The organism is Roseateles sp. Mitsp63 (assembly GCF_059491535.1).
Window position 1 is genome coordinate 1,802,738 of the sequence record NZ_CP168509.1, and the last position, 110,122, is coordinate 1,912,859.

At 68.9% G+C, this 110,122-nt stretch carries 100 protein-coding genes and 3 tRNA genes (2 of these 103 cut by a window edge); 54 read left to right on the top strand and 49 right to left on the bottom strand.

All coding sequences use genetic code 11. From position 1 onward, the window contains the following. The 10 genes from slmA to tatC form a co-directional block, all read left to right on the top strand. Window positions 1-549, top strand: partial view of a nucleoid occlusion factor SlmA gene (slmA, locus tag ACEN96_RS07900; protein ID WP_343638781.1) — the 3' portion only. 90 nt of this gene lie to the left of the window's left edge; only the last 549 of its 639 coding nucleotides appear in the window; its start codon lies beyond the left edge, outside the window; it ends in the stop codon at window positions 547-549. A gap of 67 nt (window positions 550-616) precedes the next feature. Beyond that, window positions 617-1,564 carry an ATP-binding protein gene (locus ACEN96_RS07905; protein WP_495587481.1) on the top strand — a complete coding sequence of 316 codons (948 nt, stop codon included), beginning with the start codon at window positions 617-619 and terminating at the stop codon, window positions 1,562-1,564. Continuing rightward, window positions 1,557-2,039, top strand: a complete 483-nt coding sequence (locus ACEN96_RS07910) for an NUDIX domain-containing protein (RefSeq protein ID WP_495587482.1) — start codon at window positions 1,557-1,559, stop codon at window positions 2,037-2,039. Before ACEN96_RS07905 ends, ACEN96_RS07910 begins: the two co-directional genes overlap by 8 nt. Window positions 2,040-2,085: 46 nt before the next feature. Beyond that, window positions 2,086-2,478 (top strand): phosphoribosyl-AMP cyclohydrolase, encoded by a 393-nt coding sequence (hisI, locus tag ACEN96_RS07915; protein ID WP_495588576.1) that lies wholly within the window; start codon window positions 2,086-2,088, stop codon window positions 2,476-2,478. Between the two features lie 29 nt (window positions 2,479-2,507). Beyond that, the gene (locus ACEN96_RS07920) at window positions 2,508-2,870 is read left to right on the top strand and encodes a phosphoribosyl-ATP diphosphatase (protein WP_495587483.1); all 363 of its coding nucleotides are present in this window, start codon (window positions 2,508-2,510) and stop codon (window positions 2,868-2,870) included. Continuing rightward, window positions 2,867-3,268 (top strand): DUF4870 family protein, encoded by a 402-nt coding sequence (locus ACEN96_RS07925; protein ID WP_495587484.1) that lies wholly within the window; start codon window positions 2,867-2,869, stop codon window positions 3,266-3,268. Before ACEN96_RS07920 ends, ACEN96_RS07925 begins: the two co-directional genes overlap by 4 nt. 52 nt (window positions 3,269-3,320) lie before the next feature. Then, the gene (locus tag ACEN96_RS07930) at window positions 3,321-3,668 is read left to right on the top strand and encodes a histidine triad nucleotide-binding protein (RefSeq protein ID WP_495587485.1); all 348 of its coding nucleotides are present in this window, start codon (window positions 3,321-3,323) and stop codon (window positions 3,666-3,668) included. A 179-nt stretch (window positions 3,669-3,847) separates the two neighbouring features. Beyond that, entirely contained in the window at window positions 3,848-4,078 is a 231-nt protein-coding gene (gene tatA, locus ACEN96_RS07935) for a Sec-independent protein translocase subunit TatA (RefSeq protein WP_495587486.1), read from the top strand. A gap of 11 nt (window positions 4,079-4,089) precedes the next feature. Further along, the gene (gene tatB, locus ACEN96_RS07940) at window positions 4,090-4,575 is read left to right on the top strand and encodes a Sec-independent protein translocase protein TatB (RefSeq protein WP_495587487.1); all 486 of its coding nucleotides are present in this window, start codon (window positions 4,090-4,092) and stop codon (window positions 4,573-4,575) included. Next, entirely contained in the window at window positions 4,572-5,363 is a 792-nt protein-coding gene (tatC, locus tag ACEN96_RS07945) for a twin-arginine translocase subunit TatC (RefSeq protein ID WP_495587488.1), read from the top strand. The genes tatB and tatC overlap by 4 nt, the downstream gene beginning before the upstream one ends. Before the next feature lie 115 nt (window positions 5,364-5,478). On the opposite strand, the gene ACEN96_RS07950 is transcribed toward tatC, so the two are convergent. Then, a complete protein-coding gene (locus ACEN96_RS07950) occupies window positions 5,479-6,924 on the bottom strand; it encodes a S41 family peptidase (RefSeq protein WP_495587489.1) in 1,446 nt (481 codons plus the stop codon). A 315-nt stretch (window positions 6,925-7,239) separates the two neighbouring features. On the opposite strand from ACEN96_RS07950, the gene ACEN96_RS07955 reads away from it, so the two are divergent. Beyond that, on the top strand, window positions 7,240-7,581 hold the full coding sequence (locus tag ACEN96_RS07955; protein ID WP_495587490.1) for a cupin domain-containing protein: 342 nt from the start codon (window positions 7,240-7,242) through the stop codon (window positions 7,579-7,581). An 86-nt stretch (window positions 7,582-7,667) separates the two neighbouring features. Here the strand turns inward: ACEN96_RS07955 and ACEN96_RS07960 are convergent. The 4 genes from ACEN96_RS07960 to ACEN96_RS07975 all read right to left on the bottom strand — a co-directional run bounded on the left by ACEN96_RS07960 (window position 7,668) and on the right by ACEN96_RS07975 (window position 15,177). Further along, window positions 7,668-7,742: transfer RNA gene (locus ACEN96_RS07960), tRNA-Arg, on the bottom strand. A gap of 70 nt (window positions 7,743-7,812) precedes the next feature. Continuing rightward, entirely contained in the window at window positions 7,813-12,063 is a 4,251-nt protein-coding gene (locus ACEN96_RS07965) for a translocation/assembly module TamB domain-containing protein (protein WP_495587491.1), read from the bottom strand. Between the two features lie 4 nt (window positions 12,064-12,067). Further along, window positions 12,068-13,999 carry an autotransporter assembly complex protein TamA gene (locus ACEN96_RS07970; RefSeq protein ID WP_495587492.1) on the bottom strand — a complete coding sequence of 644 codons (1,932 nt, stop codon included), beginning with the start codon at window positions 13,997-13,999 and terminating at the stop codon, window positions 12,068-12,070. Then, a complete protein-coding gene (locus tag ACEN96_RS07975; RefSeq protein WP_495587493.1) occupies window positions 13,996-15,177 on the bottom strand; it encodes a vWA domain-containing protein in 1,182 nt (393 codons plus the stop codon). The genes ACEN96_RS07970 and ACEN96_RS07975 overlap by 4 nt, the downstream gene beginning before the upstream one ends. Before the next feature lie 133 nt (window positions 15,178-15,310). On the opposite strand from ACEN96_RS07975, the gene ACEN96_RS07980 reads away from it, so the two are divergent. Further along, window positions 15,311-16,606 carry an EAL domain-containing protein gene (locus ACEN96_RS07980; RefSeq protein ID WP_495587494.1) on the top strand — a complete coding sequence of 432 codons (1,296 nt, stop codon included), beginning with the start codon at window positions 15,311-15,313 and terminating at the stop codon, window positions 16,604-16,606. 18 nt (window positions 16,607-16,624) lie between these two features. On the opposite strand, the gene ACEN96_RS07985 is transcribed toward ACEN96_RS07980, so the two are convergent. Continuing rightward, entirely contained in the window at window positions 16,625-17,449 is an 825-nt protein-coding gene (locus ACEN96_RS07985) for a glycoside hydrolase family 62 protein (RefSeq protein ID WP_495587495.1), read from the bottom strand. A gap of 44 nt (window positions 17,450-17,493) precedes the next feature. On the opposite strand from ACEN96_RS07985, the gene ACEN96_RS07990 reads away from it, so the two are divergent. After that, complete coding sequence (locus ACEN96_RS07990; RefSeq protein WP_495587496.1) at window positions 17,494-17,733, top strand: hypothetical protein; 240 nt, start codon at window positions 17,494-17,496, stop codon at window positions 17,731-17,733. Window positions 17,734-17,823: 90 nt separating this feature from the next. On the opposite strand, the gene ACEN96_RS07995 is transcribed toward ACEN96_RS07990, so the two are convergent. Next, complete coding sequence (locus ACEN96_RS07995) at window positions 17,824-19,002, bottom strand: glycoside hydrolase (RefSeq protein ID WP_495587497.1); 1,179 nt, start codon at window positions 19,000-19,002, stop codon at window positions 17,824-17,826. A 44-nt stretch (window positions 19,003-19,046) separates the two neighbouring features. Between ACEN96_RS07995 and ACEN96_RS08000 the strand changes: the two genes are divergently transcribed. From ACEN96_RS08000 to ACEN96_RS08015, 4 genes are all read left to right on the top strand, one after another. After that, window positions 19,047-19,406: a hypothetical protein gene (locus ACEN96_RS08000; RefSeq protein WP_495587498.1), complete on the top strand. Its 360-nt coding sequence runs from the start codon at window positions 19,047-19,049 to the stop codon at window positions 19,404-19,406. 592 nt (window positions 19,407-19,998) lie between these two features. Next, window positions 19,999-22,527, top strand: coding sequence for an RHS repeat domain-containing protein (locus tag ACEN96_RS08005; RefSeq protein ID WP_495587499.1), 2,529 nt, complete (start codon window positions 19,999-20,001; stop codon window positions 22,525-22,527). Between the two features lie 3 nt (window positions 22,528-22,530). Next, window positions 22,531-24,795 carry an RHS repeat domain-containing protein gene (locus ACEN96_RS08010; RefSeq protein ID WP_495587500.1) on the top strand — a complete coding sequence of 755 codons (2,265 nt, stop codon included), beginning with the start codon at window positions 22,531-22,533 and terminating at the stop codon, window positions 24,793-24,795. Then, window positions 24,792-25,244 carry a hypothetical protein gene (locus tag ACEN96_RS08015; protein WP_495587501.1) on the top strand — a complete coding sequence of 151 codons (453 nt, stop codon included), beginning with the start codon at window positions 24,792-24,794 and terminating at the stop codon, window positions 25,242-25,244. Before ACEN96_RS08010 ends, ACEN96_RS08015 begins: the two co-directional genes overlap by 4 nt. A gap of 96 nt (window positions 25,245-25,340) precedes the next feature. Here ACEN96_RS08015 and ACEN96_RS08020 read toward each other — a convergent pair whose 3' ends face one another. From ACEN96_RS08020 to ACEN96_RS08035, 4 genes are read right to left on the bottom strand one after another with little or no spacing between them, the layout of a single operon-like run. Next, the gene (locus ACEN96_RS08020; protein ID WP_495587502.1) at window positions 25,341-27,416 is read right to left on the bottom strand and encodes a S9 family peptidase; all 2,076 of its coding nucleotides are present in this window, start codon (window positions 27,414-27,416) and stop codon (window positions 25,341-25,343) included. Further along, window positions 27,416-28,024 (bottom strand): GNAT family N-acetyltransferase, encoded by a 609-nt coding sequence (locus ACEN96_RS08025; protein WP_495587503.1) that lies wholly within the window; start codon window positions 28,022-28,024, stop codon window positions 27,416-27,418. Before ACEN96_RS08025 ends, ACEN96_RS08020 begins: the two co-directional genes overlap by 1 nt. Window positions 28,025-28,083: 59 nt before the next feature. After that, a complete protein-coding gene (locus ACEN96_RS08030; RefSeq protein ID WP_495587504.1) occupies window positions 28,084-28,308 on the bottom strand; it encodes a hypothetical protein in 225 nt (74 codons plus the stop codon). Between the two features lie 11 nt (window positions 28,309-28,319). Further along, the gene (locus ACEN96_RS08035; protein WP_495587505.1) at window positions 28,320-29,162 is read right to left on the bottom strand and encodes an AAA family ATPase; all 843 of its coding nucleotides are present in this window, start codon (window positions 29,160-29,162) and stop codon (window positions 28,320-28,322) included. A gap of 252 nt (window positions 29,163-29,414) precedes the next feature. Between ACEN96_RS08035 and ACEN96_RS08040 the strand changes: the two genes are divergently transcribed. The 6 genes from ACEN96_RS08040 (at window position 29,415) to ACEN96_RS08065 (ending at window position 35,789) form a co-directional block, all read left to right on the top strand. Beyond that, complete coding sequence (locus ACEN96_RS08040) at window positions 29,415-29,957, top strand: c-type cytochrome (protein ID WP_495588577.1); 543 nt, start codon at window positions 29,415-29,417, stop codon at window positions 29,955-29,957. Window positions 29,958-30,102: 145 nt separating this feature from the next. Continuing rightward, window positions 30,103-31,335: a cyclic di-GMP phosphodiesterase gene (locus ACEN96_RS08045; RefSeq protein WP_495587506.1), complete on the top strand. Its 1,233-nt coding sequence runs from the start codon at window positions 30,103-30,105 to the stop codon at window positions 31,333-31,335. Between the two features lie 99 nt (window positions 31,336-31,434). Continuing rightward, entirely contained in the window at window positions 31,435-32,556 is a 1,122-nt protein-coding gene (locus tag ACEN96_RS08050; RefSeq protein WP_495587507.1) for an SDH family Clp fold serine proteinase, read from the top strand. Between the two features lie 118 nt (window positions 32,557-32,674). After that, window positions 32,675-34,273, top strand: coding sequence for an ABC transporter substrate-binding protein (locus tag ACEN96_RS08055; protein WP_495587508.1), 1,599 nt, complete (start codon window positions 32,675-32,677; stop codon window positions 34,271-34,273). A 37-nt stretch (window positions 34,274-34,310) separates the two neighbouring features. Beyond that, window positions 34,311-35,204, top strand: coding sequence for an urease accessory protein UreD (locus ACEN96_RS08060; protein WP_495587509.1), 894 nt, complete (start codon window positions 34,311-34,313; stop codon window positions 35,202-35,204). Window positions 35,205-35,384: 180 nt separating this feature from the next. Further along, window positions 35,385-35,789 carry a GFA family protein gene (locus ACEN96_RS08065; RefSeq protein WP_495587510.1) on the top strand — a complete coding sequence of 135 codons (405 nt, stop codon included), beginning with the start codon at window positions 35,385-35,387 and terminating at the stop codon, window positions 35,787-35,789. Between the two features lie 190 nt (window positions 35,790-35,979). On the opposite strand, the gene mdoH is transcribed toward ACEN96_RS08065, so the two are convergent. The 5 genes from mdoH to ACEN96_RS08090 all read right to left on the bottom strand — a co-directional run bounded on the left by mdoH (window position 35,980) and on the right by ACEN96_RS08090 (window position 43,354). Further along, entirely contained in the window at window positions 35,980-38,154 is a 2,175-nt protein-coding gene (gene mdoH / locus ACEN96_RS08070) for a glucans biosynthesis glucosyltransferase MdoH (RefSeq protein WP_495587511.1), read from the bottom strand. Window positions 38,155-38,165: 11 nt separating this feature from the next. After that, window positions 38,166-39,662 carry an OpgD/OpgG family glucan biosynthesis protein gene (locus tag ACEN96_RS08075; RefSeq protein WP_495587512.1) on the bottom strand — a complete coding sequence of 499 codons (1,497 nt, stop codon included), beginning with the start codon at window positions 39,660-39,662 and terminating at the stop codon, window positions 38,166-38,168. 257 nt (window positions 39,663-39,919) lie between these two features. Next, the gene (locus tag ACEN96_RS08080) at window positions 39,920-41,281 is read right to left on the bottom strand and encodes a sigma 54-interacting transcriptional regulator (protein WP_495587513.1); all 1,362 of its coding nucleotides are present in this window, start codon (window positions 41,279-41,281) and stop codon (window positions 39,920-39,922) included. A gap of 76 nt (window positions 41,282-41,357) precedes the next feature. Continuing rightward, complete coding sequence (locus tag ACEN96_RS08085) at window positions 41,358-41,939, bottom strand: hypothetical protein (RefSeq protein ID WP_495587514.1); 582 nt, start codon at window positions 41,937-41,939, stop codon at window positions 41,358-41,360. Continuing rightward, entirely contained in the window at window positions 41,897-43,354 is a 1,458-nt protein-coding gene (locus tag ACEN96_RS08090; RefSeq protein ID WP_495587515.1) for a sensor histidine kinase, read from the bottom strand. The genes ACEN96_RS08085 and ACEN96_RS08090 overlap by 43 nt, the downstream gene beginning before the upstream one ends. 77 nt (window positions 43,355-43,431) lie before the next feature. Here ACEN96_RS08090 and ACEN96_RS08095 point away from each other — a divergent pair, with 77 nt between their 5' ends. From ACEN96_RS08095 to ACEN96_RS08110, 4 genes are all read left to right on the top strand, one after another. Further along, window positions 43,432-44,322, top strand: a complete 891-nt coding sequence (locus tag ACEN96_RS08095) for a LysR substrate-binding domain-containing protein (protein WP_495587516.1) — start codon at window positions 43,432-43,434, stop codon at window positions 44,320-44,322. Window positions 44,323-44,702: 380 nt separating this feature from the next. Continuing rightward, on the top strand, window positions 44,703-45,908 hold the full coding sequence (locus ACEN96_RS08100; RefSeq protein WP_495587517.1) for a CaiB/BaiF CoA transferase family protein: 1,206 nt from the start codon (window positions 44,703-44,705) through the stop codon (window positions 45,906-45,908). Window positions 45,909-45,916: 8 nt separating this feature from the next. Continuing rightward, a complete protein-coding gene (locus ACEN96_RS08105) occupies window positions 45,917-46,924 on the top strand; it encodes a hydroxymethylglutaryl-CoA lyase (protein ID WP_495587518.1) in 1,008 nt (335 codons plus the stop codon). 71 nt (window positions 46,925-46,995) lie between these two features. After that, complete coding sequence (locus ACEN96_RS08110) at window positions 46,996-47,991, top strand: Bug family tripartite tricarboxylate transporter substrate binding protein (RefSeq protein WP_495587519.1); 996 nt, start codon at window positions 46,996-46,998, stop codon at window positions 47,989-47,991. Window positions 47,992-48,024: 33 nt separating this feature from the next. Here the strand turns inward: ACEN96_RS08110 and ACEN96_RS08115 are convergent, their stop codons facing one another. Further along, the gene (locus ACEN96_RS08115; RefSeq protein WP_495587520.1) at window positions 48,025-50,358 is read right to left on the bottom strand and encodes a hypothetical protein; all 2,334 of its coding nucleotides are present in this window, start codon (window positions 50,356-50,358) and stop codon (window positions 48,025-48,027) included. A 103-nt stretch (window positions 50,359-50,461) separates the two neighbouring features. Here ACEN96_RS08115 and ACEN96_RS08120 point away from each other — a divergent pair, with 103 nt between their 5' ends. Next, window positions 50,462-51,094: a hypothetical protein gene (locus tag ACEN96_RS08120; RefSeq protein ID WP_495587521.1), complete on the top strand. Its 633-nt coding sequence runs from the start codon at window positions 50,462-50,464 to the stop codon at window positions 51,092-51,094. Further along, a complete protein-coding gene (locus ACEN96_RS08125; RefSeq protein ID WP_495587522.1) occupies window positions 51,091-52,332 on the top strand; it encodes a hypothetical protein in 1,242 nt (413 codons plus the stop codon). Before ACEN96_RS08120 ends, ACEN96_RS08125 begins: the two co-directional genes overlap by 4 nt. Here the strand turns inward: ACEN96_RS08125 and ACEN96_RS08130 are convergent. The 6 genes from ACEN96_RS08130 to urtA all read right to left on the bottom strand — a co-directional run bounded on the left by ACEN96_RS08130 (window position 52,241) and on the right by urtA (window position 59,230). Continuing rightward, window positions 52,241-53,116: a hypothetical protein gene (locus ACEN96_RS08130; protein WP_495587523.1), complete on the bottom strand. Its 876-nt coding sequence runs from the start codon at window positions 53,114-53,116 to the stop codon at window positions 52,241-52,243. The two genes, ACEN96_RS08125 and ACEN96_RS08130, sit on opposite strands and share 92 nt — an antisense overlap. A 112-nt stretch (window positions 53,117-53,228) precedes the next feature. Further along, window positions 53,229-53,933 (bottom strand): urea ABC transporter ATP-binding subunit UrtE, encoded by a 705-nt coding sequence (gene urtE, locus ACEN96_RS08135; RefSeq protein WP_495588578.1) that lies wholly within the window; start codon window positions 53,931-53,933, stop codon window positions 53,229-53,231. A gap of 40 nt (window positions 53,934-53,973) precedes the next feature. After that, the gene (gene urtD / locus ACEN96_RS08140; protein ID WP_495587524.1) at window positions 53,974-54,810 is read right to left on the bottom strand and encodes an urea ABC transporter ATP-binding protein UrtD; all 837 of its coding nucleotides are present in this window, start codon (window positions 54,808-54,810) and stop codon (window positions 53,974-53,976) included. Continuing rightward, the gene (urtC, locus tag ACEN96_RS08145; protein WP_495587525.1) at window positions 54,807-55,952 is read right to left on the bottom strand and encodes an urea ABC transporter permease subunit UrtC; all 1,146 of its coding nucleotides are present in this window, start codon (window positions 55,950-55,952) and stop codon (window positions 54,807-54,809) included. The genes urtD and urtC overlap by 4 nt, the downstream gene beginning before the upstream one ends. 27 nt (window positions 55,953-55,979) lie before the next feature. Continuing rightward, a complete protein-coding gene (urtB, locus tag ACEN96_RS08150; protein ID WP_495587526.1) occupies window positions 55,980-57,587 on the bottom strand; it encodes an urea ABC transporter permease subunit UrtB in 1,608 nt (535 codons plus the stop codon). Between the two features lie 353 nt (window positions 57,588-57,940). Beyond that, entirely contained in the window at window positions 57,941-59,230 is a 1,290-nt protein-coding gene (gene urtA, locus ACEN96_RS08155) for an urea ABC transporter substrate-binding protein (protein ID WP_495587527.1), read from the bottom strand. A 289-nt stretch (window positions 59,231-59,519) separates the two neighbouring features. Here urtA and ACEN96_RS08160 point away from each other — a divergent pair, with 289 nt between their 5' ends. Continuing rightward, the gene (locus tag ACEN96_RS08160) at window positions 59,520-60,536 is read left to right on the top strand and encodes a DnaJ-like protein C-terminal domain-containing protein (RefSeq protein WP_495587528.1); all 1,017 of its coding nucleotides are present in this window, start codon (window positions 59,520-59,522) and stop codon (window positions 60,534-60,536) included. A gap of 85 nt (window positions 60,537-60,621) precedes the next feature. Here the strand turns inward: ACEN96_RS08160 and ACEN96_RS08165 are convergent, their stop codons facing one another. Next, window positions 60,622-61,515 carry an NAD(P)/FAD-dependent oxidoreductase gene (locus ACEN96_RS08165; RefSeq protein ID WP_495587529.1) on the bottom strand — a complete coding sequence of 298 codons (894 nt, stop codon included), beginning with the start codon at window positions 61,513-61,515 and terminating at the stop codon, window positions 60,622-60,624. Then, on the bottom strand, window positions 61,505-61,975 hold the full coding sequence (locus tag ACEN96_RS08170) for an Rrf2 family transcriptional regulator (protein WP_495587530.1): 471 nt from the start codon (window positions 61,973-61,975) through the stop codon (window positions 61,505-61,507). The genes ACEN96_RS08165 and ACEN96_RS08170 overlap by 11 nt, the downstream gene beginning before the upstream one ends. A gap of 126 nt (window positions 61,976-62,101) precedes the next feature. Here ACEN96_RS08170 and ACEN96_RS08175 point away from each other — a divergent pair, with 126 nt between their 5' ends. Then, window positions 62,102-62,479, top strand: coding sequence for a TA system antitoxin ParD family protein (locus ACEN96_RS08175; protein WP_495587531.1), 378 nt, complete (start codon window positions 62,102-62,104; stop codon window positions 62,477-62,479). 2 nt (window positions 62,480-62,481) lie between these two features. Beyond that, window positions 62,482-63,270 carry a hypothetical protein gene (locus tag ACEN96_RS08180; protein ID WP_495587532.1) on the top strand — a complete coding sequence of 263 codons (789 nt, stop codon included), beginning with the start codon at window positions 62,482-62,484 and terminating at the stop codon, window positions 63,268-63,270. Window positions 63,271-63,279: 9 nt separating this feature from the next. On the opposite strand, the gene ACEN96_RS08185 is transcribed toward ACEN96_RS08180, so the two are convergent. Together ACEN96_RS08185 and ACEN96_RS08190 are read right to left on the bottom strand one after the other, a co-directional pair. Further along, entirely contained in the window at window positions 63,280-64,308 is a 1,029-nt protein-coding gene (locus tag ACEN96_RS08185) for a response regulator (RefSeq protein ID WP_495587533.1), read from the bottom strand. Between the two features lie 23 nt (window positions 64,309-64,331). Continuing rightward, the gene (locus tag ACEN96_RS08190) at window positions 64,332-67,385 is read right to left on the bottom strand and encodes an ATP-binding protein (RefSeq protein ID WP_495587534.1); all 3,054 of its coding nucleotides are present in this window, start codon (window positions 67,383-67,385) and stop codon (window positions 64,332-64,334) included. 108 nt (window positions 67,386-67,493) lie between these two features. Between ACEN96_RS08190 and ACEN96_RS08195 the strand changes: the two genes are divergently transcribed. From ACEN96_RS08195 to ACEN96_RS08230, 8 genes are all read left to right on the top strand, one after another. Continuing rightward, complete coding sequence (locus ACEN96_RS08195; protein WP_495587535.1) at window positions 67,494-67,796, top strand: urease subunit gamma; 303 nt, start codon at window positions 67,494-67,496, stop codon at window positions 67,794-67,796. Window positions 67,797-67,805: 9 nt separating this feature from the next. Further along, complete coding sequence (locus tag ACEN96_RS08200; protein WP_495587536.1) at window positions 67,806-68,396, top strand: HupE/UreJ family protein; 591 nt, start codon at window positions 67,806-67,808, stop codon at window positions 68,394-68,396. Then, window positions 68,393-68,710 carry an urease subunit beta gene (locus ACEN96_RS08205; protein WP_495587537.1) on the top strand — a complete coding sequence of 106 codons (318 nt, stop codon included), beginning with the start codon at window positions 68,393-68,395 and terminating at the stop codon, window positions 68,708-68,710. The genes ACEN96_RS08200 and ACEN96_RS08205 overlap by 4 nt, the downstream gene beginning before the upstream one ends. After that, window positions 68,710-70,428, top strand: a complete 1,719-nt coding sequence (ureC, locus tag ACEN96_RS08210) for an urease subunit alpha (RefSeq protein ID WP_495587538.1) — start codon at window positions 68,710-68,712, stop codon at window positions 70,426-70,428. The genes ACEN96_RS08205 and ureC overlap by 1 nt, the downstream gene beginning before the upstream one ends. Further along, the gene (gene ureE, locus ACEN96_RS08215) at window positions 70,429-71,046 is read left to right on the top strand and encodes an urease accessory protein UreE (RefSeq protein WP_495587539.1); all 618 of its coding nucleotides are present in this window, start codon (window positions 70,429-70,431) and stop codon (window positions 71,044-71,046) included. After that, the gene (locus ACEN96_RS08220; RefSeq protein WP_495587540.1) at window positions 71,012-71,731 is read left to right on the top strand and encodes an urease accessory protein UreF; all 720 of its coding nucleotides are present in this window, start codon (window positions 71,012-71,014) and stop codon (window positions 71,729-71,731) included. Before ureE ends, ACEN96_RS08220 begins: the two co-directional genes overlap by 35 nt. Continuing rightward, a complete protein-coding gene (ureG, locus tag ACEN96_RS08225) occupies window positions 71,728-72,393 on the top strand; it encodes an urease accessory protein UreG (RefSeq protein ID WP_495587541.1) in 666 nt (221 codons plus the stop codon). The genes ACEN96_RS08220 and ureG overlap by 4 nt, the downstream gene beginning before the upstream one ends. A gap of 73 nt (window positions 72,394-72,466) precedes the next feature. Beyond that, window positions 72,467-73,936, top strand: a complete 1,470-nt coding sequence (locus ACEN96_RS08230) for a hypothetical protein (RefSeq protein ID WP_495587542.1) — start codon at window positions 72,467-72,469, stop codon at window positions 73,934-73,936. Window positions 73,937-74,252: 316 nt separating this feature from the next. Here ACEN96_RS08230 and ACEN96_RS08235 read toward each other — a convergent pair whose 3' ends face one another. The 4 genes from ACEN96_RS08235 to ACEN96_RS08250 all read right to left on the bottom strand — a co-directional run bounded on the left by ACEN96_RS08235 (window position 74,253) and on the right by ACEN96_RS08250 (window position 78,975). Continuing rightward, window positions 74,253-75,803, bottom strand: coding sequence for a tripartite tricarboxylate transporter permease (locus ACEN96_RS08235; RefSeq protein ID WP_495587543.1), 1,551 nt, complete (start codon window positions 75,801-75,803; stop codon window positions 74,253-74,255). 10 nt (window positions 75,804-75,813) lie between these two features. Continuing rightward, entirely contained in the window at window positions 75,814-76,239 is a 426-nt protein-coding gene (locus tag ACEN96_RS08240) for a tripartite tricarboxylate transporter TctB family protein (RefSeq protein ID WP_495587544.1), read from the bottom strand. A gap of 196 nt (window positions 76,240-76,435) precedes the next feature. Next, window positions 76,436-77,899 (bottom strand): methyl-accepting chemotaxis protein, encoded by a 1,464-nt coding sequence (locus ACEN96_RS08245; protein ID WP_495587545.1) that lies wholly within the window; start codon window positions 77,897-77,899, stop codon window positions 76,436-76,438. Window positions 77,900-78,030: 131 nt separating this feature from the next. After that, window positions 78,031-78,975: a LysR family transcriptional regulator gene (locus ACEN96_RS08250; protein ID WP_495587546.1), complete on the bottom strand. Its 945-nt coding sequence runs from the start codon at window positions 78,973-78,975 to the stop codon at window positions 78,031-78,033. Window positions 78,976-79,077: 102 nt separating this feature from the next. Here ACEN96_RS08250 and ACEN96_RS08255 point away from each other — a divergent pair, with 102 nt between their 5' ends. Continuing rightward, window positions 79,078-79,908, top strand: coding sequence for an NAD(P)H-dependent oxidoreductase (locus ACEN96_RS08255; RefSeq protein WP_495587547.1), 831 nt, complete (start codon window positions 79,078-79,080; stop codon window positions 79,906-79,908). A 7-nt stretch (window positions 79,909-79,915) separates the two neighbouring features. On the opposite strand, the gene ACEN96_RS08260 is transcribed toward ACEN96_RS08255, so the two are convergent. Continuing rightward, on the bottom strand, window positions 79,916-80,803 hold the full coding sequence (locus tag ACEN96_RS08260; protein ID WP_495587548.1) for a cyanophycinase: 888 nt from the start codon (window positions 80,801-80,803) through the stop codon (window positions 79,916-79,918). A gap of 240 nt (window positions 80,804-81,043) precedes the next feature. On the opposite strand from ACEN96_RS08260, the gene ACEN96_RS08265 reads away from it, so the two are divergent. From ACEN96_RS08265 to ACEN96_RS08275, 3 genes are read left to right on the top strand one after another with little or no spacing between them, the layout of a single operon-like run. After that, a complete protein-coding gene (locus ACEN96_RS08265) occupies window positions 81,044-81,748 on the top strand; it encodes a hypothetical protein (protein ID WP_495587549.1) in 705 nt (234 codons plus the stop codon). After that, on the top strand, window positions 81,745-82,878 hold the full coding sequence (locus ACEN96_RS08270) for a M48 family metalloprotease (RefSeq protein WP_495587550.1): 1,134 nt from the start codon (window positions 81,745-81,747) through the stop codon (window positions 82,876-82,878). Before ACEN96_RS08265 ends, ACEN96_RS08270 begins: the two co-directional genes overlap by 4 nt. A gap of 40 nt (window positions 82,879-82,918) precedes the next feature. Further along, window positions 82,919-83,533, top strand: coding sequence for a hypothetical protein (locus ACEN96_RS08275; RefSeq protein ID WP_495587551.1), 615 nt, complete (start codon window positions 82,919-82,921; stop codon window positions 83,531-83,533). 69 nt (window positions 83,534-83,602) lie between these two features. On the opposite strand, the gene ACEN96_RS08280 is transcribed toward ACEN96_RS08275, so the two are convergent. The 9 genes from ACEN96_RS08280 to ACEN96_RS08320 form a co-directional block, all read right to left on the bottom strand. Beyond that, the gene (locus tag ACEN96_RS08280; RefSeq protein WP_495587552.1) at window positions 83,603-85,297 is read right to left on the bottom strand and encodes a hypothetical protein; all 1,695 of its coding nucleotides are present in this window, start codon (window positions 85,295-85,297) and stop codon (window positions 83,603-83,605) included. A gap of 752 nt (window positions 85,298-86,049) precedes the next feature. Continuing rightward, window positions 86,050-86,637 carry a recombinase family protein gene (locus tag ACEN96_RS08285; protein ID WP_495587553.1) on the bottom strand — a complete coding sequence of 196 codons (588 nt, stop codon included), beginning with the start codon at window positions 86,635-86,637 and terminating at the stop codon, window positions 86,050-86,052. An 18-nt stretch (window positions 86,638-86,655) separates the two neighbouring features. Then, window positions 86,656-87,456 (bottom strand): rolling circle replication-associated protein, encoded by an 801-nt coding sequence (locus tag ACEN96_RS08290; protein WP_495587554.1) that lies wholly within the window; start codon window positions 87,454-87,456, stop codon window positions 86,656-86,658. A 342-nt stretch (window positions 87,457-87,798) separates the two neighbouring features. Then, window positions 87,799-88,170, bottom strand: coding sequence for a helix-turn-helix domain-containing protein (locus tag ACEN96_RS08295; RefSeq protein ID WP_495587555.1), 372 nt, complete (start codon window positions 88,168-88,170; stop codon window positions 87,799-87,801). Beyond that, window positions 88,052-88,996, bottom strand: coding sequence for a zonular occludens toxin domain-containing protein (locus tag ACEN96_RS08300; RefSeq protein WP_495587556.1), 945 nt, complete (start codon window positions 88,994-88,996; stop codon window positions 88,052-88,054). The genes ACEN96_RS08295 and ACEN96_RS08300 overlap by 119 nt, the downstream gene beginning before the upstream one ends. Window positions 88,997-88,998: 2 nt before the next feature. Then, window positions 88,999-89,325 (bottom strand): DUF5455 family protein, encoded by a 327-nt coding sequence (locus ACEN96_RS08305; protein WP_495587557.1) that lies wholly within the window; start codon window positions 89,323-89,325, stop codon window positions 88,999-89,001. 2 nt (window positions 89,326-89,327) lie between these two features. Continuing rightward, window positions 89,328-90,719, bottom strand: coding sequence for a hypothetical protein (locus ACEN96_RS08310; protein ID WP_495587558.1), 1,392 nt, complete (start codon window positions 90,717-90,719; stop codon window positions 89,328-89,330). 60 nt (window positions 90,720-90,779) lie between these two features. Beyond that, on the bottom strand, window positions 90,780-91,007 hold the full coding sequence (locus ACEN96_RS08315; RefSeq protein ID WP_495587559.1) for a hypothetical protein: 228 nt from the start codon (window positions 91,005-91,007) through the stop codon (window positions 90,780-90,782). A gap of 479 nt (window positions 91,008-91,486) precedes the next feature. Beyond that, window positions 91,487-91,789 carry a hypothetical protein gene (locus tag ACEN96_RS08320; protein WP_495587560.1) on the bottom strand — a complete coding sequence of 101 codons (303 nt, stop codon included), beginning with the start codon at window positions 91,787-91,789 and terminating at the stop codon, window positions 91,487-91,489. A gap of 338 nt (window positions 91,790-92,127) precedes the next feature. Here ACEN96_RS08320 and ACEN96_RS08325 point away from each other — a divergent pair, with 338 nt between their 5' ends. Next, the gene (locus ACEN96_RS08325) at window positions 92,128-92,376 is read left to right on the top strand and encodes a hypothetical protein (RefSeq protein ID WP_495587561.1); all 249 of its coding nucleotides are present in this window, start codon (window positions 92,128-92,130) and stop codon (window positions 92,374-92,376) included. Here the strand turns inward: ACEN96_RS08325 and ACEN96_RS08330 are convergent. Continuing rightward, a tRNA-Ser gene (locus ACEN96_RS08330) sits at window positions 92,362-92,451 on the bottom strand. The two genes, ACEN96_RS08325 and ACEN96_RS08330, sit on opposite strands and share 15 nt — an antisense overlap. Window positions 92,452-92,480: 29 nt before the next feature. Beyond that, the gene (locus ACEN96_RS08335; protein ID WP_495587562.1) at window positions 92,481-93,311 is read right to left on the bottom strand and encodes a symmetrical bis(5'-nucleosyl)-tetraphosphatase; all 831 of its coding nucleotides are present in this window, start codon (window positions 93,309-93,311) and stop codon (window positions 92,481-92,483) included. 99 nt (window positions 93,312-93,410) lie between these two features. Between ACEN96_RS08335 and ACEN96_RS08340 the strand changes: the two genes are divergently transcribed. The 4 genes from ACEN96_RS08340 to ACEN96_RS08355 all read left to right on the top strand — a co-directional run bounded on the left by ACEN96_RS08340 (window position 93,411) and on the right by ACEN96_RS08355 (window position 98,218). Continuing rightward, window positions 93,411-94,712, top strand: a complete 1,302-nt coding sequence (locus ACEN96_RS08340) for a hemolysin family protein (protein ID WP_495587563.1) — start codon at window positions 93,411-93,413, stop codon at window positions 94,710-94,712. Next, window positions 94,709-95,452: a SapC family protein gene (locus ACEN96_RS08345; RefSeq protein WP_495587564.1), complete on the top strand. Its 744-nt coding sequence runs from the start codon at window positions 94,709-94,711 to the stop codon at window positions 95,450-95,452. Before ACEN96_RS08340 ends, ACEN96_RS08345 begins: the two co-directional genes overlap by 4 nt. 155 nt (window positions 95,453-95,607) lie before the next feature. After that, window positions 95,608-96,987 carry a lyase family protein gene (locus ACEN96_RS08350; RefSeq protein WP_495587565.1) on the top strand — a complete coding sequence of 460 codons (1,380 nt, stop codon included), beginning with the start codon at window positions 95,608-95,610 and terminating at the stop codon, window positions 96,985-96,987. Window positions 96,988-97,465: 478 nt separating this feature from the next. Further along, window positions 97,466-98,218: an N-acyl amino acid synthase FeeM domain-containing protein gene (locus ACEN96_RS08355; RefSeq protein ID WP_495587566.1), complete on the top strand. Its 753-nt coding sequence runs from the start codon at window positions 97,466-97,468 to the stop codon at window positions 98,216-98,218. Window positions 98,219-98,226: 8 nt separating this feature from the next. On the opposite strand, the gene egtD is transcribed toward ACEN96_RS08355, so the two are convergent. Next, a complete protein-coding gene (egtD, locus tag ACEN96_RS08360) occupies window positions 98,227-99,141 on the bottom strand; it encodes an L-histidine N(alpha)-methyltransferase (protein WP_495587567.1) in 915 nt (304 codons plus the stop codon). Continuing rightward, on the bottom strand, window positions 99,138-100,379 hold the full coding sequence (gene egtB, locus ACEN96_RS08365; protein ID WP_495587568.1) for an ergothioneine biosynthesis protein EgtB: 1,242 nt from the start codon (window positions 100,377-100,379) through the stop codon (window positions 99,138-99,140). The genes egtD and egtB overlap by 4 nt, the downstream gene beginning before the upstream one ends. Window positions 100,380-100,631: 252 nt before the next feature. On the opposite strand from egtB, the gene ACEN96_RS08370 reads away from it, so the two are divergent. Continuing rightward, window positions 100,632-101,486 (top strand): helix-turn-helix transcriptional regulator, encoded by an 855-nt coding sequence (locus tag ACEN96_RS08370; RefSeq protein WP_495587569.1) that lies wholly within the window; start codon window positions 100,632-100,634, stop codon window positions 101,484-101,486. Here the strand turns inward: ACEN96_RS08370 and ACEN96_RS08375 are convergent. Together ACEN96_RS08375 and ACEN96_RS08380 are read right to left on the bottom strand one after the other, a co-directional pair. Next, window positions 101,455-101,844: a VanZ family protein gene (locus tag ACEN96_RS08375; protein ID WP_495587570.1), complete on the bottom strand. Its 390-nt coding sequence runs from the start codon at window positions 101,842-101,844 to the stop codon at window positions 101,455-101,457. The two genes, ACEN96_RS08370 and ACEN96_RS08375, sit on opposite strands and share 32 nt — an antisense overlap. Window positions 101,845-101,983: 139 nt before the next feature. Further along, window positions 101,984-102,733, bottom strand: coding sequence for a siderophore-interacting protein (locus tag ACEN96_RS08380; RefSeq protein WP_495587571.1), 750 nt, complete (start codon window positions 102,731-102,733; stop codon window positions 101,984-101,986). Between the two features lie 58 nt (window positions 102,734-102,791). On the opposite strand from ACEN96_RS08380, the gene ACEN96_RS08385 reads away from it, so the two are divergent. From ACEN96_RS08385 to ACEN96_RS08400, 4 genes are all read left to right on the top strand, one after another. Next, window positions 102,792-103,247 carry a MarR family winged helix-turn-helix transcriptional regulator gene (locus ACEN96_RS08385; protein WP_495587572.1) on the top strand — a complete coding sequence of 152 codons (456 nt, stop codon included), beginning with the start codon at window positions 102,792-102,794 and terminating at the stop codon, window positions 103,245-103,247. A 93-nt stretch (window positions 103,248-103,340) separates the two neighbouring features. Then, window positions 103,341-103,416 (top strand) — tRNA-Thr (locus ACEN96_RS08390). A 136-nt stretch (window positions 103,417-103,552) separates the two neighbouring features. Beyond that, the gene (locus ACEN96_RS08395; protein ID WP_495587573.1) at window positions 103,553-104,953 is read left to right on the top strand and encodes an alanine racemase; all 1,401 of its coding nucleotides are present in this window, start codon (window positions 103,553-103,555) and stop codon (window positions 104,951-104,953) included. Between the two features lie 11 nt (window positions 104,954-104,964). Next, window positions 104,965-106,287 (top strand): DUF2130 domain-containing protein, encoded by a 1,323-nt coding sequence (locus tag ACEN96_RS08400; protein ID WP_495587574.1) that lies wholly within the window; start codon window positions 104,965-104,967, stop codon window positions 106,285-106,287. 84 nt (window positions 106,288-106,371) lie between these two features. On the opposite strand, the gene ACEN96_RS08405 is transcribed toward ACEN96_RS08400, so the two are convergent. Together ACEN96_RS08405 and pepN are read right to left on the bottom strand one after the other, a co-directional pair. Next, window positions 106,372-107,385 (bottom strand): class 1 fructose-bisphosphatase, encoded by a 1,014-nt coding sequence (locus tag ACEN96_RS08405; RefSeq protein WP_495587575.1) that lies wholly within the window; start codon window positions 107,383-107,385, stop codon window positions 106,372-106,374. Further along, window positions 107,382-110,122: the 3' portion of an aminopeptidase N gene (gene pepN / locus ACEN96_RS08410; RefSeq protein ID WP_495587576.1), read on the bottom strand. It continues 13 nt past the right edge of the window; 2,741 of the gene's 2,754 nt are visible here — the last part of the coding sequence; the start codon falls outside the window, past its right edge; it ends in the stop codon at window positions 107,382-107,384. The genes ACEN96_RS08405 and pepN overlap by 4 nt, the downstream gene beginning before the upstream one ends.

Consider the following 110,122-nt stretch of genomic DNA (forward strand, 5'->3'; position numbering starts at 1 on the left):
GTGCAGATCCTGCAGACGCTGGCGAGCATGCTCGAGCAGCCCGGCGCCGAGCGCGTGACCACCGCCGCGCTGGCCGCCCGCCTGGAGGTCAGCGAAGCGGCGCTGTACCGCCACTTCGCCAGCAAGGCGCAGATGTTCGAGGGCCTCATCGAGTTCATCGAGACCAGCATCTTCTCGCTGCTCAACCAGATCGCCGAGCGCGAGACCGACGGCCTGGCCCAGGCGCAGCGCATCGTCGCGGTGCTGCTGCAGTTCGGCGAGCGCAATCCGGGCATGGCCCGCGTGATGGTCGGCGACGCGCTGGTCTACGAGAACGAGCGCCTGGTGGCACGCATGAACCAGTTCTTCGACAAGGTCGAGTCCTCGCTGCGCCAGGCGCTGCGCACGGCGGCGGAGGCCTCGGGCTCGAGCACCCCGACCGTCGAGGCCCAGGCCCAGGCCTCGGTGCTGGTGAGCTTCATTATCGGCCGGCTGCAGCGCTATGCGCGCTCCGGCTTCAAGCGCCTGCCGACCGAGCAGTTGGATGCCGCGATGCGAATGCTCGCCTGAGCATTCGCGATGCCCGGCACCAAGCCGGCGCCCGACCGCCCCCTACCGCCCCCTACACTCGGCGGCTATGTCCCAAGCCCCCGACGCCCTTGATGCCCTGCTCCGGCGCGCCGATGCGCTGCTGAGCCGCCTGGAGGCCGTGCTGCCCCAGCCCCTGACGCCGCCCGACTGGGATGCCGCCGTCGCCTTCCGCTACCGCAAGCGCGGCGCGAGCGCGCGGCTGGAGCCGGTGCGCCACCTGTCGGCGATCCGGCTGGCCGACCTCAAGGAGGTCGAGCCGCAGAAGGAGCGCCTGCTGCGCAACACGCGCCAGTTCGTGCGGGGCCAGCCGGCCAACAACGTGCTGCTGACCGGCGCCCGCGGCACCGGCAAGAGCTCGCTGATCAAGGCCTGCCTGAACGAGTTCGCCGGCCAGGGGCTGCGCCTGATCGAGGTCGACAAGGCCGACCTGGTGGACCTGCCGGACCTGGCCGACCTGGCCGCCGGCCGGCCGGAGCGCTTCGTGATCTTCTGCGACGACCTCAGCTTCGACGAGGGCGAGGCGGGCTACAAGGCGCTGAAGTCGATGCTGGACGGCTCGATCGCCGCGGCCACCGACAACCTGCTGATCTACGCGACCAGCAACCGCCGCCACCTGCTGCCCGAGCAGATGAAGGACAACCTCGGCTACACCCACTCGGAGCGGGACGGCAACGTCGAGGTGCATCCGGGCGAGGCGGTCGAGGAGAAGATCTCGTTGTCCGAGCGCTTCGGCCTGTGGATCAGCTTCTACAGCTTCAGCCAGCAGGAGTACCTGGCGATCGTCGCGCAGTGGCTGTCGCACTTCGGCCTGGACGCCGCCCGCATCGAGGCCGCGCGCCAGCCGGCGCTGGTCTGGGCGCTGGAGCGCGGTTCGCGCTCGGGCCGCGTCGCCTACCAGTTCGCCCGCGATCTGGCGGGCCGGGGAGGGGCCGCCGAAGAGGGGACCGTTCCATCGAAGGAGGGGGATGCCCCCGAGGGACTCGACCATGTCTGAACCGCAGAAGCCCAATCCGCACAGCCCCGTCGAGACCACCGACCGGGTGCCGGTCGACGTCGCCGTCGGCGTGCTGGTGCGCCGCGACCCGCAGGGCCGCGAGACCGAATTCCTGCTGACCTCGCGCCCCGAGGGCAAGGTCTACGCCGGCTACTGGGAGTTCCCCGGCGGCAAGCTGGAGGCGGGCGAGACCGTCGAGCAGGCGCTGCGGCGCGAGCTGCACGAGGAGCTCGGCATCACCATCGGTGCCGCGCAGCCCTGGAAGATCGAGCTGATGGAGTACTCGCACGCGAAGGTGCGGCTGCATTTCTGCAAGGTCCACGAATGGACCGGCGAGTTCGAGATGCGGGAAGGCCAGGCCATGAGCTGGCAGCGCCTGCCGGTGCAGGTCCAGCCGGTGCTGCCGGGCACGATCCCGGTGCTGCAGTGGTTCGCCGCGGAGCGCTTCCATGTCGGGCTCACCCATGTCGTCTGAAGGCGCGCGCACCGCCGCCGCCGCGAGCGGGGACTACACTGACGCGATGGACTGGCTGGATCAGATCAAGTGGGACCGCGACGGGCTGGTGCCCGTCATCGCCCAGGAGCAGGGCTCGAACGACATCCTGATGTTCGCGTGGATGAACCGCGAGGCGCTGGCCCGCACCGCCGAGCTCGGGCAGGCCGTGTACTGGAGCCGCTCGCGCAACCGGCTGTGGCACAAGGGCGAGGAGTCCGGCCACGTGCAGCAGGTGCACGGCATCCGGCTCGACTGCGACAACGACGTCGTGCTGCTGACCATCACGCAGCACGGCCACGAGCCCGGCATCGCCTGCCACACCGGCCGGCACAGCTGCTTCTTCCAGAAGCTCCAGGACGGGCAGTGGACCACCGTCGAGCCGGTCCTGAAGGACCCCGCCAGCATCTACAAGGCATGAGCGCCATGGGCATGACAGGCACGACAGGCATGAACGACACCTCCGCCGCGGCCCTGACGGCGCACGACGTGCTGGCGCACCTGGGCGACGTGGTCGCGCAGCGCCGCGCCGAGGGCGATCCCGACAAGAGCTACGTCGCCAAGCTGTTCGCCAAGGGCCTGGACCAGATCCTCAAGAAGGTCGGCGAGGAGGCCACCGAGGTGGTGCTCGCCGCCAAGGACGGCGCGCCCGACAAGCTGGTCTACGAAGTCGCCGACCTGTGGTTCCACTCGATCGTGGCGCTGGCGGCGCTCGACGTGCGGCCGGAGCGGGTGCTGGCCGAACTGGCCCGCCGCGAGGGCCTCTCCGGCCTCGAGGAATTCGCCAGCAGAAGCCCCAAGGAGCAGGGATGACCGATTCATTCGAACCGCAATCGCCGGCCGTGGTCCTGGATCCGGCCCGCGAGGCCAGCCTGCGCAGCGTCGGCATCGTCAGCTACGTGCTGCATGCGATCGTGGCCATCGGCGCGCTGCTGCCTGGCGTGCAGGCCAGCATCGTGCTGCTGATCGTGGCGGTGATCGTCGACCTGGTGAAGCGCGACGAGGCCGCCGGCACCTGGCAGGCCAGCCACTTCTCATGGCGGCTGCGCAGCGTGCTGTGGTGCGGCATTCTTTACGTCGTCACGATTCCGCTGTGGTTCCTCTTCGTCATTCCGGGCTGGATCGCCTGGTGCGCGATCTCGATCTGGTTCCTCTACCGCATCGTGCGCGGCTGGCTGGCGATGAACGACCGCCGGCCGATGCCGATGTGAATCCCTGGTTCCCGTCAACGGAATCCCGAACCCCTGTCCGTCGCCCGCCATCATGAGCCACGACCCCAACTGCATCTTCTGCAAGATCGTCCAGGGCCAGATCCCTGCCAGGAAGGTCTACGAGGACGACGACATCGTCGGCTTCCACGACATCCATCCCTGGGCGCCGGTGCATTTCCTGCTGATCCCCAAGCTGCACATCGCCAGCATGGTCGACCTGCAGCCGGAGCACGCGCCGCTGCTGGGCAAGATGGCCGTGCTGGTGCCGCAGCTGATGAAGGAACTGGGCGTCAGCAACGGCTTCCGCACGGTGGTGAACACCGGCGCCGACGGCGGACAGGAGGTCCCCCACCTCCACATGCATGCGGTCGGCGGCCCGCGCCCCTGGTTGAAAGGCTGAGCGCCGGCCCCATCTCGGGGGCATTCCCATGACCGGCGGCCGGCATCCGGTCACTGGCGTTCGCCCAGCGGTTGGGCTTTCGTGCTCAAGCCGCTGATGCGGGCAAGGGCAGGCATTGATCGCCGAGATGCCTGTCACGTGCGGACCTTAGAATTTCGGCTTCGACTCTGGAGAATGTCATGGGTAGTTTGAGCATCTGGCACTGGCTGATCGTGCTGGTGGTGGTGATCGCCGTGTTCGGCACCAAGAAGCTGCGCAACGTGGGTTCGGACCTGGGCGCCGCGGTGAAGGGATTCAAGGACGGCATGAAGGACGGCGGTTCGACCGACGCGCCGCCGCAGCAGGTGGCCAACGCCAACAAGGCTGCTGATCCGAACACCGTCGACGTCGACGCCAAGCAGCGTCACTGAGCGCGGCCGGCATGGTCGATTTCGGTTTCGACAAGCTGGCGCTGATCGGCGCGGTGGCGCTGGTCGTGCTCGGCCCCGAGCGTCTGCCGCGGGTGGCCCGCACCGTCGGGCACCTGCTGGGCAAGGCGCAGCGCTATGTCGCGGACGTCAAGGCGGAAGTGAACCGGTCCATCGAACTGGAGGAACTCCAGAAGATGAAGGGCCAGTTCGAGACCGCGGTCAGTGACGTGCAGGCCAGCGTGCAGCAGGGGGTGGACTCGGCCAACCAGACGCTGCAGTCGACCTGGTCCGACCTGTCCATCGACGGCACGTCGCCGGACGGCTCGATCGGCGGCTACGCCTCGCCGGTTCCCGTCTACACGCATCCGAAGAAGAACTGGCGCCTGAAGCGCGGCGCGACGCCACTCTGGTACAAGCAGCAGTCCGGCGTGCGCCGGCATGCGCAATCCGGCGCGGCCCGCGTGGCCCGCTTCCGTCCCCCTCGCCGAGCGACATGAGCCAACAAGAAGACGAACTCGCCGGCACCGAGCAGCCCTTCGTGTCCCATCTGATGGAGTTGCGCGACCGGTTGATCCGGGCGTTGCTCGCCGTGGTGGTGGCCTTCGGCCTGCTGTGCATCTGGCCGGGCACGAGCGGTCTGTTCGATCTGCTGGCCAAGCCGCTGGTGGCGCATCTGCCGCAGGGCGGATCGCTGATCGCGACCAACGTGCTGTCGCCGTTCCTGGTGCCGCTGAAGGTCACCTTGCTGGCGGGCTTCCTGCTGGCATTGCCGGTGGTGCTCTACCAGGTCTGGGCCTTCGTGGCGCCGGGCCTGTATGCGCACGAGAAGCGGCTGGTGATGCCGCTGGTGGTGTCGAGCACGCTGCTGTTCTTCGCGGGGGTGGCGTTCTGCTACTTCTTCGTGTTCGGCAAGGTCTTCACCTTCATCCAGAGCTTCGCGCCCAAGAGCATCGCCGCGACCCCCGATGTCGAGGCCTATCTCGGATTCGTGATGAACATGTTCATCGCCTTCGGAGCGGCCTTCGAGGTCCCGGTCGTGGTGGTGGTGCTGGCGCGCATGGGCATCGTCACGGTGACGCAGCTCAAGCAGTTCCGCGGCTACTTCATCGTGCTGGCTTTCGTCATCGCGGCGGTCATCACGCCGCCGGACATCGTCTCGCAGCTCGCGCTGGCGATCCCGATGTGCCTGCTGTACGAAGTCGGCCTCTGGGCCGCCGGTGCCTTCGGCCGCTATTCCCGCGCGCCGGATGCCGAGGAAGAGGGCAACGGCACGGCCGCTCCCTGACCCTCACCGGACTCCCGCTGGGCCGCGAAGCCGGCGAGCGGGAGAAGCGAGTGGAAGAAAGCAAAACGCCCGATGCATGCATCGGGCGTTTGTCATTGGAGAGGCGAAGGACCGCTTACTCGGTCTTGGCTTCCGCCTTGCGTTCCTGCGCGAGCTTGGACACCGCGACCGGCTTGCCTTGGAGCTGGTTCAGCGCCTGACGCAGCGGGAAGTCCTCGGTGCTGCCGAACTCGGGCAGCGGCTTGGCCGGCTCGCCGCGCTTGGCGTAGTCGGCTTCCAGCTTCTGGCGGCGCTCCTCGCGGATCTTCTCGAGTTCCTTGGTGCGCGCTTCCTCGCTCTTCTCGTCGCTGGCGTTGAGGTGCTTCTCCAGGTCGGCCTCGCGCATGCGCAGCTCGGCGAACACGTTGCCTTCGGCGGTTTCATCCAGCGGGATGTCCGGGACGATGCCCTTGGCCTGGATCGAGCGGCCGCTCGGCGTGTAGTAGCGGGCGGTGGTCAGCTTGACCGCCGTGTCCGGGCCGAGCTGGCGCACGGTCTGCACCGAGCCCTTGCCGAAGGTCTGCAGGCCCATCACCGTGGCGCGCTTGTGGTCCTGGAGCGCGCCGGCCACGATCTCGCTGGCCGAGGCCGAGCCCTCGTTGACCAGCACCACCATCGGCACGTTCTTGACGGCGTCGGGCAGCTTGCGCAGCGGATCGCCGGAGCCGCGGCGGGCGTAGAAGTCGGGATCGGCGCGGTAGCTGGCCTTGGACTCGGCGAGCTGGCCGTTGGTCGAGACCACTTCGACGCCCTTGGGCAGGAAGGCGGCCGAGATCGCCACGGCGCCCTCGAGCAGGCCGCCCGGGTCGTTGCGCAGGTCCAGCACGACGCCCTTGATCTTGGGGTCCTGCTTGTAGAGCTCGGCGAGCTTCAGCGCGAAGTCGTCGACGGTGCGGTCCTGGAACTGGCTGACGCGGACCCAGGCGTAGCCGGGCTCGACCATCTTGGCGCGCACGCTCTGGACGCGGATTTCCTCGCGCGTGATCGTGACGGGGAAGGTGCGGCTTTCCGACTTGCGGAAGATGGACAGCATCACCTTGGTGTTGGGTTCGCCGCGCATCTTCTTGACCGCCTGGTCGAGCGTCAGGCCGCGCACCGCGGTGTCGTCGATCTTGCTGATCAGGTCGCCGCTCTTGAGGCCGGCGCGGAAGGCGGGGCTGCCCTCGATCGGCGAGACGATCTTGACCAGGCCGTCCTCCATGCCGATCTCGATGCCGACGCCGACGAACTTGCCGGAGGTGCTCTCGCGGAATTCCTTGAAGCTCTTCTTGTCGAAGAACTGGGAGTGGGGGTCCAGGCCGCTGACCATGCCGGAGATGGCGTCGTTGATCAGCTTCTTCTCGTCGACGGGTTCGACGTAATCGGACTTCACGATCCCGAAGACGGCGGCGAGCTGCTGCAGTTCCTCGAGTGGAAGGGGGCTGGCGGTGCTGCGGGCATTGGCCTGCAGCTGCATCGTCGTCATGACACCGGCCATCGCTCCCAATGCGACCCAGCCTGCGACCTTGAGTTTGGCGCCCATGATGAAAAACCTTGAATCAGTACAGCCTCGCTGCTTGGCGCCGGATGTCCGTCCCCGTTGCGCGAGACGGAACAATGGCGTTCCCAGTATATGCGTCGGGCAAAAAGCCAGCCTGAGGCGAGACGCCGTTTTACCCCGCATTTACGCGTATCGCGTGGATTGATGGCGCTTCGCCGCCAGGTCCTGTCCGGCCTGCGATGACTTCCGGCAGGGGCAGGCCGCCGCGCGGATGCGGACGCGGCGGGTCGGTGCCATGATCGACGGACCACGCGGCGCGCGATGCGCCGATGTCGTCCGTCCACAAGGAGCAGTTCCATGGCCCTGCCGCATGCCGCCCCCGCCCAGCCGATCGACGTCGCGCCGCTTGGCGCCGCGCTGTCCACCACGCCCTCGTCCGCGCTGTTCAAGTCGCAGGGCCTGGAGGTGATGCGGCTGGTGTTGCCCGCGGGCAAGGCGATGCCGCCGCACAAGGTCGACGGCGAGATCACGATCCACTGCCTCGAAGGGGAGCTCGAGTTGAGCCTGCAGCGCGATGGCGCGGAGCAGCGTCAGCGCCTGCGGGCGGGGCAGCTCTGCTATCTGGAGGGCGGGGTGATGCACGGCGTGGCCGGCGTGGTGGACGGGTCGGCGCTGGTGACGATCGTGCTGAGGCGCTGAGGCGCTGAGGCGCTGAGGGTCGCCGAGCGGTGCCGGGGACGCGCCTCGCGGCGCGCCGGCTGGCGTTGCGGGACCGCGCGCGGCGCTGGTCCCTCCGACAGGAATCGAACCTGTATCTGCCGCTTAGGAGGCGGCCGTTCTATCCATTGAACTACGGAGAGCCCTCGGGAGGCCGGCCTCAGTGGGGCCGACCCGCGAAAGCGGCGGATTCTCGCATGGAAGCCGGGCGCGTCATTCCCACTTCCATTGCCAGATCACGTCCAGCCCCTGCTGGTACTCGTTGGCCTGGGCCCGCAGCGTGAAGCGCTGCGCGAGCTTGTACATCAGCTGCCAGGTGCCGGTCGTGGCGTTCAGCCCGCGCTCGTAGGCGACGAACACGTTGCGGCTGACCTGCTTGCCCAGCCGCACCACGGTGCCGCGCGCGTCGTCGCCTTCGCCGCTGAACGAGAGTTCGTCCAGCCCGATGTTGTGGATCAGCTTGTCGCTGGCGCTCTCGCCATCGCCGGAGATCAGCGCCATCGCGGCGCGCTGCATCAGCGCGGTGTCGCTGCGGCCGAGGTTGTCCGGCGAGCGGCCCAGCACCAGCCATGACAGCTTGTTGGTCTCGCTCATGTCCGGCTCGGAGTACAGGCGGATGCGCGGGCTGGCGGCGGTGCCGGTCACCGTCACGCCCACGCGCACGCTCTCGTTCTCCATGCCGGGCCGGATGGCGAGCACGTCCAGGCGCGGGTTGTCGAGCGGACCGACGAAGCTGAACACGCCCCGCTCGACCACCAGTTTCTGGCCGTAGGCGTTGAAGGTGCCGCCCTCGCTGCGGACCTCGCCGGTCATCTGCGGGCGCGGCTGGCCGTCCTGCGCCAGGTGCAGCAGGCCGCGCAGCCGCGTGTCGATGCCGTAGCCCTTGAGCTGCAGCCGTCTGCCCAGGTCCAGGTCCAGGTCGAGCTTGAGCCGCATCGGCTTGCCGCTGCCGTCGACGGCCTTGGGCGGCGCGCTCTGGCGCACCACCTGCACGTCGCTGTCGAGCTGCGGCGCGTCGCCGCGCGAGAAGTCGAACAGCCCCTCGACGACGACGAACTGGCCGTTCAGGTCGAGCAGCTGCGCCGAGGCCTTGAGCTGCGCGGCGCCGGTCGCGACGATGCGCCGGTCCACCCGCTGCAGCAGCGCGAAGGTGTCGGCCTTCAGCGCCAGTTCCGCGCTGGGCTGGGCGCCGAAATGCAGCGTCCCGTCCATGCTGACCGTGCCGTTGCCGGCGCGGGCGGTGAACTTCTCTAGCCGCGCCTCGCGGCCGCTCATCGTCAGCGCGAGTTCGCCCTGCTGCATGTCCACGCCCAGCAGCGGATTGCGCAGCGAGAGCTTCTGCGCGCCGGCCTGGCCGCGGATCTCGGGCGCGCCCAGCGTGCCGGAGAGGTTCAGCGTCGCCGCCAGGCTGCCGCCCGCGCGCCAGCCGGCCGGCAGCCAGGGGCCCCAGTTGCCGATGTTGTCGACCTTGGCCTCGATGCCGCCTTCCAGCCTGGCCTCCGGCGCCGGCAGCGCGTGCGCGTTGGCCGCGCGGAAGGTCACCGCGCCGCCGACCGCGCCCATGTTCTCGCCGGCCACGCCCTGCACCAGGTGCCAGACGCCCTGGTCCGCGATCACGCCCAGGCGCAGGTCGGTCAGGCCCAGGCGCTGGGTGCTGACTTCGTCGGTCACGGTCAGGTCGCCGCGGGTGCGCTCGAGCATCGCGTCCAGCGTCAGGCCGCGCGCATCGCGGCGCGACTTCAACCGGCCCTCGATCTGCAGGTCGCCGCCCCAGCCGAAGTCCGGCTGCAGCTTGCTCAGCACCGGCGCCGCGGCCAGCGGCTCCAGCACCGCCTGCACGTCCCATTCGCCCGAGGCAAGGGCCGGCAGCGTCGAGGTCTGCCACATCAGGCGGTCCCAGCGCAGGCCCGCGCCCAGCACTTCCATCCGGCCCGGCGCGAGCGTCGCCTGCCGCGGCGACAGGCCCGGATCGAGCCGCAGCGCCAGCGCCAGCGGGCCCGCCTTGAGCAGCGGCGTGGGCTGCTGGCTGGCCTCCAGGGCGAGCGTCAGCCCGCGCGCCTGCCAGAGTCCGCCCTGGCGCCAGGCCTGCAGCGGATCGGTCTCCAGCGCGCCGTCCAGCGCCAGGCGCGCCCGCGCGCCCTGCGGGTCCAGCGGCACGGTCTGCGCGCCGGGCAGGGTGGGCGCGCTCGCCGCCTGCGCGCGCGCGACGACCTTGGTCGCCGCCGGCTGCGTCAGCACCGGCGGCAGCGGCACCTGGCCCTGCGCCGACACCGTCAGCTTGTGCTGGGCCCAGCTGCCGCCGAGGTCGACCTGGACCTCGTCGATCCGCGTGCTCTGCTGCGGCAGCCGCAGGCCGCGGAGCTGCGTCGTCCAGGCGAGCCTGGCGTCGCGCAGGCTGGACAGCGTCCACTGGCCGGCGGCGTTCTCGAGCTGCAGCGCCGGGCGGCTGCCGCCGTTGGCCGGCAGTCCCGGCACGCCGGACAGCGCCAGTCCCTGCACCTGCCACTTGCCATCGCTGCCGTACTGCGCCTGACGGGCGCCGGGCTGGATCAGCACGACGGTCGCCTGCGCCTGGGCCGCGCCCGCGATGGTGGCCTGCGGGAACTGGGCGCGCAGCATCGGCTGCAGGCTGGCGAGCTTGGGCGCGTTGAACTCGATCGAGAGGTCGACCTGTTCGCGCCGGGCCGCGGCGTTGATGCGGCTGCGCGCCTGCAGCGTCGCGTCGGCCAGGCGCAGATCGGCCAGCAGGTCCGGCGCTGCCGAGCCGTTGCGGGCATAGCGCACCTGGCCGCTGAGCGGCAGGCCCTGCCATTGACTGGGCTGCAGGTCGAGCTCGGCCTTGCCCTGCGGCCACAGGCTGCCGCGCACCGATTGCAGCGCGGCCCGCAGGCGGCCGTTGAGCGCTTGCGGCAGTGCGCCATCGGGCACCGGCGCGGCGCTCAGCCGGCGCGGATCCAGGCCCTGCACCGACGCTTCCAGCTTCGTCTTCCAGCCCTCGGCGAGGCTGAGCGCCTGGTTGAGCGTGAACTCGCCCTCGGCCTTCAGCGTGGCCGGACCGGAGCGCGCCTGCAGCCGCCGCAGCTCGATCGACTGGGTGCGCAGCTCGGCGGCGAGCGCGATCTCCAGCGGCGCCTGCAACCGGCCCTGGCCGAGCTGTCCGGCGAGCTCGCCCTCGACCTGCAGCGACTGGTCGGCCGAAGCCTTCGAGAGGCTGGCCTTGGTGCTGAGCTTGAGTTCGCCGCGCGCCTGGACCAGCGGCCAGCGCGCGTCGATCTGGCGGCTGTCCAGGCCGGTCAGGCGCAGCGTGAGCACGCTGCCCTCGGCCTGGCTGGTCTGGCCGACCGCCTGCAGCCGCCCGCCGCCGGCCAGGCGCGCGTCCAGCCGCGGGAGCCGCAGCCGGGTCCAGTTCGCGGGATCGAGCAGCAGGTCCAGCTGCAGCTCGCGCAGCGGCAGCCGGTCCTGGTCGAGCCGGCCGGCGCCGCCGTTGTCCAGGTCGGCCTTGACGCTGAGCGAGCGGTCCGCGTTGGGCGTCATCGTGACCTGGCCGGTCAGGCCGGTGCGGGGCACGCCCTCGGTGCCGGGGAGCAGCGCGGCGAGATCCAGGTCCTTAGCCTGCGTCTGCAGCTGCGCGAGCGGGAAGGGCGCGAACGGCTTGAGCCGGGCCTGCACCTGCAGGCGCTGCTTCGCCGCCTCGAGGGAGCCCTTCAGCGACAGGTCCGACAGCGGGCCGTCGAGCTGGAATGGCGCGGTCCAGGGCAGCTCGCCGGCGGGCTGGCTCAGCGTCCAGCGGCTGGCCAGCCGGAGGTCGCCCTGCGTCGCGATGCGGGCCTCGCCGGCCAGGGTCAGCTGTTGCCAGCCGAGCGACTTCACCGTCAGCGCATGCAGCTTGCCGCCGTCCGTGCCCAGCGAGGCGCTGCCGCGCAGCCCGCGCAGCGGCTGGTCGAGGCCGGGGGCGAAGATCTCGCCGATCTCGAGATCGCCGATCGTCAGCGCGACCGGTGACAGCAGGCTGGTAGGCGGCTTCAGCGGCTCGGAGGGGGCGCTGGGCGCGACCTGCACCCGCAGCCGCGCGACGGCGAGCCGGTCCGCCCGCACCTCGCCCCACAGCAGCGGCGAGCGGTTCCAGCCCAGGCGCACGCCGCGCCACTGCAGCTGCTCGAGCACCAGGCGGTCCTCGCTGCCCGGCAGGATCAGCTCGGCGCGGTCGACGTCGAAATCGCCGAGCAGGCTGCCGCGGGCGTTGTGCAGCGACAGGCCGGGGACCTTGGCCAGCACGTAGGCGGTGCCGCCCTCGGTCTTGAGCGCCCAGGTCAGCGCCAGCAGCAGCGCGCCGGCGAGCACCGGGATCGCGAGCAGCGCCCAGAGCAGGCCGCGCGCGCGGCGGCGCCGGCGCGGCGCGGTGGCCGCCGGGGGCGCCGCGTCCGGGGAAGCGGCGGAGGGGAGATCGTCGCGCGGGTCGCTCATCGGATTACAGGCTGATCGCCACGCTGAAATGCAGGCGCCACTTGTCGACCAGGTTGCCCTTGGCGAAGTCGAAGCGCAGCACGCCCACCGGACTGCGGTAGCGCAGGCCGGTGCCATAGGCCCAGGCGGGGTGGTATTCGTTCCAGTTCTGCGCGGCCTGGCCGGCGTCTAGGAAGACGGCGCCCATCAGCTGCGGGATGCGCGGCGTGAGCGGATGCGAGACCTCGACGCTGCCGTTGAGCATCACGCGGCCGCCGGTCTGGTTGCCGGCGGCGTCCAGCGGGCCCAGGTCGTTGTAGCCGTAGCCGCGCACGCTGTCGTCGCCGCCGGTGCGGAAGCGCAGCGCCTCGGGCAGGCCGATCCGGCTCTTGGCCAGGATCTGCCCGCCCTCGAGCCGGGTCGAGAACAGCCAGCGCCCCGGCAGCGGCGAATACCAGTAGACCTTGCCCGTGGCGCGGGCGAAGGGGCCGTTGCGCTCGGAGGTGCTGTCGGCCCAGCCGCCGCCCACGGTCATGGTCGCGCTCCAGCCGCGCGTGGGTAGCACGCGCGAGTCCAGCCGCCGCCAGGTCATCTGCTGGTTCAGCGAGACGGCGCCGGCCACGGTGGTCGGCAGCTCGGGCTTGTGCTCCCAGGCGCGGATCACCTCGACGTAGCTGAGCCGGTCCTCGGGCTCGGTCTCCTTGGCGTAGCCCAGCCGCGTGCTGAGGTTGAGGTTGGTCTGGCCGTCGTTCTCCAGCCGCTCCACCTTCACCAGCGCCAGGCTGCGCTGCATGTTGGGCTGAGGATGCGAGCTGATCTCGGTATCGATGGCCTGGCGGTTGCGCGCCAGTTCGAGCTTGGTGCGCTCGCGGATGTTCAGGCCGAAGGGCTTGCGGTGCGTGTACTCGATGTTGGCGCTGGGGCCGTCGACGGTCCGGTAGCCGACGCCCAGCGTGACCTGCTGGCGCGCGGCCTCGCGGATCTTCACCGTGACCGGGACCTCGACCGTCTCGGCGCCAGGCGGCGGGGTGACGCTCTCGGGCTGGATCTCGACGCTGGCGCTGTCGAACAGCTGCGTGCCGACCAGCCGCTCCTGGAAGTCCAGCAGCAGCTTCTCGTTGTAGGGCTGATGCAGCTGGTAGCCGGCCAGGCGGCGCACGCTCTCCTCGGGCTGGTGCTTGAGGCCCTCGACGGTCAGCTCGCCGAGCGTGAACAGCGGGCCGCTCTCCAGCGTCACGGCGATGTCGACCTGGTTGTCGTCGGCCTGGACGACGGCCTCGCTGTGCGTCATGCGGGCCAGCGGATAGCCCTGCGCGCGGGCGCGGGTCAGCAGCGCGTTCTTGGCGGCGGCCCAGTCGCCCTGGCTGAAGCCGGTCTGGGGCTGCAGCAGCCAGCCTTGCGTCAAGGTGCGCTCGAGCGCGGTGGCGAGCTTGTCGCCGCGCTCGGCGGCGGCCTTGAGCGGGCCTTCCAGGCGCAGGTCCATCTGACGCACCAGCGCGCGCGGGCCGGTGTCCACGATCAGGCGCAGGTTGCGCACGCCGTCGGAGAGGTCGCCGACCTCCTCGGTCCGGACCTTGGCGTTGAAGTAGCCGGCGGTCTCCAGCAGCTTGGTGGCCTGCTCGGGCGCGACGGCGGCCAGGCGCCGCAGCTCGGCGGCGGTCAGGCGCATGTCCTCGGGCGTGTCGCGGAAGCGCGCCAGGTCCAGGTGCTCCATCAGCAGCGAGCGCAGCTCGGGCGGCGCCTCGATGGTCAGCTCGTAGGCGGAGATGCGCTTGCGCGTGACGTTGGGGTTGGACTCGTCGGGCTCCTCGGCGGCGGCGACCCTGAGCTCGGCCTTGCGGTCGGTGGGCAGCAGCGAGCAGCCGCCCAGCAACGCGCCGGCCAGGCCGATCAGGAGGACCGGCAGCAGGCGCCGCGCGACGGGGAGAGGGGAAGGGCTCGGGATCGGTGCCGTCATCGGTTGAGCATGCGCATCGCCTGTTCGAGGCCGCCCATCGTGAGCGGCATCATGCGTTGCTGCATCAGCTGCTGGATCAGCGAGATGCTCTGGCGGTACTGCCAGACCCCGGCCGGCTCGGGGTTGATCCAGACGTGCTTCGGAAAGGCGTTCGTCAGCCGTTGCAGCCATTCGGCGCCGGCTTCCTCGTTGTTGTATTCGACGCTGCCGCCGGGCTGCAGGATCTCGTAGGGACTCATGGTGGCGTCGCCGACGAAGATCAGCTTGTAGTCGCGGTTGTACTTGTGGATCAGGTCCCAGGTCGACGTCTTCTCGCTGAAGCGGCGCCGGTTGTTCTTCCACACGAAGTCGTAGACGCAGTTGTGGAAGTAGAAGAACTCCAGGTGCTTGAACTCGCTCTTGACGGCGGAGAAGAGTTCCTCGACGCGGTGCACGTGCTCGTCCATCGTGCCGCCGACGTCCATGAGCAGCAGCAGCTTCACCTTGTTGTGGCGCTCCGGGATCATCCGGATGTCGAGCATGCCGGCGTTGGCGGCGGTCTTGTGGATGGTGTCGTCCAGGTCGAGCTCCAGCTCGGAGCCTTCGCGGGCGAAGCGGCGCAGGCGGCGCAGCGCGACCTTGATGTTGCGGGTGCCGAGCTCGATGCCGTCGTCGTAGTCGCGGTAGGCGCGCTGTTCCCAGGCCTTGACGGCGCTGCGCTGGCCGCCGGGGCCGCCGATGCGCACGCCGCGCGGGTTCTGGCCGCCATGGCCGAAGGGGCTGGTGCCGCCGGTGCCGATCCAGCGGTTGCCGCCTTCATGGCGTTCCTGCTGTTCTTCCAGCCGCTGGCGCAGCGTGTCCATCAGTTCGTCCCAGTCGAGCGCCTTGAGCTGGGCGAGCTGCTCGGGCGTGAGTTCGCGCTCGAGCTGCTTGGTGAGCCATTCGGGGGGGAGGGCCTTGACCAGGTCGGTCATCAGCTCGACGCCCTTGAAGTAGGCGGCGAAGGCGCGGTCGAACTTGTCGAACAGGGCCTCGTCCTTGACCAGGGCGGTGCGGGCGAGGGCGTAGAACTTGTCGACGGTGGGGCCGCCGCCGTCGTCGAGGACGCCGGCCTTCATCGCTTCGAGCAGGGTCAGGTACTCCTTGACGGAGACGGGCAGCTTGGCGGCGCGCAGCGTGTAGAAGAACTGGATCAGCATGGGCCTCCCCCTGAACTCCGGGGCATCCGGGCATTATCCATGCCGGGTGGCGGGGAGCCGGGCGTAGCATCGGCGCCAGCACGACTTCGCGGTCGCGAAGCGGCGGAGACAACACCAGGTTGGGATCGGGCGCATGGATCACGGGCGGGGCAACGACGGCGAGAACGCCGAGGTCGAGGCGATGCTGCGCGCGCTCTACGGGGCGATCGTGGAGGAGCGGGGACGCTGGGTCGGTCATTCCGGGCAGTACCGGCTGACGAGCGCGTTCCAGCCGGTGTACAGCTTTCCGCACCGGCGGCCGGTGGGCTACGAGGGGCTGATCCGGGTCGAGGACGACCGCGGGCGGCCGGTGACGCCGGTGACGGCGTTCGAGGGCGTGGGGACCTTCGACGAGCAGGTGCTGCTGGACCGGCTGTGCCGGCTGCTGCACGTGCACAACTTCGTGTCGCAGCGGCAGCCGGACTGCTGGCTGTTCCTGAACATCCATCCGGCGGTGTTCCTGCACGCGGCGCTGCAGGTGCGGATGCTGGCGCGGGCGGTGGAGGTGGTGCACCAACTGGGGCTGCCGACGCACCGGCTGGTGTTCGAGGTCACCGAGGACGTGATGGCGCGCGACGAGAGCTTCGAGGACGCGGTCGAGGCGGCGCGGGCGACGGGTTGCCTGCTGGCGCTGGACGACTTCGGCGTGGGGCACTCGAACTTCGACCGCATCTGGCGGATCCGGCCGGAGATCGTGAAGCTGGACCGCTCGCTGCTGAGGCGCTCGCGCGGGTCGAGGCGGATGGCGCGGGTGCTGTCGCAGATGGTGGCGCTGCTGCATGAATGCGGCTCGCTGGTGCTGTTGGAGGGCATCGAGACGGCGGAGGACGCGCAACTGGCGATGGATGCGGACGTGGACCTGGTGCAGGGTTTCGCGTTCGGGCATCCGGCGCCGTTCCTGAGGGACGGGCCGGGGGTGTCGTCGGCGCTGGAGGAGGTGTGGAGCCTGTTCAACGAGCGGCAGACGCAGCTGCGGCAGGACCACCTGGATCGATTGACGCCGTTCCGCACGGCGATCGCGCTGGCGCTGCAGCCGCTGCAGCAGGGCAAGACGCTGAGGGAGGCGGTGGAGCCGTTCCTGAAGCTGGAAGGGGCGCAGATGTGCTACCTGCTGGACGAGGAGGGGCGGGAGCTCGGTCCGAGGGCGGTGCCGGCGAGCGGGCCGGCGCAGCTCGATCCGCGGTTCCTGCCGATGGAGCGCGCCGGGGATGCGCGCTGGGCGCGGCGGCCGTACTTCAGGCGGGCGGTGGAGAGCGTCGGCGAGGTGCAGACCACGAGGCCTTACCTGAGCCTGCACGGGGCGCGGATGTGCGTGACCGTGTCGGTCGCGTACTGGCAGGAGGGCCGGCTGCGGGTGCTGTGCGGGGATCTGGACTGGGACGAGGCGTGAGTCCTGGCGGGGGCCGGTTCATCGCGCCTTCAGCACGCCCAGCCGATACGGCAGCCGGTCGTAGTCGGCCGTCGACGCGGGGTCGACACCTTGATACAGGTACTGCATGTTGCAGGCGTTGATGGCCAGGGTCTCGTCGTAGCCGGCGCGGATCATTTCGCCGTGGCTGATGTCGTTGGTCCACCGGGGCCCGTTGAACGAGACATTCGCGGCGCCCGCGAACGGGGCTGACTGCCTGTCCGCCAGCGCCGTCCACGGGCCATCGAGGCTGGTCGCCGTCCAGGCGCGGAAGTAGCGCGGCCCGTAGGCTTCGACCAGCAGCAGGTACTGGTTGGTGCCTTCGACCTTGTAGACGTTGCTCGCCTCGAACAGCCGCGGCGCCTCGTCCGCCATCACCGTCTCGTAGCCGGAGAAGTTCGGGAAGTTGCCGATGGCGGTCTTGGAGCGATACAGCTTGCCGTCGTCGGCCGAGAAGAACAGGTGGCAGTTCTCGCTGTCGCAGATGACCCAGTAGTCGAGCGCGTGGGGCGGCCCCCCGCTGAGCAGGGGTTTGGGCGCCGTCCAGCCGTCGGGATTCGCGATGTCGGTGTTGGTGGAGTACTTGGCGCCCCACTGCGAGATCAGGTACCACTTCTTGTGCGGCCGGAAGTAGAAGACCTGCGGCGCGACGGCGTCGCCCACCGGCTTGCCGGCCAGCGGCACCTGCACCGCGCTCGCGGCCTTGGAGAAGTCGCTGAAGTTCAGATAGACGGCGCTCCAGGCGTTCCTGGACGTATCGAAGACCGTCGCGAAGACGTGATAGAGATCGTTGTAGCGGACGATCGTCGGATCCTTGATGGACACGAAGTTGGCCGACTGCGGCGCGATCAGGGCCTGCGTGGAAGTCCATGAGAACGAGGACGGGAGGGCGCAGGGGGCTGGTGCCGGAGCTGGAGCCGGTGCTGGTGCTGGTGCTGGAGCAGGTGCTGGTGCTGGTGCTGGTGCTGGTGCTGGTGCTGGACCAGCAACTGGCGAAGACGCGGGGGCGGGCGCTGGCCCGCTGGCGGTTGGCTGATTCGCCGAGTTGCCCTCGCTGCCGCCGCCGCCGCAGGCCGTCAGCAGAAACGGCACCAGCGCCCAGCCTCTGATGACTGCCGACAAGACCCGGGCGGCGCTCGAGGGATCGGCGTTGCAGGCGCGAGAGGTCATGGCGGCGCGGGGGCTGATGGAGAGAGGGGTCAGTTGGTTTTCCCGACGAAGGTCGTCAGGCCGTACGCGATCGGCGCGGTGAAGCGGCCCTGCGCCACCGGGATCGATGCCGGGATCTGCTGCGACGCCGATCCGAGCGACAGGTTGCCGTCCGTGCCGATGGCGCCCAGGGCGGTGTTGGCCGTCACGTAGGCCGACACGGCGCTGCCGTCGGCGCCGGGGAGGGCGAAGGTGCGCGTGGTCGCGGCGCCCGAGTTGGCGACGACGACGGCGAAGTCGCCGGTGGCCGGGTTCTTGAAGGCGGTGATGAGGAGTCCGGGAGCGCTGCCGTCGACGCCGATCCGCACCCATCCCGGACGCACGAAGCGCGAGTAGTTGCCCAGGGCGAAGAGCCGCTTGGTCAGCTGGAAGTCGCCCTTCCTGCCGATCAGGCCTTCGTTGTCGTCGTTGATGCCGTTGAGCCACCAGTAGTGCCAGGCGGTCACGTTGCCCGAGACGATCGCCTCGTTGATCCACGCGCCGACTTTCAGCGCGTTCGCGATGGAGGGATCGAAGGCCTCGAATGAGGACTGCTCGGTTTCCCACAGCGGCTTGTTCAGCGACTGGTACTTGCCGACGCCGCCGTACTGGTGCGTGGCGTAGATGCCGACGTAGCCGCGGGCCGCGGGATCGGCGTTGATGGCCGAGGCATAGCTCCAGAGCTTGTCCCACGACGCCGATTCGGGCGCCAGGATCCTGGGCGGAGCAGGCAGGTTCAGCGCGGCGACGGCGGCCCCGAGCCGGCCGACGAAGGCCGCCATGTCGGGGAAGGTGTACAGGCACATGTCGTAGACGCCCTTCGTGTCGAAGTCCGGCTCGTTCTGAGCGGAGATCGCGTACAGGGGGCTGCCGACGTTGCCGTTGAAGTTGGTGACGAACGACGCGAGGGTGGTGGCCCAGGTGGCATAGGCGTCGCTGCGCAGCGAGCCGGAATTGAGGTCGCCCGTCGTCTTCAGGCTGGCCGGGGGCGACCAGGGCGAAGCCCAGACCTTGGCGCCGCGCGCGATGGCGAGCTTGGCGTTGTTCCAGGTGGAGAAGGTGCCGCCGTCGCGGTTGATGCCCATGCGCAGCAGCGACAGGCCGATCCCGGACGACGTGTTGAAGTACAGGTCGGCCTGCGCGGTGGTCAATGGCCCATGCCAGGCATCGGAGGCGCCGAAGCCATCCATGGTCTGGTGGACGTCGGTCCACTTGAGGGTGAAGTCAATCGCGGATGTCGGCGGGGGCGCGGGAGCGGGCGCTGGTGCAGGCGCGGGCGCAGGTGCCGGAGCTGGCGAGGGTGCAGGCGCAGGTGCCGGAGCGGGTGCCGGAGCGGGTGCTGGTGCTGGTGCTGGTGCTGGTGCTGGTGCTGGTGCTGGTGCCGGAGCCGGAGCAGGAGCAGGAGCTGGTGCCGGACCAGGGGCGGGTGCAGGTCCAGGCGCAGGTGCAGGTGCAGGTGCAGGTGCAGGTGCGGGTGCAGCCGAAGGCCCAGATGCGGGGGAGCCGGAAGTGGAAGGCGTCGGGGTGGCGCTGTCGCTCCCTCCGCCGCCACACGCCGCGAGCGTGGAAGCCACGAGAAGGCCCAACAGGGTGAATTGCGAGGGCGCGCGGCCAGTGCTTGCGGACATGTGGAGTCGGGCGGGAGACGTGAGACGCGCGGATTCTTGCGGACAGGTCGCGTTCGTCCTACCGCAGGCGCGCATTGGCCGGCGGGATTCGTTTCCTTGGAATGGACTCGATGCGGCATGGGCGAGGATGGCCCGATGCGGGCGAAGCCCGCGCGAATCGGCATTCCCGTCGACCGGTGCATGAATGTCTTCACGCCGCCAGAACGGCGCGGTGATGACTTCGTTGGATTCAATCGGGCTGGCCCGACACGCCTTTTACGCTCTCTTGCGTCTTGCTCGTGGTGCGGCCGCCTCATTGCGCCAGCGGGTTGGCAAGACCTGACACGCACGGAGCATTGATGACACGCTGCTCCTGACAGTTTTGCCTCGGGGCGCTCATGGCCGTCGGGCAGAATCTCGCCCACAAGTCAGGGAGTGAGGGAACGACTCGATGTCGGGCACGAAGAGGCCCGCAGAGCGGTTCATGAAGACGTGCACCGACCGTGCGCGAATCTCCCTGCGCTTGCCATTCAACAGGCGATCGGGAGAGTTCCAGTGAAGCGGCTAAGAAGACAGGTGATGAGTGGCGCGGTGCTCGCGCTGGTCGGCGGTTCGACGCACGCGGCCGACTGCTGGCATTTGTGGGAGGCCGGAGGTCAGGTCGAAAGCGTGATCAAGGCGAAGTTCGGGGACGCGTTCTACAACAGGTGCTATCCCGACCCCGGCTCGCTGCAAGCGGCGGTCTATGGATCGGTGACTGAGGAAATCCAGAAGCGTTATCGCTACGAGAACCCCGGCGGCTGGATTTATCCAAGGCTCGTCAGCAAGGCTTGTGGCCTGTCCGTGGATTCCCGCATCACGAGCGGCAAAGTCACGGATTGCAACTACACGATTGAGTTGCGTGCCGTTTCGGATGCGGGCGAGGAGACGCGGCTCGCCGACACCGACGGCCACTTCTCCTTTCTCATGCAGTGCGGCGACTCGCTAAGTTCTCGCTCGCTCGACGGCACATCCAGTCATTGCGCGGTGGTGAAGTCCGCTCTGCCGTCCGTTGACAGCTGCCCTCAGTTCGGCAATCCGGTCCGGCCTCTTGATGGGACGAAAAACCAGATCGTCGACATCCTGAAGTGGGGCCGGGGCCATTCGTTGCGAGCGAGTTACCGGGCGTCGTCCGAGCGGCTGGACGTCGGCCTCGAGGCCAGGGGGGACGACTCCTTCGGCACCCTCTGGTTCAGCAACCTGCACCGGCGCGGCCATGTCCAGGCGTATGGCTGGGGCACCGATTATCAGCAGGTCCTATTCCAACGCGGAGGTGGGATCTGGAAGACCTTCGACAGGCGTGGCACTCGAGCGGCCACGGTCCTCGAGATCGATCCTCCACCGGTGCTGCCGGCGTGGGGTTCCGGCGAGTGGCTCTACTTCGACACGCAGGCGGGGGCGATCGAGCGCTATACGGGCCTCGAAGACGGCGTGCTGCAGTCGATCAGCTACATCGACGGGCGGACTCTGACCTACGAGCGTGACGGTATCTTCCTGAACGACGACAAGGACAATGAGACCTTCCTCGATCACATATTGACCCCAGTGGTGAGCTCAATCACCGACGAGGCGGGCAGAAGGCTGGTGTTCAAGATGGAGGGCGACAGGCCCGACAAGTATCTGTTCGCAACCCACGCTCGCATCAAGGCAGTCATCGACCCGGCTGGGCAGCGCTACGACTTCACTTACCGCGGTCGGTACGCTCTTGAATCGGTGAAATATCCCGACGGCAGCTCTATCCAGTACGAGTACGAGGGCCCGAACCTTGTGCGCACCATCGGCGAGGACGGTGTCGTCTTCGGCCGCTATGCCTATGACGCGGCCGGCCGCGCCATTTCCACGCAGACGGGCACGGGTGGAGAGAGGTGGCAGTTCGCCTGGGACACCGCGCCCGTGTGGGGCATGACCGAGACGCTTGCCGAAGGGTCTCGGCTCTTGAATCGGACCATCCAGCCGCCCAGCCCGGTGGCAGCCACCGTGACCGGGCCGGACGGCCGCGCCTTCACGATGACGAGCGAGGTCATTGGCGGAACGGCGATGTTGAAGACCAACAGCCAACCCGCGGGCGCTGGCTGTGCGGCGGCGACGTCCGCGGTGGACAACGATAGCTACGGCGATCCGATTCGCCGGGTCGACTTCAACGGTGGCCAGACCTGCCTGGCTCATGTGCCGGGACGACATCTGGAGGTGTTGCGTGTCGAAGGGCTCGCGGCAGGCGCGGCCTGCGCGCCGGTACTGACGGACGGCGCGGCGCTGCCTGCGGGCGCTCGCAAGGTAAGTACGCAGTGGCATCCGCGCTGGCGTCTGGAAACGAAGACGGCGGAGGCGCTGCGGATCACCACGCAGGTCTACAACGGCCAGCCGGACCCGTTCAATGGCAACGCGATCACGAGTTGCGCACCCGCCGACGCGAAGCTGCCGGACGGCAGCGCCATCGTCGTGCTGTGCAAGCGCGTCGAGCAGGCGACAACGGACGAGACCGGTGCTCAAGGCTTCAATGCGACGCCGCAAAGCGGCGTGGCCGCACGCGCCACGAGTTGGACCTACAACGCCACCGGCCAGGTGCTCACGGAGACCAACCCGCTGGGCAAGGTGGTCGTGACCAACGTGTACTACGCCGACACGACGGCCGATCACACGAAGGGGGACCTTCAATCGACGAGCAACGTGCTCGGCCACCTGACGCAGTTCCCGCGCTACAACGCGTACGGCCAGCCGCTGGAGATGATCGACACGAACGGCATCGCGACGACCTATGCGTACGACGCGCGCCAGCGCCTGCTGTCGACGACCACGCAAGGCGCGGTCACCGGCTACGAGTACTGGCCCACGGGCTTGCTGAAGAAGGCGACCCAGCCGGACGGCAGCTTCGCCACCTACGAGTACGACGACGCGCATCGCCTCGTCGCGGTGGCCGACTCGCTGGGCAATCGCATCGAGTACACGCTGGACCAGAGCGGCAATCGGACGCAGGAAGTCGCCAAGGATCCGCAAGGAACGCTGCAACGGGCCATGAGCCGCGCGTACGACGCCCTCGGGCGCGCACAACAGACGACGGGCAGGGAGTAAGTCATGAAGCGAGAAGACAGGCACTCGAAGTGCCGGAGCGCGATCGCGTCTGCGATTGCCGCAGGCCTCACTGCGATCGCATCGATCGCTCACGCGGCGACGCTGCCACCACCACCGGTCTCGCCCGCACCGGTGACGGACTACGAGTACGACGCCAAGGGCAATCCAACCAAGGTCATCAAGGCCAAGGGCGTCTCGGGTTTTGGCTTCGCCACGTCGAACGCATATGACGCGCTCGATCGCGTGAAGACCAATACCGACGCTCGCAACGGCGTGACGACGCTGGGCTACGACGGACTCGATCAGCTCAAGCAGGTCACGGACCCGAGGCAACTGGTCACCTCGTACCAGCGCAACGGGCTGGGCGATCTGAATCAGCTCACCAGCCCCGACACCGGCACCGCCAACAGCACCTTCGACGCGAACGGCAACCTGCTCACGCGAACCGACAGCCGCGGCGTTCTGGGCACCTACGCGTATGACGACCTGGATCGAATGACCTCGGCGGTCTACACGAAGAGCGGTCAGCCGACGCTGAGCTACTCGTGGACCTATGACCAGACGGGAGGCAGCTTCGGTGCCGGTATCGGCCGTCTCACCACGGCCACCAGCCCGGCCGGGAACACCAAGTACGGCTACGACGGTTTCGGTCGAGTGACCAACGTGATCCAGACCGTCGGGTCGATCGTGCTCACCACCCGCTACGGCTACGACCTGGCCGGACACATCACCAGCATCACGTACCCCTCGGGACGCGTGCTGACCATCGCCTATGCCAACGGCCTGCCGGTCAGCATGAGCCTGGCCAAAGACGCGAGCAGCACCGCCAGCCCGCTGATCAGCCAGATCCAGTGGACTTCCTTTGGCGCTCTGCAGAGCTGGCAGATGCAGCTGAACTCCGGCGCCAAGCTGCAGGAGCGGGTCTACGACCAATACGGACGCCTCGTCCGTTACCCGCTCGGCTCGGTGGTCCGCGACATCACCTACGACGCAGCCGACCGAATCGTCAGCTACACCCACCTGGATGCAACCACCGGCCAGGTGACCGCCGAAGCCCAGGCGATGAACCAGAGCTTCAGCTACGACGAGATGGGCCGGCTCACCGGCATCGTCACGCCGACTGCGAACTGGACCATCGGCTATGACGCCAATGGCAACCGTACCGGCGTGACGCTCAATGGCGCCACGTCGACCTACACGACCGAGACCACGAGCAACCGGCTCTCAAGCATTGCCAACCCGGCTCGCAGCTTCGCCTACGACCCAGCAGGCAACACGCTGAGCGACACGGGCATCGCCTACACGGCGATCTACGGCCTGGATAACCGGCTCGCATCGCTCACGCGCGCGGGTGTCACGACCAGCTTCAACTACGACGCGGCAGGACAGCGCGTGCGCAAGGTGACGGGTCCTTCCATGCCCCACTTCGCGTACGACCTGAATGGCCAGTTACTCGGGGAATACAACAGCAGCGGTGGAGTGCTGCAGGAATTCGTTTGGCTCGGAGGTACGCTGATCGCCGTGCTCACGAACTCGACGACGGCTGAGCTGCGGGTGTATTACGCATACTCCGATCACCTGAATGCGCCGCGCGTGATCGTGAACTCGGCTGGGGACGTGCGCTGGCGCTGGATTTCGGAACCCTTTGGGACCACGGCGGCAGAATCGATTCCCAACTCGCTCGAAAACCTTGTCGTCAATCTGCGCTTCCCAGGGCAGTATTTCGACAAAGAGTCGGGGCTTAATTATAATTATTTCCGGGACTATGATCCTACGATTGGGCGATACGTCGAGTTCGATCCATTAGGAATTTTGCCCGGATCTGAAACGCCTGCTGGCGCCTATCTTAAGCTGAGCGCGAGAATGAAAACAAAGTTGGCCGCTCAGTTTCGCGATTTGAATCAGCCATATGCATATGTTGAAGACGATGTCGTCAATAAAATTGACGCGGAAGGTTTGCAGGCGGCGAGCTTGGGTGCCAGTATTGTGAGTAACGGCGTTGGAGGCGCGACTCGAGGCGGTTGGGCCGGGGCTCTGGTAGGCATCGGCCTCGGCATAATAAGCTCTGAGGCTTGCAAGCCCACTGAGCGAGATTTGAATGAGCGCGAGTGCGATAAAGATTATGACACAGGGAAGGCTTTTTGCCACGCCATGGCGGTTACTAAGGGAAGAAGAAAGGGTACTAAGAAGTATGCGGAAACCTATTCGCGTTGCATGGCGCTGGTTGAAGAAGCTTACGTCGAATGTTACAGAAATGCGGGAAAATGATGAAACTTAAACCGAGCGATCTCATTATTCGTTTTGAGTCCGAGGAAAACGTAGTGCGTCTGCTTATTCCTCACTCTGGTGCTGGACAGGACGCGATGAAACGATTTTTCGAGATTCAGGTAGGCGAAGAGGTAACGGTCTCGAATTTTGCTGAAGAGATTGGAATCGCAGTTGCGTCCTTCCTTCATGCTCGTCATGGTGACAGATTCAAGGTGGTTGAGTCGGAGGAAGAGGACGAGGGCGACCTAGGTGGTCAGTCCGCCTTTGAGGATGCGAGATTGCTGATAGACCGTATCAATGATGATTCGACACTTGAAGACCTGGAATGCATCGATGTGCTTTTGAAGCGGGCCAGTCTTGGAGGGGATGCTGCAGCATCCGAGTATCTTCGCACTATGTGGCCAAAGCTCAGGAGTGTATTTGTCCGACGCGTGACGAGAAACGTGTAGTAGCTAATCAAGAGCAAGAAAATGCGGCGGAGAAGATGTTCGCCGTAAATGAAATGGGCCTGCATTCGCAGGCCCATTCTTTAATGCTTCGAGGACTTACTTCCCTTTGCGCTTCCCGCCGGTCTTCGGCGCCCCGTCATACCGCTTCAGCCACTCGAAGAACTCCGCATACCAGAGCTTCGAATTCCTCGGCTTCATGACCCAGTGGTTCTCATCCGGGAACCACACCAGCCTGGCGTCCACCCCTTGCGCCTTCAGCGTGTTGTAGTACGCCAGCCCCTGCGCATCCGGCACGCGGTAATCCAGCTGTCCGTGGATCACCAGCGTCGGTGTATTGAAATGCTGCGCGTACCCGATCGGGCTCTGCGCCGCGACCTTCGCCGGGTCCTTCCAATACGCGGTCCCGAGTTCCTTCGCATGCCACAGGTACGCGTCGTTCGCATACATCGCCGTCCAGTCGTAGCACCCCGCATGGCAGACATACGCCTGGTATCTGCCCGCCGGCACGTGTCCGTTCATCCACGCGACCATGTAGCCGCCGTAGCTCCCGCCCGTGGCGAAAACCCGCTTTGAATCCGCCCATTTCTGCTTGAGCAGCAGATCCGTCGCGATCTCCACGTCCTGCAGTTCCAGCTCGCCCCAGCGCCCGGTGATCGAATCCGCGAACCGATTCCCGAAGCTCGACGAGCCGTGATAGTTCACGCACGCGACCACATACCCCTGCGCCGCCATCGTCTGGTGGTTCCAGCGCCAGTGCCAGCTGTCGCCCATCGCCGTGTGCGGACCGCCGTGGATCAGGTGCATCAGCGGCGCCTTCTTCTTCCCGTCGAATCCCGGCGGGTAGTACAGCCACATCTGCACCAGCTCGCCCAGCGCCCCCTCGTACCAGAGTTCCTCCACCTCGCCGACGCGCAGCGCCGCGAGCGCCTCGTCGTTGAAGGCCTCGATGCGATGCAGCTCTTGCTCCTGCGCATCGCCCTCGCGCTCCACCACCGACAGCCGCGGCGGGAAGGACGCGCTGTCGTGCAGCACGACCAGCGTGCCCGCCTCGAGCGCGAAGGCCCCCACGTGCCCGCCCTCGCACAGCGGGAACGCGTGCAGCGTCTTCACGTCGAAGCGGTACAGGTGCCGCCGCCCCTGCAGCTCCGCGCAGAACAGCACGCCCAGGTCGTCCTCGTCCCAGCGCAGCGGCGCGGCGACCTCCTGGTCCCAGTCCTCCGACAGCACCGCCCAGTGGCCCTGCGTGTCCAGCACGCCGAGCTGCTGCGGCATCGTGTGCTTCAAGCCCTGATGGCAGGCGACGAACGCGATGTGATGCCCCGCGTGGCTGTACACCGGCGCGACCAGGTCCCACGCCGGCTCATGCAGCAGCACCTGCGCCCGGCCCGAGCGCACGTCGATCTCCGCCAGCGCGTTGCGATGCTCCAGCGTCTTGGGCGTGTTCGGGTCGAAGCTGAACACGATCCGTCCGCCGTCCGGCGAGATGTCGAAGGTGTCCGCATCCGGCTCCGCGCGGCTGAGCTCGAACTCGGTGCCCTCGAACAGATCCCGCACTTCGCCGCTGCCCAGCTCCACCACATGCAGATGCGGCACGCGGCCCATCGGCAGCGAGTGATCCCAGAAGCGGTAGAAGCCTTCCTCCGTCACATAGGCCGATTCCTTGCGGTCCTTCTCGGCCTTGCGGCGCTCCGCCTGCGCGGCCAGGCCCTTCAACGCCGGATCGACCCACGACACGAAGGCCAGCCGCTTCCCGTCCGGGAACCACTTGAACGACTCGACGCCGAACGGCATCCGCGTCACCCGGCGCGCCTCGCCGCCATCGGGCGGGATCACGTAGAGCTGCGGCGCCTCGTCCTTGTCGCCTTCCTGCTCGCGGCGCGAGACGAAGGCCACCAGGTCCCCCTGCGGGCTCCAGCGCGGCTGCCCGTCCTTCTCGCCCGCCGAGGTCAGCACGCGCGGATCGCCGCCCAGCGTCGACAGCAGCCACAGCGAGGTCGCGCCCCGGTTCTTCTCCATGTCGAAGCGCGTCACCGGCACCACCGCCTGCGCGCCGTCGGGCGAGAGGCTGGGCGCGCCCAGCCGCGCCAGCGCCCACAGCGCGTCGGCGTCGAAGGACTTCAGCGCCTTCGGCGCCGCGGATTTCTTGCTGGTCTTCTTCTTGGACGTGGCCATCAGGCGCTCCGGGGCTTGTCGAGTTGCCACTGCAGGTGGTTCTGGATCGTCGGCCATTCGGCCGCGGTGATGCTGTAGACGCAGGTGTCGCGCAGCGTGCCGTCGGGCATGCGCAGGTGCGAGCGCAGGATGCCGTCCAGTTGCGCGCCCAGCCGCTCGATCGCGCGCCGGCTCTGCTGGTTCAGGCGATGGGTGCGGAACTCCACCGCGATGCAGCCCAGCGTCTCGAACGCATGGCGCAACAGCAGCAGCTTGCACTGCGTGTTCAAGCCGCTGCGCTGGCACGAGGCCCGCGTCCAGGTCGAGCCGATCTCCACACGCCGGTTCGCCGCGTCGATGTGCATGTAGCTCGTCATGCCGGCGACGCGGCCATCGGCGTCGGACACCACGAACGGATTCATCGAGCCCGCGTCGCGCAGGCCCAGGCGGCGGTCGATCTCGGCGGCCATGCGCTCGGGCGCCGGCACCGACGTGTACCAGAGCTTCCAGAGCTGGCCGTCGTCGGCGGCCTCGGACAGCGCGGCCAGGTGCGCGGGGGAGAGCGGCTCGAGCCGCGCGTGCGGACCGGTCAGCGTGACCGGCGCGGTGAACGGATTGGAAGCGGTCATTCGTTCGTGCCGGCCCACCGGCCGGGAGTGGGAGAAGAGAGGAGGGCGCGGCGGCGGGCTCAGCCCTTGCCGCCGAGCAGCCAGCGCCGCAGCAGCCAGCGGCAGCCGCCCATGCCCACGAGGATCAGCGCCAGACCGAGGATCTGCGGCAGGCCCCAGCCGGGCACGCCAACGAATTCCCAGCCCAGCGCGCGCCCCGCCAGCAGCCCGATCACGCCGCCGCCGACGAAGCCCAGCGAATCCGCCAGCGCGGCACGCCAGGCGGTGTTGAAGTCCTGGCTCATCGCGGCGGGCCTCAGCGGTTGCGGCTCTGCATGTAGACGAGCTTCTCGAACAGCGTCAGGTCCTGCTCGTTCTTCAGCAGCGCGCCCACCAGCGGCGGGATCGCCACCTTGTCGTCCTGCGTCTGCAGCGCCTCGGCCGGGATGTCCTCGGCCAGCAGCAGCTTGAGCCAGTCGATCAGCTCCGAGGTCGACGGCTTCTTCTTCAGCCCCGGCAGCTTGCGCACGTCGTAGAAGGTCTTCAGCGCCGCCGCCAGCAGCTCCTTCTTCAGGCCCGGGAAGTGCACGTCCACGATGGCCTGCATCGTGTCGGCCTCGGGGAACTTGATGTAGTGGAAGAAGCAGCGGCGCAGGAAGGCGTCCGGCAGCTCCTTCTCGTTGTTGGACGTGATGAACACCAGCGGCCGGTGCCTGGCCCGCACCCACTCGCGGGTCTCGTAGACGTAGAACTCCATCCGGTCGAGCTCGCGCAGCAGGTCGTTGGGGAACTCGATGTCGGCCTTGTCGATCTCGTCGATCAGCAGCGCCACCGGCGTCTCCGACGTGAAGGCCTGCCACAGCGTGCCCTTGACGATGTAGTTGGCGATGTCGCGCACCTTGTCGTCGCCCAGTTGGCTGTCGCGCAGCCGCGAGACGGCGTCGTATTCATACAGGCCCTGCTGCGCCTTGGTCGTGCTCTTCACATGCCACTGCAGCAGCGGCACGCCCAGGGACTTGGCGACCTCCTCGGCCAGCAGCGTCTTGCCGGTGCCCGGCTCGCCCTTGACCAGCAGCGGCCGCTTCAGCGTGATCGCCGCGTTCACCGCCAGCATCAGATCGGGCGTGGCGACGTAGTCCTGGGAACCTTGGAATTTCATGAGCGGTTTCTCTAGCGCAGCGGTGAAAACCAGTATATAGGGCCCCCCCTATAATCGCGCCGCCCCAAATCCTCGATGATCGGGACCATGAGAAGACAACTGCAGATCTCCCTCGCGTTGATGCTGGCTGGAAGTGCGTTTGTTGTATCCGCTCAGTCCAACGCTCCCTCGTCGCCCGCGCCCGGACAAGCGCCGGCGGCCACCCCCGCGGCAACACCTGGCCCCCAGCCGCCGGTGCAGGCCAAGGTCGCCATGTGCATCGGCTGCCACGGCATCCCGGGCTACCAGGCCACCTTCCCCGAGGTGCACAAGGTCCCGATGATCGCCGGCCAGAACGCCAAGTACATCGCCTCGGCCCTGACCGCCTACGCCAAGGGCGACCGCAAGCATCCGACGATGCGCGGCATCGCGCAGCCGCTGGGCGACAAGGACATCGCCGAGATCTCCGAGTACTACGCCGGCCTGGCCAAGGTCGACGCGGTCCCGGCCACCGTCGAGGCCCCCGCCGACATCAAGAAGCTGCTCGACAAGGGCGCCTGCGCCAGCTGTCACGGCGCCAACTTCAGCAAGCCCATCGACGGCACCTACCCGAAGATCGCCGGCCAGCACGCCGACTACCTCTACGTGGCGCTGAAGTCCTACCAGTCCGACAACAAGACCTACATCGGCCGCGCCAACGCGGTCATGGCCGGGCAGGTCAAGCAGTTCAGCCATGCCGAACTCAAGCAGCTGTCCCAATACCTGGCCAGCCTGCCGTCCGAACTCCGTACAGTCCCGCAGTCCCGGTTCCGCTGAACCGTGGCACGCTGAGCCCCGGTCCCCCGGGCCGCGCGGCGACAATCACGAACCGCCCCGAGGGGCGGTTTTTTTCATGGTCGTCTGACTGTGCGAGCGCCAGGGAGGGCGCCATACTGTGTTGTCCTGGACGAAATCGCCAGTCATGCTGAAGAAGATCCCGACCGCGGACGTGAAGCTGGGCATGTACCTGCAGGGGATGGAGGGCTCCTGGCTCTCGCACCCGTTCTGGAAGACCAAGTTCGTCCTGACCGACCCCGAGGACCTCAAGGCCCTGAAGGCGAGCGGCGTGCCGTTCTGCTGGATCGATGCGTCCAAGGGGCTGGATGTCGAGGCGCCCGCGCCGGCCGTGGCGGCGGCCCCGCCCGCGCCGGTCGAAGCCGCCCCGGCGGTGATCGCCGCGCCGCCGAAGCGGGAACTCGGCACCGCGCCCGCGTCGATGGGCGATGAACTGGAGCGCGCCGCGCAGGTGGTGCAGCGGTCCAAGCGCGCGGTGATGAGCCTGTTCGGCGAGGCCCGGCTGGGCCGGGCGGTCGACGCGGAGGAGTGCCTGCCGCTGGTGGAGGAGGTCGCCAGCTCGGTGGCCCGCAACCCGTCGGCGCTGATCAGCCTGGCGCGGCTCAAGACCAAGGACGATTACACGTACATGCACTCGGTGGCCGTGTGCGCGCTGATGGTGTCGCTGGCGCGGCAGATGGGGCTCGACGAGGCGAAGACGCGCGAGGCCGGGCTGGCCGGTCTGCTGCACGACATCGGCAAGATGGCGATGCCGCTGAACGTGCTGAACAAGCCGGGCGCGCTGACCGATGCCGAGTTCGCCATCATGCGCGACCACCCCGCGCGCGGCTTCGAGATGCTGAAGGAGGGCACGTCGGTGCCCGAGGCGGCGCTGGACGTGGCGCTGCGGCATCACGAGAAGATGGACGGCACCGGCTATCCCGGCAAGCTGGCCGGGGAGCAGATCAGCCTGCTCTCGCGCATGGGCGCGGTGTGCGACGTCTACGACGCGATCACCTCGAACCGGCCCTACAAGAACGCGTGGGATCCGGCCTCGTCGCTGGCGCGGATGGCGCAGTGGTCGGGGCATTTCGATCCGCGGGTGTTCCAGGCCTTTGTCAAGTGCGTGGGCATCTATCCGGTGGGGACGCTGGTGAAGCTGCAGTCGGGCCGGCTGGCCGTGGTGCTGGAGCAGAACGTGACGGCGCTGACGGCGCCGCGGGTGCGGGTGTTCTATTCGACCAAGTCGCAGATGCCGATCCCGACGCAGGTGCTGGATCTGTCGTCGGCGGGCGCGACCGACCGGATCATCGGCCGCGAGGATCCGGCGGCCTGGGGCTTCCAGAAGCTCGACGAGCTGTGGCAGGCGCCGTCCGCGTGAGCGGCGGTTCACGCGACAACGGCAAGTCTCGGTAGGCGGCACAGACTCGATTGAGTGGCGGCCTCCGAGGTTCGAGGCAAAGGTCTCCCAGTCCGGGCCATGGCCCTCGCGAACGCGCCGCTCGAAGATGCGGACCTCGCGCCGATGTCTGGCGCAGGAGGGCATCCGATGGCAGTGATGTTGAAAGAGGCGGAGCCGTCCGCCGATGCGCCGGCTGGGCCGCAGGACAAGCGGCCGCTGGCCCCGCCGTTCGACGTGGTGACCTATGCGGGACCGGTCACGATGGAAGGATACGAGCGCCTGAGCGGGCTGCTGGAAAGCGGCAGAGCAAGCCAGCAGGTGCTTGTCGTCCTGGAAACATCTGGCGGAGACCCGCACGCGGCCTTCAGGATCGCACGCGCCCTTGGGTTTCACTACCAGCGGGTGGAAGTGCTGGTTCCGCGTTGCTGCAAGAGCGCGGGGACGCTGATCGTGCTTGGAGCATCCGTGCTGCACATGGACGATCGCGGCGAGCTCGGCCCGCTCGATATGCAGGTCCCTCGGGCCCATGAATTCTCCAATCGCGGTTCCGCGCTCGAATTCAGCGGAGTGCTGGACGTTCTGCTGCCTTATCAACTGCGGACCTTGGAAGCATCGATGCAGGAATTGACCGCGCAGGGTTTGTCCGCCGACGTGGCCGCCAATGCTGCGTCCCTCCTGGTTGGGCGAATGTTCCAGCCGATCGTCGCGCAGGTGGAGCCGCACCGTCTTGTGGAAATGACACGGGCCATGGCCATCGCCGAGGCCTACGGCGACCGGCTCGCCTCGCGGGGCGGCAATATCGACTCCAGGGGCGTGCGAGTGCTGGCGCGCAGGTATCCGTCCCACGGATTTGCGATCGATCGGAAGGAGGCGCGACTGTTGTTCCGTGACGTCCGCATGCCTGAGGGCATGGTGGCTGCCGTGGCTCGGCGTTGTCGCGACTGGCCATCGTCGATGGGAAGGGGCCGAAAAGCCGTCATCGACATCAATCCGTTTTCTTTCACTCTTGAGGAGTTGACGCATGGACTCGACGTCATTGATTCCCGACTTCGGACTCGGCAGGGAACTGCTGGATCAAGCCATCCGGAGGATGTATCCCGGCCTGTTCGACATGGACCAGAGGCCGGCTGCGGAACGGATGGCGGAGGAGGTCAAGCTGGAGGCGACCGACCCAAAGGGCCGCGGACCAGCGGTCATTGACTGATCTGCGGGCGATTTCTGCTGGCAATCCGTGCACCGTCCGGAAAGACCCCGACCACCCGCTGACCACCGCCTGCCTACACTCGGCCGACATTCACAGAGTCGTTGGGAGACCGGGATGACGCGCATGCTCATGCTGCTGGCGCTGTGCGCCGGCGTGGTCGCCGGGGCGGTCGGCACGGCGTCGACCGCCGCGGCGCAGACGCTGCGATGGGCCAGCCAGGGCGATGCCCAGACCATGGACCCGCACTCGCAGAACGAGAGCCTCACCAACGGCATGAACTCGCAGGTCTACGAGCGCCTCACCGCCCGCGACCGGCAGCTCAACATCGTGCCGGGTCTTGCCACCGAATGGACCCAGGTCGGCCCCCTGGTCTGGCGCTTCAAGCTCCGCCCCAACGTGAAGTTCCACGATGGCTCGGCCTTCACCGCCGATGACGTCGTCTTCTCGCTCCAGCGCGCGAAGGCGCCGAGCTCGCAGATCGCCGTCTATGCCAACGCGATCGGCACCGCGCGCAAGATCGACGAACTCACCGTCGAGATCACCCAGCCGCGCTTCAATCCGATCTTCCTGCAGCACCTGGACCTGCTCTTCATCATGAGCAAGTCCTGGAGCGAGCAGCACAAGGTCACGCGCCCGCTCAGCTTCAAGGACAACGAGGAGAGCTTCGCCAGCTTCAATGCCAATGGCACCGGCCCCTACCTGCTGAGCAGCCGCCAGCCCGGCATCCGCACCGTCTACAAACGCAACCCGAACTGGTGGGGCCGCTTCGAGGGCAATGTGCAGGAGGTCCAGTTCACCCCGATCTCCAACGACGCGACCCGGCTCGCCGCGCTGGTCTCCGGCGAGGTGGACCTGCTGCTCGATCCGTCGCCGCGCGATGTGCCCCGGCTGCGCGCGACGCCCGGCGTGCAGGTCATCGACGGGTTGGAGAACCGGTTGATCTTCGTCGGCATGGATCAGGCGCGCGACACGCTGGTCTACGGACGGGCACCCGGCGGCAGGAACCCGTTCCAGGACCTGCGCGTGCGCCGCGCGATGTATCAGGCCATCGACATCGATGCGATCCACAAGCGGCTGATGAATGGCCTGTCGCAGCCCACCGGCGGGCTGACGCCGTCGCCGCTGGGCGCCTACGGCGATCCCGCGCTGGAAACCCGGCTGCCGTTCGACCTGGCCGCGGCCCGCAAGGGGATGGCGGACGCGGGCTACGCCGATGGCTTCGAGGTGACGCTGGACTGCCCCAACAACCGCTACATCAACGACGAGCGCATCTGCCTGGCGCTCGCGTCGATGTGGGCACAGATCAACGTGAAGGTGAAGGTCAACGCGATGCCGCGCGTCCTCTACTTTCCGAAGCTGGAGCGCTATGAGACCAGCCTCTACCTGATGGGCTGGGGCGGCGCGATCACCGACGCCGAAACCATCCTGACGCCGGTCTATCGCAGCGAGGACAGAGCGTCGGGCGCCGGCTACTACAACTACGGACGCTCGAAGGATCCGAAGTTCGACCAGCTCGCGGCCGCGTCGTCGAGCGAGGCTGATCCCGTGAAGCGCGAGCAGTTGATCAAGGCCGCGCTGCAGGAATACCGTGAGCAGCTGCACGTGCTGCCGCTGCACCGCCAGGCATCGCCGTGGGCGACCCGCCAGGGCGTGAAGGCCGTGCACCGCGCGGACAACTGGCTGGACTACGCCTGGGTCACGCTGCCGAAGTGAGGGGGCTCGGGCACGGATGCGCCTAACATCCGCCGCCATGACCGCGTTGACGAGCCCGCCCCCCAACCTTCCGACTCCCGATGAGGCCCTGCCCGCCAAGGACTGGCTGGCCCGGCTGCGTGCCGATTACCGCGTGGACCACGGGCGCTGCGTCGTCAGCCATGCGCACGAGGGGCCGCTGCGGCTGCTGAAGAGCCTCTATCCGGAAGGGGACGCGATCTGCCACAGCGTGCTGGTGCATCCGCCCAGCGGGCTGGTTGGCGGCGACACGCTGGACGTCGGCCTCACGGTGGGCGAGGGCGCCCATGCGTTGATCACGACGCCCGGCGCGACGCGCTTCTACCGCAGCGCGGCGGGCGCGGTCGCCACGCAGCGCGTGCAGGCCTCGCTCGGCGACGGCGCGCGGCTCGAGTGGCTGCCGCTCGAGGCGATCGCCTACCCGGGCTGCCGGGCGCTCAATGAAGCGCGCTTCACGCTCGCGCCGTCGGCGGAGCTGCTGGCCTGGGACATCACGGCGCTGGGGCTGCCCGGCGCGGGTCAGCCCTTCGCGACGGGCTGCTTCGAGCAGCACCTCGAGATCCCGGGACGATGGCTGGAACGCGGCCGGCTTGACGCGTCGGATGCGCTGCTGATGGACGGCGCGCTGGGCCTGGCCGGACATCGCTGCGTGGGCACGCTGGTCTTCGCGGCCGGCGCCGCGATCGGGCGGGAGCGCCGCGAACGCGCGCTGGACGCGGTCCGCGCGCTGATCGAGGCCGACCCGCTGCGTCTGGACGCCGGCGCGACGGCGGCCCAGGACGGCGTGCTGGTGCTGCGGGTGCTGGGGCCGGTCGTCGAGCCGGTGTCGCTGCTGCTGCGCCGCTGCTGGGCCGAATGGCGTCAGGTCTTGTGGGGGCTGGAAGGCAGCTCGCCGCGGCTCTGGGCGATGTAGCCGGACTCTCGGCGAAGACGCGCCGGCGCGTTGCCGTGCCCGCCCCGCGCTCGCGGCATCCCTCAGAGAGGGGACGGCCCTTCTTGCCGATGTGGCAACGATGTCTCAACGATGTAGCCAGCGCCCCGGCGCAGCGCTTAGCATGGCCTTTCCACATCCGGTCTCCAGGGAGGTGATCGAATGGCTTCACGTACCGCCTCGTGCAGTTGCGGCCAATTGAAGATCGTGGTGCAGGGAGAACCGCTAGGAACCGGCCTCTGCCATTGCCTGTCGTGCCAGCGCCGTACCGGCAGCGTGTTCGCGGCGCTCGCCGCCTTCGCCGAACCCTATGAGGTCATCGGCATCGCCACCGAGTTCGTCCGTGCCGGCGACCAGGGCGCGCGCTTCCGCTTCCACTTCTGCCCGGTCTGCGGCACCAGCCTCTTCCACACGGAAGAGGGGGTCGAAGGCTCGGTGGGGGTGGCGGTGGGGGGATTCGCGGATCCGACCTTCCCGCCGCCGCAGGACTCGGTCTACACCTGCCGGATGCACGGCTGGGTCAGATTGCCGGACGAGGTCCGGACCTACGACCGCGATCCGATGTAGCGCCCTCCACCCGCAGCCACCAGTCACCAGCCACCGCCACCCCTCGTCGCAGCGAACTCCCTCGCCCCCCGCGAGGGGGGAGAGGGCAGGGGAGAGGGGGTGCTTCGAAGGGCAGCAGCGGTGTGGCACGAGCCCCCTCTCCCCTCCCTCTCCCCGCTGGGGCGAGGGGGTTAAGAAGGGGAATGCGTGCTCAAGCCGCCAGTCGCAGTGCCGGCCGCGCCTCCTGCGCCGCGGGCCGCTGCGGGCGCGCCAGCATCAGCAGATGGCCCGGCTCGCTCAGGAAGCGCATGCGCTCGGCGTTGGACAGTCCGTCCAGCGCGCCCGGCTGTGCCGCCAGCTGCCGCAGCCGGCGGCCGCGCACCTGCGCACGCACGCCGTGGCCCAGGTCGCGGCGGCCCATCGCCTCGGCCGCGAGCGCCGTCAGGCGGCGGCTGGCCAGCAACTCGCTGAAGCCGGGGAGGTGGCGCTCCTGGCGGCCATAGGCCCAGGCGTTGCTCAGCACCGTCGGGGTCTGGCTTTCCTCGGGAATGACCAGCAGTCCCGCCCGGCGCATCTTCTCGCCCAGACGCGAGCGGCTCGACAGCACCGTGATCGGCGCGGCCAGCAGCAGCGGCAGCGCGATCGGCGCGACCCAGATCAGCGTCGACGGGCTCAGCGCGCCGATCGCCGCGGCCAGCACCGCCGTGATCGCGCTGATGCGGCCATAGGCGGCGAGGGCTTCACGCCAGGACACGTCCTCGGCGGCCCGCGGCGGGGACTTCCAGTCCAGCGAGATCCCCGTCAGCGCCACCACGCAGAAGATCGAATGCGCCACCATCCGCAGCGGCGCCTGCAGCAGCGACATGCCGGCCTCGGTGGCGCAGGAGGCCACCAGCTTCAGCGAACCGCCGTACTGCGACTGCTCGCCGCGCAGGATCAGCGCGGCCACCGACAGCAGGCGCGGCAGCACCAGCATGCCGATCGTGCCCAGCCACAGCGCGGCCACGCCCGGGGCCAGCGAGCCGTCCTCCATGAACGGGCGGAAGCTCTGGCTGCCGCCGACGTTCCACAGCAGCACGCCCAGGCCGACGTAGAGCAGCCACAGCGGCGCGGCCAGGTAGGACAGCGCCCCCGTGACCAGCATCGCGCGGTGCACGCCGTGCAGACCGGGCTCGGCGATCAGGCCGGCGTTCTGGATGTTGCCCTGGCACCAGCGGCGGTCGCGCTGCAGCTCGGCCAGCAGATGCGGCGGCTGCTGTTCATACGAGCCCGGCAGGTCCGCCACCAGCCACACCTGGTAGCCGGCGCGGCGCATCAGCGCGGCCTCGACGAAGTCGTGCGACATGATCTCCTTGCCGCGCAGCGGGGCCAGGGCGCAGTGCTTCATGAAGGGCTCGACGCGGATGATCGCGTTGTGGCCCCAGTAGTGCGCCTCGCCCAGCTGCCAGAACTGCATGCCGGCGGCGAACAGGCGGCCCGTCACGCGGCTCGCGAACTGCTGGGCGCGGGCGTGCGGCGTGTCGTGGCCGCAGACCTGGTTGGCGGCCTGCAGGATGCCGGCGCGCGGATGCTTCTCCATCAGGCGCACCAGGCCCAGCAGGCAGTCGCCGCTCATGACGCTGTCGGCGTCCAGCACCACCATGTAGCGGTAGTTGCGGCCCCAGCGGCGGCAGAAGTCGGCCACGTTGCCGGCCTTCTTCTTCACCCGGCGCTGGCGCCAGCGGTAGTGGATGCGGCCGCGGCCGGCGAACTGCGCGCGCAGCTCGGCCCAGGCGGCCAGCTCCTGCGTGCGGCATTCCGGATCGGAGCTGTCGGACAGGATGTAGATGTCGAACAGCCGCAGCGCGCCGGCCGCCGCGAGCGACTCGCAGCTGGCGCGCAGCCCGGCGAAGACGGTGGGGACGTCCTCGTTGCAGATCGGCATGACCAGCGCGGTGCGCGCGTCGGCGCCCAGCGGCTCGTTGCCGGCGTCCTTGATCGAGATGGCGTGGCGGTCACCGCGCAGCATCACCCAGAAGCCCATCACCGCGGTGACGCAGCCGGCGCTGACCCAGGCGAACAGCAGCGCGAACAGCGCCAGGTGCACGCACTGCAGCGCGAAGGCCCAGGGGTTGTCGGCCCAGCCGTTGTGGGTCTGCCAGAGCACGCCGGTGGCCAGCGCGGTGGCCGCGGCGATCGAGAGCTTGAGCGCATTGCGCCGGTTGCGCGCCGCGGTTTCCCAGGGCTGGGGCGGCTCGGACGCGGGCAGCGGCTCGACGGGCGGGGTGCGCAGGCCCCAGGGGCGGGGCACCATCGCGCCGCGCTTGATGGCGGGCGCGCTCGGGCCCACCGGACCCGGCGTGGACGCGGCCGGGTGCAGCGCGCTGGCGTGGAAGGATTCAGTCATCTCGGGCTCCTTCACTGGGGAGGAAGAATCAGGCTCCAGGTCTCCGTGAGGACCTGCTGCTTCGTCTGGAGGAAGCCGCGCAGCTCGGTCGACTGCCCGGGGCGGAGTTGCTTGATGCGCACGGCCATGCGCCAGCCGCCGGTCACCGGATTCGGATAGGCGTTGACCTCGGTGACCTCGCCGTTGGCGTTGGTGCTGGCGACGGCCTTGACCTCGGTGCCGGGCTGCAGCGCGGCGAGGGAGGGCCCCTCGAAATCGACGATGAACTGCTGCTCGTTCTTGTCCAGCTTGGCGTAGCTGTAGCCGGTGCGGGTCTGCACCGCCCAGGCGCCTGGCGGGCGCTGCTGCTGCTCGCCCTGCAGGTGCAGGCGGTAGGCGTAGTCCAGCGGCTCGCCCGGTGCCGGCTGCTTTGCCGGGACCCAGTAGGCGACGATGTTGTCGTGGGTCTCGTCGGGCGTGTGCAGCGACATCAGCTCCACGCGGCCCGGGCCCCAGTCGCTGGTGGGCTCGACCCAGGCGGAGGGACGCATTTCGTAGCGGGCCTCGGTGTCCTCGTAGCTGGCGAAGCGGCGGTCGCGCTGCATCAGGCCGAAGCCCTTCACGCCGGGCAGCGTGAACGAGGTGGTCAGCGTGCCATTCGGATTGATCAGCGGGCGCCAGATCCATTCGCCGCTGCTGCTGGCCACCATCAGGCCGTCGCTGTCATGGACCTCGGGCCGGAAGTCGCCCTTCTGCGGCTGGTTCTCGCCGAACAGGTACATCGAGGTCAGCGGCGCCAGCGCCAGCGTCGCGACCGGCGCGCGCAGAAACAGCCGCGCGCGGGTCTCGACCACGGTCTCGGCGCCGGGCTTGATGACGAAGGTGTAGGCGCCCGACGCGCGCTGCGAGTCCATCAGCGCATGCACCGTCAGCGTGGTGGCCTTGGGGTCGGGGCGCTCGATCCAGAACTCGCTGAAGCGCGGGAATTCCTCGCCCTTGCCGCCGACCGTGTCGATCGCCAGGCCCCGGGCCGACAGGCCGTAATGCTGGTTGCCGCCGAGCACGCGGAAGTAGCTCGCGCCCAGGAAGACGGCCAACTCGTCCTTGTACTTGTCGTTGTTGAGGTGGTAATGCGCGCGGAAGCCGGCGAAGCCGACATCGCCCCACTTCTGCGGCGACAGCTGGCTGTTCTTGCCGTAGTCGAAGTCCTCGCGCCGGAAGGGGACAGGCCGGGCCTGGCCGCCGACGATCTCGTTGATGCGCACGGCCTGGGTCTGGTAGTGGCCCAGGTGGAAGAACATCAGCTCGAAGGGGAGCTGCTGGTCGCGCCACAGCGCGCGGGCCGGCTTGAACCGGATGTCGCGCATCTGGTCGTAGTTGAGGTTCTTCAACTCGGCCGGCAGCGTGTCCGGCGGCGCGGCATAGGGCTTGGCGGCGAGCGCCTTGGCGCGCTCGGCGATCTCGTCGAAGCCGAAGGCGTGCGCCGAGGCCGCGGCGGCCAGCAGCGCGGCGCCGGTGGCCAGGGCCATGAACGATCCGATCCACCGACGCGGGTCGGCCGTGCGGCGGACGCTGGCCGCCGGAGATCGTGCCTGGAAGGAGGGGGTGTGAATAGTTCGCATGTGACCGGTCCTTTTGCAAGGCCCGTGCCATATGCGATTTCCCAGTCAAATCAAGGACTTGCGTCCTTTGTGCGGTGCCGCACAGCGTCATTTCTGTCGCCGGCTGGCGACGCGTCCGGCGTCATTTGCCGCAAGTCATTGATTTGCAACGACTTTTCTTGTCGCTAATCGGCGACAGGCCCGTCGGCGCGGAACATCGACGGCTCCAGTCCGTTGCGCTGCAGCAAGCGGTAGAACTCGGTCCGGTTGCGGTCGGCAAGCCGGGCGGCATCGGCGACGTTGCCGTCGGTGAGCTTGAGCAGGCCGACCAGGTACTCGCGCTCGAAGCGCTGTCGCGCTTCCGCGTAAGGAAGTACTTCGACGCTGGGCGAGCGCAGCGCGCGCTGCACCAGCGCCAGCGGAATCAGCGGCGAGGTGGCCAGCGCGCTGACCTGTTCGACGACGTTGTGCAGCTGGCGGACGTTGCCGGGCCAGGTCGCCATCGACAGCGCCTTCAGCGCGTCGGGCGCGAAGCCGTTCAGGCGCTTGTCGTACTTGAGCGCGAGCCGCTGCAGGAAGTGCTGCGCCAGCAGCGGGATGTCCTCGCGGCGCTCGGCCAGGCTGGGCAGGGTCAGGCTGACGACGTTGAGGCGGTAGTAGAGGTCCTCGCGGAACTGGCCCTCGGCCAGCGCGGCCTCCAGGTCGCGGTGGGTCGCGGAGAGGATGCGCACGTCGATGGGCACCGCCTGGCTGGCGCCGACCGGGCGCACCTGATGCTCCTGCAGCACGCGCAGCAGCTTGACCTGCAGCGGCAGCGGCATGTCGCCGATCTCGTCGAGCAGCAGCGTGCCGCCGTCGGCGGTCTGGAACAGGCCGCGGTGGTTCGCCAGCGCGCCGGTGAAGGCGCCCTTGACGTGGCCGAACAGCTCGGATTCGAGCAGCGGCTCCGGGATCGCGCCGCAGTTGACCGCGACGAAGGGCCGGCCGGCGCGCGGGCTGGCGGCGTGGATGGCGCGCGCCAGCAGCTCCTTGCCGGTGCCGCTTTCGCCGCGGATCAGCACCGGCGCCTGCGAGGCCGCGACCAGGCGGGCCTCGGCCAGCACCTCGGCCATGACGTTGGAGCGGCTGACGATGGATTCGCGCCAGGCTTGGTCGGTGCTGTCGTCCTGGCGCGCGGCGGTGAGGGTCAGGGCTTGCGCGATGGTCTCGAGCAGCGCGCGGCCGTCGAAGGGCTTGGTCAGGTAGGTGTAGACGCCCTGCGCGGTGGCGGCGACGGCGTCCGGGATGGTGCCGTGCGCGGTCAGCAGGATCACCGGCAGCGCCGGATGGCGCTCACGGATCACGTTGAACAGCGCCAGACCGTCCATGCCGGGCAACTGGACGTCGCTGAGCACCAGGGCGGGCCGCTGCACGTCGAGCTGCGCGAGCGCCGCTTCGGCGCTGGCGACGGCGGTGACCTCGTAGCCGGCGGCCTCGAGCCGCATCGAGAGCAGTTTCAGCAGGTCGGCGTCGTCGTCGACGATGAGAAGGCGGGCACCTCCGCTCATGTGAGCCCCTCGTCCACGTGCCGTGGCCGGTCCCCCGAGGGGACGTGAGCTTGCTTGGGGCGGCCCTGCGCGGCGCTCATGGTTTATCCAAAGCCGAGCGCGGTCCGCCGAGGCTGCGTTCGATCGCCTTCAGCGCCTCGAGCTTGCGATTGGCGTCGTCGAGGCGGCGCTGCAGGTCGTCTCGGGCCTGGCGGGTCTTGTCGAGCTCGGTCTCCATGCGGCGCTGCTCGGCGACGCGGTCGACCAGCAGCTGCGCCATCGGGCGCCATTCATTGGCCTCGGGCCGGGTGTCGCGCAGCACCTGGTCGAGCAGGGTCTGGGCGCGGAAGGTGTCGCCGTTGTTGTGGCTGAACATGAGCGCCAGCGCCAGCTGCACCGCGTTGCCCGGGGGCAGGGCGCCGTCGTCGCGCGGCGCGACTTCCTGGGCGAGCTCGAGCGGGCTGAGCTGGCGGATGCGGTCGTTGGCGTTCAGGACGATGCGCGCGGCGTTGTCGGTGGGCGCGACGACCGGCACCTGCACCGGCACCTCGACGCGGACTTCCTTGACGATGACCTTGGGGGGCTGCTGCGCGCAGCCGGTGGCGAGCAGGACCGTGAGCAGGACCGGGGCTGGGATCAGGCGTCGGCGGACTTCGGGGACCGGGGCGTGTGGGCGCATGGCAGCGTGACTCTGAAATGGGCGCCCTGGGTGGCGGGCAGCAGGTCGATGTGACCGCCGTGGGCGGCGATGTATTCCTTGACGATGGACAAGCCGATGCCGGTGCCCTTGAGGGCGTCGTCGGGCTGGCGTTCGCCGCGGTAGAAGGGCTCGAAGATGCGGGCCTGGTCCGCCGGCGCGACGCCCGGGCCGTCGTCGCGCAGGTCGATGATGAGCTGGCCGTCCTGGCGCGCGAGCGTGATGTCGACGCGGCCGCCGGGCGGGGCGAAGCGTATCGCATTGGAGAGCAGGTTGCCGAGCGCGGCCGCGATCTTGGCCGGGTCGACATCGGCCTCGAGCGGTCCGCCGGACAGGGTAACCCGCAATCCGCGTGCCTGCCATTGCAGGCGCTGGTGGTCGATGGTGCCCTGGATCAGGGACACGAGCTCGGTGCGGCGGGGCTTGAGGTCGCGGGCCTCGAAGGCGGCGGCGTTGAAGCGCAGCAGGTCCTCGATCTGGCGCTGCAGGACGGCGGTGTTGTCGCGCAGGATGCGGGCGACCTCCTTCTGCTTGCCGTTGAGCGGGCCGGCGACCTCGTCCTCCAGCAGCGCGGTGCCTTCGCGCAGCGCGGCCAGCGGGGTCTTGAGCTCATGGGAGACGTGGCGCAGGAAGCGCGCCTTGTCGGCGTCGAGCTCGGCCAGCCGCAGCCGCAGCCAGTCCAGGCGCTGGCCGATGGAGCGCAGGTCGGCGGGGCCGGGGATCTCGATGCGGTCGTCCAGGCGGTTCTCGCCCAGGCCGGCGATGGCGCGCTCCAGGCGCCGCAGCGGCCGGGTCAGGAAGATGCCGAAGACCAGCGACAGCAGCGCGGCGATCGCGATCGCGCCCAGCACCTGCTGGCCGAGCAGCACGCGGCCGTTCTCGAGCTTGTCCTGCAGCACGCGGTTGCTGGTCTCGGCGTGGCGGCGGACCTCCTCGGCGAGCGTGCCGGTCTGGGCGCCGAGCTCGCGGAAGCGGCCCAGCAGGTCGGTCTCGCGCTTGCGGGCGCTGACGGGGTTGGGCGCGCGCGGCGTGTCCATCAGCGCGCGGACCTCGGCCAGCCGGGTCTTCCAGGCGTCCAGCGGCGGGGCGGGGAGGCCCTGCGCGCGCAGCTGGGCGATCAGGCGCTCGGCGTCGTCGGCGTCCTCCTCGAAGCGCTGGCGCAGCGCGTGGTCCTCGAGCACGGCGTACTGGCGGGCGGCGCGCTCCATGCTGACGCCGCGATCGCCGAGCTGCTGGACCTCGCTGCTCATGCGGGCGGCGCGCACGACGGCCTCGCGGCTCTGCACGGTCAGGCGCTCGAGCGTCAGCAGCCCGCCCAGCGAGGCGGCCGCGAGCAGGCCGGCGATCGACAGGAAGCCGATCAGCAGCATCTGGCGGAAGGAGATGCGGTTCAACATCGGGCGGCATGTTAGCCGCGGGCCGATCCCGGCGATGGACGGGCCGGCCGCGGATACGGACGGATACTCGCGGCGCCATGAACCTGCATCGCGTCGATCTCGTTTCGCTGTCCCTGTTCAGCCTGGTGGCGCGCACGGGCAGCATCAGCAAGGGGGCCGGGCTGGCGGCGCTGGCGGTCGGCGCGGCGAGCAAGCGCCTGAGCGACCTGGAGCGCTCGCTGGGCACGGCGCTGCTGGAGCGGCATTCGCGCGGCGTGACGCTGACGGAAGCGGGGCTGGCGCTGCAGCGGCATGCGCAGCGCATCCTCAGCGATGTCGACCAGATGGCGGCGGACCTGTCCGATTACGCGGCCGGGCTGACGGGGGTGGTGCGGCTGTGGGCCAACACCTCGGCGGTGACGCAGTTCCTGCCGGGGCAGGTGTCGGATTTCGTGCGCGAGAACCCGCGCATCCGGATCGAGCTGGAGGAGGCCGACAGCCACGAGATCGTCGTCGCGGTGCTGGATGGGCGGGCGGATCTGGGCATCTTCGCGGACCGTACGCCGGCGCTGGGGCTGCATGCGCTGACGTACCGGCGTGACCGGCTGGTGCTGGTGGCGCCGGCCGGGCATCCGCTGGCGCGGCGCAAGGCGGTGAAGTGGGAGCAGGCGGTGGAGTTCGACTTCGTGACGCTGGCCAAGGCGACCTCGCTGCACAAGCGGCTGGAGACGGAGACGGAGAAGCTGGGACGCCGGCTCAAGAACCGGATCCAGGTGCGGAGCTTCGATGCGATGTGCCGGATGGTGGCGGCGGGGATGGGGATCGCGGTGCTGCCGGACGTGGCGGTGGAGCCGCTGCTCAAGCCGCTGAACCTGCGCCGCATCGCGCTGGACGCGCCGTGGGCGGACCGGACGCTGCTGATCGGCGTGCGCGACCTGGATGCGCTGCCGCGGCATGTGCGGGTGTTCATCGACCATCTGTGTTCGTGAGGCCCTCACCCCCGCCCTCTCCCCGCGGGGGCGAGGGTGTAGGAACGAGCGAGCGCTGCCGGCAAGAACTCCCTCGCCCCCCGCGAGGGGGGAGAGGGCAGGGGAGAGGGGGGTGCTTCGAAGGGGCAGCAGCGCTGTGGCACAAGCCCCCTCTCCCCTCCCTCTCCCCGCTGGGGCGAGGGGGTTTACTGCGCCGCCCGGCTCTTCTTCCCCCTCGGCCGCTTGCGGGAGCGGTGAGGGCCGTCGGCGGTGGAAGTGCCACCCCTCGCGGGTGAACCCTTCCCCGCTTTCGCGAACGGTGAAAGCAGTCCCCGCCACTCCCGCATTCCGCTTTCGCCGCGCGCTTCCCAGAATCCGTCCCCAACAAGGAGACCTTCACCATGGAAGCTGCGCAAGGACTGCAGGCGCTGCAAGGACTGCGCGTCGTCGAGATGGGCCAGCTGATCGCCGGCCCTTTCGCCGGCAAGACGCTGGGCGACTTCGGCGCGGACGTGATCAAGATCGAGGCCCCGGGCAGCGGCGACCCGCTGCGCAACTGGCGGATGCTCCAGGACGGCACCTCGGTGTGGTGGCAGGTCCAGTCGCGCAACAAGCGCTCGATCGCGCTGGACCTGCGCCAGCGGGAGGGCCAGGACATCGCCCGCGCGCTGATCGCCGAAGCCGACGTGCTGGTCGAGAACTTCCGCCCCGGCACGCTCGAGGCCTGGGGCATGTCCTACGAGGAACTCTCCAGGACCAACCCCGGCCTGATCATGCTGCGCATCAGCGGCTACGGCCAGACCGGCCCGTACCGCGACCTGCCGGGCTTCGGCATGATCGGCGAGGCCATGGGCGGCCTGCGCCACCTCACCGGCGAGCCCGGCCGCGTGCCGGTGCGCTGCGGCATCTCGATCGGTGACACGCTGGCTGCGCTGCACGGCACGATCGGCGTGCTGACCGCGCTCTATCACCGCGAGGTCAACGGCGGCCGCGGCCAGGTCATCGACGTCGCGCTGACCGAGGCCGTGCTCAACGTGATGGAAAGCCTGATCCCCGAGTACAGCGCCTTCGGCGCCGTGCGCGGCCCGGCCGGGTCGGCGCTGCCAGGCATCGCGCCCTCCAACGCCTATCCCTGCGCCGACGGCGTCGTGCTGATCGCCGGCAATGGCGATTCCATCTTCAAGCGGCTGATGCAGGTGATCGGCCGCGACGACCTCGCGGGCGATGCGTCGCTCGCCGACAACGCCGGCCGCGTGGCGCGCGTCGAGGAGATCGATGCCGCCATCGGCGCCTGGTCCGCCGCGCGCGGCGTCGAGCAGGTGCTCGCGCTGCTGGCCGAGGCCAGCGTGCCGGCCGGCCGCGTCTACACCGCCAAGGACATCGTCGAGGACCCGCACTTCCGCGCCCGCGACATGATCCTGCGGCAGCACACCCGCGACGGGCATGAGCTCGAGGTGCCCGGCATCGTTCCCAAGCTGATGGGCACGCCCGGCGCGGTACGCCGCGCCGCGCCCCGGCTGGGCGGCGACACCGACGAGGTGCTGCGCGAGATCGGCCTGACCGCCGCGCAGATCGCCGCGTTGCGCGAACGCAAGATCGTTTCCTGAGGTCCGCGATGACTGCTTCCCTCTCTCCCCCTGCCGCGCCCGAGGTCTGGAACGGCGCCGGCCGCCGCGTCTTCCTGCAGGACGTCGGCACCCGCGACGGCCTGCAGGCCGAGACCGCGTTCGTGCCCACCGTCGAGAAGATCGCGCTGGTCGATGCCCTGTCCGAGGCCGGGCTCGCCAAGATCGAGGTCACCGCCTTCGTCTCGCCGAAGGCGATCCCGGTGCTCGCCGATGCCTCGGAGGTGATGCGCGGCATCGCCCGCAAGCCGGGTGTCGTCTACACCGTGCTGGTGCCCAACGCGCGCGGCGCCGAGCGCGCCATCGAGGCGCGCGCCGGCGAACTCAACCTCGTCATGTCCGCGAGCGAGAGTCACAACCTCGCCAACCTGCGCATGACGCGCGCCCAGTCCTTCACCGGGCTGGTGGAAGTGGCCGCGATGGCGCGCGGCGCCAGCACGGCCGTGAACGTGTCGCTGTCGTGTGCCTTCGGCTGCCCGATGGAAGGGGATGTTCCGCCCGCCACCGTGCTGGACTGGTGCGCCCGCTTCCTTGGCGAGCTCGGCGCGCGCGGCGTGACGCTGTGCGACACCACCGGCATGGCCTATCCGACGCAGGTCGCCGCGCTGGTGCGCGCCTTCCGCGCGCGCTGGCCGGCGGCCGAGCTGACGCTGCACTTCCACAACACGCGCGGCATGGGCCTGGCCAACGTGATCGCCGCGATCGACGCCGGCGCGGACCGTTTCGATGCGTCGCTGGGCGGGCTGGGCGGCTGCCCCTACGCGCCCGGCGCGACGGGCAATGTCTGCACCGAGGAGATCGCCCATGCGCTGCAGTGCATGGGCTATGACACCGGCGTGGACCTGGCGCGCCTGATCGCCGCCGCCAAGCGCCTGCCCGCGCTGATCGGCCACGCGGTGCCGAGCCAGATCGTCAGCGCCGGCCGGCGGCTCGACCTGCATCCGAAACCGCGCGACTTCGACGCCATCCGCGAGCGCGCGCTGGCGCGCGAGACCTGATTCCCCGTTCCCCCGTTCCCCGTTCCCTCACCCACGACAACGCCGCCTCCTCCAGCGGCCAGGAGACAGACATGACCCACCTTCGCCGCCGCCTCGCCGCGGCTGCCGCGGCCGCCGCATGGACGGCCGGCGCCCTGGGCGCGCTCGCGCCGATGACGGCGCGGGCCCAGACACCGTATCCGGGCAAGCCGGTGACGATGATCGTCGGCGCCGCGCCCGGCGGCACCACCGACATCGCCGCGCGCATGCTGGCCGAGCCGCTGGGCAAGGCGCTCGGACAGACGGTGGTGGTGGACAACCGCTCCGGCGCGAGCGGCGCGCTGGCGGCGGCGGCGGTCAAGCGCGCGGAGCCGGACGGCTACACGATCCTGATGCAGTACTCCGGCTATCACGTGATCACGCCGCACATCCAGAAGGCGGCCTGGGATCCGAAGGACCTGAGGCCGGTGGCCAACGTGCTGACCGCGCCGCAGCTGATCGTCGTGCGCGAGGGCGTGCCCGCGAAGACCACGGCCGAGCTGATCGCCTATGCGAAGAAGAATCCCGGCAAGCTGTCGTTCGCGTCCTCGGGCAATGGCTCGCTGCAGCACGTCACCGGCGTGATGCTGGAGCAGCAGGCCGGGATCCAGATGATTCACGTCCCCTACAAGGGCACGGGGCCGGCGCTGCAGGACCTGCTGGGCGGCCAGGTCGACCTGACCTTCGGCACGCCGCCGCCGTTCATGCCCTTCATCGCGTCGGGCAAGCTGCGCGCGATCGCGGTCACCGGCAAGGAGCGCTTGAGTTCGCTGCCGGACGTGCCGACGGCGGCGCAGGCCGGCCTTCCCCATCTCGACGCGGGGTCGTGGTTCGCGGTGTTCGCGCCGGCCAGGACGCCGCAGGCGGTCGTCGACCGCCTGACCGGCGAGATCCAGAAGATCATGGCCACGCCCGAGTTCCGGAGGAAGGCGGCCGAGCTCGGCGCCAGCGCGGACTACATGGACCCGCGCCAGCTGCAGGCCCACAGCGACGCGGAGTTCGTGCGCTGGGGCAAGGTCATCTCGGCGGCGAAGATCCAGGCGGATTGAGGCGCGGGCCCGCGGGCCGCGCCTTTCCCGTCCTCAGGTCGGCGCCGTCAGCGATGGCCAAGGCGACCGCACTTCCTGGGAGCCGAAGCTGGAGACGCCCGTGCCGGCACCATCCGACTGGCCGGCGAGCTCCTGCTTGAGCAGCGCGGCCAGCTTCTGGTTTGAGGCGGCTTCCGGGGCAGGGTCGATCGGGGCCGTGGGGGCTGGCGACTCGTTCACAGGCTCGGGCTTTGGCTCGTTCACGGGCTCGGGCTCGGGTTCTGGCTCGTTCACAGGTTCGGGCTCGTTCACGGAGTCGTCCCCGGATTCCGCGCTGCCGTCGCTGAAGCTGACGTCCAGCAGTTTCAGCTGCAGGGCCCGCTCCAGCGCCGGACGCAGCCCGGCGAGCAGGGCGCGCATGCGGACCGCCTCGGCCGCGTCGCCTTGCGGCTCCCGCAACTCGATCCGCTGCTCCGTGGCGGCCGCGTACAACGCCACCAGCCGCAGCAGGACCGGATCCGTGGCCTGCGCCGCGGTGGCGTCGCCGGGGTTGGCTTTCAGGCGGTCGGCGTGGATCGCCTCGAGCAGGCGCTTGAAGGTTTCGAGCACCTGCCAGAGTCGAGTGTCCAGCAGTCCCAACCGCGATTCGCCACCGCCGGAGATCACCGAGACGTACGGCCTCATTCGCCCTGGCACGAAGTCGCCCGGAGGGACGGCTCCTGGCCCGTCGACGGGATAGGGGGTACTCCACGCATAAGTGATGGCGTCGATCAGCCCGCCCGCCTCGCCCCGCGCCGCTGTGATGAATCGGCGCACGAAGTTCTTCGTCGCCTCGGACCGCTTATCGAGCCGGCCGTTGCACTGCTCGTCCACCCATCTCATGACCTGCGCTTCATAGGCCGGGGCAGACTGCTCATCGATCAGTGCTGGGGCGGTACCTTCGAACAATTCGTCGATGAGCATCGAGACACGCATGGTCGCGGGAAACCGGCCCTCACCATCGGGCGTGAGAAACGCTGTGCCGACCGGTATCAGCATCCGGCGGTGCAGATAATTCGCGATTCCGAGCGCCCCCGCCCGATGAGAGGATCCGTGTCCGACCATGAGATCGGTCGGTGATTGAACCTGAAGCTTGAACTTTCCGCCGTCAAGCGGTCCGGCAGAGCCGCTGTCGCTGATATCGATATCGATGAGATCTCCCTGCTTGCGTTCGAACATCTGACGCAACTGGGCCTCCGACACGCGCGCGGTGCGCCATGTGGCGTCCTTCTTCTGTCGAAGGAGCAACCGCGGCCTTTCAACGGAAGTCTCGGCATCGCTCCGGGAATCACCTTCCGCGAAGAATCCGGACAGACGTTGCTCACCCTGTCCCACCTTGCTGCGCACGATCAGATCCGAGCCGTCGCGGCTCAGTGTCATCTCGGTCCCTTGCAAAGCCAGCATCGGCGCGGCGACCTTGCGGTTGATCAGGAAGTCCACATACCGGCCGTCAACCCAGAGGGAGACGCTGGACCTCCGATATTCCTGCCGCACGCGGATCAGCGGCGTTCCGTCGGCGCCATCGTTGAAGATCAGCAGGTCGTCGCCGTCGAAAGCGGTCAGCAGATCCCGGGCCCGCTTGCCCCGAAGGTCGATCATGCGTCGCACGCCGGGGGCCTCGGGCAGGACGACGATCTCGGCGCAGGACCACGTGAGGGCCTGGGACAGATCCATCGATCGTCCTTTCCCCTGGACCTGGAGCTGCCGGATCGATCCCTGCGGCAGGTCGACTCCGAGCTTGCCCCGGTCCAGCACGAACGGAACCTCCTTCCCGCCACCGAGCGCGATCGACAGCAAGCCTTGCTCGCTCAACGTGGAGGATGTCGACGTGAAGTCCAGGAGCTTGAGCTCGTGCGCCTGCTCCAGCTTGGCGCGCAGATTGCTGATCAGGGCGCGCACGCGCACCGCATCGGCTGAGGCGCCTTGCGGTTCTTGAAGGTCGAGGCGCATGCCCGTGACCGAGGCGCGCATCGCCTCCAGCTTCAGGTACAGCGGGTCCATGGCTTGCGCCACTTCGCCGCTGCCGTGACCCTTCTTGAGGAGCTCGGCTTCAAGCGCGTCGTAGAAGTGCTTGACGACCTTCAGCATGACGTAGGCCGCCCCGTCCGCCTTGGATACCTTCGCCCCGCCTTCGGCTGGGATCAGGCGGATGTAGGGGCCGAGTCGGTCTGGTACCCAATCACTCGATTCAACGGGCAATGAATCGTCGTGAACGAAGGAGCTGTGCTCTCCGGAGACAAGGGCATCGGTCAGTGCAACAGGCCCGAAGATCCAATGCGCGCTCGCTATCCTGACGAGCGAGCGGGAGACGGCGCGCATCGAAAATGGGTTGGTGGCGAACTCCGTCAACCATCCGATGACCTGCTCGCGTAACGTGAACAGGAAGTCGTCCTGGAGCAGCGGGGACTCCGTGGAATCCCACAGCTGAGCGCTCAGGATGGAGACTCGCAGCGTGCCTGGCAGGCGTGTGGTGTCCTCGGCCTTCCGCTCCGTGATCCTGGGAACGCCCCTGGTCATCGACACCGGAGCGTTCGGGATCGAGGCCCCCGCGCCCGGCCATGCGACCGCCGCGGACCGCTTCGCCCTGAGCCACGTGCTGCCCGCGCTGTCCCGTCTCTCCGACGCGGGGTTGATGCCCCCGCCGCTGGCGGCCGTGGACGCCAGGCGCGACCTCCGGGGCGACAGGCCTGTCGGCAGCGGACCGCGAACGGTCGCGGCCGGCGAGGTCCCGGCCTCATGGCGCGAGTCCGCGCCCGCGCGTCCCCCGCACGAGCACCAGGCACCGGCGCAGGCGCAAGAGACCCCGACGCGCCTGCAGGAGGAGAGATCGTCCGCCGATCCGGAGCCCTCTCGTCCGCGCCCCGGCCCGACGCCGCCACCGATCGATCCGGACCAGCCGCTGCGCCGCCTGGCGGCGCTCGAGGCCGACCTGCCCGGCCGGCCCCGGCGTCACCAGTTCCTGGATCGCGAGTCGGGCCTCATCGTGATCGAGTCGAAGCGGATCTGCTCGCGCACGTCGACGCGGACACGATCATCAAGCTGGACATCCTCGGACACGGCGGGCGCCTCGGGGAAACGGGCGTGACGGCCCTGTCCGGGTACTCCGCCGCCGACCTGGCGGCCCGGATCAATGCGGCTTTCCGCGCGCTGCTGCCTGACGCCACGATCTACCGCGTGGACCGCGGCACCTTGGTCGCCTGCGCGCTGGTGTCGCCGGTCTTCCCGACGGACTTCGCCGAGGCGTTCGTCCTGGCCGCCCATCACGCCGGCCTCCTCGAGCAGAACGCGCCCGTGACGGCCTATGCCGAACTGGTGCGGCTGCCCGGATTCCGTTCGAGGGAAACGGCGCCCTACCGCACCAGCCCGGATGCGGGGGCGCATCGCCCGGAGGTGACCTACATCTATCAGTTCGACGCGGCGGCCCAGCGCGTCACGCGACGGGACAAGTACCCCGCCATCGGCGCGCCGCAGGCGCTCGCGGGCCAAGGGCAGGACGCCGGCGCCGCGGCGCCCTTGCGCAAGGACGCGCAGGCCCCGGCCTCCGAGCCGGCGGACGACGGTCGGTGGCGGGCGCCGCTGAAGCAGCTCGACCGCAACGAGTTGAACCGCTTCGAGCCCCTCGCCGGGCAGCCTTACCGCGACCTCGACACCCGCCCCGTGCAAGGCCGCCTCAAGCTGGTCGCCGACGCGCTCGAGCGGACGCACCCCGCCCTGGCCCGGACGGCGCCATCGAGCGACGTTCCCGCCGGCCAGGCGGAGGCCGCGCTGTGGAATCTCCTGGCGATGGACACGCGGGTGTCGCCGACCGCCACGCCCGAGCAGGTCAAGCGCTCCGCGCAGCAGTTGCTCGGCAAGACGCTGACCACGAAGACCTACACGGACGTCGAGAAATCCTTCAAGCAGGCCGGAGCGGGGATCACCGGGGCGCTCGCGCGGCTGAGCACCCGGGAGCTCTTCCTGTATTACCGCGCGGTCACGCAGACCTTCGACACGGCGGGGGCGCACGACGTCGTGAAAGTGCGGGGCGACCTGCCCGGCTGGTATCCCGCGGGGCCGTGGGCCGATCCCCGCGACGAAGGCGGGCTGACCTACGCCAAGCCGCTGCGAAGGGGCGATGCCGCCTTCCTGGCGGCCATGCAGGGCGCGGTGAAGCAGGTGGCCGCCTCCCTCGGGAAAGCCGAGCCGGCGCGGGTCGCGCTGGCGCGCGCGTATGAGCAGCTGTTCAGTTCCGTCAGCCGCCGGACATCGTCGGGAAGATGGTCCACAGCCCCACCATCTCCGCAGGGATGGAGCAGATCGAGCGTCTGGCCCGACGAGGCCTGACAAGCGCAAAGGAGCTCCAGCAATGGCTGGAGACCGCTTCATGCATCCGCGCCATGGCCACCCGCCGCGGATCGCGGCGGCCGAGATCGGAGGCGGCCAGCGCATCGACGGCATCGGCGTGAGCCATCAGGAAGGCCAATTCGGGGGTGCGCAGAAACTTGTGATGGCGGAGATCGCCGTCGCCGCGGGGATCACGCCCTCCGCCCGTCACGTACCAGCCTGGCAAGTCGCCGCGCAGTTGCCGGACGTCGTTCCTGCCCGCGGCTTCGAAGGTGCGGACGATCTCCCGATAGAGGCCGTACACCGTCTGCGGATCGAGCCGTCCGACGGCGGCAATCAATTCCGCCGCGGCCCTTTCGAGCCTGATCCGGACGTCAGCGGTGCCGCCCAGTTCCGGCTTGGCGGCCAATCGCCGCCTCGCGGAGAGGCTGGCCTCGGCCGGCGTGGCGCCCGGCGCCACGCCGGTGTCGTTGGCCAGCAGATGCAGCAGGGAGGCGGTCGGTCCGTCCGCGGGGATGATGTCCCGCGGCCTCTCCAGGGCGATCGCCGGGCGGCCTTGCTGGAGCGCCTCCGCGACCAGCTTGAGCCGGCCCTGGGCGGGCCTGGCATCGCTCGCGCTGGCGGGATCCGTGTCAGGCGCGGAGATGACGCCCGTGATGCGATCGTGACGGTCGACCCGCCGCAGCGGCGGGACCCATGACGGGATGTCCGGGGAAGCCGGAGCCGGGACGGAGGCGGTGGACGGTGCGCTGGGCTGCTTGGCGGAAGACGGGAAGACAGGCATGGGGTGCGCGTGGCAACAGGTTGTCGGAAGTCACGTGAGTGGTGAACATCCGGCAACGGCACCCGGCGACACCCTCGGATGCCACGTGCCGCCCTTCCCGTTTTTCCGTCGCTCAGATCGCGACCAATCCCCGTACCTGCGCCGACTGCATGTCGCTGTTGTCCCCGCGCGCGATGACGCTGCCGCGCTCGAGCACGAGGAAGTCATCCGCCAACCCCGCGGCGAAGTCGTAATACTGTTCGCACAGCAGGATCGCGACCGGATGGCCGTCCAGGCCCTCGTCGGCGAGCCGCCGGATCACGCGGCCGATGTCCTTGATGATGCTGGGCTGGATGCCTTCGGTCGGCTCGTCCAGGATCAGCAGGCGCGGCGATGCCGCCAGCGCCCGCGCGATCGCGAGCTGCTGCTGCTGGCCGCCCGAGAGGTCGCCGCCGCGGCGCCGGAGCATCTGCCGCAGCACCGGGAAGAGCTCGTACAGCGGCTCGGGCACCGGCGTGCGGCCCGGCTTGCCGGCCAGGCCCATGCGCAGGTTCTCCTCGACGGTCAGCCGCGCGAAGATCTCGCGCCCCTGGGGCACGTAGCCGATGCCCGCCCGCGCGCGCTGGTACGGCGTCGCGCGGCTGATGTCGGCGCCCGCCAGCGTCACGCGGCCCGAGCGGATCGGCACCAGCCCCATCAGGCTCTTGAGCAGGCTGGTCTTGCCGACGCCGTTGCGGCCCAGCAGCACGGTGACGCGCCCCGGCGTCGCGCTGACCGACACGCCGCGCAGGATGTGCGAGCCGCCGTAGTACTGGTGCAGGTCGACCGCCTCCAGCATCGGCGCGGGGGCGGGGACCGTGGCGGTCTCCGGGTGAAGTTCAACGTCCAAGGTACACCTCGATCACGCGTTCATCGGCCTGCACCTGCGCCAGCGTGCCCTCGGCCAGCACCGCGCCCTCGGCGAGCACGGTGACCTTCTCCGCGATGCGGCCGACGAAGCCCATGTCGTGCTCGACCACGACCAGGCTGTGCCGGCCCTTGAGCGTCAGGAAGAGCTCGGCGGTGCGCTCGGTCTCCTGGTCGGTCATGCCGGCCACCGGCTCGTCGAGCAGCAGCAGCTGCGGGTCCTGCACCAGCAGCATGCCGATCTCCAGCCATTGCTTCTGGCCGTGGCTGAGCAGGCCGGCGGCGCGATTCATCCGGTCCTGCAGGCGGATCAGCGTCAGCACCTCCGCCAGCCGGTCGCGCTGCGCGCCGCTCAGCGTGCCCCACAGCGAGGCCCGCAGCGCGCGCGATCCCTGCAGCGCGAGCTCCAGGTTCTCGTAGACGCTGAGCGCCTCGAAGACGGTCGGGCGCTGGAACTTGCGGCCGATGCCGAGCTGGGCGATCTCGGCCTCGCCGTGGCGCAGCAGGTCGATGGTGCCGCCGAAGAAGACGGTGCCGCGATCGGGCCGCGTCTTGCCGGTGATGATGTCCATCATCGTGGTCTTGCCCGCGCCGTTGGGGCCGATGATGCATCGCAGCTCGCCGGGCGCGATGTCGATCGACAGGCCGTTGATCGCGCGGAAGCCGTCGAAGCTGACGTGCACGTCCTCCAGGTACAGGATGCGGCCGTGCGCCAGGTCCAGCCGGCCCGGCGTCACCACGCGGCCGTAGCCGGGGCCGCTCGCGGCGCGCAGGCGCTCGCCGCCCTGGTCCATCAGGTCGGGACTCATGCCTGCTCCTGCGCGTCGGTGCCGGCGCCGCGGCGGCCGAGCCTGCGCTTGACCAGGCCCGCGATGCCGTCGGGCATGAACAGCGTGACCGCGACGAACAGCGCGCCCAGCAGGTAGAGCCAGTACTCGGGCGCGAACTGCGTCAGCCAGCTCTTCGCGCCGTTGACCGCGAAGGCGCCGGCGATCGGTCCCGCGAGCGTGCCGCGGCCGCCGACGGCGGCCCAGACGGCGATCTCGATCGAGCTCGCGACGCTCATCTCGCCGGGGTTGATGATGCCCACCTGCGGCACGTACAGCGCGCCGGCCAGGCCGCAGATCAGCGCCGACAGCACCCAGGCCGCGAGCTTGTAGGGCAGCGGCGGATAGCCGCAGAACATCAGCCGCGACTCGGCGTCGCGCACGGCGCTCAGCACGCGGCCGAAGCGGGCGCGGGTCAGCCAGCGCAGGCCCAGGTAGCAGCCGGCGAGCGCCAGCGCGCTCAGCACGAACAGCGCCATGCGCATGCCCGGCGTGGTGATGGGCAGGCCCAGCAGGCGCTTGAAGTCGGTGAAGCCGTTGTTGCCGCCGAAGCCGGTCTCATTGCGGAAGAACAGCAGCATCGCGGCGTAGGTCATCGCCTGCGTGATGATCGAGAAGTACACGCCCTTGATGCGCGAGCGGAACGCGAAGTAGCCGAACAGGAACGCCACGCCGCCGGGCACCAGCAGCACCAGCGCCAGCGTGGCGAGGAAGCTGTCGCTCAGGGCCCAGTGCCAGGGCAGCGTCTTCCAGTCGAGGAAGACCATGAAGTCCGGCAGCGCGCTGCGGTACTGGCCGTCGCTGCCGATCTGGCGCATCAGGTACATGCCCATCGTGTAGCCGCCGAGCGCGAAGTACAGCCCGTGGCCCAGCGACAGGATGCCGGCGAAGCCCCAGATCAGGTCCATCGCGAGCGCGCACATCGCGTAGCAGCAGAACTTGCCGAGCAGGCTGATCCAGTAGCCGTCCAGGTGCAGGGCACTGCCGGGCGGCACCAGCAGGTTGAGCGCCGGGATGAGCGCGCAGGAGACGGCCAGCGCGCCCAGCACCGCCAGCCAGCCGGCGCGGCCGAGCAGGGGAGGGCGCGCGGGCAGCTGCAGCGGCGGGGGCGGAGAAGGGGACATGGCGAGGACCTCGGGACCGGCGCGCATTCAGGACTCCTGGGCGCGGCCCTTGACCGCGAACAGGCCCTGGGGCCGCTTCTGGATGAAGACGATGATGAACAGCAGCACGGCGATCTTGGCGAGCACCGCGCCGACGACGCCTTCGAGCGCCTTGTTGGCCAGGCCCAGGCCGAGCGCCGCGAGCACGGTGCCGGCGAGCTGGCCGACGCCGCCGAGCACCACGACCATGAAGGCGTCGACGATGTAGCCCTGGCCGAGGTCGGGCCCGACGTTGCCGACCTGGCTGAGCGCGCAGCCGGCCAGGCCGGCCAGGCCCGAGCCGAGCGCGAAGGCGTAGGTGTCGACGCGGGCGGTGGGCACGCCCATGCAGGCGGCGATCGGGCGGTTCTGCGTGACGGCGCGCACGAACAGGCCGAGCCGCGTGCGCGCGATCAGCAGCGACATGCCGCCCAGCACGGCGAGCGCGAAGACGATGATCGCGAGCCGGTTGGCGGGCAGCGCCAGGCCGGGCAGCAAGGCGAGGGAGCCGCCCATCCACGAGGGGCTTTCGACCGCGACGTTCTGCGCGCCGAAGAGCGAGCGCACCGCCTGCATCAGCACCAGGCTCAGGCCCCAGGTGGCGAGCAGGGTCTCGAGCGGCCGGCCGTAGAGCCAGCGGATCACGGTGCGTTCCAGCGCGGCGCCGACCAGCGCGGCGGCGAGGAAGGAGGCGGGGATGGCGATCAGCAGGTAGGCGTCGAACCAGCCCGGCAGCCACTGGCGGAAGGCGAGCTGGACGAGGTAGGTGGCGTAGGCGCCGATCATCATCAGCTCGCCGTGGGCCATGTTGATGACGCCCATCAGGCCGTAGGTGATGGCCAGGCCCAGCGCGACCAGCAGCAGGATGCTGCCCAGGCTGATGCCGGTGAAGAGCGCGCCGAGGCGCTCGCCCCAGGCGAGCGTGTCCTCGACCGCGCGCAGCGAGCGCTGCAAGGCGCGCTTCACGGCCGGGTCCTGTTCATCGGCCAGGCGCTGGTTGAGGAGGAGCCGGGTCTCGGGGCTGTGCGATTCGCCGAGCTGCCGGGCGGCGTCGAGCCGCCTGGCCGGGTCGGGGCTGGCGGCCAGCGCGGCGGCGCGCGCGAGCTTGAGCGCGTCGAGGACGGCGCGGTCCTGTTCCTTGGCGATCGCGGTGTCGAGCAGCGCGACGCGGGCGTCGTCGCCGCCGCCGTCGAGCAGTGCCTTCGCGGCGGCGAGGCGCTCGGCCTTGTCCGCGCTGGACAGGCGCAGCGCGGCCAGCGCGCCGTCGAGCTCGCCGCGCAGGCGGTTGTTGAGCATCACATCCTCGAGCGAGGACTGGTGGTCCGGGGGCAGCGTCACCGCGGCGCCGGTCGCGGCGTCGACGAGGCCGGCATCGGTGGTGATCAGCACGCGATGGCCGGCGTCGAGCTTGAGGCGCTCATCGGCCATCGCCTGCAGCAGCGTGGCGGTGCGCGCGTCCGGCGCGGCGGCGAGCCTGCCGAGCGCGGCAATGCGATCGTCGGTTTCGCCCTGCGCGACGGAGAGCGCCTGCTGCTGCGTCAGCGCCTGCGCCGCCGGGGCGAACACCAGGATGGCCGCTGGCAGGCATGCGGCCAGCCAGCGAAGGATCAAGTTCATCGGGCGCTCCGATCAATGGACTGCGCGGACTGGGAAGGACGCCTGCCCTCGCCACGAACTCCCTCGCCCCCCGCGAGGGGGGAGAGGGCAGGGGAGAGGGGGTGCTTCGAAGGGCAGCAGCGCTGTGGCACGAGCCCCCTCTCCCCTCCCTCTCCCCGCTGGGGCGAGGGTGTAGGAACGAGCGAGCGCTGCCGGCAAGAACTCCCTCGCCCCCCGCGAGGGGGGAGAGGGGAGGGGAGAGGGGGTGCCTCGAAGGGCAGCAGCGCTGTGGCACGAGCCCCCTCTCCCCTCCCTCTCCCCGCTGGGGCGAGGGGGAACACGGGAGCTGCGCCCACCGCGCCCCGCGCAGGCTGTCACTTCTTCACCGGCTCGTCGGGCTTGCCCTCGTTGCCCGCGATGTACGGGCTCCACGGCTTGGCCTTCACCGGCGCGGGCGTCTTCCACACCACGTTGAACTGCCCATCGGCGCGGATTTCCCCGATGAACACCGACTTGTGCAGGTGATGGTTCTTCTCGTCCATCGTCGACGTGATGCCCGACGGCGCGCTGAAGGTCTGCCCGGCCATCGCGGCGATGACCTTGTCGACGTCGGTGGACTTGGCCTTCTCCACCGCCTGCTTCCACATGTTGATGCCGATGTAGGTGGCCTCCATCGGATCGTTGGTCAGCGGCTTGTCCTTGTGGCCCGGGATGCCCTTGGCCTTCGCGTACGCCGACCACTTCTTGATGAACGCATCGTTGGTCGGATTCTTGATCGACATGAAGTAGTTCCACGCCGCCAGATGCCCCACCAGCGGCTTGGCGTCGACGCCGCGCAGCTCCTCCTCGCCGACCGAGAACGCCACCACCGGCACGTCCTTGGCCTTCAGCCCGGCGTTGCCCAGTTCCTTGTAGAAGGGCACGTTGGAGTCGCCATTGATCGTCGACACCACCGCCGTCTTCCCGCCGGCCGAGAACTTCTTGATGTCGGCGACGATGGTCTGGTAATCGCTGTGGCCGAACGGGGTGTACTTCTCGTCGATGTCGCTGTCCTTGACGCCCTTGCTCTTCAGGTAGGCGCGCAGGATCTTGTTGGTGGTGCGCGGGTAGACGTAGTCGGTGCCCAGCAGCACCCAGCGCTTGGCGCCGCCGCCGTCCTTGCTCATCAGGTAGTCGACGGCCGGGATGGCCTGCTGGTTGGGCGCGGCGCCGGTGTAGAAGACGTTCTTGCTGAGCTCCTCGCCCTCGTACTGGACCGGGTAGAAGAGCAGGCCGTTGAGCTCCTCGACCACCGGCAGCACCGACTTGCGCGACACCGAGGTCCAGCAGCCGAAGATCACCGCGACCTTGTCCTGGGTCAGCAGCTGGCGCGTCTTCTCGGCGAAGAGCGGCCAGTTGGATGCCGGATCGACGACCACCGGCTCGAGCTTCTTGCCCAGCACGCCGCCCTTGGCGTTGATCTCGTCGATGGCCATCAGCACGGTGTCCTTGAGCACCGTTTCGGAGATCGCCATCGTGCCCGAGAGGCTGTGCAGCACGCCGACCTTGATCGTGTCGGCGGCGAAGGCGGGTAGCGCGGCCAGGTTCAGGCCGGCCAGCGCGCCGGCGGCGGCCAGCGTCTTGAGGGCCAGGCGGCGCGGGGATTTCGTCGAGTGCGAGGACATGGGGAGCTCCGGTGGATGAAGGGGACTTCGGCGGACTTCGCAGGACTTCGGGAAGTGACCGAATGCTAGGAAGGCGCCGCCGCGCGGGATATACGGCGGATGGCGTATGCGCACGCCTGCGGCCGGGCGGGCGGCGGTGACGTGCCGTAACACGTTGGAGGGACGTTCGTCCACCCGCTGATCCGGTTCGCCGTTGAGGCAACATGCGACACCCCGTCCGCCGGTGCCCGGCACCGGCGGGATGGCGTCGACAAGAAAGCCCAACGAGATGAACGCAGGAGGTTCCGCGATGACGATTTCAACCCTGATGCCGGCCTGGCGGCCGGAGACCGCGCCCGCGCGGATGCCGCGGATGCTGAAGGCGGCGCTGATGCTGCTGCTCGCGCTGATGGCGCTGATGACCGGCTCGCGGGCCTTCGCGCGCGATGACGGCGAGTGGATGATCGAGCGGGCGACCTACGGGACGCTGCTGCGCAGCATCGACGTGACGGACACCTTGCGCCAGCTGGCGAGCCGCGACGATCGCGTGCGGGTGACCAACGAGCTGTTCGGCAACAACGATCCCGCCTATGGCCAGCAGAAGACGCTGCGCATCGCGGCGCGCAACCGTGCCGGCGAGAGCCGCACCTTCGAGTACCGCGAGGGGAGCGTCATCGACGGCAATGACTTCGTCGGCTGGCGTGGCGGCAACTGGGGCCGAGGTGACGGCAACCGCAATGGTGACGGCCGGGACGACGGCACGTACATCATCCTGGGCGCCCGTTATGGCGCGCAGGGCGCTCACATCGACGTGACGAACGAGCTGCGCCGCATTGCCCGCAGCGATGCGCGGGTGCGGGTCACCAACGACCTGTTCCGCGACGACCCGGCGGAGGGCCGCACGAAGACGCTGCGCATCTTCGTGCGCGACCGCAACAGCGGCGAGGAGCGCTACTTCGATTACCGCGAGGGGTCGTGGATCGACGGCAGCCAGTTCGTGGGCTGGGGCCGGGGCGATTGGGGCCAGGGCGGCTGGAATGGCGGCTGGGACGGCCGGCCGGGCAATGGCGGCGACTACGGTCCGCCGAGCGAGCGCCTGACGATCGTGCGGGCCACCTACGGCAGCGGCGGCCGCTACGTGGACGTGACCGAGCGCCTGCGCAACATCAGCCGCGGTGGCCGCCTCGACGTGCGGGCCGACAACGACCTGGCGGGCGGCGACCCGGCCTACGGCGAGAACAAGACGCTGCGCGTGTACTACGTGCTCGGCCGCGGCCGCGAGCAGATGGCCGAGGCGCGCGAAGGCGACCGGCTGCGCCTGCCCTGATGAGGGCCCCAGGCGATCGAGGATCGCCTGGTCGATGAAGGACGAAGGCCCCATATGGGGCCTTCGCCGCTTCCAGCGCTGAAATTCAGAACATCGTCGACCGATGCGCCGCCAATCCAGCCATCGCGCCGTCGGCGACGGCGAGCGTGACGCTGCCGGCCGCGCGGGCGGCGTCTCCGCAGGCGAAGACATTCGGGAGGCTGGTGTCCTGCATCGGACCGACCTTGATGAACGGTCCCATCGGCCCGTCCTCCATCGCGCAGCCGAACTGCGCGGCGATCGGACTCGACAATTGCGTGCGCGGCTGCGTGAACAGGCCGTTCATCGCCAGGCGCCGGCCGTCGTGCAGGACGACGTCGGCGAAGCCCTCGATCCGCGCGATGGGCGTCGGCTCCACGCGCGTGCCGCGGCGGGCGAAGGTGTCGAGCTCCTCGGCGCCTGGCTCGTAGGCGCCGTTGAGGAACAGCGTCGGCTCGCCCCAGTCCGGCAGCATGACCGCCTGATGCTGGGCCAGCGGCGAGGCGGCCACGATGCCGAGCTTCCCTTGGTCCATCTCGTAGCCATGGCAGTACGGGCAATGGAAGACGCTGCGGCCCCAGCGCTCGGCCAGGCCCGGCACCGGCGGCAGCTCATCGCGCACGCCGGTGGCCAGGATCAGCCGGCCGGCGCTGACTGCCACGTCGCCGACGCGGAATTCCAGCCGTCCATCCGGTGCGACCCGGCCGTCGTCCGCGAGTCCCTCCATCCAGTGCACCGTCGCATAGCGGCGCAGTTGCCGGCGCGCTTTCTCCGCGATGGCGCCGGGCGCCCGTCCGTCCTGGGTCAGGAAGCCGTGGGCCTCGCCGTCGTGATCGTCGACGCACTGGTTGCGGCGCCGTCCCGCATCGACGACGAGGACCTGGCGGCGCGCGCGCGCCAGCTGGAGGGCCGCGGCGAGCCCGGCATAGCTGCCGCCGATGATGGCGAAATCAATCTTCATGGAGGTGCTCCTGGAGGCGATGGGGCGCATGGCCGAGCGCGACGCGGCGGCGATGGAAATCCTTGGACAGCGTGGCGAGCGTGACGCTGCCGAGCCGCTTCAGCAGCAGCGCCTCGGCCTCCTGCACGGCATTGCCGAGCGCGTCGTTGACGGCCTTGGCCACCAGGCAGTCGGGGTTTTCCTCGCGGAACCCGAGCGACACGAGCGACGCGCCGCCAAGCGCCTCATGGACGTCGCGCAACGTGATGCGGTCCAGCGGGCAGGACAGCACCCAGCCGCCGCCGTGCCCCTTCGCGGACGAGACGAAGCCGGCCTCGCGCAGGCCGCCCATCAGGCGGCGCAGCACGACCGGATTGGTCTGCATCGCCGCGGCGAGCGCGTCGGACGTGGACGGCCCGTCGCCCTCGGCCATGTGCAGCAGCACGTGGAGGACATCGGAGAGCTGGCTGTTGGATTTCATGCAACATTATGAGTTTCATGAATAAGACCACTTGGTCCAGCGGGACTTTGGTTATCCCGCCACACCGAGGATTGAGGCAGTCAGGCATCTGATGCTAGCCTGACGCAAATTGCCACAGGAGTTCCCATGTCGTCCAACTCGATCCGTGTCAGCGCAGCGCTATTCCAGTCCGCCCGCGAGCATGGGGAGGTCATGACACGCTCGATTGCTCAGCAGATCGAGCATTGGGCGCGGCTTGGCAAAGCCTTGGAAGAGGCCGGGCTGTCCCCCGAGGGCGCGATGAAGGCGTTGGGTGGCGGCTTGTTGCTCGAAGCGGGGAAGAGGGAAGCAAGAGGACGGCTCAGCAATGAGACCGTCAGCGCGCAGCAGATGTGGTCCGACAAGCGAGCGCAGCAGGCGAAGGACATCGCGAACGTCGAATCCGGCAAGGTTCCCGCCATGGCGATGGGCTGGTTCTCGTCCAAGCGGATCAAGCAGGTCGAGATCCTGGATTCGCCGTATTGAGCATGCAGACAGCTCCCAAGCTTCCACCCGACGAGGTCCCGCTCTCCGACGCCGTCATCGATCGCATCTTCGCCAACGCCGGGCAGGAACTGGTCCTTGTCGGCGGACAGGCGTTGAACTTCTGGATGCGTCGTTTCGGTATTTCGTCGAAGGGTTCCGTGGTGTCCAACGACGCGGATTTTGTTGGCGATGTACATCAGGCGGGCCTGCTGGCTGACCGATTGAATGCCCACTTCCGGAAGCCTCCCGCTTCGTCCCTCACGGCGCTGGTTGCTCAGTTGCGGTTGCCCGCGAAAGACGGCAAGTTCGGCAACATCGACGTCTTGCATCAGCTCTATACCGTGGGTCCGCCCAAGAAGACCGTGGCTTTCACGCGCCGTGTGGTCGCGAACGCCCTCACGGTGAAGTGGGCCGAAGGTTCCTACATCAGGGTCATGGACCCTTTCGATCTTCTCGAATCCCGTTTTCAGAACGCGGTGGCCTTCTCCGGGCCGGACAAGAAGGGCGCGCATGTCGTCACCCAGGCTCGCTGGGCCGTGCATGTGGCGAAGGCGGCGCTGTTTCTGCTTGCGTCAGGGCATGAGGAGTTCGTGGCGCGCGTCGGCGTCAAGATTCAGCAGATCGTGCGATTGGCCAGAAGCTCCGTGGGACGGCGGGCGCGGCGTGAACTCGGTATTGACGTTCTCGACGCGATCGACGCGGATCTGCTTCAAGCAATGGCGCCCATCTGCGCACCGCAGCTCACGGTCGTGCGTCTGTTGCAGGCCCAGCACGCCAAGGCATCGCGTTGAGATCCGGCCTCACACCTCCCACTGCGGATGCATCTCCCGGACCCGCGTCAGCGCCATCGACGCGGCCGCGGTGCGGGTCTCCACGCCCAGCTTCGCGTGCACGCGCTCCAGGTGCTTCTTCACCGTCGCCGGGCTGGCGCCGAGGATCTCGCCGATGTCGCGGTTGATCTTCCCCTTGACCACCCAGTAGAGCACCTCGGCCTCGCGCCCCGTGAGGCTGAACGCCAGCCCCAGCGAGCGGATCACCGCGACGTCGGAGACCTCGCGCATCACGATCAGCCAGTCGCCGCCCGGCGCGCCGCCCAGACCCGGCTCGACATCCCCGCCGATGCAGTGATGCAGCCGGAAGCTCAGGCGCCGCGCGCCCAGCTCGGCGCACAGCCTCGGCGGCTCCGCCGCCGGCGGGCCGTCGCCGCTGCCGGCGGGTGCCATCTCCGCCAGGCACTTGCGCAGCCAGGCGAGCACCGGCGCCGGCGTCTGCGGCGCCACCGTGCCGTAGTAGAGCTGCAGCAGCTCCCGCGCCAGCGGCGTCTGCCACAGCAGCCGGCCCGACGAGGACCGCACCGCGATGCTCGCGTAGCCGAAGGCATCGAGCGCCTGCCGCGTCTGCCGTGCCTGCCGCGCGCCCTGCAGGTGCACCTGCATCCGCGCCAGCACCGCGCGCGGATCGAGCGGCTTGGTGACGTAATCGACGCCGCCCGCCTGCAGCGCGGCGACCAGGTGCTCCGTCTCCGTCAGGCCGGTCATGAACACGATCGGGATGTGCGCCGTCGACGGGTCGGCCTTCAGCCGCCGCGCGACCTCGAAACCATCCATGCCCGGCATCATCGCGTCCAGCAGCACGATGTCGGGCCGCGCCTGCGCCGCGCAGGCCAGCGCCGCCTCGCCGCTGGTCGCCGCCAGCACCGTGTAGCCATGCTCGTCCAGCGCGTCATGCAGCAGCGACAGGTTGTCGGGCACGTCGTCCACGAGCAGCACGCGATCGCCGGCCTGACTGTCCAGCAACGCGGCCACGGAAGGAGGGAGCGGAGGATTCATCGTCGGTCGTCCATTGCCACCGCTCATGCGGACTCGCCGCCACGCGCCAGGCCGCGCAGCATCGCCTCGAACTGGAACTGCAGCGCCATCGGCCGCTGCGCCTCGCAGAACCCGCGCCATGCGGGATCGGCCGCCTCGATCTCGTCGAGCTGCCGCAGGACGCCGCGGTAATAGCCCAGCTGCAGCGCCTCGCGCAGTCCGGCGAGCCGCTCCGGCGGCGGAACGTCGAAGGGCTCGGTCCGCGCTGGCGGCTCGGCCCGGCCGATCGGCGCGGCCGTCTCCGTCGTGACCGTCGAGATCGTCGAGATGGGCCACTGGCCATGCAGCTCCGGCAGGAACAACCGCACGCGGAAGATCGAGCCGCGTCCCGCTTCGCTCTCGACCGTCATCTCGCCGCCCATCAGCTCGGTCAGCATCTTCGCGATCGTCAGGCCCAGTCCCGCGCCCGGCGCGCCAGCGGTGCCGCCCATGCCGCGCGCGAAGGGCTCGAAGATGCGGGTCAGCTCCTCGGCGGCCATGCCCGGTCCGGTGTCCTCGACCTCCAGCGTCGCCATCTCGCGGCCGTGCCGCGCGCGCAGCGTCACCTCGCCCGTGGTCGTGAACTTGATCGCGTTGCCCAGCAGGTTGATCAGGATCTGGCGCACGCGCTGCCCGTCCGCGCGGACCCACTCCGGCAGCGTCCCCTGGGTCTCGAAGCGGAAGCGCAGGCCCTTCGCCGCCGCCTGCGGCTCGATCAGGTCGGTCAGCTCCCGCAGCAGCTCGGCCAGGCGCAGCGGCGCCGGCGTCAGGCTGAAGCGGCCCGCCTCGATGCGCGCGATGTCCAGCGTGCCGTCGATCAGCTGGATCAGATGCTCGCCGCCGCGCCGGATGACCTGCACGGCGTGGCGCCGCTGCGGCGGCAGCGACGCGTCGGCCGCCATCAGCTGCGCGTAGCCGAGGATGCTGTTCAACGGCGTCCGGAGCTCATGGCTGATGGTGGTGATGTAGCGGCTCTTGGCCTGATTGGCCGCCTCCGCCGCGGCCCGCGCGCGCTCGGCCTGCTGCCGCGCTTCCTGCAGGGCCAGGTCGGTGCGCCGGTGCGAGTCGATCTCGCGCATCAGCGCCTGGGTCTGGCGGCTGGATTCCTCCCGCGCGACCTCGCGGCTCTGACGCGCCAGCACCAGCCACCACGCCACCGTGCCGGCCACCAGCAGCAGCGCGAAGAAGGCTTTCAGCAAGCCCGATTGCATCGCCTCCCGAGACGCGGCGTCGATCCAGGGCAACTGCCGCAGGTGCTGCCACTGCTGGTGATGGAGCAGGCCGAACAGCGTCGCCAGCAGCGGCGTGATCACCGCCATCAGCAGCAGATAGTGGCCCAGGCCCGCGTCGAGGTAGGGCCAGCTGCGCCGCGGCAGCACGCGCCGCAGTGCCGCGGACCACTGCGCCGCGAGGCTGGCGCCCGGTTTGCAGAGGTCGCCGCAGCGCGCATCCAGCGTGCAGCACAGCGAGCAGATCGGCCCGCGGTAGGCCGGGCAATGGGCCATGTCGGGGCCCTCGTAGTCGCGCTCGCAGATCACGCAGCGGCGCGTGCCGCCCGCGGCGGCCGCGCGGATCTCCGCCGCCGGCCGCGCGAGGTAGTAGCGCCCCTTCGTCGCCCACGCGATCAGCGGCGCGGCGGCAAGCGCCGTCACCATCGCGATCGCGGCCGACCAGGCCTGCGCCAGCGACCCCATGAGGCCCAGGTGCGCCGCCACCGACAGCACCGACGCCAGCGCCATCGCGCCGACCCCGGCCGGGTTGATGTCGTGCAGGTGCGCGCGCTTGAACTCGATGCCTGGTGGCGAGAGCCCCAGCGGCTTGTTGATCACCAGGTCCGCGACGACGGCCATGATCCAGGCGATCGCGACGTTGGCGTACAGGCCGAGCACATGCCCGAGCGCCTCGAACACGTTCATCGACATCAGCATGAACGCGATCAGCGTGTTGAACACCACCCACACGACGCGGCCCGGATGGCTGTGCGTGAGCCGCGAGAAGAAGTTGCTCCACGCCAGCGAGCCCGCGTAGGCATTGGTGACGTTGATCTTCAGCTGCGACACGACCACGAACAGCGCCGTCGCCGCCACCGCCCACCCATAGCGCGGGAACACGTACTCGTAGGCGGCCAGGTACATCTGGTTGGGGTCGACGGCGCGCTCGGGCGGCACCGCGTGGCTGACCGCCAGCCAGGCGAGCAGCGCGCCGCCCAGCATCTTCAGCACGCCCAGCACGATCCAGCCCGGGCCGCCCGCCAGCACCGCGGCCCACCAGCCCAGGCGGTTGCGCGCCGTCTGGCGCGGCATGAAGCGCAGGTAGTCGGCCTGCTCGCCCATCTGCGTGATCAGCGCCACGCCGACCGTCAGCGCCGCACCGAAGGCGTGCAGATCGAAGCCGGCGGTGCCCGATTGCGACCCAACTTGGGTCGCGATGCCGTCGAACGCACCAGGATGACGCCAGCCCACCCAGGCGAAGGGCAGCACCAGCAGCGCCAGCCACAGCGGCTGCGTCCACAGCTGCAGCCGGCTGATGGCGGAGATCCCGTGCGTGACCAGCGGGATCACCGCCAGCGCGCAGATCAGGTAGCCCCACTGCGGCGGGATGTCCAGCGCCAGGTCCAGCGCGTAGGCCATCACCGCCGCCTCGAGCGCGAAGAAGATGAAGGTGAAGCTCGCGTAGATCAGCGAGGTCAGCGTCGAGCCGATGTAGCCGAAGCCCGCGCCGCGCGTCAGCAGGTCCATGTCGACGCCGTGGCGCGCCGCGTAGACGCTGATCGGCAGGCCGGCCAGGAAGATGATCAGCCCGGTGGCCAGGATCGCCAGCACCGCGTTGGTCCAGCCGTACTGCAGCAGCAGCGTCGCGCCCACCGCTTCCAGGATCAGGAAGGAGGCCGCGCCGAAGGCCGTGTTGGCCACGCGCCAGGGCGACCAGCGCCGGAAGCGATGCGGCGTGTAGCGCAGCGCGTAGTCCTCCAGCGTCTCTCGCGCCACCCAGGCGTTGTAGTCCCGCCGCAGCGCGATGACGTGCTGCGGGGCGTCGCGGGCGGGGAGGGGCGCGTCCATGGTCGGGTGGAGCCACCGGTTGCATGAACCGTGCCCGCAGCGGCATGGGGCTTGCTAGAGCCAGGGCAGCCACCAAGAATGGCGCATCGATCGCCACCGCCGCCCGCCATGCAACTCACGCCCCGAGAGAAAGACAAGCTGCTGATCTTCACCGCCGCGCTGCTCGCCGAGCGGCGCAAGGCGCGCGGGCTGAAGCTCAACTATCCGGAGGCCGTCGCCTTCCTTTGCGCCGCCGTGATGGAGGGCGCCCGCGACGGCAAGACCGTCGCGCAGATGATGAAGGAGGGGCGCGAGCTGCTGACCCGCGACGACGTCATGGACGGCGTGCCCGAGATGATCCCCGACATCCAGGTCGAGGCCACCTTCCCCGACGGCACCAAGCTGGTCACCGTCCATCAACCGATTCCCTGAGGCACTCCGATGATCCGACGCCTGATCCGACATCTTCTCGCCGCGGCAGCCATTGCCGCGCTGCCCGCCCTGGCCTTCGCGCACGCCGGCGACGCCGCCCACGAGCATGGTCTGACGGCGGGGTTCCTGCATCCGTTCACCGGCCTGGACCACCTGGCCGCGATGCTGGCCGTCGGGCTGTGGAGCGCGCTGACGCAGACCGGCCGACGCATGCTGGCCGCGCCGCTCGCCTTCGCGGGCCTGCTGCTGGCGGGCGCCCTGCTTGGCGCCGCGGGCCTGTCCCTGCCTGGCGTGGAGCCCGCGGTCGCCGCATCGGTGCTGGTGCTGGGCCTCGTCGCCGCGGCGCGCTGGCGGATTGGCGCGGGCGCGTCGGCCGCGCTGGTCGGCGCCTTCGCCGTCTTCCACGGCTTGGCCCATGGCGCGGAGCTGCAGGCGGGTGCCGCGCTCGCGGGCATGGTCGCCGCGACGGCGCTGCTGCATGCGCTCGGACTCGCCCTCGGACTGAAGCTGCGCGCGCTGGCGCCGGCCTGGTCGCGCGCGGCCGGCGGCGCGATCGCGCTGCTGGGCCTGGGCCTGCTGACGCGCCTGGTGATCGCATGAACGCCCGCGTCATCCCCGGCGAGCTGCTGGTCGACGGCGGCGAGCTCGCGCTCAATCCCGGCCGCCGCACCGTGACGCTGACGGTCGTCAACGGCGCGGACCGGCCCATCCAGGTCGGCTCGCACTATCACTTCGCCGAGACCAACGGCGCGCTGGTCTTCGATCGCGAGGCCGCGCGCGGCATGCGCCTGAACATCGCGTCCGGCACCGCCGTGCGTTTCGAGCCCGGCCAGCAACGCACCATCGAGCTGGTGGACATCGCCGGCCAGCGCGAGATCTGGGGATTCCGCGGCCTGGTGCAGGGAGCGCTCTGATGGCCCGCATCGGCAAGCGCGCGTATGCCGAGATGTTCGGCCCCACCGTCGGCGACCGGCTGCGGCTGGCCGACACCGCCCTGGTGATCGAGGTCGAGCAGGACCTGACCCTGCGCGCCGGCGGCTACGGCGAGGAGGTGAAGTTCGGCGGCGGCAAGACCATCCGCGACGGCATGGCCCAGTCGCAGCGCACCCGCGCGCAGGGCGCCGTCGACACGGTGCTCACCAACGCGCTGATCCTGGACCACTGGGGCATCGTCAAGGCCGACATCGGTCTGAAGGACCATCGCATCGTCGCGATCGGCAAGGCCGGCAATCCGGACACGCAGCCGGGCGTGGACATCGTCATCGGTCCCGGCACCGAGGTCATCGCCTGCGAGGGCGCGATCGTGACCGCCGGCGCGATCGACTCGCACATCCACTTCATCTGCCCGCAGCAGATCGAGGAGGCGCTGGCCAGCGGCGTGACGACGATGCTGGGCGGCGGCACCGGCCCGGCCACCGGCACCTTCGCCACCACCTGCACGCCGGGGCCGTGGCACATCGAGCGCATGCTGCAGGCCGCCGATGCGTTCCCGATGAACCTGGGCTTCCTCGGCAAGGGCAACGCGAGCCGGCCGGAGGCGCTGCGCGAGCAGATCGAGGCCGGCGCGATCGGCCTGAAGCTGCATGAGGACTGGGGCACGACGCCGGCGGCGATCTCGAACTGCCTGGACGTGGCCGAGGCCACCGACACGCAGGTCGCGATCCACACCGACACGCTCAACGAGAGCGGCTTCGTCGAGGACACGGTGGCCGCCTTCAAGGGCCGCACCATCCACACCTTCCACACGGAAGGGGCCGGCGGCGGCCACGCGCCCGACATCCTCAAGGTGGTCGGCGAGGCCAACGTGCTGCCGAGCTCCACCAACCCGACGCGGCCCTACACGATCAACACGCTCGACGAGCATGTCGACATGCTGATGGTGTGCCATCACCTGGACCCGGCCATCGCCGAGGACCTGGCCTTCGCCGAGAGCCGCATCCGCAAGGAGACCATCGCGGCCGAGGACATCCTGCACGACCTGGGCGCGATCAGCATGTTCAGCTCCGACTCGCAGGCGATGGGCCGCGTGGGCGAGGTGATCCTGCGCTGCTGGCAGACCGCGCACAAGATGAAGCAGCAGCGCGGGCAGCTGCCCGGCGACTCCGGCCGCCACGACAACGGCCGCGTGAAGCGCTATGTCGCCAAGCTCACGATCAATCCGGCGATCGCGCATGGCGTCTCGCATGAGGTCGGCAGCATCGAGGTCGGCAAGTGGGCCGACCTGGTGATCTGGAAGCCGGCCTTCTTCGGCGTGAAGCCGTCGCTGATCCTCAAGGGCGGCGTCATCGCGATGGCCGCGATGGGCGACCCGAACGCCTCGATCCCGACGCCGCAGCCGGTGCACTACCGGCCGATGTTCGGCAGCTTCGGCGGCTCGCTGGCGCGGGCCTCGCTGAGCTTCGTGTCGCAGGCCGCGATCGCGGGCGGCGTGGCCGGGCGCTATGGACTGGCGAAGACGGCGGTGGCGGTGAAGGGCATCCGCGGCGTGGGCAAGAAGGACATGGTCCACAATGCCTACGCCCCGCGGATGGAGGTCGATCCCCAGACCTACGCGGTGCGCGCCGACGGCCTGCTGCTGCACTGCGAGCCCGCCGCCGTGCTTCCGATGGCGCAGCGCTATTTCCTGTTCTGAATGATCCAAGTCTCCAAACTGCTGGCCCAGGGCGCCGGCCTGGCGCCGGTGCTGCTCAAGCGCGCGGCCACCGTCACGCTCGACTGGGACACGCGCCAGAAGAGCCGCTTCCAGGCCACCGACAGCCTGGGCCGCGAGCTCGGCGTGTTCCTGCCGCGCGGCACCGCGGCGCGCGGCGGCGACGTGCTGGTGGCGGAGGACGGCTCGCTGGTGCGCGTGCTCGCCGCGCCGCAGCCGCTGCTGCGCATCACCGCCTGCACGGCGCATGGATCGCCGTTCGACCTGGTGCGGGCCGCGTATCACCTCGGCAACCGCCACGTGCCGATCGAGCTGAAGCCGGACCACCTGAAGATCGAGCCCGATCACGTGCTGGCCGACCTGCTGCGCGCGATGCACCTGATCGTGAGCGAGGTCGAGGAGGGCTTCGAGCCTGAAGGCGGCGCCTACGCGGCCGGCGGGCATGGGCACGATCATGGGCACGGCCACGCGCATGAACACGGTCACGCGCACGCGCACGGGCACGACCACGGGCACCAGCAGGCCGGCCGGAAGACCATCGCGATCCAGGCGGCACCGGCGCCGCATGTGCACGGCCCGGGCTGTGGCCACGATCACTGATCCCGTTGCGCCGCTGCTGCGGCTGCTGTGGCTGGCCTCGCCGGCGCTGCCGATCGGCGCGTTCTCCTATTCGGAAGGGCTGGAGTCGGCGGTCGAGCACGGCCTGGTGAGCGACGACGCCAGCGCCGCCGATTGGCTGGAACAGCAGCTGCGGCTGCTCGCGCGCGGCGACCTCGCGGCGATCGCGCAGGGCATTGCCGCCTGGCGCGCCCATGACGAGGCCGCGCTGCGCGATCTCGCGCAGTGGCTGCGCGTCGCGCGCGACGGTGCCGAGGCTCGCCTGCAGAGCGAGCAGATGGGCCAGTCGCTGCTGGTCTGGCTGCGCGCGCAGCCGATGGCCACGGCGGCTCAGCTCGCGCTGCTCGCCGCGTGCTGCGACGGCCAGCCGGCGCCCCATGCCTTCGTGATGGCGCTCGCGCTGGCGGCGATCGACGTGCCCATCGAGCAGGCGCTGCAGGCGCAGGCCTTCGGCTGGGCCGAGAACCAGGTCCAGGCCGCGCTCAAGGCGGTGCCGCTCGGCCAGACCGCGGGCCAGCGCGTGCTGACGCGGCTGTCCACCCGCATTCCCGCCGCGGTGGCCGAGGCCCTCGCGACGCCGCCCGCGCGGCGGCAGCTCTTCGCGCCGAGGCTGTCCATCCTCGCGGCGCGCCACGAAACCCAGTACTCGAGACTGTTCCGATCATGAGCACCACGACCTCCGCTCCCCCTCTGCATCACATCCCCGGCCGCACGAAGCGTCTGCCGCCGTTGCGCGTGGGCATCGGCGGTCCGGTGGGCTCCGGCAAGACGACGCTGCTGGAGATGCTGTGCAAGGCGATGCGCGACAAGTGGGACCTGGTCGCGATCACCAACGACATCTACACGAAGGAGGATCAGCGGCTGCTGACGGTCAGCGGCGCGCTGCCGCCGGAGCGCATCCTCGGCGTCGAGACCGGCGGCTGCCCGCACACGGCGATCCGCGAGGATGCGTCGATCAACCTCGAGGCGATCGATCGCATGCTGGCGCAGTTCCCGGATGCGGACGTCGTGTTCATCGAGTCCGGCGGCGACAACCTGGCCGCGACCTTCAGCCCGGAGCTGAGCGACCTGACGATCTACGTCATCGACGTGGCCGCCGGCGAGAAGATCCCGCGCAAGGGCGGCCCCGGCATCACGAAGAGCGATCTGTTCGTGATCAACAAGACCGACCTCGCGCCCCACGTCGGCGCGAATCTCGAGGTCATGGAAGCCGACACGAAACGGATGCGCCCGACGCGCCCCTTCGTGATGACCAACCTCAAGACGCTGAGCGGGCTGGACGAGGTGGTCGCCTTCATCGAGCGGCAGGGGATGCTCGTCACCGCCTGATCGCGGCCGCGTCCGGCGACCACGCCCGCTTGGGGGAAGAACCCGCGGGCGCGGTGACGCGGACTGAGCGGCGATGCAGCCCTTCGTCCTTCCGATCCACGGCCCGCGGCTGGATGCCGCCGAGCTGTCGCCGTCGATGTCGTCAGCGGCGTCGGCCGCGTCGATCACGTCCTCGGAGTCGCCGTTGTCGGCGATGTCGTCCGTCTCCGACGCGCCGTTGATCGAGGCGTCGGTCGAGGCCATGGGCCGCGAGGGACGCGAGCAGGCGGCGCGGCTGGCACGGCAGCTCGTGGACGGCATCGACTTGCGGGTGGCGCCGGGCTCGATGGCGGCGGGCGTTGATCGCTTCGCCATCGACGGCGACGCCGCGCAGTTGCCGGATGTGCTGCGGGCTTCGACGCTCCGGCAGCTCGATGCCGAACCGGCGCCGCTGTGCCCGAGCAGCCGCTTGCGCGCGCTGATCGCCGCGATCGGCCGGGCCCTGGTCAATGCGGCGCATTGCAGCGTCCGCAACCTGGCCTCCGTGGGAGGACCGACGATCGTGCGGCAAGCCGTGGGACGAGCGATCGATGTCGCGCTCGAGCACAGCGTGTCGGAGGCGGCGCGCACGCTGCTGTCGTGCGCGTGTCTGGCGGTGCCGGTCGTCGGACAGGCCGTGCTGCTGATCCGCGATGAGGCGCGTGGCGAGGCCACCCGCTATTCGCGCGCCACGCGGGTGGTGCTGATGGCGCTGCCCGCGGGCGCCGGGCTGCTCGGGGCGGCCACCGGCACGCTGCTCAATGCGGGCATGCGCTTCTCCGAAGTGGTGCTCTATCCGCTGCTGCGCGACAGCGTGCAGGCGCGCTGGCCGATGATCACGTCGCCGGACAGCGGACCCACGCGGACCTCACTCGCCCTCGCGGGCCTGGGCTATGCGATCAATCAGTTGGCGGTGAGCCGCGCGTTCGCGGCGGCGCCGGACCTGGATGCCTCGGCCCAGGTGCTGCTGCCGGGCGGACTCGCGCTACGCGGGCTGGCGAACTGGGGCGGCGAGGCGCTTGATCTGTGGACGCTGTTGATGCTCCATCACATGTGCCGGCATGGGACCGGCACGCAGCCGGCGATGCGCATCGGGCAGGGCAGCTTGAGGCAGGCGCTGAGTACGCCGGGGCACTGGGACACGATGGCGGCGCGCGGGTGCTTCGTCGCGGGTTTCAACCAGCTCTACGACTCGCTGCTGGACGACCGGACGCTCGCGCGATGGCTGAGGTCCGCGGTCGGGGAAGCGGCCGCGCCACGGGCGGCGGACTGGTTGACGGAACTCATCGCCGGCGCGTTGACCGCGCCGTCGTATCTGTTCTGGACCGACCCGCTGCATGCGCGCGGGGTCGAGCTGCAGACGCTGGAGGCACAGCGGCGAGGCGCCGTGCCGCCGCGGCAGTTCGCGGGCAATGGCAGGGAGCCTGCGCTCGCGGGCGGCGCGGCGGTGGAGCTCACGGCCTATCGCGCGCGGCGCGACGCCGAGGCGGCGGACGAGGCCGATGGTCATCCGCATCGCGAGTAGGCGGGCGGCGAGGGAAGAGGAGCGAAGGAGTCAGTGAGGCCTCTGGCCCTCACCCCTCCCTCTCCCGCAAGCGGGCGAGGGGGTAATACCTTGCGCAAGAACTCCCTCGCCCCCCGCGAGGGGGGAGAGGGCAGGGGAGAGGGGGGTGCTTCGAAGGGCAGCAGCGCTGTGGCACGAGCCCCCTCTCCCCTCCCTCTCCCCGCTGGGGCGAGGGGGTAATACGGGCGGCGCTCGATCGTCTGACCCCCTCTCCCGCTTGCGGGAGAGGGCAGGGGTGAGGGCCAGCAGCGGTGGCAGCGCCGCGGCCCTCCACGCATCAAGCCCCTTGCGGCGCCACCTTCCCGGCGTCCGGATCCTGGTCGTGGTCATCGCCCTTGCTGCTCTTCGCGCCCTTGCGGTTCGCCAGCAGGAAGGCGATGAACTGCCACGCGATGAACACCGCCATGATGCCCAGCAGCGTCGCGCTGATGGGCCGCTGCACGAAGACATCGAACTTGCCCCGGCTGATCAGCATCGCCCGGCGGAAGTTCTCCTCCAGCATCGGCCCCAGGATGAAGCCCAGCATCAGCGGCGCCGGATCCATGTCCAGCCGCATGAAGATGTAGCCCGCCAGGCCGAAGGCCGCCGTGACGAAGACGTCGTCCAGGTTGTTGTTGACGCTGAAGGTGCCGATGCAGCAGAAGAACAGGATCGACGGGAACAGCACGTTGTACGGGATCTTGAAGACCGACAGCCAGTAACGCACCAGCGGCACGTTCAGCACCACCAGGAACACGTTGCCGATCCACATGCTCGCCACCAGCCCCCAGAAGATGTCCGGGTGTCCGGCGATCATGTTCGGCCCCGGCTGGATGCCCTTGATGATGAACGCGGCCATCATCAGCGCCATCACCGGGTTCTCCGGGATGCCGATGCTCATCAGCGGGATGAAGCTGGTGCGCGCCGCCGACTCGTCCGCCGCCGCCTGGCCGGCCACGCCCTCGATGGCGCCGTCGCCGATCTCACGGCGGTACTTGCTGACCTTCTTGTCGACCGCATACGCCGCGAACTGCGCGATCGTCGGTCCGCCACCCGGCAGGATGCCCAGGAACGAGCCCACCACGCTGCCGCGCAGCGCGCTCGGGATGATGCGCTTGAACTCCGCCCACGTCGGCATCAGATGGATCTTGCCGTTGAAGGGCGTGCGCTCGTTCTTGGCGTCCAGGTTCTTGGAGATCTCCGCGATGCCGAAGCATCCCAGCGCGATGCTCACCAGCCCCACGCCTTCCGCCAGGAAGGGCATGTCGAAGGTGTAGCGCTCCATGCCGCTGTTGACGTCCGTGCCGATCTGGCCGAAGAGCACGCCGATCAGGCACATCGCCAGGCCATTGAGCAGGCTGCCCGTGGTCACGAAGCTCACGCACAGGAAGCCCAGCAGCATCAGCGCGCAGTAATCCGCCGGGCCGAACAGGAAGGCCACCTCGCCCAGCGTCGGCGCCAGGCAGGCCAGCACCACGATCGCGACCGTGCCGCCGATGAAGCTCGAGATGCCCGCCGTGAACAGCGCCAGCCCGGTCTTCCCCTTCAAGGTCATCTGGTACCCGTCGATGCAGGCGACGATGGAACTCGCGTGCGGGATCTTCATCGTGATCGCGCTGACGCTGTCGCCGTACTGGGCGCCGTAGTAGATGCCGGCGAGCATGATCAGCGCGCCGTTGACGGGGATGGAATAGGTCAGCGGCAGCAGCACGCTGATCGTGGCCAGCGGGCCCAGGCCCGGCAGCAGGCCCACCAGGGTGCCCACCACGCAGCCGATCGCGCAGAACATCAGGTTCTGCCAGGTCAGCGCGTGCTCGAAGCCGAAGGCCAGGTTGTGAAGGATCTCCATGGCGGCCTCCTTACAGCAGCGGCAGGTTGAGGCCGAGGAACTTCTGGAACATGAAGGCGATCGCCAGCAGGCCGATCGAGATCAGGACGTTCCGCTTCCACGAGTAGTTGCTCCCCGCGGCCGTCGCGATGAAGACCATCACCACGATGCCGGCCGACATGTTCAGGAAGCGCGAGACCAGCGAGAACGCGCACAGCGCGCCCAGGATCAGGCCGATGTTCTTGACCTTGAAGTCCAGTCCCGGGCCGCCGGAGACGACGCCCCGCACGATGGTGGCCAGCGCCACCAGGCCCAGCAGCACGCTGATCATCAGCGGGAACAGCCCCGGACCAGCGTGGTCCATGCGGCCGATGGGATAACGCAGCGCGCCCAGTCCGAAGAACAGGGCCACCGCGGCGAGGAACAGGCCTCGCGCGAGCGAACGGTTGAAGGTCATGGAACACACCAGAAGGGTCCGAGATGTGCCCATGTTTCCGGCGACGCCTCGCGCTGTCGTACGCATTTCTGCGCAGCGGCGGCCTCCGGACGGGGGCTCGACAGCTTATGGACAGCTTCAGGTTAAGAAGTCGTTTGATCGGCGTTTTAGGCTCGTTCGTCCGCTGTCGCGAGCGCGTCACGGCGTCGTTGACGCGCTACGCCGCGCCGAGGTCGAAAGCCCCCACGACGCGGTTGAGCCGGCTCGCGTGATCGTCGAGCGCCGTCGCGGTGGAGGCCGACTCGACCACCAGCGCCGCGTTGCGCTGCGTCATCTCGTCGAGCTGGGTCACCGCGGCGTCGATGCGGCCGAAGTCGCGGCGCTGCTCGCCGGCGGCGTCGGCGATGTCCTTGATCAGCGCGGCCACGCGCTGCACCGCGCCCACGATCTCGCCCATGGTGCGGCCGGCCTCCTGGACCTGCGCCGCGCCCGCGCCCACCTGCTCGGTCGAGGCGGTGATCAGCGCCTTGATCTCGCGCGCCGCCTGCGCCGAGCGCTGCGCCAGCGAGCGCACCTCCGCCGCCACGACGGCGAAGCCGCGTCCCTGTTCGCCGGCCCGCGCCGCCTCGACGGCCGCGTTCAGCGCCAGGATGTTGGTCTGGAAGGCCAGGCCGTCGATGACGCCGATGATGTCGGCGATGCGGCTGGAGGCGCGGTGGATGTCGTCCATGGTCGCGACGACGCGCGTCACCGCGCCGCCGCCCGCATCGGCCACGCGCGTCGCCTGGTCGGACAGCTCGCGCGCCTGCTGCGCGGCCTCCGCGGTGTGGCGCACCGTGGCCGCCAGCTGCTGCACCGACGCGGCGGTCTCCTGCAGGCTGGCGGCGGCCTGTTCGGTGCGGGTGGACAGGTCGCTGTTGCCCGCCGCGATCTGCGTCGAGGCGCTGCCGATGTGCTGCGAGGCCTCGCGCACGCGCGCCATCGCGGCGTTCAGGCGCTGCAGCGACTCCTTGATGCGGCGGCCCGCCGGCGTGCTCGCCTTCACGTGCGCGACGTCCAGCGCCAGCCGGTCGTCCTCGCTGCCCAGCGCGCGCACCAGGTCGTGCAGCTCCAGGCCTTCCTTGGTGTTGCGGCGCATGTGCACGGCCATCACCAGCTCGATGCCGGTCTGGGCCACGACGTAGGCCGCGTGCAGCAGGATGCGGCCCAGGTCGGGCTCGCTCAGGCAGTAGGTGCCCAGGCCCGCGGCCAGCAGGCGGTCGAAGAGCAGGTGATGCACCGCGAAGAGCGCCGCGCCCAGCACCAGCACCTTCCAGTCGCGGTACATCAGCAGATAGGCCAGCGTGACGAAGACGCCGAAATGCAGCTCCACCATGCCGCCGCCGAGATGGATGTGCAGCATCACCATCATGGCCTGCGCGGCGGTGAGCGCCAGGCGCGTGCCCGAGGCGCCGGGCGCCGCGACGCAGGCCAGCGCGCCGGCGGCGAGCAGCGCGGTGCCCATGCCCGCCGCGAGGCCGAACTGCGCGTAGCGCCAGCCCAGTCCCAGCGCGAGCAGCCAGCTCAGCGCCAGGATCAGCAGCATGGCGCGGTCGCAGGCCGCGTAGATGCGGTGGAAGCCGGTCAGGCCGGCGGCCGGACCGTGGCCGGCGCGCGCGCCGGGGTGGAGGTGCGTTGTCATCGTCGTTCTCCCTCGTTGGGCGGGCGGCGCTCCCACGACGGCACCGGCCTCGCCGGCTGCATGTTCGTTTCAGGATGTGACGGCGAGCCTGGGAGAAACGCCGAGACGCAACACCCGGCGCGCGACGGATTTCACGCTTGCACGGCAGCGTTGTCAGCCGCGGTGCCGGCCCTGCTCCGCGGTCCGGCGGCGGCATGCACCTCGTCGCGCAGCCAGCGCTGGGCCACGTGGCCATGGTTGCGCTCGTGCCAGACCATGGCGATCTCGAAGCCGTCGATGGGCAGCGGCGGGGCCAGGACCTGCAGGCCCGCGGCGCGATGGCGCACCAGGCGCTCGGGGACGAGCGCGACGAGATCGGAGCGGCAGACGATGTCCGGCACGAACAGGAAGGACGCGGCCGACAGCACGACCTGGCGCTTCAGGCCGAGCGCCGCGAGCGCGTGATCCACCGGCGTCGAGAACGCGCCGCCGGCCGGCGAGACGACGACCTGCTCGAGCCGGGCGAAGGCCTTCGCGCTGAGCTTGCCCGTCACCGCCGGATGGCCGCGGCGGGCGATCAGCTTGTAGCACTCCTGGAACAGCGGCCGCATGCGCAGGCTGGGCGCGGCCTCGATCGGCTGCATCAGGCACAGGTCGATGTCGCCGCGCGCGAGCTGCGCCGCGTGCTGGTGCGAATCCATCTGGCGGATGGCGACGCGCACGCCCGGCGCGCTGCGGCGCAGGCGCAGCACCAGCGGCTGCAGCACGGCCATCTGCAGGTAGTCGGAGGCGGCGATCGTGACCGTCAGGTCGGCGGTCGCGGGATCGAAGTGCAGATGCGAGGTGGCGACGCCGCGCACCTGGTCCAGCGCCTGGCGCAGCGGCTCGAGCAGCGCCAGCGCCTTGGCCGTCGGCGTCATGCCGCGCTGCGCGGGCAGCAGCAGCGGGTCCTCGAAGACGTCGCGCAGCCGCGCCAGCTGCGCGCTGACGGCCGGCTGGCTCAGGTGCAGCCGCGCCGCGGCCTTGGTCACGTTGCGCTCGGTAAGCAGCGCTTCAAGCGTCACGAGCAGGTTCAGGTCGAGGCGGCTGGTATCCATGTGATCGATAGTAGGCCAGAGAAGGATCGATTTCACCGATGGCGTCCGGATCGGCAGACTGAGGCTGATTCCCTGTTCCAACCCGCTCTGAAGGAGCCGCCGATGAATGCCATTTCCCCTTCCGCCACCGAGTCGCGCCCTGCGACGGACCGCGATGCCGCCGGCAAGACCGTGCTGATCGTCCACGCCCATCCCGAGCCGAGCTCGCTGACGCGCACGATGGTCGGCGTGGCCGCCGAGACGCTGGGCGCCGCCGGGCATCGCGTGCTGCAGTCCGATCTCTACGCGATGAACTGGAAGGCGGTCTACGACGAGCGCGACTTCGCGCATCGCCTGGACGCGAAGCGCCTGGACTTCACGCGCGAGTCCGGCCACGCCTACGAGAACGGTCATCAGGCCGCGGACATCGTCGAGGAGCAGCGCAAGCTGCTGGCGGCCGACCTGGTGATCCTGCAGTTCCCGCTGTGGTGGTACGGCATGCCGGCGATCATGAAGGGATGGGTCGATCGCGTCTGGGCGCGGGGGCTGGCCTATGGCTACCAGGGGCAGGGCAACCGGCTGCGCTTCGGCGAGGGCGGCTTCGCGGGGCGCCGCGCGATGGTGTCGGTGACGACCGGCGGGCCGGCGGTGGACTTCGGGCCGCGCGGCATCAACGGGCCGATCGATCAGCTGATGTTTCCGGTCACGCACGGGATGCTGTTCTTCCCCGGCATGTCGGTGCTGAAGACGCAGGTCGTGCACGGCACCGGCCAGATGACGGAGGAAGGCGTGCAGGCGGCGATGGACGCGTGGCGCGAGCGTCTGGCCGGCGTCTTCGACGAAGCGCCGATCGCCTTCCGGCCGCAGAACGGCGGCGACTACCCGGATGGGCACCAGCTCCGCGATGACGTGGCGCCGGGGCGCGTGGGCTTCGAGGCCCACGTCGCCGGTTGAGGCGAGGTCAGCCGGTCAGCGAGGCGGACGAGGCGGACGGGGCGGACGAGGCGATCACGCGGAGCAGCCGCTGCAGATGCGGTGGCGTGGCCGGGTCGTCGAACCGCAGCTCGGTGCCCGAGGACAGCAGGAAGAAGCCGAGCTGCTCGAAGGCGATGACGGAGGCCGGCACTCGCCGGTCGGTCATCCGCGAGCCGTCGATGACCGTCACGGCGCCGCCGCCGACGACGCGCAGCCCCTGGCCGGGATGGACGATCAGCGCCGTGTCCTCGTCGATGCCCACGCCGGTGCGGCGCGGATCGAGCGAGACCAGCTGCAGCAGCCGCGCATGACGCTTGCGCTGCGCGAAATGCTGGTCGATGACGAGGGACGGCATCAGTCCGAGCGCGGGATGCAACGCCTGCGAGGGGCCGGCGAACTGCTCATTGAGGTCGCCGACCGGCATGTGCGCGCCGAGCGCCGACGCGCCCGCGCTGGTGCCGGCGATCGCGAGTTCTCCGCGGGCATGGCGCTCGCGCAGCAGCGCGTGCAGCGGCGTGCCGGCGACGGTGTCCACGAGGCGCTCCTGGTCGCCGCCGGTCAGGAAGAGCAGGTCCGCGTCGCGCAGCGCGTCGAGCGCCGCCGGCGCGCCGGCCGCGGCGCGGTCGCGGGGGTCGAGCCAGGCCGGCGCGGCGCCCAGCGAGCGGAAGGCGGGTTCGTACTGGGACCAGAGCAGGTCGGGCTCGCCGCTGGCGGTGCTCAGGACGAGGACCCGCGGCGGTGTGCCGGCGGAGCGCTCCTGCCGGCACGCGTCGATCAACTCGCGCAGGACCTTGCCCGGCGTCAGGCGATCTTCGTTGCCGCCGATCAGCGCGATCGGCGCCGGCGGGCGGGTGGGGCGGGGACGGGAACTCATCAAGAGCGGAACGATACGCCAAGCGCGGTCACGGCCCCGCCGCCGGATCGCACGCGCGCATGACAGCAGAAGGACATCCCCCCATTTTCGGGGGCATCCCCGCCGCATTCGTCGCGTCCGCCACGAAATGCTCCCTTCCTCGGGACGCTCCCGATGGGCCCCCCTGTCCGGCTGCGATAGATTCGCGCCCGCCGCCGGCGTAGATCGGCGGCACATGAGTATCCAGGAGGGGGAAATCCCATGAACATTCGCAATCTGCTGGCCGCCGCCATGCTGGCCGCCGGCGTGGCCGCCGCGCCGGCCGTCCTTGCCCAGGACAAGCACCTGGCACCCGGTTTCACCGAACTGCCCAAGGCGTCCGAAGTGGTCGTCCTGCCGGTCGACGTCGAGCTGTTCTCGATGTCGGCGGGCGGGGTCAACGAGCCGCGCGCCGACTGGACCTCGTCGGCCCAGGGCTTCATGAAGGCCGCGCTGCAGAAGAAGACCGGCACGCTCGGCCTGAAGACGCTGCAGCTGGAGGAGAAGGATGCCGACGAGTTCGGCGAACTGATCTCGCTGCATGCCGCCGTCGCGCGTTCGATCGCGCTGCACCACTCGAGCGGCGGTGTCTGGAAGCTGCCGACCAAGGAAGGCCGCCTGGACTGGAGCTTCGGCGACGCGATGCGTCCGCTGCGGGACAAGACCCATGCCCGCTATGGCCTGTTCCTGTGGGTGCGCGACAGCTACGCCAGCGCCGAGCGCAAGGCCGCGATGATCGCGATGGCGCTGCTGGGCGTCGGCCTGACCGGCGGCGCGCAGGTCGGCTACGCGTCGCTGGTGGACCTGGACAGCGGCCAGGTGCTGTGGTTCAACCAGCTGGCGCGGGCCTCGGGCGACCTGCGCGAGGCCGCGCCGGCCGCCGAATCGATCGATGCGCTGTTGAGCGGCTTCCCGCGCGTGCAATGAGGCGCCGTGCGATGCTGGCCGGCCTGGGGGCCGGCTGCCTGCACTGCGCCACGTTCGCCCAGTCGGGCGACTGGGTCGCGCCGGCGCGCTTCGAGAAGCCCGCCGTCGAGAGCGACGAGGGCGGGCTGTGGGCCATGATGGAACGCGAGGAAACGAAGCTGCGCCGCAGCCCGTTCCTCATGCGCGATGCGCCGCTGCGCGACTACCTGCAGGAGATCACCTGCAAGCTCGGGGGCGAGCATTGCGCCGACATCCGCGTCTACCCGGTGCGCACGCCGTTCTTCAACGCCAGCATGGCCCCCAACGGGATGATGCAGGTGTGGTCCGGCCTGCTGCTCCGGGTGGACAACGAGGCGCAGCTCGCCGCGGTGATCGGCCACGAGATGGGGCATTACCTGCAGCGCCACACGCTGGAGCGCATGCGGGACATCAAGTCGCGCAGCGCTGGCAACCTGGTGCTCGCGATGTTCGGCGTCATCGGCGCGGTGGGGCAGATCATCAATTCGGCGGGCGCCTTCGGCTTCTCGCGCGACCATGAACGCCAGGCCGACGCGATCGGCCTGGCGCTGATGCGCAAGGCCGGCTACGACACGCGCGAGGCCGCCAAGATCTGGGAGAACCTGCGCCTGGAGATGGCCGCCGCGCACGATCCGACCAAGAGCAGCGGCGGCGGCCTGTTCGCGACGCACCCGCCCAGCGCGGAGCGCAGCGACACGCTGGCGCGCCTGGCCGAGGCCGATACCGGCGGCTTCGTCGGCGACACCGAGTTCAACCAGCGCCTGGCAGGCCTGCAGCAGATGATGCTGGAGGACGAGCTCAAGCGCGGTCAGCACGGCGAGACGCTGGTGCTGCTGAACCGGTTGATCGGGCGTTCGCCGCAGCGCGCGGACCTCATCTACTTCCGCGGCGAGACGCACCGCATGCGCAACCAGGCCGACGACGGCGACATGGCGCTGAGGGACTTCGACGCGGCGCGCGCGATGGGGCACGAGCCGCCCCAGCTGTACCGCTCGATGGGCTACCTGATGAAGGCCCGCGAGCAGCCCGACAAGGCGCGGGAGGCCTTCGCGCGCTACATCGAGATGGCGCCCGAGGCCGCCGACGCCAGCCTGATCAAGAGCTATCTGTAATGAACATGCGGACGCCGCGGGCGTCCGCCGAGGAGGAATCATGAGCAAGCAATCCTGGACATCCGTGAAGACCGCCTGGACGACGCGACTGGCGGCGCTGGCCGTGGCCGTGGCGCTGACGGGCTGCGCGGCGGTGAGCCACGTGGCCACTGGCGACGCCGTCGTGGGCAACCGCCTGGCGCTGAAGCTGGACACGCCGTGGAACCAGTTCGAGCAGGGCATGAGCACCTCGACGCCGACCTGGACCGTCGAGGGCATCACCGTGGACGCGCTGCAGTTCTACGTGGGCATCAAGGACGGCGCGCCGATCACGCGGGTGCAGGGAAGCGACAACGGCAAGAAGCCGCTGACCTTCAAGGCCGCCATGCAGCCGCAGGACATCGTCTCGCTGTACGAGGCGCTGCTGACCCGCGATGGTTCGAGCTTCCAGCTCGACAAGCTGGAGCCGGCCCCGTTCCTGGGCGGCCAGGGTTTCCGCTTCGAGTACACGCTGAACCGCAAGGCCGATGACGTGCCGATGCGCGGACTGGCGGTCGGCGCGGTGCGCAATGGCGAGCTGTTCGTGATCCAGTACAGCGCGCCGCGCCTGGTGTTCTTCCCGCGCTACCAGCCGCGCGTCGAGGCGCTGATCCGCAGCGCGTCGCTCAAGGGCTGAGGCCGGAACAGGCCGGGAGGTCTTGCCGCGGTGCCGTGAGCGCAGGCCTTCGGCCCCGGCGAGCCTGCCTCAGACCAGCGCGATGGCGGACGCTTGGTAGCTCGCCGTGCCACCGCCGGTGTTCGTGATCGTGGCCGACGGGTGGCTGCCTGAGGCGTTGAACGTGATCGTACCGCCAGCGCTGTTGGAACCCAGCATTGAGACGAGCGTCGCCGCGCCGTTGTAGCTGGACGAATAAAGGGCCCAGCCGCGCACGAGGTGGCCACCAGGCCCCGAGGAGATGACGGACACGAGCACCAGGCGCTGCTGGTCGCGGATGGTTCCGGAGCCAGCGCCGAGAATGTTCATGTCGATGGTGAAGCTCTTGTCGGCGTTGGTGCCACTGGCGACGGCGTTGCCGGTCACGTCGCCTCTGAAGGCAGTGGTTCCGGTGAACGCGACGGCCTCAGGGAACGTCGCCGGCTGCAGCACGCCGTCGAAGACGTTCTTGCTCATCGTCGCGTTGCCCAGCGGGTTCATCGCATTGCCCTGGAAGGTGTTAGACGAGAGCAGCGTGCTGGGGACGGCAGCCTGGTAGAACCCGACGCCACTTTGCTCCGCCGTCACCAGGAAGTTTTGCGGGCCGGCGGTGTTGTCAGTCTTGACGAAGGTCGCGCCTGTGACGCTGATGTTCGAGGCCAGGTTCGCCACGTTTGGCGTGGGGTCGCCGAGGTTGAGCGCTGCGTGCTGCGAGGTGACCTTGAAGTAGCCTCCCGTCACGCTGGAGCCCGGCCCGATCTGGACCATCGCAACGTTCATGCCGCCCTGAATGTCGTTGTTCGCGAAGGCGACTGCGGCGGCGAAGGCAACCGCAGCGGCGCTGCCGCCTTGCATGCAACGCACCTTATTGTTCGCGAAGATGCCCGACCCTGCGGAGACCGCGCCGCCCGGGAATTCAACGAAGCTGGAATTCGTGACGGAGGTCCAACCCTTGGCGTCGATGCCCATCATGCCGGGCGCGGCTTGCGGGGCCGACCAGAAGTCCACGAAATCGAAGTTCATCTCGCTGTGCGTATCGACTCGCGCGACGGCGTCGAAGAGGTATTCCGCAGTGACGTGCGAGGTGAAGTTGTCGCTGCTGCCGCCCGTGCCCACGCCGCTGTCCGCGGCGTGTAGGCCGCAAGCCGCCTGGGTGAGCCACAGGTCGCGGTGGGTGACGCCGTTGACGGCGGTGCAATGGCTTAAGGTGAGGTTGCGGGATGTCGAAGCGTAGGACGACGGCCCCGATAGGCACAGGTCCCGGATGGTCGACGGCACGCCACCGATTCGATAGCTCCAGAGCAGCTTGTAGTAATCCTGGACGCCCTTGTTGTTGGCCTCGAAGAAGGCTGCATCTTGCAAGGACTGGATGATGGTTTGGTAGGCGCCTGCTCCATACAGCGCAGATTCCTGCCCGTGCATTCGGACCAGCCCGATACCACCGCGCTTTGCGCTGAAGTTGACCAAGTAACGGCCCGGCGGCACGTAGACCGACCCCGAGCTCGCCCAGAGCGCGCGCTGTAGGCCGATGTAGTCCCAGGTGTCCGTGTCCTCGAAGGGCTTGGCAACCGGCGGATTGAAAGTCCCTCCGACGCCGTACGGCGAATTGCCCAGGTCGGTCTGGAAAGGCGAATTCGACCAGGTGTTCCAGCTTGCCGATTGGATGCTGATGCCCTGGGACGCCGGCGTTGCACCGGTCCCGTCCCCCAGCGCGCCGAAGTCCTTTGCGTTGGCCACGTCAGTCATGCTTTGGATCTCCCTGAGAAAGTGATGCTTGGCGGAAGCATCGTATGCGTCCGGCGAACTCACATCGAAATGGCGGCCGTGTCGTTTCAGGCGTGTTGCGCTGCGTGGCTTAGCGCCATTGGCCGCGTGTCAGCTCTTCGGGCACCTTCGGAATCCCAGCACTGCAGTGCGGCTGTCAAGGTTGGACAGGTCGGGAGGAGGTATGCCGCCAGAGAATTCATGTGGACTGAACAAGCGGCGTGCTTTGCGCGACCGAGGCTGGCTTCCCGACGGTAGATCGGCTGATGGTCGTCACGCTTGATGACGAATATCCGCGCCAACTCGAACCTCCCAAGCCTGCTTTCTCGATGGTGAGAAGTTCAGGCTAGGGCTGTGAAATGCCCGTGTTCATGGGCCTTCCGGCTGTCCTCAGGTTGGAACCGGATTCTGTGCGTCGTCGGGCCGCCGACAACTTCAAGGCTGCCAGGTTCTCACTGAACGGGGCGTCCGATGCGTTCACACGCTTTTCGATGCTGGGTGCGGCGCCAGCGGGACGCGCCTCAACGGAACGAGGGACGTGACCCTGTAGTCGAAGACCACGAAGTGCCCGACAGGTTGATGAGTTCTTTGATGGGTGGAAGTGAAAAACGGCCGCTAGGGCCCGTTCTTGCTTACTTCTTGGCGGAGACGGTCGAAATCGAACCCGCACCGAACGACAAAACAACGTCGACGGAAACATCAAAAAGGGGGCCGCTAGGCCCCCTTAGTTTTGCCTACAAGAAGCGCCGAGCGACCGCTGAAGACTCGGGCTTCTCAACGCGCAAGATGACCCGCTTGATGCTCGACAAGTGGCACCCATAGCGGCGGGCGAGCTCGGTACGTGTGTAGCGTCCCGACAACCATTCCTTGTAGCACCGCTGCTCCTGGCTCTCCGTCAACGCCCGCTTACGCCCTAGCTTGGCACCCCGCTCCACCGCGGCGAGCTGGCCAGCCATACTGCGCTCGCGGATCATGGACCGCTCGAACTCAGCGAACGCGCCCAACAAGTGCATCATCATCCGCCCGGCAGGGCTACTCGTGTCGATAGGCTCCGTCAAGCTTCTAAACGAGGCGCCCGCTGACTCTATACGGTCAAGGATGCGAAGCAGATCCGACAACGAGCGAGCGAAGCGATCCACCTTATAGACCGCCACAACATCCCCGGGCTGCAAGCGATCAAGCAGGCTCTCTAAAGCGGGCCGCACCTGTCCGGCGCTCCTCTTCTCCTCTACGACGTGGCGAACCTTCGCCCGGCGCAAGGCGTCCCGCTGCAATGCCGTCTCCTGCTCTGTAGACGACACGCGCGCGTATCCATACAGCATGACCTTCGTTGTTTTGTCCTACCCTGCGATGGAGCTTGCCGCAGGCGGTGGGCCCTCGGTCGAAAGAAAAAAGGTGTCTCCGAAGCCCGACAACCAAGTCATGCACTCAACCGGACCATCGGCCGCCTCCCCATACGCCAGGGCGATCAGGTCAGCCATCGCATACGCCTTGAACCGCACAACCACAGGCGCAGGCAACTCGACGCCCTGACTCCCGCTGTAGCGGTTCGACCAGTCATCACCCTCAGCGAACGCCTTGAGCATGTACTTCGAGAGATAGGCAGCAAGCTTCCCACTGGACTGCTGCGAGAAGCGCTTACGCCGCTGCTGATCGATGTTGCCGCCGAACTCGCCCACCACGGCACGCCACACGGCACGCACCACGTTAAACGACTTCACCTTGACCCCAACCCACGGCAGCGCCTGCGGAAGCCGATGGATCGCCATGTGGACATGCCAGGCGCCGCGCTGCTGCCGCTCGAAGGCCGCGACGTAGACGAAGCCAGGCAGCAGCCGCCGCATCCGGCGCACGAACTCCTTCATGTGCTGCTTGCATAGTGCCAGGTCTTGCTGATTCGCCCTGTATGTGAGCGTCAGCAGGGCATCGAGCCCAAGCACCTTCACGCGTCGACGGACTTGTGTCTTGGCACGTCTCGCGGCCCTAAGGAGATTAGCCTCCCGCCGATCCTCAGCGAACTCGGCCCGCTCCAACTCCCACATCGCCAGCTCAGCCGGGGTGGCCCGACGCATCTCCTCCCAAATCACTTGCCGCGTGATGACAGCTTCCTTGTGACCGTTGCCAAGATGATGCACGCGCATGACATGCTCATCACTTCGCTTGCCTTCGTACAGGATTCCGTCTATAAGCCTTCGCACTTGCACTCCCGCGTTGAGTGTTAGTCACCGCCCCCGGACTGCTGGTAACAGTCGCGGGGGCATTCTTTTTGCCCCGTGGAAGGCCGTAGACGACGTCCGGGCCTCCAAAAAGGTCCGGTTGGACCTGCACCCTTACCGACGGCTTCGAAGCGCTCATAGGACTCCCAACCAATTACGCCAGCCACTCGAGCGAGCGACGCATTTCGTCGATCGACGAATTCCGCCAACACTGCAGGAGGTGACGCATTTCGTCGGCCAACGAAACATGCCACCGCCGGCGGGCGCTCATACGACAGAAACGAGCTTCGCCAAGCAAGCGGCGACCTCCCATGGGTAAGCACCTGCCTCGATCCGCTGGTAGTGCCTCAACGACTTGCCGCAGCGTGTAGCCGCCTCCGCCTGAGTCAAACGCAACTCACGTCGACGCGCGGCAACACGTGACACCGGAGCACCAGCCCGAGCCCGGTAGGCACCACGAGAACCACCGGTATTCCTCCCCATACAGCCCCCTGTGTTCTGAAGTGTCCTAGGAATAAATCTAGGCGGCGCTCCGCGCCGCCGCCCCCGCTGCGCAGGAGTCGGCGGCGCGGATGCACCGACCCCATGCTTGCGAAGCCGCGCTGCGAATGGAGTGATCCGGGCCATCAGGCCCACCATGCGGAGCGCGCCGCGCTAACCGGAGGGTCTGGTCTTGAATGGCGCGCAGCGCCGGCATGCGCGCGTCAAGCGGAAGGCTCATGAGCCGCTCGACCTCGGGAAGCTTCGGCTTGAGCGGCACGCGTTTGACCACCTTGGGCGCCGGGACCGGCCGCGGCGGCATGAGCATGCAAAAGTTGCCAGCATCGCGCGTCGCCATGAACAGCTGTGTAGTCCGATAAGCCGCATACAGGTCACGACCACGATAGATCCACGTGTCGGCGTGCGGCGCACCAGGACCGAAACCATAGGTCACTACGCCCATGTGTACGCGCGGCATATTCCCCTTGACCATCCCCCACGTAAGGATGTTGATCAGGTGGCCCAACAGCGGGATCTTGAGTCGATCCAAGCGTTTGCACTGAACCCGGTAATCGAACAGCGTGGTCCGAGCCTGCTTATCGAGCAAGCCAACATCCTGAACGATGAAGTAGAGATCCCAACCACGCTTGCGACTGTGCAGCAGCCAGTCAATAGTGCGCTGACGATCACCGCCGTTCCACTCGCGAGCGTTCAGCCACACCGCGCACTCGTCCAACACAATGGCGCCATTGCTCTCTTCAACACCAGTGTCATGCACCGTGGGCAGCGAGTCGAAATCCTCTGCCGTGGGACGGTCAGGCATGCGGATCACCTGGGCCGTCGGCGGCGACTTGCAAAGCTTCCCAAGGTCAAGATCCAGATTCGTCGCGACCGGCTTACCAGCCTCGATGTAATCACGGATACGAGCAACCGCCACCAAGCTCTTCCCGGCACCTCGAGTGCCCGTAATGACGTAGCCCGCCATGATCAGGTGATATACGCGGCCAGCCGCAGATTCTCCGCGTTCCAGCGATACAACGCAGCGGCCGCATCCACAGCGAGACAAGCGCTGACGCAGGCAGGAGCGTTATCCGGAACGCACAGCCACACGCCTATAGCAACACCTGACCCCGCCGGAAACCCCGCCGCGATGCCAACGAGCGCCACGGTGACCGCCGTGTAGAAGCCCAGCGTGAGAACCGAGAACGTTGCGACGGCCGCAAACGCCATGGCGGTCTTCTTCGTCACGTATTTAACGAAGAACTCCAGGAGGGCACCAAACAGCCCAACAAACAACCCACCGAGCAACGGCATTGTTAACTCCTACCAGTGTTTGAAGTGACGCTCCGCCACGCATAAAGCAGCGAAAGCATGTAGACCATCCACGAAAGCAAGCTGCGCCATAGATTGGCGATCGGGGAGCCGCATGGATCGAACGTCAACGGACCTATCCGCGTCGCCACAGACTCTGCGGCACACGCGCCGGTTGGCAGCAGGAGCGCACTGGGACTCCAGGGAAGGCCCTTGGCAGCCTGAGCACCGGTAGCAACGCCTTCCATCATGCTTTTGACGCCCTCAGCAGCGGTGTTCAACTTCGCCTCCGCAGCATTGGCCTTTGCGTCGACTTCTGCCTGACCAGGCGTCCCTTGCTCATCGATCTTGCACGGAGCTTCGCCCGGGCGACCACAGGTTTTGAGCTCGATCTCCGTGCCGTTCGGCGTGCCACTACCGCTACCGTTGCCGACTCCGCCTGAGCCGTCGGTAGCACTGCCAGTACCGCCGCGAAAATTCCCATCTCCCGGCTGCTTAGGCCCGCCATCCGCATTGCCGGTACCGGTCGACGGGTTGCGGTTCGAATCCGTCGTCTTGCTACCTGCACGAGGATTGCCTTGCTGGATCGGTACGTCGCTCGCCTGCTTCGGATCCGCGGTGCCAAGCTTGCCGACACACACCTTCTTATCGTTCACCGTTCCTAAATACCCGTCGCAGTCAGGACTCTTTTGACCAGCGTCCATCGAGGGCGTGACAGTCATATTTTCGGCACCACATGTCTTGCCGGTGTAGGTGACTTCATAGTCAACAGACAACCGATACAAGCCCTGCTCATTCGCAGTCTTCGACTGCCACGCATTCGAAGCCTTTGGCGCCACGGTCGCCGTACATACGCTGTCGCAGACCTTAGTGCCGCCGATTGCCTGCGCCGTCGCAATCACGGGCGCCTCCCACACGGTCTCCGAATCAGACCCACTGGTACGGGACCAACCAATGGTGAAGTTGCGGGTCTCTGAGCTACCAGCCCGCACGTCGCACTGATCTGACGACGGATCACGATCCACCATGGTTTTGGACACCCCAACAGTGGAGTCGAAGGTTTGGCACTGCCAGTCAGTGGAATAGCTGTAGAAGTTGCAGCGCTCGCGATTCAGAAGGCCACTGCTAGACCCATTGGCCGGAGGCTCGGGCGGCATGGTTTTGATGGTGTAGTTCGTCCGACTACGGTAACCAAACTGAGTGTTCTCCGGCTCTGTGATCTTCGAGATCAAGTCAGACACAGCGCCGCCGACCGAGGAGCTACAGCCAGTCTCGACACCACTCTCGCTAATGGCCTTGTAACAAGGCACCTGCACAGCAGACGCACTCCCAGCGATAGCGAACAGACAGAGCGCAACAAGTGCACGAAGCAGGACAAGCGCGCGAGCAGCGAACATGAAGACCTCCAAGAAAAACGCCCCTCAGGGCAAGAGCACTGAGGGGCGCAGCAACCGCGATCAGGTCGCCTTGCTGGCGATCTTCTTCACGATCTTCAGGATGGCGGTGCCGCCCAGGACGACGCCCAGCAGCGTGAAGCCATAGCCGAGCACCGTGCCGAAATCGGCCGCGATCCCGGTGAACACAGCTTCGGCACCCGCCGGGACGGCAGCATTGGCGGACGTGACACCGATGGCCGCAACGGCCAGGACAAGCGCCTTCATCGCGCCTTGCTTCTTCAGTTCCATGTGACTCTCCAGTCATGGGCGTTGATGAATAGCACAGCCTGCCCAACGCTGCACCGAGGATCAGGTCACCGACTCGGCAACCTGCAAAACAGCCTTGTGAAACGCGCCTGCCGCGAAGCCGCCACCGAAGGCGAGCAAGCAGCAGCCGATGTACCAAGCGATCTCCGCGTCCATCAGCGAAGCCTCCCAGCGATGTAGCCAACAACGAACAGAAGCACGACAAACCCCCACGTAAGAAGGTTCAAAGCCTGATCACTTGTGAACACTGCGTTCCTCCAGATAGACACGAGCGAGAAGGGCATCACAGTGGGCCTGCGCAGCGAGATCCACACGAACACGCATCCAATCGCGGCAACCCGACATGCGGTACTGCGTACTTGCAGCGCAGCCAGACAACGGCAACGCAGCCAACGCGAGCAGAAGCACCGACCAATAGAGCACTGCGGATCGACGGTCCACACCCGGCCTCAGCGCCACAGTCAGGTCGAGGAAGGCTTCGGCGCACGCGCGGTGGCCTGCGGGATCTCAACAAGCCCCGTCAACACGGCCTCGATACGCCGCGAGGCAAAGTTGGCGTGCAATGCGAACGTCGCGGTGAACGTGCCCGGCTTCACCTTCTCCCGAAGGGACTTGGGCACCTGCAGGACGCCGACCTGATCGACTGAACCGTCATCGTTCAGAAGCAGGCACTCCGCGTCCTGCATGTCGTAGGCCTTCTGAGTCTTCGCGCTGATGCCGGTCTTAGGCTCGTTCAGCTTGAGGATTTGGATGATGCTTTGCATGGTCACTCCGTGTGCGCCCAAGCTCGCAAGCCGGGCAATTGGTGGTAAGCGCAAATCGCGACAATCCCGACCACGGAGGAACGTATGAAGAAGCTGCTAGCGCTCGCGCTGATCGCCGTCACGACGGCCAACGCTGCACCACGCCCGGAGAACCTCAAGCGCATTCAAGGCTTGATCGCGTCCAAGCCAGCAAGTGCCGCGTCTGGCGCGCGTGACACCGCTGCTCCCCCACCGCCGAAATCCAGCGGCCCCCGCAGATAGAATACGTGATCAATCTGCACACGTGATCGTTTTGATCACGATGCAAGTGTGATCATTTTGATCATGGGAGTCAAGGCGTGTTCGACGAAATCCTCACGAATCTGAACGACGAGCAACGGACGGAACTAGCCGCTCGCGGCATCAAGCGCGAACTGCTGTACGCATGGCGTCATCGCAAGCGCCTGCCGACCGAGGTTCAAGTTGTGGACGTTGCAGAGATCACCGGCGCTGACTGGGCCGACCTGCAAAAGGAGATCACTGTGATGCGCGCGCCTGAGGAGCGCCGGGCCGAGGTGGCCCGCATGCTGAACTGGCGGAGACGGTGAGATTCGAACTCACGGAGGGTGTGAACCCTCGGCGGTTTTCAAGACCGCTGCCTTAAACCACTCGGCCACGTCTCCAGGGAGAAGGCGCGCATTGTATGCGCGGCTCAGTCCGCTCCAGGCTTCCTCGCCTGCGCGCAGGGCACCTGGATGATTTCGAGCGCCTGGCCGTCCGCCACGCGCGCCGCGGTGAGCTCGCCGCCCCAGACGCAGCCGGTGTCCAGCGCCAGCAGGTCCGGGCGCTGCACCAGCCCCAGCGTCGACCAGTGCCCGAACGCGATCGGGTGACCCGCCGTGCGCCGCTCCGGCACATCGAACCACGGCAGGTAGCCCTCCGGCGCCGTTCCCAGGCCCTCCTTGGTCTTGAAGTCCAGCTTGCCCTTCGCGTTGCAGTAGCGGATCCGCGTCAGCACGTTGATCACGAAGCGAAGCCGCGCCGCACCTTCGAGCCCCGCCTTCCAGCGGTCCGGCTCGTTGCCGTACATCTGCGGCAGGAACCCTGCCAGCTCCGGTCCGCGCAGCAGCGCGTGCACCTCCTCGGCCAGGGCCAGGGTCTGCTCCGCGTCCCATTGCGGCACCACCCCCGCGTGCACCATCAGCCAGCCCTGCGCCCGCATCGCCAGCCGCTGGCGGCGCAGCCACTCGAGCAGCGCCTCGCGGTCGGGCGCCTGCAGGATCGCGTCCAGCGTGTCCCCTTTGTGCGGGGCGCGCACGCCGGCGGCGGTCGCGAGCAGGTGCAGGTCGTGGTTGCCCAGCAGGCACTGGGCCGCGTCGCCCAGCGACTGCAGCCGCCGCAGCGTCGTCAGGGAATCCGGCCCCCGGTTGACCAGATCGCCCAGCAGGTAGAGCCGGTCGCGGGACGGCGAGAAATCGATCTTTTCGAGCAGACGCGCCAGCGCGTCGCAACAGCCTTGCAGATCGCCAATGAGGTAATGCATAGCGGGATTTTGCGGTGTCGATGTCACACAGCCTCTGCTAACCTTGCCGGCCTTGTGTTTTGGGCGCGACTCGGGGTAACTACCCGGTCCGCGCTGTCAATGGATACCGCCCTAGTTCTCTTCCTGATACTGCTCAACGGATTGTTCGCCATGTCGGAGATGGCCCTCACGGCTTCCCGCAAGGCACGCTTGCAAGTGATGGTGGAGAGCGGCGAGGCCGGCGCGCAGGCCGCGATGGACCTGCATGAGAACCCCACCAAGTTCCTGTCCACCGTCCAGATCGGCATCACCTCGATCGGCGTGCTCAACGGCATCGTCGGCGAGGCCGCCTTCTCCGCGCCCGTGGCCGAGATCCTGCTGGCCCATTTCCCGCTGACCACCCGCGCCGCCGAGATCGCCGCCACGGGCCTGGTCGTGGTGATCCTGACCTTCGTGACCATTATCTTCGGCGAGCTGGTGCCCAAGCGCCTGGGCCAGATGTTCCCGGAGAACGTCGCCCGCCTGGTGGCGCCGCCGATGGAGATCATGTCGCTGGTCACCCGGCCGTTCGTCAAGCTGCTGAGCTTCTGCACCGAGTTCACGCTGAAGCTGCTCGGCATGGGCGGCCGGGCCAGCCGCGCGGTGACGGAGGAGGAGATCGCCGCCAGCCTCGAGGAAGGCCGCGACGCCGGCGTCATCGAGGAGCACGAGCACCAGATGGTGCGCAACGTGTTCCGCCTGGACGAGCGCCAGATCGGCTCGATGATGATCCCGCGCGCCGAGATCGCCTGGCTGGACATCACCGACCGCCCCGAGCAGGTGCTGCAGATCCTGCGCGCCCATGGCTACAGCCGCTATCCGGTCTGCCGCGGCGGGCTGCATGACGTCGTGGGCGTGCTCAGCGCGCAGAGCCTGCTGGCGCGGGCGCTGGCCGGCGAGAGCCTGGACCTGGCGCAAGGCCTGGACGCGCCGGTGTTCGTGCCCGAGACGCTGTCCGGCATGGAACTGCTCGCGCACATGCGCGGGGCCGAGACGCCGCTGGTGTTCGTCGTCGACGAGTACGGCGAAGTGCAGGGCGTCGTGGCGATGCGCGACGTGCTGGAAGCCATCGCGGGCGAGTTCAACTCGTCCGATGGCGAGGACGCCTGGGCGGTCCAGCGCGAGGACGGCAGCTGGCTGATGGACGGCCTGATCCCCATCACCGAGCTGAAGGACCGCCTGGACTTGAAGGAACTGCCCGAGGAGGACCGTGGGCGCTACAACACCCTGGCCGGCATGGTGATGCTGCTGCTGGGGCGTCTGCCGCGCACGGCCGATGTGGTGGAGTGGGACGCGTGGAGATTCGAGGTGGTCGACCTCGATGGCAAGCGTGTGGACAAGGTGCTGGTCTCGCGACTGGCGGACGATGGAGTGAATGTATGAGCAACCCCCCGATGTATGAGAACCTGGTCCCGGTGGACCGGGTGCAGCACAAGAACACCCGCATGAAGGTCGGCGCCCAGGTGCTGGACCGCGTGACGCCGCTGAATTCGCTGTTCATCGCCGTGGCCGAGTTCGCGGACGCGAGCGCCGAGTACCCGGTGGTGTTCGTGCGCATCGGCACGGCCCCGGAAGGCCAGCGCCCGGCCGTCGCGCCGCTGGCGGTGTTCGGCCTGAAGCAGGGCAGCAACCTGTTCGTCAAGGACGGCCAGTGGACCGGCCGCTACGTGCCGGCCTACGTGCGCCGCTGGCCCTTCGCGATGGCCCGCATCGAGGAGAACTCCAGCGACATGGCGCTGTGCCTGGACGCCGGCGCCGGCGCCTTCTCCGAGACCGAGGGCGAGCCCCTGTTCAAGGAGGACGGCGAGGCCTCCGAGCTGCTGCTCAACGCCAAGCAGTTCTGCGAGGACTTCGAGCGCGAGGCCGAGCGCACCCGCCAGGCCTGCGAGCTGCTGCAGGACCTGGACCTGCTGCAGGACATGCGCTTCGAGGCGCAACTGCCCAGCGGCGAGAAGCTCGACGTCGACGGCTTCATGACGATCAACGAGAAGGCCCTGGCCGAGCTGCCCGACGCGAAGATCGTCGAGCTGCATCGCAATGGCCTGCTCGAGGTCATCACGATGCACCGCCAGTCGCTGCGCCTGATGAGCCGCCTGGCCCAGATGTACGTGCCGGCGAACTGAGCGGCGGCGTCGGGCCCCTCACCCCCGCCCTCTCCCCGCAAGCGGGGCGAGGGTGTGAAAAGGGGCGATCACCGGCCGAGACAAACCCCAAGCGGGTTTGCTTGAGTACGGCGCCCACGGGAGCCTCGATAGCATCCTTCTCCGAGAGGACGTAGATGCTGTTCGAGGCTTTTTTGTCGTCCACCGCGATGGAATCGGTGTTCTCGCCGACCGCGGTGGTGCAGTCGATGATGGACGTGGAGGCCGCGCTGGCGCGCGCTTCGGCCCGCACCGGGCTGATCCCGGCGCCGGCGGCGCAGGCGATCGCGAGCCTGTGCCGCGCCGAGCTCTACGACGTGCCGGCGCTGGTCGCCGCGGCGCCGCGCAGCGGCAACCTGGCGGTGCCGGTGGTGCAGCGGCTGCGCGAGACGGTCGCGCTGTTCGACCCCGCCGCCGCGGTGTACGTGCACCGGGGCGCCTCCGCCCAGGACCTGATCGACACCGCGATGGTGCTGCGCACCCGCGAGGCGCTGCGGCTGCTGGATGACGACCTGCAGCGGCTCTGCGCGCGGCTGCTGGAGCTGGCCCAGGCCCACGCCGCCGTGCCGATGCTGGGCCGCACGATGATGCAGCCCGCGCAGGTGATCAGCCTGCGCTACAAGGTGATGAACTGGCTGATGCCGCTGCTGCGCAGCGCCGAGCGCCTGCGCGCGCAGGGCCGCGAATCGCTGCTGCTGCAGCTGGGCGGCGCGGTGGGCACGCTGGACGCGATGGGCGAGCGCGCCCAGGACATGCTGGCCGCCGTCGCCGCCGAGCTGTCGCTGGCCCCGCCCGACATGTGCTGGCACACGCAGCGCGACCGCTGGCTGCGGCTGGGCCTGGAAGTCGGCCTGCTGTGCGGCAGCCTGGGCAAGCTGGCCCAGGACTTCGCGCTGATGGCGCAGGCGGAGGTCGACGAACTCAACGAGCCGCCCGGCGAGGGCTACGGCGCCTGCTCGTCGATGCCGCACAAGAAGAATCCGGTCGCGGCGCTGCAGGCGATGGCGGCGGTGCATCGCGCGCCGCAACGCGTCGCCGGGCTGATGGGCTGCATGACGCCCGAGCATGAGCGGGGGCTGGGGCAGCATCAGGCGGAACTCGCCGAGTGGGGCGCCCTCATGGGCGGCGCGCACGCGGCCGTCGAGGCGCTCAACCGCGCGCTGGCCGAGCCGGTCATCCGTCTGGACCGCATGCGCGCCCATGTGCTCGAGCGCCAGGGCCTGGTCGCCAGCGAACGCCTGGAGCATCTGCTGCTGCCGCGGCTGGGCCGCCAGCGCACGGGCGCGGTGATCCGCGACCTGATCCACCGGGTGCGGCAGGGGCAGGGCACGCTCGAGCAACTGCTCCATGCGGCCATCGACGTCGGCGACCTGCCGCCGACGGCGCTGTCCCCGGCGGAGCTGTCGGCGATGTTCGACCTCGACGCGATCGCGGCGCAGGCGGATGGCCGCGTGGACGCGCTCATGGCGCAGGCCCGGCAGCGTCTGGACCTGCTCGCCGCCACCCCCTGCGCCTGAGGATCCGGACGGTCTGGCGGGGACGCGCGCCGTGCTCCGGCCGGAAGCAACGAGATACGAACTTTCCGGCCCGCAAGGCGTTCCTGTCGCGCGCTTGCCGATCAATAGCCCCGGAATTCCGTAGGGATTTCCGCAAAAACGGGCGCTGCCATGTCCCCTGAATTCGCCAAATGAACTCAAAGCATTTTGTTACACGTGCAACAAGCGCGGCGAAAACGCAGTTGTGCAGGAGTGTGCACACATTCGTGTAAGTCGAACTCCCGCGAGGGGAAGGACTGGTTTGAAAAAGGGTGCCCGGTTTGTAACCAGGTTCCCTCAAACGCGGGGTTTCACCCTGGCAAGGGATTGACCGTCGTTCGACACCGGGACAGACCCGTAAGGTCGCCGTCGCATTTGTTAACTATCGTAGCCCCCGTCGGTAATTACTTTGAGTGGGCCATAGACTCGCCCTTGATAACCAAGTGGTCTGGAGTTGGGAATGAGCGACGAATCTCGCGTGACGGACATCGATATGGAAGCGCCTGCAAGCCCCATGCAGGCGCTGCAGTCGTTTCGCTCGGAGATTCCCTTTGTCCGCTCCGATTCCGTCGAGCTCGTTTCGCGCGACACGGACTATGGCCGCATCGAGATCCGCGCGCTGATGGATGGCACCAGCCATGCGTTGCTGCAGCGCCGGTACGCGTCACGCGGTTACCGCCTGAGCCGATCGGCGGACGTGACGCTGGGCGCTTATTGGGAAGGGAAACTGGTCTCGACGCTGGGATTGCGGCGTGACGGCGGCAACCTGGCCGCGGACCAGAGCTTCCCGAAAGAGATGGCCGGCATGCGCGAGCAGGGCTGGCAGCTGTGCGAATTCACCCGCCTGGCCGCCGATCCGGATGGCCCGTCCAAGCTGGTGTTGGCCAGCCTGTTCCACCTGGCCTACCTGCATGCGGTGCACCACTGGGGTGCCGAATTCCTGGTGATCGAGGTCAATCCCCGTCACAAGGCCTTCTACCGCCGCATGCTGGACTTCCAGCCGCATGGCGAGGAGCGCCTGCACCGCAGCGTCGGCGCGCCGGCCGTGCTGATGAGCCTGTCGCTGGCCTATGGCGCGACGCAGGTGCGCAAGTACGGCGGCTCGATGAACGAGGACGGCCGCTCGCGCACGCTGTTCCCCTATTTCTTCTCGCCCAAGGACGAGCCGGCACTGCTGAACAAGCTGGCCGACGTCTACGGCTACGACGCGTGAGCGTCGTCTCAGGCCTCCAGCCAATGGAGGCTGAACCAGCGCCGCTCGTCCGTCCAGTGCGCTGAGGGCCTGAAGCCCGCTTCCCGGGCCAGCGCCTGGAAGCTCTCGACGCTGTACTTGTACGAGTTCTCGGTGTGCAGGCTCTCGCCGGGCGACAGCGTGTAGCGCCGGCCCTGCAACTGGAGCTGCTGCTCGCCACGCGGCAGCAGGTGCATCTCGATGCGATGCCGGCGCGGCTCGTAGAACGCGTAATGGTCGAAGCCGTCCGCGTCGCACTCCAGCCCCAGCGTGCGCTGCGCATGGCGCAGCAGGTTCAGGTTGAAGCGCGCCGTCACGCCCCGGGCGTCGTTGTAGGCCGCGTGCAGCAGCGCCGGGTCCTTGATCAGGTCGACGCCGATCAGCAGCGCCCCGCCGTCCAGCTCCGCGCGCAGCAGCTTCAGGAATTCGAGCGCTTCGGCCGGATCGAAGTTGCCGATGCTCGAGCCCGGGAAGAAGCCGATGCGCCGGCCCTGCGGCGGCGGGTCGGGCAGCACATGCATCTTCGTGAAGTCCGCGACCACCGGCAGGATGCGCAGCGGCGGATGCTCGCGCTGCAGCGCGTCGCAGGCGGCCAGCAGGTGCGGGCCGGAGATGTCGACCGGCACGAAGCTGTGGAGCTGGCTGGCGCGCTCCAGCAGCAGGCGCACCTTCACGAGCGCGCCGGCGCCGTACTCGATCAACTGCGCGCCCGGTCCCATGCGCGCGGCGAAGTCGCCGGCATGCTGGCGCAGCAGCGCGAGCTCGGTGCGGGTCGGGTAGTACTCGGGCAGATCGCAGATCTGCTCGAACAGCGCCGAGCCTTGCGCGTCATAGAAGTACTTGGGCGAGATCGCGTGCTCGGGGCCGGCGAGCGCCGCGTGAAGGTCCTCGGCGAAACTGCTCATGCAGGGGTCTCCGTGCGCGGCTGCGCGTCGCGGGCCAGTCGCAGCCCGGTGAATTGCCAGCGCGCGGCCGGCGGGAAGAAGTTGCGGTAGCTGGTCCGCGTGTGGCCCGGCGGCGTCGCCAGGCTGCCGCCGCGCAGCACCAGCTGGCCGACCATGAACTTGCCGTTGTATTCGGAGGCCGCGCCCTCCAGCGGGCGGAAGCCGGGGTAGGGGTGGTAGGCCGAGCGCGTCCACTGCCAGGCCTGATCGCCGAGCTGGTCGATGCCGGGCAGCGCGGCCGCGGCTTCCCACTCCTGCTCGCTGGGCAGGCGCGCGCCGGCCCATTCGGCATAGGCGGCGGCCTCGTAGAAGCTGAGCTGCATCACCGGCGCCGCCGCGTCCATCGGCTGCAGGCCATGCAGGCCGAAGACGGACCAGCGCCCGCCGTCGCCCTCGACCCAGTACAGCGGCGCGCGCCACGACTGCGACTGCACCGTGGCCCAGCCGTCGGACAGCCACCAGCGCGCCTCGCGATAGCCGCCGTCATCGATGAAGCGCAGGAAGTCGCCGCAGGTGACGAGGCGGCTGGCGATCTCGAAGGGCTCCAGCCAGGCGCGATGCCGCGGGCCTTCGTTGTCGAAGGCAAAGCCTGCCCCTGGCGCCGCGGCGTCATGGCCGATCTCGACCAGTCCGCCCTCGTGGCGCAGCCATTCGCTGGTGCCAGGCCGTGCCGCCACGGGCGCGGTCTTCAGCAGCGCCGGCCGCCACGGATGGCAGGACAGCAGGTGCAGCGCATCGGTCACCAGCAGCTCCTGATGCTGCTGCTCGTGATTCAGCCCGAGCTCCAGCGCCGGCGCGATCGCCGTCCATTGCGCCTCGGAGCAGCGCGCGATGAGCCGTTGCATGTGCTCGTCGACATGGCGCCGGTAGGCGCGCACCTCGTCGAGCGAGGGCCGCGTGAGCAGCCCGCGCCGCGGCCGGGGATGGCGCGGTCCGAGGCCCTCGTAGTACGAGTTGAAGAGGTAGTGGAAGGACTCGTCCAGCGGCCGGTAGTCCGGCAGATGGGGGCGCAGCAGCAGCGCCTCGAAGAACCAGCTGGTGTGGGCCTGGTGCCATTTGGCGGGACTGGCGTCCGGCATCGACTGCGCGGCCTGGTCCTCGGCCGACAGCGGCTCGGCCAGCGTCAGCGTGTGACGCCGGACCGCCTCGTAGCGGCGCGCGAGGTCGCGCCGCGCGGGCGGCAGATCGTGATCCGACATGCAAGCAACTCCTGCGGGCCCGGGGAGGCGGGCCGAAAGGCAACGGTAGCCGATTTGCCAAGTCCGCGTCCGGCGCGAGCCGCTCGCCGCGGCCGGACGGGCTGGCGCAACTGCCACCCGGTGTCAGCAAGGGCAAGGGGGACTCCCGCTGGCGCGACGATCACGGTCCATTCATCTGGACGTCACGCCGCGCGGGCAGGCTCACGGCGACACGGCTCACCGCCTTCATCCATGTCCATGACGCCGCCCGCGATGTCCTCTTCGATCCCGACGCCTCTCGCGCCGCCGCATGCGGCCCCGTTGTCCGCGATGGCGGCCGGCGGCGCCGATGGCGACGCGCTGCCGCTGTCGTGGCTGCAGGACCATGTGCTGGTCGAGCGCCTGCTGGAGGCGCTGTGGAGCGCGCGCCAGCCGGCCACGCCGGCCCAGTTCTTCATCTGGAGCCAGAGCAGGCTGCAGCCGCTGCTGCCGCACCGGCTGCTGGTGTGCGTCGGCGACCAGCCGCCGTCACCGCGCCTGGCGGCGCAGCTGTTCCATCTGAAACCGATCGGCGAGCAGCTGCAGACGCAGCTGGAGTCGCCCGATCATGGGCTGTGGCTGTCGCTGATCCGGCGCTGGGGCGAGGGGCGGCGGCCGCTGCACGTCGATCTCGCGCGCGAGCCCGACACGGCCCTGTTCCAGCCCTTGCTGGAAGCGGGCCTGCGCGACCTGGCGCTGCATGGCGTCGCCGGCGATGGCGAGCGGCCGCACAGCCTGTTCCTGCTGGCCGGCGAAGGCTGGGAGGAGGAACACGTGCGGCGCCTGGAACTGCTCACGCCGGCGCTGCATGCCGCCTGGCGGCGCGCGCGGCTTCAGTCACGGGGCCAGGCCTTGCCGCGGCGCGCGGGCGCGCTGGTCACGCCACGCGAGCAGCAGATCGTCGAGGGCCTGCGCGCCGGCCTGAGCAACGAGGGCATCGCGATCCAGCTGGGCATCAGCATGTTCACGGTCAAGAACCACGTGCGCAAGATCCTGCGCAAGCTGGGCGCGAACAACCGCGCCCAGGCGGTCGCGATCGCGATGTCGCGCCGCGAGCTCAGCGAGCCGGAGCCGCCCTTGGCGCGATGACGCGCAGCGCCAGCGCGTGCACGGCCAGGCCGATGACGGCGCCGATCATGTCGGCGAGGACGTCGGCCGCCTCGGCGTCGCGGCCGGGGATCTGGGACTGCACCAGTTCGATGCCGACCCCATAGGCCAGCAGCGTCGCCAGCACGATCCAGCGGCGGCGCGGGCTGGCGATCAGGCATTGCATGCCGACGAAGGCCAGCGTGCCGAAGGCGCTGAAGTGATTGGCCTTGTCCCAACCGAGGTCGGCCATGCGCGGCGGATGCGGCGAGAAGGCCAGCCAGCTCGCGACAAGGACCACGGCGAGGAACAGGGCGCGCCAGGCGTTGCGCCAGCGCGGGTCATGCAGGACATCAGACATCACGGGAGCCCACCTCCGATCCGGGCTGCGGGCAGTGTGCCATGCGCCTGTGAAGCGAGCGTGAGGCCGCAAGGCCTGGAACATGCCTGTTCATCGGCTTCACCCGGCCCCATGAGGCCTGACGCGCGCTGACCGGTCTTCACTCGAGGTGCTCGTGGTGGTCGCTGGCGCCGCGCTTCCAGTAGGCCGCCGCGCGGATCGCATGGCGGTCGTGGCCCTTTTCGTCGACGAGGACACGGCGCAGCGCGGCCATGGATGCAGCCTCGCCCGCGCACCAGGCGTAGCCCTCGCCGGACGGCAGCGTCAACGCGCGCGCGGCCTCGATCAGCGCGTCGTCGCCGTCGACCCAGCGCAGCTCGAGGCCGGCGCGGGTCTCGAACTCGCGGCGGTCGCTCGCCGGCACGTTGAGCAGGGCGATCACCCGCGTTCCGGCGGGCAACTCCTCAAGGCGCCGCGCGATCGCGGGGAGGGCGGTCTCGTCGCCGGCGAGCAGGTGCCAATCGAAGTCGGACGGGATGACGAAGGAGCCGCGCGGGCCGGCGACCGTCAGCGTCTGGCCGGGACGGGCCTGCGCGGCCCAGGCGGCGGCGGGCCCGTCGCCGTGCTGGGCGAATTCGAGCACCAGCTCGCGCGCGGCGGTGTCGAAGCGGCGCGGCGTGTAGTCGCGCATCACCGGGCCGCCGGCGGCCTCGGCGTCGAAGATCAGCTTCACGTGGTCGTCGAAGGAGGCGCTGACGAAGTCGGCGAGCGAATCGCCGCTCAGCGTGACGCGGCGGAAGTTGGGCGTGATGTCGTCGACGGCGACGACGGTCAGCGGGCGGCGCTTGATCTCGTGGCGCACGCGCTGGACGCGGCTCAGGGCAGTGGGAGTCGTGGATTCGGTGGTCATTGCCGGGGTGCTCTTGTTCGTTGACAATGTCATCCATCTTGCGACGAGAAGATTGACAATGTCAACTAACACTGCCGGCCGAAGGGGCAAGGACGACGACGTGCTGGAGCTGGTGCATTCGGTGATGCACCGCTACCGGGCGCGGCAGTACCGCTTCCTGCGCGACGGGCCGCAGGCCATCACGCACATGGAAGGCAAGGTGCTGTTCTTCTTCGAGCGGCACCCCGGTGCGACGCAGAGCGACCTGGCGCAACACAGCGGCCGGGACAAGGCGCAGCTGGCGCGGCTGATCAAGGGGCTGCGGGACAAGGGGCTGCTCGATGCCGAGGCTGATGAGTCGGATCGGCGGCAGGTGCGGCTGCGGATCAGCGAGACGGGCCTGACGGTGCAGCGCGAGTTGAAGCGGCAGGCACGGCAGGTGTCGCTGCAGGCGCTGGCGGGCTTGAGCGCGGAGGAGCAGTCGCAGTTGGCCGAACTGCTCAAGCGGGTGCAGGCGAACCTGGGCGAGGAGTGAATCGGCGACACGTCGGCGAGCGTGAAATTCGCGGGGAACTTGTCGGGCAGAAAAATCTCGCCTATACTCTTTGACTCTGTTGTTCGCGACAGCGCCGGTGTAGCTCAGTTGGTAGAGCAGCGCATTCGTAATGCGAAGGTCGGGAGTTCGACTCTCTTCACCGGCACCAATCCCACGGGCCCGATGCGCAAGCATCGGGCCCTTTCCTTTTGTCCTGTCCATTTGCCCTGTCCATTTGGCCGCCCGCCCGCCCGCCCGCCGCGTCAGGCCGCGACAGCCTCGCAGCGGTGGCAACATCGGGCGCCATGACTGCCCCCACTCCCGTCACTCCCGCCACTCACTCCGCCCCTGACGGCGCGACCGGCCATGCGCCGGTGCGCCTGGATCTCGATGCCATCCTCGCGCAGCCGCTGCCGCCCACGCTCAAGGGCCTGCCGGCCAGCGCCGAAGGGCTCTTCCCGCGGGATCTCGAGCGCCTGAAGCTCTCGCTGCTCGACGGCGACCTGCCGCTGCCGGCGGCGGTGCTCAAGGAGTCCGCGCTGGTCCACAACGCCCGCTGGATGCGCGAGTTCACGGCCCGGGCCGGCGTGAGCCTGGCGCCGCACGGCAAGACGACGATGGCGCCGCAGCTCTTCCAGCGCCAGTTCGACGAAGGCGCCTGGGGCATGACCGCCGCGACGGCGGCGCATGTGCGCACCTATCGACGCTTCGGCGTGCCGCGCGTGATCCTGGCCAATCAACTGGTTGGCAAGGCGGACCTGGAGCTCGTGCTGCGCGAGCTGGAAGCGGATCCCGATTTCGATTTCCATCTGCTGGTCGACTCGGTGGCGGGCCTGGACCTGCTCCGCCGCGCCGCGGTCGAGCGCGGATTGACGCGGCCGCTGCAGGTGCTGCTGGAAGTCGGGACGCCGGGCGGCCGTTCGGGCGTGCGGACGCGCGAGGAGGGCCTCGCGCTGGGCCGCGCGATCCGCGAGGCCGCGCCGGCGATCGCCTTGCGCGGCGTGGAGGCCTTCGAGGGCGTCTACAGCGGCTCGGACACGGCGCGCGTGGAGCTCGGCGCGCTGACGATGATCGAGACGATCGCGGAACTCGCCCGCGCCGGCTGCGCGGAAGGCTGGTTCGCGCCCGGCGAGGTGCTGTTGACGGCCGGCGGTTCGGCGTTCTTCGACATGGCGGCCGCGGTGTTGGCCGCGGTCGACGCGGCCGGCACCGGTCACGCCTTGCGCGTGGTGCTGCGCAGCGGCTGCTACCTCTCGCACGACAGCCTGCAGTACGAGCGTCTGCAGGACCGCATGCGGCAACGCGCCGGCGCGCTGTGGGGCGAGGGCCCCGGCCTGCGCAATGCGATCGAGGTGTGGGCCTACGTGCAATCGGTGCCCGAGCCGGGCCGCGCGATCTGCACGGCCGGCCGGCGTGACCTCAGCTACGACGCCTGCCTGCCGCAGCCGCTGTGGTGGTATCGCCAGGGTCTGCACGACGCGCCGCAGGCCACGCCGGCCGAATGGGCCGTCACCAAGCTCAATGACCAGCATGCCTATGTCGATGCCGTCGATCCGACCGGGAAGGGCGGCGCGCTGCCGCTCCAGGTCGGCGACCTGATCGCCTTCGGCATCGGCCATCCCTGCACGACCTTCGACAAATGGCCGCTGCTGTACACGGTGGACGACGGCTATCGCGTCCTGGATGGCATCCTGACCTTCTTCTGAGACGACCACGCATGCACGACATCATCTGCCCGCACTGCGGCAAGGCCTTCAAGATCGACGAGGCCGGCTACGCCGACATCCTCAAGCAGGTGCGCGACAGCGACTTCGAGAAGCAGCTTCACGAGCGCCTGGAACTGGCCGAGCGCGACAAGCGCAATGCCGTGGAGCTCGCGCAGGCCAAGGTCGCCGGCGAACTGCAGCAGGCCGCCGCGCTCAAGGACGTCGAGATCCAGGAGCTCAAGGCCCGGCTCGATGCCGGCGAGGTCCAGCGCAGGCTCGCGGTGACCGAGGCGCTCGGCGCGCTGGAGAAGCAGCTCCAGGCCACCGCGTCCTCCAAGGACGCCGAGATCCAGCAGCTCAAGGCCAGGCTCGACGCCAGCGACATGGCCCAGCGCCTGGCGCTGACGCAGGCCGTCGGCGCCGTCGAGAAGGAGCGCGACCAGCTGCGCAGCGGCCTGGAGCGGGCCGAGCTCGAGAAGCAGCTGGCCGAGAAGTCGCTCAAGGACAAGTACGAGACGCAGATCAAGGACCGCGACGACGCCATCGAGCGCCTTCGCGACATGAAGGCGCGGCTGTCGACCAAGATGGTCGGCGAGACGCTCGAGCTGCACTGCGAGACCGAGTTCAACCGCATCCGCGCCACCGCCTTCCCGCGCGCCTACTTCGAGAAGGACAACGACGCGCGCACCGGCAGCAAGGGCGATTACATCTTCCGCGACACGGACGAGTCGGGCACCGAGATCGTCTCGATCATGTTCGAGATGAAGAACGAGAACGACCGCACCGCCACGAAGAACCGCAACGAGGACTTCCTCAAGGAGCTCGACAAGGACCGCGTCGAGAAGGGCTGCGAGTACGCGGTGCTGGTGTCGCTGCTGGAGCCCGACAGCGAGCTCTACAACACCGGCATCGTCGACGTCTTCCATCGCTATCCGAAGATGTATGTCGTGCGGCCGCAGTTCTTCATCCCCATCATCACGCTGCTGCGCAACGCGGCGATGAACGCGCTCAAGTACAAGGCCGAGCTCGCCCTGGTGAAGGCGCAGAACATAGACATCACCAACTTCGAGACCCAGCTCGAGACCTTCAAGTCGGCCTTCGGGAAGAACTACGAACTCGCGTCGCGGCGCTTCCAGACGGCGATCGACGAGATCGACAAATCGATCGATCACCTGCAGAAGACCAAGGAGGCGCTGCTGGGCACCGACCGCAACCTGCGCCTGGCCAACGACAAGGCGCAGGACGTGACCATCAAGAAGCTGACGCGCGGCAACCCGACGATGGCCGGCAAGTTCGCCGAGCTGAAGGACCAGGGGCCCGCCGACGCCGAGTGAGCGGGCCGCGACGCGGGCCGGAAAGAAGAAGGCCGCTCATCGAGCGGCCTTCTTCGTGATGCGCTGTGGCGCGGGGCGAGCGGCTTACTTGCCGGCGTCCAGGTGGTACTGCGTGACGCGCTCGACCTCGTTCTTCGAGCCCAGCACGACCGCGACGCGCTCATGCAGCTTGGTCGGCAGCACGTCCAGGATGCGCTGGCGGCCGTTGGTCGCCGCGCCGCCGGCCTGTTCGACCAGGAAGGCCATCGGGTTGGCCTCGTACATCAGGCGCAGCTTGCCGGCCTTGTTGGGCTCGCGCTTGTCCCACGGGTACATGAAGATGCCGCCGCGCGTCAGGATGCGGTGCACGTCCGCCACCATCGACGCGATCCAGCGCATGTTGAAGTCCTTGCCGCGCGGACCCGCCGTGCCGGCCAGGCACTCGTCGATGTAGCGCTTCACCGGCTCGTCCCAGTGGCGCATGTTGGACATGTTGATCGCGAACTCCTTGGTGTCCGCGGGGATCTTCACGTCGTCGGCGGTCAGCACCCACGAGCCCTGCTCGCGGTCCAGCGTGAACATCGCCACGCCGTCGCCCACCGTCAGCACCAGCGTGGTCTGCGGCCCGTAGACGCAGTAGCCCGCCGCCGCCTGCGACGAGCCCGGCTGCAGGAAGTCGTCCTCGCTGACGCCCTTGCTGCCCTCGGGCTTCTTCAGCACCGAGAAGATGGTGCCGATCGAGACGTTGACATCGATGTTGCTGGAGCCGTCCAGCGGATCGAACATCAGCAGGTACTCGCCCTGCGGGAAGCGGTTGGGCACCAGGTAGATGCTGTCCATCTCCTCCGAGGCCATCGCGGCCAGATGGCCGCCCCATTCGTTGGCTTCGATCAGGACCTCGTTGGCGATGATGTCCAGCTTCTTCTGGACCTCGCCCTGCACGTTCTCCGATCCCGCCGTGCCGAGCACGTCACCGAGCGCGCCCTTGTTGACGCTGATGGCGATGCGCTTGCAGGCGCGCGCCACCACCTCGATCAGCAGGCGCAGCTGCTGCGGGATGTGGCCGTGCAGCCGCTGCTGCTCGACCAGGTATTGGGTCAGGCTGACGTGTTGACTCATGAAACGACTCCGGATGGTTGGAAAGCCTCTTCCGTCGCGGCCGGCACCGCCGCGGCCACGGGCCGCGGATCGAGGGCCAGCGCGCGCTCGATGATTTCGCGCACGTCGTTGGACAGGTCCGGCTTGGCGGCCACGCGGACGATGGCCTCGCGCGCGGCGCTGCGGTAGGGCTGGGCCAGCGCGGTCCAGCGGTCCATCACGCGGGCCAGCCGCCCCGCCACCTGCGGGTTGATCGCGTCCAGCGCCAGCACCTGCTCGGCCCAGAACACATAGCCCGCCGCGTCCGCGCGGTGGAACGCAGCCGGGTTGAACATCGCCAGCGAGAAGATCAGGCTGCGCGCCCGGTTCGGGTTCTTCAGCGTGAAGTCGGGGTGCTTCATCAACTGCTTCACCCGCGCGAAGGTCTTGCCCTGGGCTTCCGCCGCGCGGCCCTGCAGCGCGAACCACTTGTCGATGACCAGCGCCTCGCCCTTGAACTGGGCGTGGAAGCGGGCCAGCGCGGCGTCGGCCAGCTCGGCGTGCGCGTTCACGAGCGCGCTCAGCGCGCCCATGCGGTCCGTCATGTTGGCGGCGTCCTTGAAGCGCTGGTAGGCGCGGCCCGGCCAGACGCTGTCGCCGCTGCGGGTCGCGTGCAGCACCAGCATCGCCAGCGACAGGTTCACCAGCGCGCGCCGGCCGCTCTGGACCGGGTCGGGACGGTAGCCGCTCGTGACCTGGTGCTCGTCGTAGGCCCAGGCCCAGTCGGACTGCAGCGCCGAGGCCAGCTGCGCCTGCGCGGCCTCGACCGCGGCATGGATGGCCTGCGGGTCGACCACGTCGAGCTGCTCGGCGATGTAGGCCTCGTCGGGCAGCTGCAGCGCGAGCGCCTTGAAGGCCGGATCCAGTTCCGGATGGCGCAGCACGGCGCGCATCGCGTCCAGGTAGGCGGCGTCCAGCACCAGCGTCTGGCCCGAGCGCACCGCGCCCAGGATGCGCGCCAGCGCCAGGCGCTGCGAGGCCTCCCAGCGGTTGAACGCGTCGCTGTCGTGCTTGAGCAGCACCAGCAGTTCCGCGTCGCCCAGGCCGTCGTCCAGCACCACCGGCGCGGAGAAGCCGCGCAGCAGCGACGGCACCGGCTCGGACGGCACGTTGACGAAGACGAAGGACTGCTCGGCCTGGTCCAGCACCAGCACGCGCTCGGTGCCGGTGGTGCCGGCGTCGCCGTCCTCGCCCTGCAGCATCAGCGGCAGCGCCTGGCCGTCGCGAGACAGCAGGCCCAGCGCGACCGGGATCACCTGCGGCAGCTTGCCGTCCTGGCCCGGCGTCGCGGGCGAGGCCTGCTTGAGCGTCAGCGTGAAGGTGCCGGCGGCCGCGTCGTAGGCGCCGCGCGCCTGCAGGCGGGGCGTGCCGGCCTGTGCGTACCAGCGCTTGAACGCGTCCAGGCGCGTGGACAGCGCCGAGCCCGGGTTCGCGTCGGCGATCGCCTGCGCGAAGTCGTCGCAGGTCACGGCCTGGCCGTCATGGCGCTCGAAGTACAGCGCCATGCCCTTGGCGAAGCCGTCGCGGCCGACCAGCGTCTGGTACATGCGCACGACTTCCGCGCCCTTCTCGTAGACGGTGGCGGTGTAGAAGTTGTTGATCTCGACGTACTCGTCCGGGCGCACCGGATGGGCCATCGCGCCGGCGTCCTCGGGGAACTGGCGGGCGCGCAGCGCGCGCACGTCCTCGATGCGGCAGACCGCGCGCGCGCTCGGCGTGGCGGCCATGTCCTGGCTGAATTCCTGGTCGCGGAAGACCGTCAGGCCCTCCTTCAGCGACAGCTGGAACCAGTCGCGGCAGGTGACGCGGTTGCCGGTCCAGTTGTGGAAGTACTCGTGCGCGACGATGGACTCGATGCGGGCGAAGTCCGCATCGGTCGCGGTGGCCGGGGAGGCCAGCAGCGCCGAGGTGTTGAAGATGTTCAGCCCCTTGTTCTCCATCGCGCCCATGTTGAAGTCGGACACGCCGACGACCATGAAGCGCTCCAGATCGAGCGGCAGCTGGAAGCGGGCCTCGTCCCACACGACGGACGCGATCAGCGAGTTCATCGCGTGCTCGGTCTTCTCCAGGTCGCCCTGGCGGACGTAGACCTGCAGCAGGTGGTCCTTGCCGCCGCGGGTGCGGATGCGCTGCTCGCGCGCGACCAGGTCGCCGGCCACCAGGGCGAACAGGTAGCTCGGCTTGGGGAACGGGTCATGCCACTTCGCCAGGTGGCGGCCGTTGTCCAGCTGGGCGGTCTCGACCAGGTTGCCGTTGGACAGCAGCACCGGGTACTTCGCCTGGTCGGCGCGCAGCGTGACCGTGTAGACCGCCATCACGTCGGGGCGGTCCAGGAAGTAGGTGATGCGGCGGAAGCCCTCGGCCTCGCACTGGGTGAAGAAGCTGCCGCCCGAGGTGTACAGGCCCGACAGCGCGGTGTTCCTGTCCGGCGCGCAGGTGTTGCGGATCTCCAGCGTGAAGTCCGCGTCCGGCACGTTGTCGATGATCAGCTCATGGCCTTCCTGGCGGAAGGACACGCTCTCGCCGTCGATCAGCACGCGCAGCAGGTTGAGCTCCTCGCCATGCAGGCGCAGCGGGCCGTGCGGCACGGCGGCGTTGCGTTCCAGGCGCATCTTGCTGGCGACCAGCGTCTTGGCCGGATCGAGGTCGAAGCACAGGTCGACGGTGCGGATCCAGAAGATCGGCGCGATGTAGTCGGCGCGGCGGATCAGGGTGGCAG

Excerpts from the sequence above, each read along its gene's own strand:
- ACEN96_RS07905 (WP_495587481.1), top strand. The coding sequence starts at position 617 with ATGTCCCAAGCCCCCGACGCCCTTGATGCCCTGCTCCGGCGCGCCGAT.
- ACEN96_RS07910 (WP_495587482.1), top strand. The coding sequence starts at position 1,557 with ATGTCTGAACCGCAGAAGCCCAATCCGCACAGCCCCGTCGAGACCACC.
- hisI (WP_495588576.1), top strand. The coding sequence starts at position 2,086 with ATGGACTGGCTGGATCAGATCAAGTGGGACCGCGACGGGCTGGTGCCC.
- ACEN96_RS07920 (WP_495587483.1), top strand. The coding sequence starts at position 2,508 with ATGAACGACACCTCCGCCGCGGCCCTGACGGCGCACGACGTGCTGGCG.
- ACEN96_RS07925 (WP_495587484.1), top strand. The coding sequence starts at position 2,867 with ATGACCGATTCATTCGAACCGCAATCGCCGGCCGTGGTCCTGGATCCG.
- ACEN96_RS07930 (WP_495587485.1), top strand. The coding sequence starts at position 3,321 with ATGAGCCACGACCCCAACTGCATCTTCTGCAAGATCGTCCAGGGCCAG.
- tatA (WP_495587486.1), top strand. The coding sequence starts at position 3,848 with ATGGGTAGTTTGAGCATCTGGCACTGGCTGATCGTGCTGGTGGTGGTG.
- tatB (WP_495587487.1), top strand. The coding sequence starts at position 4,090 with ATGGTCGATTTCGGTTTCGACAAGCTGGCGCTGATCGGCGCGGTGGCG.
- tatC (WP_495587488.1), top strand. The coding sequence starts at position 4,572 with ATGAGCCAACAAGAAGACGAACTCGCCGGCACCGAGCAGCCCTTCGTG.
- ACEN96_RS07950 (WP_495587489.1), bottom strand. The coding sequence starts at position 6,924 with ATGGGCGCCAAACTCAAGGTCGCAGGCTGGGTCGCATTGGGAGCGATG.
- ACEN96_RS07955 (WP_495587490.1), top strand. The coding sequence starts at position 7,240 with ATGGCCCTGCCGCATGCCGCCCCCGCCCAGCCGATCGACGTCGCGCCG.
- ACEN96_RS07965 (WP_495587491.1), bottom strand. The coding sequence starts at position 12,063 with ATGAGCGACCCGCGCGACGATCTCCCCTCCGCCGCTTCCCCGGACGCG.
- ACEN96_RS07970 (WP_495587492.1), bottom strand. The coding sequence starts at position 13,999 with ATGACGGCACCGATCCCGAGCCCTTCCCCTCTCCCCGTCGCGCGGCGC.
- ACEN96_RS07975 (WP_495587493.1), bottom strand. The coding sequence starts at position 15,177 with ATGCTGATCCAGTTCTTCTACACGCTGCGCGCCGCCAAGCTGCCCGTC.
- ACEN96_RS07980 (WP_495587494.1), top strand. The coding sequence starts at position 15,311 with ATGGATCACGGGCGGGGCAACGACGGCGAGAACGCCGAGGTCGAGGCG.
- ACEN96_RS07990 (WP_495587496.1), top strand. The coding sequence starts at position 17,494 with ATGAGAACGAGGACGGGAGGGCGCAGGGGGCTGGTGCCGGAGCTGGAG.
- ACEN96_RS07995 (WP_495587497.1), bottom strand. The coding sequence starts at position 19,002 with ATGGATGGCTTCGGCGCCTCCGATGCCTGGCATGGGCCATTGACCACC.
- ACEN96_RS08000 (WP_495587498.1), top strand. The coding sequence starts at position 19,047 with ATGTCGGCGGGGGCGCGGGAGCGGGCGCTGGTGCAGGCGCGGGCGCAG.
- ACEN96_RS08005 (WP_495587499.1), top strand. The coding sequence starts at position 19,999 with ATGAGTGGCGCGGTGCTCGCGCTGGTCGGCGGTTCGACGCACGCGGCC.
- ACEN96_RS08010 (WP_495587500.1), top strand. The coding sequence starts at position 22,531 with ATGAAGCGAGAAGACAGGCACTCGAAGTGCCGGAGCGCGATCGCGTCT.
- ACEN96_RS08015 (WP_495587501.1), top strand. The coding sequence starts at position 24,792 with ATGATGAAACTTAAACCGAGCGATCTCATTATTCGTTTTGAGTCCGAG.
- ACEN96_RS08020 (WP_495587502.1), bottom strand. The coding sequence starts at position 27,416 with ATGGCCACGTCCAAGAAGAAGACCAGCAAGAAATCCGCGGCGCCGAAG.
- ACEN96_RS08025 (WP_495587503.1), bottom strand. The coding sequence starts at position 28,024 with ATGACCGCTTCCAATCCGTTCACCGCGCCGGTCACGCTGACCGGTCCG.
- ACEN96_RS08030 (WP_495587504.1), bottom strand. The coding sequence starts at position 28,308 with ATGAGCCAGGACTTCAACACCGCCTGGCGTGCCGCGCTGGCGGATTCG.
- ACEN96_RS08035 (WP_495587505.1), bottom strand. The coding sequence starts at position 29,162 with ATGAAATTCCAAGGTTCCCAGGACTACGTCGCCACGCCCGATCTGATG.
- ACEN96_RS08040 (WP_495588577.1), top strand. The coding sequence starts at position 29,415 with ATGTGCATCGGCTGCCACGGCATCCCGGGCTACCAGGCCACCTTCCCC.
- ACEN96_RS08045 (WP_495587506.1), top strand. The coding sequence starts at position 30,103 with ATGCTGAAGAAGATCCCGACCGCGGACGTGAAGCTGGGCATGTACCTG.
- ACEN96_RS08050 (WP_495587507.1), top strand. The coding sequence starts at position 31,435 with ATGGCCCTCGCGAACGCGCCGCTCGAAGATGCGGACCTCGCGCCGATG.
- ACEN96_RS08055 (WP_495587508.1), top strand. The coding sequence starts at position 32,675 with ATGACGCGCATGCTCATGCTGCTGGCGCTGTGCGCCGGCGTGGTCGCC.
- ACEN96_RS08060 (WP_495587509.1), top strand. The coding sequence starts at position 34,311 with ATGACCGCGTTGACGAGCCCGCCCCCCAACCTTCCGACTCCCGATGAG.
- ACEN96_RS08065 (WP_495587510.1), top strand. The coding sequence starts at position 35,385 with ATGGCTTCACGTACCGCCTCGTGCAGTTGCGGCCAATTGAAGATCGTG.
- mdoH (WP_495587511.1), bottom strand. The coding sequence starts at position 38,154 with ATGACTGAATCCTTCCACGCCAGCGCGCTGCACCCGGCCGCGTCCACG.
- ACEN96_RS08075 (WP_495587512.1), bottom strand. The coding sequence starts at position 39,662 with ATGGCCCTGGCCACCGGCGCCGCGCTGCTGGCCGCCGCGGCCTCGGCG.
- ACEN96_RS08080 (WP_495587513.1), bottom strand. The coding sequence starts at position 41,281 with ATGAGCGGAGGTGCCCGCCTTCTCATCGTCGACGACGACGCCGACCTG.
- ACEN96_RS08085 (WP_495587514.1), bottom strand. The coding sequence starts at position 41,939 with ATGCGCCCACACGCCCCGGTCCCCGAAGTCCGCCGACGCCTGATCCCA.
- ACEN96_RS08090 (WP_495587515.1), bottom strand. The coding sequence starts at position 43,354 with ATGTTGAACCGCATCTCCTTCCGCCAGATGCTGCTGATCGGCTTCCTG.
- ACEN96_RS08095 (WP_495587516.1), top strand. The coding sequence starts at position 43,432 with ATGAACCTGCATCGCGTCGATCTCGTTTCGCTGTCCCTGTTCAGCCTG.
- ACEN96_RS08100 (WP_495587517.1), top strand. The coding sequence starts at position 44,703 with ATGGAAGCTGCGCAAGGACTGCAGGCGCTGCAAGGACTGCGCGTCGTC.
- ACEN96_RS08105 (WP_495587518.1), top strand. The coding sequence starts at position 45,917 with ATGACTGCTTCCCTCTCTCCCCCTGCCGCGCCCGAGGTCTGGAACGGC.
- ACEN96_RS08110 (WP_495587519.1), top strand. The coding sequence starts at position 46,996 with ATGACCCACCTTCGCCGCCGCCTCGCCGCGGCTGCCGCGGCCGCCGCA.
- ACEN96_RS08130 (WP_495587523.1), bottom strand. The coding sequence starts at position 53,116 with ATGCCTGTCTTCCCGTCTTCCGCCAAGCAGCCCAGCGCACCGTCCACC.
- urtE (WP_495588578.1), bottom strand. The coding sequence starts at position 53,933 with ATGCTGGAGGCGGTCGACCTGCACCAGTACTACGGCGGCTCGCACATC.
- urtD (WP_495587524.1), bottom strand. The coding sequence starts at position 54,810 with ATGAGTCCCGACCTGATGGACCAGGGCGGCGAGCGCCTGCGCGCCGCG.
- urtC (WP_495587525.1), bottom strand. The coding sequence starts at position 55,952 with ATGTCCCCTTCTCCGCCCCCGCCGCTGCAGCTGCCCGCGCGCCCTCCC.
- urtB (WP_495587526.1), bottom strand. The coding sequence starts at position 57,587 with ATGAACTTGATCCTTCGCTGGCTGGCCGCATGCCTGCCAGCGGCCATC.
- urtA (WP_495587527.1), bottom strand. The coding sequence starts at position 59,230 with ATGTCCTCGCACTCGACGAAATCCCCGCGCCGCCTGGCCCTCAAGACG.
- ACEN96_RS08160 (WP_495587528.1), top strand. The coding sequence starts at position 59,520 with ATGACGATTTCAACCCTGATGCCGGCCTGGCGGCCGGAGACCGCGCCC.
- ACEN96_RS08165 (WP_495587529.1), bottom strand. The coding sequence starts at position 61,515 with ATGAAGATTGATTTCGCCATCATCGGCGGCAGCTATGCCGGGCTCGCC.
- ACEN96_RS08170 (WP_495587530.1), bottom strand. The coding sequence starts at position 61,975 with ATGAAATCCAACAGCCAGCTCTCCGATGTCCTCCACGTGCTGCTGCAC.
- ACEN96_RS08175 (WP_495587531.1), top strand. The coding sequence starts at position 62,102 with ATGTCGTCCAACTCGATCCGTGTCAGCGCAGCGCTATTCCAGTCCGCC.
- ACEN96_RS08180 (WP_495587532.1), top strand. The coding sequence starts at position 62,482 with ATGCAGACAGCTCCCAAGCTTCCACCCGACGAGGTCCCGCTCTCCGAC.
- ACEN96_RS08185 (WP_495587533.1), bottom strand. The coding sequence starts at position 64,308 with ATGAATCCTCCGCTCCCTCCTTCCGTGGCCGCGTTGCTGGACAGTCAG.
- ACEN96_RS08190 (WP_495587534.1), bottom strand. The coding sequence starts at position 67,385 with ATGGACGCGCCCCTCCCCGCCCGCGACGCCCCGCAGCACGTCATCGCG.
- ACEN96_RS08195 (WP_495587535.1), top strand. The coding sequence starts at position 67,494 with ATGCAACTCACGCCCCGAGAGAAAGACAAGCTGCTGATCTTCACCGCC.
- ACEN96_RS08200 (WP_495587536.1), top strand. The coding sequence starts at position 67,806 with ATGATCCGACGCCTGATCCGACATCTTCTCGCCGCGGCAGCCATTGCC.
- ACEN96_RS08205 (WP_495587537.1), top strand. The coding sequence starts at position 68,393 with ATGAACGCCCGCGTCATCCCCGGCGAGCTGCTGGTCGACGGCGGCGAG.
- ureC (WP_495587538.1), top strand. The coding sequence starts at position 68,710 with ATGGCCCGCATCGGCAAGCGCGCGTATGCCGAGATGTTCGGCCCCACC.
- ureE (WP_495587539.1), top strand. The coding sequence starts at position 70,429 with ATGATCCAAGTCTCCAAACTGCTGGCCCAGGGCGCCGGCCTGGCGCCG.
- ACEN96_RS08220 (WP_495587540.1), top strand. The coding sequence starts at position 71,012 with ATGTGCACGGCCCGGGCTGTGGCCACGATCACTGATCCCGTTGCGCCG.
- ureG (WP_495587541.1), top strand. The coding sequence starts at position 71,728 with ATGAGCACCACGACCTCCGCTCCCCCTCTGCATCACATCCCCGGCCGC.
- ACEN96_RS08230 (WP_495587542.1), top strand. The coding sequence starts at position 72,467 with ATGCAGCCCTTCGTCCTTCCGATCCACGGCCCGCGGCTGGATGCCGCC.
- ACEN96_RS08235 (WP_495587543.1), bottom strand. The coding sequence starts at position 75,803 with ATGGAGATCCTTCACAACCTGGCCTTCGGCTTCGAGCACGCGCTGACC.
- ACEN96_RS08240 (WP_495587544.1), bottom strand. The coding sequence starts at position 76,239 with ATGACCTTCAACCGTTCGCTCGCGCGAGGCCTGTTCCTCGCCGCGGTG.
- ACEN96_RS08245 (WP_495587545.1), bottom strand. The coding sequence starts at position 77,899 with ATGACAACGCACCTCCACCCCGGCGCGCGCGCCGGCCACGGTCCGGCC.
- ACEN96_RS08250 (WP_495587546.1), bottom strand. The coding sequence starts at position 78,975 with ATGGATACCAGCCGCCTCGACCTGAACCTGCTCGTGACGCTTGAAGCG.
- ACEN96_RS08255 (WP_495587547.1), top strand. The coding sequence starts at position 79,078 with ATGAATGCCATTTCCCCTTCCGCCACCGAGTCGCGCCCTGCGACGGAC.
- ACEN96_RS08260 (WP_495587548.1), bottom strand. The coding sequence starts at position 80,803 with ATGAGTTCCCGTCCCCGCCCCACCCGCCCGCCGGCGCCGATCGCGCTG.
- ACEN96_RS08265 (WP_495587549.1), top strand. The coding sequence starts at position 81,044 with ATGAACATTCGCAATCTGCTGGCCGCCGCCATGCTGGCCGCCGGCGTG.
- ACEN96_RS08270 (WP_495587550.1), top strand. The coding sequence starts at position 81,745 with ATGAGGCGCCGTGCGATGCTGGCCGGCCTGGGGGCCGGCTGCCTGCAC.
- ACEN96_RS08275 (WP_495587551.1), top strand. The coding sequence starts at position 82,919 with ATGAGCAAGCAATCCTGGACATCCGTGAAGACCGCCTGGACGACGCGA.
- ACEN96_RS08280 (WP_495587552.1), bottom strand. The coding sequence starts at position 85,297 with ATGACTGACGTGGCCAACGCAAAGGACTTCGGCGCGCTGGGGGACGGG.
- ACEN96_RS08285 (WP_495587553.1), bottom strand. The coding sequence starts at position 86,637 with ATGCTGTATGGATACGCGCGCGTGTCGTCTACAGAGCAGGAGACGGCA.
- ACEN96_RS08290 (WP_495587554.1), bottom strand. The coding sequence starts at position 87,456 with ATGCGCGTGCATCATCTTGGCAACGGTCACAAGGAAGCTGTCATCACG.
- ACEN96_RS08295 (WP_495587555.1), bottom strand. The coding sequence starts at position 88,170 with ATGGTGGGCCTGATGGCCCGGATCACTCCATTCGCAGCGCGGCTTCGC.
- ACEN96_RS08300 (WP_495587556.1), bottom strand. The coding sequence starts at position 88,996 with ATGGCGGGCTACGTCATTACGGGCACTCGAGGTGCCGGGAAGAGCTTG.
- ACEN96_RS08305 (WP_495587557.1), bottom strand. The coding sequence starts at position 89,325 with ATGCCGTTGCTCGGTGGGTTGTTTGTTGGGCTGTTTGGTGCCCTCCTG.
- ACEN96_RS08310 (WP_495587558.1), bottom strand. The coding sequence starts at position 90,719 with ATGTTCGCTGCTCGCGCGCTTGTCCTGCTTCGTGCACTTGTTGCGCTC.
- ACEN96_RS08315 (WP_495587559.1), bottom strand. The coding sequence starts at position 91,007 with ATGGAACTGAAGAAGCAAGGCGCGATGAAGGCGCTTGTCCTGGCCGTT.
- ACEN96_RS08320 (WP_495587560.1), bottom strand. The coding sequence starts at position 91,789 with ATGCAAAGCATCATCCAAATCCTCAAGCTGAACGAGCCTAAGACCGGC.
- ACEN96_RS08335 (WP_495587562.1), bottom strand. The coding sequence starts at position 93,311 with ATGCATTACCTCATTGGCGATCTGCAAGGCTGTTGCGACGCGCTGGCG.
- ACEN96_RS08340 (WP_495587563.1), top strand. The coding sequence starts at position 93,411 with ATGGATACCGCCCTAGTTCTCTTCCTGATACTGCTCAACGGATTGTTC.
- ACEN96_RS08345 (WP_495587564.1), top strand. The coding sequence starts at position 94,709 with ATGAGCAACCCCCCGATGTATGAGAACCTGGTCCCGGTGGACCGGGTG.
- ACEN96_RS08350 (WP_495587565.1), top strand. The coding sequence starts at position 95,608 with ATGCTGTTCGAGGCTTTTTTGTCGTCCACCGCGATGGAATCGGTGTTC.
- ACEN96_RS08355 (WP_495587566.1), top strand. The coding sequence starts at position 97,466 with ATGAGCGACGAATCTCGCGTGACGGACATCGATATGGAAGCGCCTGCA.
- egtD (WP_495587567.1), bottom strand. The coding sequence starts at position 99,141 with ATGAGCAGTTTCGCCGAGGACCTTCACGCGGCGCTCGCCGGCCCCGAG.
- egtB (WP_495587568.1), bottom strand. The coding sequence starts at position 100,379 with ATGTCGGATCACGATCTGCCGCCCGCGCGGCGCGACCTCGCGCGCCGC.
- ACEN96_RS08370 (WP_495587569.1), top strand. The coding sequence starts at position 100,632 with ATGTCCTCTTCGATCCCGACGCCTCTCGCGCCGCCGCATGCGGCCCCG.
- ACEN96_RS08375 (WP_495587570.1), bottom strand. The coding sequence starts at position 101,844 with ATGTCTGATGTCCTGCATGACCCGCGCTGGCGCAACGCCTGGCGCGCC.
- ACEN96_RS08380 (WP_495587571.1), bottom strand. The coding sequence starts at position 102,733 with ATGACCACCGAATCCACGACTCCCACTGCCCTGAGCCGCGTCCAGCGC.
- ACEN96_RS08385 (WP_495587572.1), top strand. The coding sequence starts at position 102,792 with ATGTCAACTAACACTGCCGGCCGAAGGGGCAAGGACGACGACGTGCTG.
- ACEN96_RS08395 (WP_495587573.1), top strand. The coding sequence starts at position 103,553 with ATGACTGCCCCCACTCCCGTCACTCCCGCCACTCACTCCGCCCCTGAC.
- ACEN96_RS08400 (WP_495587574.1), top strand. The coding sequence starts at position 104,965 with ATGCACGACATCATCTGCCCGCACTGCGGCAAGGCCTTCAAGATCGAC.
- ACEN96_RS08405 (WP_495587575.1), bottom strand. The coding sequence starts at position 107,385 with ATGAGTCAACACGTCAGCCTGACCCAATACCTGGTCGAGCAGCAGCGG.